We start from the raw sequence: 112,669 nt of genomic DNA, 5'->3' as shown, positions 1-112,669 counted from the left end.
TTGCTGCGCTCTTTTAACGCCGGATGAATAACTAACGCTGTTCGCCCCATGCGCGCTTCGCGGTTCACATAAACATAATTATCGCCGCGGCGATAGCCGTACGCTTTTTGCGTCACAACATCCATGGTGAAGCCGGCTTTTTCAAGAACACGCGCCACCTCATCGGGTCTTAAATACATACTGATTCCTCGTTATCTTTTACCGCACATTGACCTTACCTTATTCATTAAGGACAGTGCTTTCGGAAAATTCCAGAAACCACAACAGTAAGCATAATTCAAAATCTTGTCCTACACTTACTCACTCGATGGAATTAAGGGAGATAACGATGGCTAACCATGTGAACCGCAACAATTTTGACGAGAACGCCGAAGATATTCATAACGATGTCAGCCAATTAGCGGATACGCTGGAAGAGGTGCTGAAATCATGGGGCAGTGACGCCAATGAGGAAGCGGAAGCGGCGCGTGTCAAAGCGCAGTCGCTGTTAAAAGAGACTCGTGCCCGCCTTAATGGCCACAACCGGGTGCAGCAGGCGGCGCTGGATGCGCGCCAGGCAGCGTGCGATGCGCTGGGCTGTGCCGATACCTACGTGCGCAATAAACCGTGGCACAGTGTGGGCGCCGCCGCCGCCGTCGGGGTATTTATTGGCGTATTGCTCAATTTACGTCGATAATAGCTTAAGCGTCGGCTGCCGCCGCGCGATTGGCGCGCGGTAGCCCGCGAGCTTTACGGAAGGCAATGAAGATAACAAATACGCGTCAGCCCCTGCGCGCCTCTGGCCGCAGGGGTTTTTCTCCTTCCCCGACTTAAGCGCCATCAAATCGCGATCGCCTCTCTCAGCCGTCGGGCAAGTCCGTCAGCCATCGCCGGCGAACGTATATTGGTAAAACTCATCAATAATCCCCCCTCGCCCGCGTGGCGAATCCGCCAGTCGCTCAGCGCCTGCACCGCCAGCCCGGCCACAACCGCCCGCCGCGCGAGCAGCCGATCGTCGCCGCTGACCGACATAACCAGTTGAATTCCCCCCAGCTGCGGCGTGACCTGAAAGCCCTGCGCCTGCAGAGCCGACTCCAGCCACTGTCTACGCTGGCTATAGCTGGCACGCATTTTCTTCAAATGACGCCAAAAATATCCCTGCTGGATAAAATCCGCCAGCGTCTGCTGCCACAGGGTGGGAACGGTGCAGGATTGGCGCTCCGCGGTCTGGTGAAAACGCGCCACCAGCGGGGTCGGCACCACCAGCCAGGCGGTGCGCAGCGCCGGGAACATCGACTTACTGAAGGTGCCCGCGTAGATGACCCTCTGCGGCGCATCAAGGCTTTTCAGCGGCGGCAGCGGTTTGCCGTGATAGCGAAACTCGCTATCGTAATCGTCCTCAATGATCCACGCGTCGCGCTCCGCGGCCCACGCCAGCAGCTGGCGGCGTCGGGGAAGCGACAGCGCGACCCCCAGCGGACTCTGATGGGCTGGTGTGAGCAGGGCAAATCGCGCCTGCGGGTGATGACGCTGGCCCCAGTCGACGTCCATCCCTTCGTCGTCCACCGGAATCGCATCCACCGCCAGCTGCCCAGCCTCGACGACCGGCCGGATAAAGGGATACCCCGGATCTTCCATCCACATATGCTGTCCCGGCTGCGCCAGGGTACGCAGGATAAGGTTCATGGAGGCGGCATAGCTGCCGGTGATCAACACCTGATCCGGCTGACAGTCGATACTGCGCGACAGGCGTAGATAATCGACGATAGCCTGGCGCAGAAGCGGATCGCCGCCGGGATCGCCGGGTGCAAGATCGAACCGCGACTGCGTCCGCAGCCGACGCCCCATCACCCGCGCCCACTGCCCGCGCGGAAAGAGATCCAGCGCCGGCAGCCCCATCTGAAACGGCAGCGGCTCCGTCGGCGCGGCCGGTTGCACTGGCGGTACCGGCGCCAGCTGGCGCGGGCTGAGCCGCTCGCTGACAAAGGTCCCCGCCTGCCCACGCCGCTCGAGCCATCCCTGGGCGACCAGCTCTCCCCAGGCGTTTTCGATGGTCGCCCGGGAGACGCCCTGCTCCTGAGCGTACACCCGGCTGGCGGGCAAACGGCTGCCCGGGGTCAGTTCGCCACGTTCAATCGCCGATTTCAACTGGCGGGCGATACGCTGATAAAGCGGGAGGTTAATCGCTTCCATTATGGTCTGCTTTTTTCATCACAATATGGCTATCTTTTGCAGTCCATTATAGTGCTATTTTGGCTGCCGTCTTAGAGAGGAGAACACCATGAACCAATTACGTCAGCCATTCAGTGAACTGAGCCCGGAAGTCTATAAAGGGCTGGTACAGGCCAGCATCGCGCTGGAGAAAAGCGAGCTGGGCAACGCCCTGGTAGAGCTGGTTTATTTACGCGTCTCGCAGATCAACGGCTGCGCCTTCTGTCTTGAGAAACATAGCCAGGCGCTGCGCAAAGGCGGCATGGCGCAAAGCAAACTGGATGCCCTTGCGGGCTGGCGGGTAAGCGCCCACTTTACTCCGGCCGAACGCGCGGCGCTGGCATGGGCCGAGTCGGTCACCGACATTGCCGCCAGCCATGCGGAAGATGAGGTTTACCTGCCGCTGCGCGAACATTTTACCCCGCGTCAGATAAGCGATCTGACCTTCGCCGTCAGTCTGATGAACGCCTTTAACCGCCTCGCCGTGGCCATGCGCCTGTAGTTCCGCACAGCCTCCCCCCTCCTCCGCCGATCTATCCCGGCGGGGGACCCGCTTGCCAAAAACGCTATATATTGAGTGGTTGAAGTTTTAAATAACTACATCTAGTATTTCCTTATCGAATGGCCCACTACGTTCGACGCTATGTTTAGCGCCGTGCTGTTATCTTAAATGGAAATACGAATCATGCGCATTATTATTTACACTCGAAATGACTGCGTGCAGTGCCATGCCACCCGGCGAGCCATGGAGAGCCGGGGACTGGCCTTTGAAATGGTCAACGTCGACCAGCAGCCGGATGCCGCCGACACCCTGCGCGAGCAGGGATTTCGCCAGCTGCCGGTGGTGATCGCCGGTGAGCTGCGCTGGAGCGGCTTCCGCCCGGATATGATCAATCGCCTGCGCCCCTCCTTTACGGCAGCCAGCGCATGAGCCTCATCGTCTACTTCTCCAGCCGTTCGGAGAATACCCATCGCTTTGTGCAGCGCCTGGGGCTGCCAGCGGTGCGCATCCCGCTGAACGAGCGTGAACATCTGCGGGTAGACGAGCCCTATATTCTCATCGTTCCCAGCTATGGCGGCGGCGGCACCGCCGGCGCGGTACCGCGTCAGGCGATCCGCTTTTTAAACGACGTGCATAACCGCCAGCTGATCCGCGGAGTGATTGCCGCCGGCAATCGCAACTTTGGCGACGGCTGGGGGCGTGCCGGAGATGTCATCGCGCAAAAATGCGCCGTGCCCTATCTCTACCGCTTCGAGCTGATGGGAACCCCCGACGATATCAACACCGTGCGTAAAGGAGTCAGTGAATTTTGGCAACGACAACCGCAGAACGTATAACCGCCGCCGTGGATTTTCACGCCCTCAACGCGATGCTGAATTTGTACGACAGCGAGGGCCGCATCCCGTTTGAGAAAGATCGCCAGGCGGTTGAGGCCTTTATGGCGACCCAGGTTCAGCCCAACGCCCTCACCTTCCCCAGCCAGGAGGATAAGCTCAGCTGGCTCGTCAGCGAGGGCTATTACGATCCGCAGGTGCTGGCCGGCTATGACCGCGGGTTTGTGCTGGCGTTGTTCGCCCATGCCCAGCGCGCTCCGTTTCGCTTTCAGACCTTCCTCGGCGCCTGGAAGTTCTATACCAGCTATGCGCTGAAGACCTTTGACGGCAAGCACTACCTCGAGGATTTCGCCGAACGCAGCGTGATGGTGGCCCTGACGCTGGCCCGGGGCGATGAACAGCAGGCGCGGCAGCTGACGGAGGAGATACTCAGCGGCCGCTTTCAGCCCGCCACACCGACCTTCCTTAACGCTGGCAAACAGCAGCGCGGGGAGCTGATCTCCTGCTTCCTGCTGCGTATTGAGGATAATATGGAGTCCATCGGCCGGGCGGTGAACTCGGCGCTACAGCTGTCGAAGCGCGGCGGCGGGGTGGCCTTTTTACTCTCCAACCTGCGCGAGGCCGGGGCGCCGATCAAGCGCATCGAAAACCAGTCTTCTGGGGTGGTGCCGGTGATGAAGATGCTGGAGGACGCCTTCTCCTATGCCAATCAGCTCGGCGCCCGCCAGGGGGCGGGTGCGGTCTGGCTGCATGTTCACCATCCCGATATTTTACGCTTTCTTGATACCCGGCGTGAAAATGCCGATGAGAAAATCCGCATCAAAACCTTGTCGCTGGGGGTGGTGATCCCTGATATCACCTTCCAGCTGGCGAAAGAAGATGCGCAGATGGCCCTGTTCTCGCCTTATGACGTCGAACGGCTGTACGGCAAACCTTTCGCCGATTGCGCCATCGGCGACCTCTATCCGCAGCTGGTGGCCGACGAGCGGGTCCGCAAGCGCTGGATCCGCGCCCGCGACCTGTTCCAGCGCCTGGCGGAGATCCAGTTTGAATCCGGCTACCCGTACATCATGTTTGAAGACACCGTGAACCGCGCCAGTCCGGTGGCCGGGCGGGTCACCATGAGCAATCTGTGTTCGGAGATCCTGCAGGTCAGTACGCCGTCCGCCTATAATGAAGACCTCAGCTATGCGCATATCGGGGAAGATATCTCCTGCAACCTCGGCTCGCTGAACATCGCCCACACCATGGACTCGCCGGATTTCGGCCGCACAATCGCCACCGCGGTGCGCGCCCTGACCGCCGTGTCCGACATGAGCGATATTCAGTCGGTTCCCTCGGTGGCGGCCGGCAACGCGGCCTCCCACGCCATCGGCCTGGGGCAGATGAATCTGCACGGTTACCTGGCGCGGGAAGGCATTGCCTACGGCAGCCCGGAGGGGCTGGACTTCACCAATATCTACTTCTACACCGTGACCTGGCACGCGCTGCACACCTCGATGCAGCTGGCCCGCGAGCGCGGCCAGCGCTTCGCCGGCTTCGAGCAGTCGCGCTACGCCAGCGGGGCGTACTTCGACAAATATCTGCAGGAGGAGTGGCAGCCGAAAACCGAACGGGTGCGCACGCTGTTCGCCCGCGCTGGCATCTCTCTGCCCGACCGGGAAAGCTGGCGCCAGCTGCGCGACGATGTCATGCGCTATGGCATCTACAATCGCTATCTGCAGGCGGTGCCGCCCACCGGCTCGATCTCGTACATCAACCATGCCACCTCCAGCATTCACCCGATCGTCTCGAAGATTGAGATCCGCAAAGAGGGGAAAACCGGACGGGTGTACTACCCCGCGCCATTTATGAATAACGACAATCTGGCCCTCTACCAGGATGCGTATGAGATAGGGCCGGAGAAGATCATTGACACTTACGCCGAGGCGACGCGCCACGTCGACCAGGGGCTGTCGCTGACCCTGTTCTTCCCCGATACCGCCACCACCCGCGATATCAACAAGGCGCAAATTTACGCCTGGAAGAAAGGCATCAAGACGCTCTACTACATCCGTCTGCGCCAGCTGGCGCTGGAAGGCACTGAAATTGAAGGCTGCGTGTCCTGCGCGCTGTAAGGAGAACAGGATGACCCATTTAACGCGCGTCAGCGCAATCAACTGGAACCGCATTGATGACGATAAAGATCTTGAGGTCTGGAACCGTCTCACCAGCAACTTCTGGCTGCCGGAGAAAGTGCCGCTGTCGAACGACATTCCCGCCTGGCAAACCCTCAGCGCGGCGGAGCAGCAGTTGACCATTCGCGTCTTTACCGGATTGACCCTGCTTGACACCATTCAGAACACCGTCGGCGCCCCGGCGCTAATGGCGGACGCCTTAACCCCGCATGAGGAGGCGGTGCTGTCGAACATCAGCTTTATGGAGGCGGTTCATGCCCGCTCTTACAGCTCCATCTTTTCCACGCTGTGCCACAGCAAGGAGGTGGATGCCGCCTTCGCCTGGAGCGAAAGCTGCGATCCCCTGCAGCGCAAGGCGCAGCTGATGCTGGGTTACTATCAGGCCGACGAGCCGCTGAAGAAAAAAATCGCCAGCGTGTTCCTCGAATCCTTTCTCTTCTACTCCGGCTTCTGGCTGCCGATGTACTTCTCCAGCCGGGGAAAGCTGACCAACACTGCGGATCTGATCCGCCTGATCATTCGCGATGAAGCGGTGCATGGCTATTACATCGGCTACAAGTACCAGAAAGGACTGGAGATCGTCAGCCCCGGCAAGCGCGAAGAATTGAAAAATTTCGCCCTCGATCTGCTGATGGATCTTTACGACAACGAACTGGCCTACAGCCGGGAGCTGTACGGCGAGAGCGGCTGGTTCGACGACGTCAGCGCTTTCCTGTGCTACAACGCCAACAAAGCGCTGATGAACCTCGGCTACGAGGCGCTGTTCCCGGCGGAGATGGCGGCGGTCAATCCGGCAATCCTCGCAGCGCTGTCGCCCAACGCCGACGAAAACCATGACTTTTTCTCCGGTTCCGGCTCCTCCTACGTGATAGGAAAAATGGAAGAGACCGCCGACGACGATTGGGACTTTTAACCGTACTTTCACCAGGAATATCGCAGGCGGATTCCTGGTGATTAATTTCACAAAATAGCGTTTAATCCACCAAATATTCTCTCCATGACCTAACCGTCATCACTTCGTCATATTTAGCAGAAAACCGGTCCATTTCAGTCGAATTATCCAAAGATAATCAAAAAATATTACCAACAACAAATTACCGCCCAGCCCTTATATCACGGGGGCTTAGCCACAGTTGCCCCCATCTGATTTTGCCGAGAGTTTGCCATTGAGGGTTGTCACAGAATCTGAGTATGTTAGGGTGTAAAAAGATCATAATCACCATCGGGTATCATATCGCAATAAACAAATAACAGGAACTTCTCTATTGCATGGCAATTAAATTAGAAATCAAAAATCTTTATAAGATATTTGGCGAGCATCCACACCGTGCTTTCAAATATATTGAGAAAGGACTCAACAAAGCGCAAATACTGGAAAAAACGGGGCTGTCGCTTGGCGTCAAAGACGCCAGTCTGGCCATTGAAGAAGGCGAGATATTCGTCATCATGGGGCTCTCCGGCTCGGGGAAATCCACCATGGTTCGCCTTCTCAATCGCCTGATTGAACCCACCCGCGGCCAGGTGCTGATTGACGGGGTCGATATCGCCAAAATGTCGGATGCCGAGCTGCGCGAGGTGCGTCGCAAGAAAATTGCGATGGTTTTTCAGTCCTTTGCGCTGATGCCGCACATGAGCGTGCTCGATAACACGGCGTTCGGCATGGCGCTTGCCGGCGTTCCCGCCGCCGAACGAGAGCAAAAAGCCCGGGAGGCGCTGCGTCAGGTGGGGCTGGAGAATTATGCCCACGCCTGGCCGGATGAACTCTCCGGCGGCATGCGCCAGCGCGTCGGTTTAGCTCGCGCCCTGGCGATTAATCCCGATATTCTGTTAATGGATGAAGCCTTCTCTGCGCTCGATCCGCTCATTCGTACCGAAATGCAGGATGAGCTCATCAAATTACAGGCGAAGCATCAACGCACTATCGTCTTTATTTCCCATGACCTTGATGAAGCCATGCGAATTGGCGATCGTATCGCCATTATGCAAAATGGCGAAGTGGTCCAGGTCGGCACTCCGGATGAAATATTAAATAATCCGGCCAATGATTATGTGCGCACCTTCTTCCGCGGCGTGGATATTAGCCAGGTATTCAGCGCGAAAGATATTGCCCGCCGCAGCCCGGTTGGCCTGATTCGTAAAACGCCTGGTTTTGGCCCCCGTTCGGCGCTGAAATTATTACAGGATGAAGACCGGGAATATGGCTATGTCATAGAGCGCGGTAATCGCTTTGTCGGGATTGTCTCGATTGATTCTCTGAAAACAGCCCTCAGCGCCGGGCAGGGGATCGAGGCGGCGCTGATTGACGCCCCGCTGGCGGTGGAAGCGCAAACCCCGCTCAGCGATCTGCTCTCCCACGTCGGCCACGCTCCGTGCGCCGTGCCGGTAGTGGATGAAGAACAACAATATATTGGCATCATTTCCAAACGGATGTTGCTCCAGGCTTTAGATCGCGAGGGGGTGAATCATGGCTGATCAGACCAACCCGTGGGGCAGCGCCCCGTCAACCGACAGCGCCGCGCAGGCTGCCGACGCCTGGGGTGGCGCCTCTACTGCCGCGCCGGCTAATGGCGGCGGCGCCGACTGGCTGCACAGCGCCCCTGCGCCGCAGCCGGAACAGTTCAATATCATGGATCCGTTCCATAAGACCCTGATCCCGCTCGACAGCTGGGTGACCCACGCCATCGACTGGATCGTGCTGCACTTCCGTCCGCTGTTCCAGGGGATCCGCGTGCCGATCGACTACATCCTCAGCGCCTTCCAGCAGCTGCTGTTGGGGATGCCGGCGCCGGTGGCGATTATCGCCTTCGCGCTAATCGCCTGGCAGATCTCCAGCCTCGGCATGGGGGTCGCCACTCTGGTATCGCTGATTGCCATCGGCGCCATCGGCGCGTGGTCGCAAGCCATGGTCACTCTGGCGCTGGTCCTCACCGCCCTGCTGTTCTGCATGGTTATCGGCTTGCCGCTGGGGATCTGGCTAGCGCGCAGCCCGCGGGCGGCGAAAATCATCCGCCCGCTGTTGGATGCCATGCAGACCACGCCGGCGTTCGTCTATCTGGTGCCGATCGTGATGCTGTTCGGCATCGGCAACGTACCGGGCGTGGTGGTGACGATTATCTTCGCCCTGCCGCCGATCGTCCGTCTGACCATCCTCGGGATAAACCAGGTGCCTGCGGATCTGATCGAAGCGTCGCGCTCATTTGGCGCCAGCCCGCGCCAGCTGCTGTTTAAGGTGCAGCTGCCGCTGGCCATGCCCACCATTATGGCCGGGGTTAACCAGACCCTGATGCTGGCCCTGTCGATGGTAGTGATCGCCTCGATGATCGCCGTCGGCGGCCTCGGCCAGATGGTGCTGCGCGGTATCGGTCGCCTGGATATGGGCCTGGCGACCGTCGGCGGGGTGGGGATCGTGATCCTGGCGATTATTCTTGACCGCCTCACCCAGGCCGTCGGTCGCGACGCCCGCAGTCGCGGCAACCGCCGCTGGTACACCACCGGCCCGCTGGGGCTTATCACTCGCCCTTTCTGTCGATAAGTCGATAACAGCGCCGCTCCCCGACACCAGCCGATGCCCGGGAGCGGCCCTTCCCGTTAAACAATAAGAGGAACCACCATGCGACATAGTACGATGTTGGCCACCGCCGCCTTTGCCACCCTGCTCGCCACCAGCGCCTTCGCCGCCGACCTGCCGGGTAAAGGGATTACGGTGAAGCCCGCTCAGAGCACTATCTCCGAAGAGAGCTTCCAGACCCTGCTGGTCAGTCGCGCGCTGGAGAAGCTGGGCTACACCGTCGAGAAACCCAGCGAAGTGGACTATAACGTTGCCTATACGTCGATTGCCGCCGGAGATACCACCTTTATCGCCACCAACTGGCAACCGCTGCACGATGACATGTACGCCGCGGCGGGCGGTGATAACAAATTCTATCGCAAAGGAGTGTACGTCTCAGGCGCCGCCCAGGGCTATTTAATCGACAAAAAAACCGCTGAGCAGTACCACATCACCTCCATCGATCAGCTCAAAGATCCGCAGATCGCCAAACTGTTTGATACCAACAATGACGGTAAAGCGGATCTCACCGGCTGTACCCCAGGATGGGGCTGCGAAGCAGTGATTAACCATCAGATTGACGCCTATGGCCTGAGCAAAACCGTCACCCATAACCAGGGCAACTACGCGGCGATGATGGCCGACACCATTGCCCGGTATAAAGAGGGTAAACCGGTGCTCTACTACACCTGGACGCCGTACTGGGTTAGCGACGTGCTGAAGCCTGGCAAGGACGTCGTCTGGCTGCAGGTGCCGTTCTCCTCCCTGCCGGGCGAGCAGAAAAACATCGACACCAAACTGGCCAACGGCGCCAACTATGGCTTCCCGGTGAACACGATGCACATCGTCGCCAACAAAGCCTGGGCGGAGAAAAATCCGGCCGCCGCCACTCTGTTTAGCGTCATGAAGCTGCCGATCGCCGACATCAACGCCGAGAATGCGATGATGCATGAAGGCCATGCTTCCGAAGCCGACATTAACGGCCACGTTGATGGCTGGATCAAAGCCCACCAGCCGCTGTTCGACAGCTGGGTGAAAACCGCCCTCGCCGCGCAGCAGTAAAACCGCTCACGGATAAGGCCCAGCGCCTTATCCAGCCCCCTTGCCCCTTTCTCGTGGCCAGGTCATAGAAAAGCGATTCCAGGAATTTCCATAGTGTTAAGGCGCATCGCGCTCTGTTAAGGTGGAGACATCGGTCAAATTGCCACCTTCACATGGATCCAGCGATAAGTTATTCATATGGAAAACCCCGCGCCCTTAACCTGTGCCTTACCTGAACGCGTCGCCACCGTCGGCGAAGGCATCAAAGACAGTCTCCCCATCGTCATCAGCTACCTTCCGGTGGCATTCGCCTTCGGACTCAATGCCACCCGGCTGGGCTTCACCCCGCTGGAAAGCCTGTTCTTCTCCTGCATTATTTACGCCGGCGCCAGCCAGTTTGTGATCACCGCCATGTTGGCCGCCGGCAGTTCGCTGTGGGTCGCCGCCCTGACGGTGATGGCGATGGATGTCCGCCACGTGCTGTATGGCCCCTCATTGCGCAGCCGCATTCGCTCAGCGCTGGATAAAAAGAAAACCGCCCTCTGGGCCTTCGGCCTGACCGATGAGGTTTTCGCCGCCGCTACCGCCAGGCTGGTTCGCGATAACCGCCGCTGGAGCGAAAACTGGATGCTTGGTCTCGCTTTTACCTCGTGGGCATCGTGGGTGTGCGGCACGCTGGCCGGCGCCTGGTCCGGCAACGGCCTGCTGGTGGATTATCCGGCGGTGGAAGCCGCCCTCGGCTTTATGCTGCCGGCGCTGTTTATGAGCTTCCTGCTGGCCTCTTTCCAGCGTCAGCAGTCACTCTGCGTCACGGCGGCGCTGGCGGGCGCGCTGGGCGGCATTCTGTTATTTTCCATTCCGGCGGCGATCCTCGCCGGAATTGTCTGCGGGTGTCTGACGGCGCTGCTTCAGGCCATGCTCAAGGGGATGCCGGATGAACAGTGAAGTCCTTCTGCTCGGGGTGATAGTCGGCGGCGTCAACTATCTCTTTCGCTATCTTCCTCTGCGTTTGCGCGCCGGCCACGCTCGTCCTGCCCGCCGCGGCCCGGTCAGCGTGCTGCTGGATACTATTGGCATCGCCTCGATTTGCGCGCTGCTGGTGGTCTCCAGCGTGCCGGAGATCCTCGCCGATGCCCATCGCCTGGCGCCGACGCTGACCGGCTTCCTGGTGCTGGGGGCCGCCTTCTGGAAAACCCGCAGCATCATTGTCCCGACCCTGCTGTCGGCGTTTGCCTATGGTCTGGCATGGAAAATCACCAACGGGCTCTAAGCTTTACGTATCAATTTTGGTCAATAATTCATTTGATTTATTTGTCACAATAGTTATTATATCGGCTGTAATTAATGAGGTCATACCCAAATGGATAGTTCGTTTACTCCCATTGAGCAAATGCTCAAGTTTCGCGCCAGCCGCCATGAAGATTTCCCGTTTCAGGAGATCCTGTTAACTCGTCTTTGCATGCATATGCAAGGTAAGCTGCTGGAAAATCGCAATAAAATGCTCAAAGCGCAGGGAATTAACGAGACATTATTTATGGCGCTGATTACGCTGGAGTCACAGGAAAACCACAGCATCCAGCCGTCCGAGCTGAGCTGTGCGCTGGGCTCGTCACGTACCAACGCCACCCGTATCGCTGATGAACTGGAAAAACGCGGCTGGATTGAGCGCCGCGAGAGCGATAACGATCGTCGCTGTTTGCATCTGCAACTGACCGAAAAGGGCCATCAGTTTTTGCGTGAAGTCCTGCCGCCGCAGCATAACTGCCTGCATCAGCTGTGGTCTTCACTTAGCACCAGCGAAAAAGATCAGCTCGAACACATCACCCGCAAACTCCTGAGCCGCCTTGATCAGATGGAAGAAGAAGGCGTGCTAGCGGACTCTCTACGCTAAGGGCGGCGTCGCTCAGCCCATTTTTACGTTGCAAGGAAAACAGCCAGGCCAGCAGATCTCTGCTGGCCTTTCTGATAAACAGGTCGGCTCAGCCGATGTGAAATAATAAGATCGTGGAGAATAACATGAGTGCAAATGCGGAGAGCCAAACCCCGCAGCAACCAGGCAGCAAAAAAGGAAAGCGTAAAGGCGCCCTTCTGTTGCTGACATTGCTCTTCATTATTATTGCCGTGGCATATGGGATTTACTGGTTTCTGGTACTGCGTCACTACGAAGAGACCGACGATGCCTACGTGGCAGGGAATCAGGTACAAATTATGGCTCAGGTCGCGGGCAGCGTGACCAAAGTCTGGGCTGACAACACGGACTACGTGCAGAAAGGCGATCCGCTGGTCACGCTCGATCGGACCGATGCCCAACAGGCGTTTGAAAAGGCTAAGACCCAACTGGCCGCCAGCGTGCGTCAGACCCGCCAGCAGATGATCAACAGCAAGCAGCTGCAGGCAAATATCGACGTCAAAAAAACCGCCCTCGCCCAGGCGCAGGCTGACCTGAACCGCCGCATCCCGCTGGGCGCCGCGAACCTCATTGGCCGCGAAGAGCTGCAGCACGCCCGCGATACCGTCGCCAGCGCACAGGCCGAACTCGACGTGGCAATCCAGCAGTACAACGCCAACCAGGCGATCGTGCTGGGCACCAGGCTGGAACAGCAGCCGGCGGTGCTCCAGGCGGCCACCGAAGTGCGTAACGCCTGGCTGGCCCTGCAGCGTACGCAGATCGTCAGCCCGATTAGCGGCTACGTTTCCCGTCGCTCGGTACAGCCTGGCGCGCAGATTGGCACCACCACGCCGCTGATGGCGGTGGTCCCGGCGACCAACCTGTGGATCGATGCTAACTTTAAAGAGACTCAGCTGGCGCATATGCGTATCGGCCAGCCGGCCACCGTGATCAGCGATATCTATGGCGATGACGTGAAATACACCGGTAAAGTGGTCGGTCTGGATATGGGCACCGGCAGCGCCTTCTCTCTGCTGCCGGCGCAGAATGCCACCGGCAACTGGATCAAAGTGGTACAGCGTCTGCCGGTTCGTATCGAGCTGGATGAAAAACAACTAGCGGAACACCCGCTGCGCATCGGCCTCTCGACGCTGGTGGAAGTCAACACCACCGATCGCGATGGTGAAATGCTGGCCAGCCAGGTGCGGAGCTCCCCGGTTTACGAGAGCAATGCCCGCGAAATCGCTCTCGATCCGGTTAATAAGCTGATAGACGAGATCATTCAGGCCAACGCCGGATAATTCGGGGTGAGTGTAATGCAACAGCAAAAACCGCTGGAAGGCGCGCAGCTGGTCATTATGACCATTGCGCTGTCGCTCGCGACGTTCATGCAGGTGCTGGATTCCACTATCGCCAACGTGGCGATCCCGACCATTGCCGGCAACCTTGGCTCGTCGCTGAGCCAGGGGACCTGGGTCATCACCTCGTTCGGGGTCGCTAACGCCATCTCCATCCCGATCACCGGCTGGCTGGCCAAGCGCGTCGGCGAGGTGAAGCTGTTCCTGTGGTCAACCACCGCCTTCGCCATTGCCTCCTGGGCCTGCGGCGTCTCCAACAGCCTGACGATGCTGATTTTCTTCCGCGTCATTCAGGGGATCGTCGCCGGGCCGCTGATCCCGCTGTCGCAAAGTCTGCTGCTCAGCAACTATCCCCCGGCGAAGCGCTCTATCGCTCTGGCGCTGTGGTCGATGACGGTGATTGTCGCGCCCATCTGCGGTCCGATCCTCGGCGGCTATATCAGCGATAACTATCACTGGGGCTGGATCTTCTTTATCAACGTGCCCATTGGCGTGGCGGTGGTGCTGATGACCCTGCAGACCCTGCGCAACCGGGAAACCAAAACCGAACAGCGGCGGATCGACGGCGTCGGTCTGGCGCTGCTGATCATCGGTATCGGTAGCCTGCAGGTGATGCTGGACCGGGGTAAAGAGCTGGACTGGTTCTCCTCCAATGAGATTATCATTCTGACCATCGTGGCGGTGGTGGCGATAAGCTTCCTGATCGTCTGGGAGCTAACCGACGATAACCCGATTGTCGATCTGTCGCTATTTAAGTCGCGCAACTTCACCATCGGCTGCCTCTGTATCAGTCTGGCCTATATGCTCTACTTCGGCGCCATCGTGCTGCTGCCGCAGCTGTTGCAGGAGGTATACGGCTACACCGCGACCTGGGCCGGCCTGGCGTCGGCGCCGGTGGGGGTGATCCCGGTCATTCTGTCGCCGATTATCGGCCGCTTCGCGCATAAGCTCGACATGCGGCGGCTGGTCACCTTCAGCTTTATTATGTACGCGGTCTGCTTCTACTGGCGCGCCTGGACCTTCGAACCGGGGATGGACTTTGGCGCCTCGGCGTGGCCACAGTTTATCCAAGGCTTCGCGGTGGCCTGCTTCTTCATGCCGTTGACCACCATCACCCTCTCCGGCCTGCCGCCGGAGCGGCTGGCGGCGGCGTCGAGCCTGTCGAACTTCACCCGTACCCTTGCCGGCTCCATCGGGACCTCGATCACCACCACCCTGTGGACCAACCGCGAGGCGCTGCATCATGCGCAGCTCACCGAATCGGTGACCCCCTTTAACCCCAACGCGCAGCAGATATACGATCAGCTGCAGGGCATGGGAATGACGCAGCAGCAGGCGTCCGGCTGGATAGCGCAGCAGATAACCAACCAGGGGCTCATTATCTCCGCCAACGAAATCTTCTGGATTTCTGCGGCTATTTTCATCCTGCTGTTGGGGCTGGTGTGGTTCGCCAGACCACCGTTCAGCGCCGGCGGCGGCGGCGGCGGCGCGCACTAGGCCTCACATAAAGGGACCTCCGGGTCCCTTTTTTACGGCGTCAGGTTGTCCAGTTCTCGCTAGTTTCTGTCTCGTTTGCGAAAGCCCGTCACCCTGCGCTCGGGCAGGATAAAGGCTGACCATTAAGGAGAACACTATGCTGAGCCATCCTGCTGAAAAGTACCGTCCCTATCCGCCGATCGCCCTGCCTGACCGCCGCTGGCCAGACCGGCAAATCAGCCACGCCCCGCGCTGGCTGTCGACTGACCTGCGCGACGGCAACCAGGCGCTGGCGGAGCCCATGGACAGCGCCCGCAAACTGCAGTTCTGGGATCTGCTGCTGGAGTGCGGCTTTAAAGAGATTGAAGTCGCCTTCCCTTCCGCCTCACAAACCGATTTCAACTTTGTCCGCCAGCTGATTGACGAACAGCGCATCCCGGAGGATGTCACCATCCAGGTGCTGACCCAGGCGCGAGACCCGCTGATCCTGCGCACCTTTGAGGCGCTGCGCGGCGCCCGCCGGGCTACCGTCCACCTCTACAATGCCACCGCGCCGCTGTTCCGCGAGCTGGTTTTCGGCATGGACAAGGCCGAGGTGATCGCCCTCGCGACCCGCGCCACCCGGCTTATCCGTCAGCAGTGCGAACAGCAGCCGGAGACCCGCTGGCAATATGAATATTCGCCTGAAACCTTCTGCTTCACCGAGCCCGAGTTTGCGCTTGAGATTTGCGAAGCGGTGGCGGATGTCTGGCAGCCCTGCGCCGAGCGACCGATGATCGTCAATCTGCCGGCGACGGTGGAAGTCAACACCCCCAACGTCTATGCCGATCAGATCGAGTATTTTTGCCGCCACTTCTCCCGCCGCGGCGAGGTCTGCATCAGCGTGCACCCGCATAACGATCGCGGCACCGGCGTCGCCAGCGCCGAGCTGGCGGTGATGGCCGGCGCCGATCGGGTAGAAGGCTGCCTGTTTGGCAACGGCGAACGCACCGGCAACGTCTGTCTGGTGACTTTGGCGATGAACCTCTACAGCCAGGGCATCGACCCTGAGCTTCGCTTCGAGCAGATGAACCGGGTGGTGGAGGTGGTGGAAAACTGCAACCAGATCCCCGTTCACCCGCGCCACCCGTGGGCGGGAAGTCTGGCTTACACCGCCTTCTCCGGCTCCCATCAGGATGCGATCAAAAAAGGGTTTGATGCCCGTCAGCCTGGCGATCCGTGGCAGATGCCCTACCTGCCCATTGACCCGCAGGATATTGGCTGCAGCTATGAGGCGGTGATCCGCGTCAACAGCCAGTCGGGGAAGAGCGGCAGCGCCTGGCTTATCGAACAAAATCATGGTCTGAAACTGCCCCGCGGGCTGCAGCAGGACTTCAGCCAGCACGTTCAGCAGGCCACCGATAGCGACGGCAAAGAGATGACCCACCATGCGCTGTGGCAGCTGTTCCGCACGCGCTACGGGCTGCAGGCGCAGCCGGCGCTGACGCTGCTCGATTATCAGAGCGCCAGCCAGCAGGATGGCCAGCTTTCCCTGCAGGCAACGCTGCGTCACCACGGCGAAACCCGACGCCTGCAGGGCCAGGGCAACGGCCTGCTCTCCGCCGCAGCCAGCGGGCTCAGCGCGCTGTTTCGGCAGCCGTTTATGATCAAGGACTATCATGAGCATACCCTCGGCGCGCGCAGCGACAGCCGGTCGGTGGCCTATATCCGCTGCGTTTTTCCGCAAGGAGAAAGCTACTGGGGCGTGGGTATCGATAATGACGTGGCGCGCGCCTCGCTGCAGGCGCTGTGCAATGCGCTCAGCGCCGCCGATCAGGCCGGGGGACGAAAATAGTCGCTGGGGGCGACGCCCATCACCCGACGAAACATGGCGCTGAAGGCGCTGTGGCTACCGTAGCCCAGCTCCAGCGCCACCCGCAGCACGGAGTGGCCCTGCGCCAGGCGCACCAGCGCTTCCATTAGCTTCGCCCGGCGCACCCACTCGCTCCACGTCAGGCTAGTCTGCTGCTGAAAATGGCGGTTTAGGGTTCGCTCGCTCATGCTGCACGCCTTCGCCGCCTGGCCGCTGCTCCAGGCCTCGCCCGGCGCCTCGCGTACCTGCTGGCACAGCCGACGCAGCGTTTCGCTTTGCGGCTCCGGCAGGCCAAACGGCAGGATCGCCATCCCGCGGATCTCATCGAGGATCAGTTCATAAATTCTTTCGTCGCGGCTGGCGGGGGCATAGCGTTCCGCCAGCGCCAGGGATGACACGATCAGTTCCCGCAGCAGCGGCGTGATCTGTACGATCTGGCAGCCCGCCGGAAGATCGGCGCGCGCCAGCGGATCGATAAACAGGGTGCGTGCCGCCACGTTGCCGGTCATGCGCAGCGCGTGCGGCGTTCCCGCCGGCAGCCAGACGCCGCGCCCGGGCGGCACCACCCAGTAGCCTACCGGCGTCGCGACCCGCACCACGCCGCTTAGTATATGCAGCAGCTGGGCGCAGTCATGCTGATGCCAGTCTTCCTGGTCACCGTGGGCATAATCATGGGCAAAGGGCACCAAAGGGCGGTGCTGAAAGGAGAAGGAAAGCGTCGTCGTCATCGCGGCGTCAGAAGAGCGGCCCGGCGACAGGCGTCGGGCCGTGGCGGAAGCACTAGATGTGCAGTTCCTGCAGTTTTTCTTTCGGCAACGCCAGTTCGTCGTTGCTGTTGATGCGCACATCGCGCTCAATGATATGGCGAGCGATGTCCTGGGCCTCTTCCAGCGAGTGCATGGTGTAAGTCCCGCACTGGTAGACGTTGAGCTCCGGGATCTGGTTCTGATCTTTCACCTTAAGCACATCGGCCATCGCCGCTTTCCAGGCGTCAGCGACGCGCTGCTCGTCCGGCGTACCAATCAGGCTCATATAGAAGCCGGTGCGGCAGCCCATTGGCGAAATGTCGATAATTTCCACGCCATTCCCGTTCAGATGATCGCGCATAAAGCCCGCGAACAGATGCTCCAGGGTGTGGATACCGCGTTCCGGCATCACTTCCTGGTTCGGTACGCAGAAGCGCAGATCGAAAACGGTGATTTCATCGCCATGCGGCGTGTTCATTTTCTTCGCGACACGCACCGCTGGGGCTTCCATTCGGGTATGGTCGACTGTGAAACTATCTAACAACGGCATTCGTCACCTCCGGGAGTGAATTTTTTTAAAATAAAATGAACTCTTTGTTCAGCCGCGAGTCTCAGTATATGAAAGACGCGCATTTATTATCATCATCATCCCTGAATCAGAGATGAAAGTTTGGCCACAGTGATGTGGCCTTTTTCTTTTCCAGCGCTACGCGTGCCGCGCCAGCAGCGCCTCAAACGGCTCGCTGTCTTCAGCTTCCACTTTCTTCTGTCGCGCCACCGACGCGTCGCGCTCGGCGATAAAATCGTCTTCGCTCAGGATCTCCAGCGGCTCTTCGCGCAGCTGCGTCCGGTAACGATCGGCAAGCGCACGGCCGGTACCGCCAATGCCTTCTTCAATCATAGAACGCAGAATGCGGGCTGAGAAGGTTAATTCCGGATCGTCAAAGCAGGCCAGCAGCTCGTCGCAGACCTGCTGATATGCCTGGCCACCGTGGATACTGTCCAGGGTCTGCGCCACGCGGCGTAAATCGCGGAACAGATCTTTGCCCACCTGAGCCAGCGGGAACTGCGCGCTTTCGCAGCCAATCCCCAGCGTTAAGCCCGGCTTACGCCCTTCCAGAATAACCCGATTCCAGTTGGTGCGGGTGCACAGCAGCTCATCGCTGCTCATCTCCGGCGCGTCGGCCAGCGCGCACCAGACCATAAACAGGTCGAGGAAACGCACCTGCTGGGCGTCAACGCCGATCGGCGAGAACGGATTGATATCCAGCGAACGCACTTCGATATACTCAATACCACCGCGCAACAGCGCATCGGACGGGGTTTCGCCCCGACGGGTGACGCGTTTCGGGCGGATCGGCGCATAAAGTTCATTTTCAATCTGCAGAATGTTGCTGTTGATCTGCAGATACTTGCCGTCTTTCTGCAGCCCGATTTTGGCGTACTCTTCCGACGGCGTTTTAATCGCCCGCTTCAATCCTGCCACATACTCGTGCAGATCGTTAAACGTAATTCCGAGATTGCTTTGCGACTTATTGGTATAACCAAGGTCGCTGAGGCGCAGCGAGGTGGCATACGGCAGGTAATACATGCCGTTGCCCGTTTCCTCAAAGGGCAGCGTTGTCGGTTTGCCTTGCAGGAATGAGGAGCAAATCGCCGGCGAGGCGCCAAACAGATAGGGGATCACCCAGCCAAAGCGATAGTAGTTACGAATTGAGCGGAAATAGCCCGCCGAAATGGCCTCTTTACCACTCTCGGCATCTTCCACACCACATTTTGCCTGCCAGAAGGCCATCGGTAGGGAGAAGTTATAGTGCACGCCGGAGATAGTCTGCATCAGCGCGCCATAGCGATTCTTCAGCCCCTCGCGATATAGCGTTTTCAGGCGCCCCACGTTAGAGGTGCCGTACTGCGCCAGCTCAATATCCTGACCGGGGGCGATATAGCATGGCATGCTCAGCGGCCACATCCGCTCGTCGCCAAGCTGACGCGCGGTATAGCGATGGACATCGCGCATAAAGGTCAGCATATGCTCAATATCGCCATCTACTGGCGTAATGAACTCAAGTAAAGCTTCGGCAAAATCGGTGGTAATCCATTTATGCGTTAGCGCTGAGCCTAACGCCGGAGGGTGACCGGTCGTTGCAAGGGTGCCGTCTGCGTTCACGCGCAGCGTTTCCCGCTCCAGACCACGTTGAATACCCTGCAGAGCCTGCGGATGTTTTTCCAGCCAGGCCAGCGCCTGTGATACGTCCGGGATCAATTTGACCTCCCGCCTGTCGAAATCGTTTGAATAAGCATAATTGTAATGGATGAACTGTCAGTCCAATTAGTGCCACCACGTCATGCCCTGAAGCGTCGCTGCCGCAATAGCGATATAGCGCAGCGCCTTACCAAGGCATAAGAAAAAGAGTACCGGTCCCCAGGAAATGCGCATCCATCCCGCCAGCAAACACAGTAAATCGCCGACAACCGGCGCCCAGCTCAGTAAGAGCGTGACCGCGCCGTAGCGCTTAAGCCAGCCGGCCGCCCGCTCCTGCCAGCGCGAGGTTTTGCGCAGCGGAAACAAGCGCCCCAGAATAACGTTAGTTACCCCTCCAAGGCTATTGCCGATTGTTGCTATTAATACTAACCACCACGGATGACTGACCCCCGCAAGTAGCATAGCCACCAGCACAACCTCCGAATTGCCGGGGAGCAGCGTGGCGCTTAAAAAGCTACTGGCAAACAGCGAGGTGAGTGACAGCGCGTCGCTCACAGCAAACGCACGTCAACTGCGTCCATTCCCGCGCGCTTCGCCGCCTGCAGACCAAAGTCGGCATCTTCGAAGACGACGCATTTTTCCGGCGCGACGCCCATGCGCTCGGCGCACAGCAGGAAGGTATCGGGAGCGGGTTTATGGTTGACCACATGATCGGCCGCCACCACCGCGGAGAAGTAATGACGCAGCCCCAGGTGCGCCAGCAGCGCTTCGGCGACGGCGCTCTCGCTGCCGGTTCCCACCGACATCGGGCGACGGCCGTGCCATGCCTTAACCACCTCAATCAGCGGCAACGGGCGTACGCTGTCCAGCAGCATCGCTTTGACGGCCTGGGTTTTTTCCTGCGCCAGGCGATGTGGATCGAGATCGGCCTGGTTGAGTTCGATAATCGCCTGGGCGATTCGCCAGGTTGGTGAGCCATTGAGCGCGACCATCGCCTGTTCGTCGAAACGCATACCGTAGCGGCCCAACACCTCGTTCCATGCCTGCCGATGGGTCGGCTCGGTATCGAGAATGGTGCCATCCATATCAAAGATCAGTCCTGCGTAACCTTCGTACATTGTCTTCTCACCAACCGGTTTGGGAATGATTACTGTAACGCAAAAGCCCGCCGTTGTCGCGGCCAGCGGCGCAGACGACAAAGGCGCCCTCAGGCGCCCCCAAACATTAGGCCGGATAACCAGCCTTATTTAATACGCAGATCGTTCTCGACCATTCGCACGCCCTGCACTCGGCGTGTGACTTCTACGGCTCGTTTAGCGCTCTCCGCGGAGGAGACAAATCCGCTCAGCTGGACGCGGCCTTTAAAGGTCTGGACGCTAATTTCTGAGGACTTAATGTCTTTATCGTTAAAGAGCGCCGTTTTCACCTTGGTGGTCACCACGGTATCGTCAATATAGCCGCCCGTACTCTCCTTTGTAGCCGATCCCGCACAGCCAGCGAGGGCCGTCGTTACCAGCAGCGTCGCGCAAAAAGCAGGTATTGCTTTGAACCATTTCATGGATTTCTCTCCTTGCATTTATCTCAGCCTGATAACGCTGATATACAAGGATAAATTATAGTGGAAAGCGCGTCTTGCCAATAAAAAAGTCAGGATGAAGCCAGTGATGGAAAACGAGGTAATCGGGATGGTGAGAGAAGAGTGAAGATTATGCATTCAGAACGGGTGCGGCGATAATTTCGCAGCCTATGCAACAACATCGTCGTTGTTACTGAGGAGAATATGGTGCATCCGGGAGGATGACTCGGCTACGCCTCGCCCTTCGGGCCGTTGCTTACGCAACGTTATCCCCCTGGTGCTGGCGATGATTTCGCAGACCATAAAACAACGTCGTCGCTGTTACTAAGGAGAATATGGTGCATCCGGGAGGATTCGAACCTCCGACCGCTCGGTTCGTAGCCGAGTACTCTATCCAGCTGAGCTACGGATGCATCGGGAAAGCTATTTTACTGCGGGGTTACTCTCCTGGCACTTACGATGGTTTCGCAAACCAAATAACAACAATGTTGCTGTTACTAAGGAGAATATGGTGCATCCGGGAGGATTACTCGGCTGCGCCTCGCCCTACGGGCCGTTGCTTACGCAACGTTATCCTCCCTGGTGCTGGCGATAATTTCGCAGACCATAAAACAACATCGTCGCTGTTATCAAGGAGAATATGGTGCATCCGGGAGGATTCGAACCTCCGACCGCTCGGTTCGTAGCCGAGTACTCTATCCAGCTGAGCTACGGATGCATCGGGATTACTGCTGTAATTCTGATATCAAATTTCGCGATTTGCCATTCTTATTAAAGAATGGTGCATCCGGGAGGATTCGAACCTCCGACCGCTCGGTTCGTAGCCGAGTACTCTATCCAGCTGAGCTACGGATGCATCGGGAAACTTGCTTTACTACGCGTCAGTGTCACAACTAACACATGCCACACTGAGTATGATGGCCTAATCGGTAGAGTGACTCGATTATGCCTCGCACTGCGGGCCGCTGCTTTCACAGCGCTCTTCTCTCTTAATTCAGAAAGAAGATGGTGCATCCGGGAGGATTCGAACCTCCGACCGCTCGGTTCGTAGCCGAGTACTCTATCCAGCTGAGCTACGGATGCAAAATGGCGGTGAGGCGGGGATTCGAACCCCGGATGCAGCTTTTGACCGCATACTCCCTTAGCAGGGGAGCGCCTTCAGCCTCTCGGCCACCTCACCACACACGCCTCTTTCGAGTGCTTCGAAGAACTTGTTTCTGCTCTTCGTCGCTGCGATGGCGCACATATTACTTTCTGGTACTTATAAGTCAAACACTTTTTCGAGACCTTTTTTCGTTTGCACACTTCGCACGCAATTCGCGTGCAAAAACGGCAAAAAGGGCAATTTATCAACAGGAAATCAGCCCTGACGCTGGCATAACGCCAAACGACCAAAGCGGCAAAGGGTAATGAAAAGCGGTATGGCGCAGGGGGAAAAAACAGAAAAAGGGAAAAAGCGGCGGTAAGTGATGCGCCTCACTGCACAGCGAGGCGCGGAAACCTTAGTAACTGGACTGCTGGGATTTTTCAGCCTGAATACGCTGGTAGATCTCTTCACGGTGAACAGACACTTCTTTAGGGGCGTTTACGCCAATACGAACCTGGTTACCCTTCACCCCTAAAACTGTCACAGTGACCTCATCTCCAATCATGAGGGTCTCACCAACTCGACGAGTCAGAATCAGCATTCTTTGCTCCTTGAAAGATTAAAAGAGTCGGGTCTCTCGTATCCCGGCATTATCCATCATATAACGCCAAAAAGTAAGCGATGACAAATACCTTAGGGTATAAGCAGTCATGGCATCACATTCTGTTAAACCTAAGTTTAGCCGATATACACAATTTCAACCCGACTTTATCGTTATCAGTGTTTCTGACGCAAGGTGCCATAACCCTCTGGTTATGGCACCTATACCCCTCATACTTCAAGTTGCATGTGTGTTGGCTTTCCTCGCTCACCCCAGTCACTTACTTGAGTAAGCTCCTGGGGATTCGCTGCGTCGCCGCCTTCCTGCAACTCGAATTATTTAGGGTAAATGCGTTTATAGTTATTACAGTTTTGCGCTGACCCAGCCTTTCACACTGGCTAACGCTGCAGGGAGAGCAGACGCATCGGTACCACCGGCCTGCGCCATATCCGGACGACCGCCCCCTTTACCGCCCACCTGCTGGGCGACCATACCAACCAGCTCCCCTGCTTTCACGCGGTCTGTCACATCCTTAGACACACCTGCAATCAGAGAAACCTTACCATCCGCTACCGTAGCTAATACAACGATCGTCGAACCGAGTTGGTTCTTCAGATCGTCAACCATGGTACGCAGCATTTTCGGCTCAACGCCGGTCAGTTCGCTGACCAGCAGCTTAACGCCGTTAATCTCTTCCGCTTTGCTGGAGAGGTTTGCGCTCTCCTGCGCCGCAGCCTGCTCTTTCAGCTGCTGCAGCTCTTTTTCCAGCTGGCGGGTACGCTCCAGCGCGGCGCGAACCTTATCGCCGAGATTGTGGCTGTCACCCTTCAGCAGCTGAGCGATATCATTGAGCTGATCGCTCTGCGCATGCAGGATGGCCATCGCGCCTTCGCCAGTCACCGCTTCGATACGGCGCACGCCAGCAGCGGTGCCAGACTCTGACGTGATGCGGAACAGGCCGATATCGCCGGTACGCGCCGCGTGAGTCCCGCCGCACAGCTCCGTGGAGAAGTCGCCCATCCGCAGAACGCGCACGCGGTCGTCGTATTTCTCGCCAAACAGCGCCATGGCGCCGGATGCGCGCGCGGCATCGATATCCATAATGTTGGTTTCGATAGCCAGGTTACGACGGATCTGCGCGTTGACCAAGTCTTCCACCGCACGAATTTCTTCCGGCTTCATCGCTTCAAAATGCGAGAAGTCAAAGCGCAGCGCTTTATCATTGACCAGCGAACCTTTCTGCGCCACATGGGTGCCGAGCACCTGGCGCAGCGCCGCGTGCATCAGGTGCGTCGCGGAGTGGTTGAGACGGATACGCTGACGGCGAGCCTCATCTACGTCGGCCTGCACCGCGTCACCCACTTTCAGTGTGCCGCTGGCGACTTTACCGATATGACCAATAGCCTGGCCGTACTTCTGCGTGTCGCTGACTGCGAAGGAGAAGCCCGCGCCTTTTAATTCGCCTTTATCGCCCACCTGGCCGCCGGACTCCGCATAGAACGGGGTCTGGTCAAGGATCACCACCGCTTCCTGGCCAGCGCTAACGCTATCCACCGCTTTGCCGTCGATAAACAGGGCGGTAACCTTGCCGTTCAGCTCCAGATGATCGTAGCCTTTAAATTCAGAGGCGCCGTCAACGCGGATCATCGCATTATAGTCGGCGCCGAAACCGCTGGACTCGCGCGCGCGGCGGCGCTGCTCTTCCATCGCGGCTTCAAAACCAGCTTCGTCAACCTTGATGTTGCGCTCGCGGCACACATCGGCGGTCAGGTCGACCGGGAAGCCGTAGGTGTCGTACAGACGGAAGGCGGTTTCGCCGTCCAGGGTGTCGCCTTTCAGCTTCGACAGCTCCTCATCCAGCAGCGCCAGGCCGCGCTCGAGGGTGCGGGCAAACTGCTCTTCTTCGGTTTTCAGCACCTGCTCAACCTGAGCCTGCTGCTGCTTCAGCTCGTCGCCGGCGGAGCCCATCACATCGATCAGCGGGGCAACCAGTTTCCAGAAGAAGGTGTCCTTCGCGCCCAGCATGTTGCCGTGACGGATCGCGCGGCGAATGATACGACGCAGCACGTAGCCGCGGTTTTCATTCGACGGGATCACGCCGTCGGCAACCAGGAAGGCGCAGGAGCGAATGTGGTCGGCGATAACGCGCAGCGACTTGTTCGTCAGATCGGTCGCGCCGGTGACTTTCGCCACGCTGGCGATCAGATCGCGGAACAGGTCGATGTCATAGTTGGAGTTAACGTGCTGCAGCACCGCGGCAATACGCTCCAGACCCATACCGGTGTCGACGGACGGCTTCGGCAGCGGCTCCATGGTACCGTCAGCCTGACGGTTGAACTGCATGAAGACGATGTTCCAAATCTCAATGTAACGGTCGCCATCTTCTTCCGGGCTTCCCGGAGGGCCGCCCCAGATATGATCGCCGTGGTCAAAGAAGATTTCGGTGCACGGGCCGCACGGACCGGTGTCGCCCATCTGCCAGAAGTTGTCAGAAGCAAACGGCGCGCCTTTGTTGTCGCCGATGCGGATAATACGCTCGCGCGGAACGCCTACTTCATTGGCCCAGATGTCGAAAGCTTCGTCATCGGTCTCGTAAACGGTAACCCACAGTTTTTCTTTCGGCAGCGCGAACCAGTTCTCACCGGTCAGCAGTTCCCACGCGTATTTGATGGCATCCTGCTTGAAGTAATCGCCAAAGCTGAAGTTGCCCAGCATTTCAAAGAAGGTGTGGTGACGCGCGGTGTAACCGACGTTTTCCAGATCGTTGTGTTTACCACCCGCACGCACGCAACGCTGTGCGGTGGTCGCACGCGAATAATTACGTTTGTCGAGACCAAGGAAGACATCCTTGAACTGGTTCATCCCTGCATTGGTAAACAGCAGGGTCGGATCGTTGTGCGGCACCAGGGAGCTGCTGGCAACTACCTGATGTCCCTTGCTATGGAAAAAGTCGAGAAACGCCTGACGGATCTCAGCGGTGCTCTTGCTCATAATTATCCTGAAATCAAGCTACACGTCATCCTTCAAGTCGCCTCTGTCCTGGCTGCGCTTGCTCTTCCGGCACCGAACTGACGTACGTTGCGAAAGAGAGTCTCTCTTGCCGCCCTGATGCAGCTTGAATGATTTTGTGTAAAGGAATAATCGCCCAGGCCGCTGCCTGCACAGTCACAACCAGCGGCCCGACGGAATAAAGTGGGAATAAGATAAGTTTTCTTTACGGCGAAGTAAAATCCCGGATGGGTCAATCTGCAAAATTTCGCCAGATTTCCTGGATATCTTCCATCAGGTAGCCGCGGTAAAGCAGGAATCGCTGAACTTTCACTTTTTCAGTAAAGGCGGAAGGTAACGGTTCGCCGTATTTACGCTGTGCCTGCTCCCTGGCAAGGCTCACCCAGTCGATATCGCATTCGCGCATCGCCTGGTCAACGACCTGGCGCGCAATGCCTTTCTGGCTGAGCTCCTGGCGAATGCGCGCCGGACCATAGCCTTTGCGGCTCCGGCTGGCGATGAACTGGCCGACGAAGCGGTTGTCGTCAAGGTAGCGGTTTTCGATACACCAGGCGACAACCTGCTCCAGCTCGTCGGGGGTGGCGTCCAGCGCCTCAGGACCGTTTTTGCTCATCACCGGAGCGACCAGCTTGCGTCGCAGCTCCTGCTCGCTGTGGTCGCGCATCGCCAGAATGCGGATAGCACGGTCCAGCAGGCGGGCGTAGCCGGAGCGGCGTGATGAAGGTTCAGTCACAGGCACCTCGATAATCTCACAAAGCAAAAGGGCTGCCTAAGCAGCCCTGTCAGTCTTGCAGACGATATCAGAAATCCTGTTCGGTTTCTTCTGCGTCGTTGCCGTCAACAACGAAGTCTGGCTTCGCATCCTGATTGTTGAGCAGCAGTTCGCGCACTTTCTTCTCAATCTCTTTCGCCGCCGCCGGGTTCTCTTTCAGCCAGGTGATCGCGTTCGCTTTACCCTGACCGATTTTGTCGCCGTTGTAGCTATACCAGGCACCCGCTTTCTCAATCAGCTTCTCTTTCACGCCGAGGTCTACCAGCTCGCCGTAGAAGTTGATGCCTTCGCCGTAGAGGATCTGGAATTCGGCCTGTTTAAACGGCGCGGCGATCTTGTTTTTCACCACTTTGACGCGGGTTTCGCTGCCGACGACATTGTCGCCCTCTTTCACCGCGCCGATGCGGCGAATGTCCAGACGCACAGAGGCGTAGAACTTCAGCGCGTTACCACCGGTAGTGGTTTCCGGGTTACCGAACATCACGCCAATTTTCATACGGATCTGGTTGATAAAGATCAGCAGCGTGTTGGACTGCTTCAGGTTACCCGCCAGCTTACGCATCGCCTGGCTCATCATACGCGCCGCAAGGCCCATGTGAGAGTCGCCGATTTCGCCTTCGATTTCCGCTTTCGGCGTCAACGCCGCGACGGAGTCGACGACGATAACATCAACCGCACCAGAGCGCGCCAGCGCGTCACAGATCTCCAGCGCCTGCTCGCCGGTGTCCGGCTGAGAACATAGCAGGTTGTCGATATCGACGCCCAGTTTGCGTGCATAGACAGGATCCAGCGCATGTTCAGCATCGATGAACGCACAGGTTTTACCTTCACGCTGCGCTGCGGCGATAACCTGCAGCGTCAGGGTGGTTTTACCGGAGGATTCCGGACCGTAGATCTCGACGATACGGCCCATTGGCAGACCGCCGGCGCCCAGCGCGATATCCAGAGAAAGCGAGCCGGTGGAGATGGTTTCCACATCCATGGTGCGGTCTTCACCCAGGCGCATGATGGAGCCTTTACCGAATTGCTTTTCGATCTGGCCCAGTGCAGCCGCCAACGCTTTCTGTTTGTTTTCGTCGATCGCCATTGTTACTCCTAATCATGCAGGGTAAAGCGTGTTCGCTTCGCCGTTAATATTTGTTCAGTTGAGGCAATTATACTGTATAGTCATACAGTATCAAGTGTTTTGTAGAAATTGTTGCCAGAGCAGATTTAGCGCATAGGCCGTCGCCTGACGACGCACCGCTTCGCGGTCTCCGGCAAAGCATTCCCGCCGCGTCACCCCTTGCCCGCTCACGCTGGCGACGCCGAACCATACCGTGCCGACCGGCTTTTCGACGCTGCCGCCATCCGGCCCGGCGACGCCGCTAACGGAGATGGCATAATCCGCACGCGCCGCGCGCAGCGCGCCAATCGCCATCTCCACCACCACCGGTTCGCTTACCGCGCCGTTGTCGCGCAGCGTCGCTTCGCTGACGCCGATCATTTGCGATTTAGCTTCGTTGCTGTAGGTGACAAAGCCGCGTTCAAACCACGCCGAGCTGCCGGCAATATCGGTGATCGCTTTAGCAATCCAGCCGCCGGTACAGGATTCCGCCGTGGTCACCGTCGCCCCACGCGCCTTCAGCGCCCGGCCAATCTTCTCGCTTAGCTGCATTAATTCTGAATCGGTCATTATCGCCCCGCTTTGCTCTGGATAAAGAGGCCATCAAAGATAGCACTTTCGACAGAGATATGGGGATGAAGTGGCGATTTTACGAGGGGGGATCCAGAAATGGGTCGTCCTGTGATAACCAGGACGACCAGACAACCTGTTACTTCATGCTGTTAGCGATAAGCTCAACGTTGTGACGCATCATTTTGACGTAACTATCGGCGACGCCGCCCGGCTTAGATAGCGCTTCCGGATAGAGTTCGCCCCCCGGCTGCGCGCCGGTGGCGCTGGCAATCTGCTTCACCAGCCGCGGGTCAAGCTGGTTCTCCATAAACCAGGTATGGACGCCATCCGCTTTGATTTGCTTAATCAGCGCCGCCACCTGCGCCGCGCTGGCCTCGCTCTCTGAAGAGAGCCCCTGTGGCGCGAGGAAGGTCACGTGATAAGCCCGGCCAAAATAGCCGAAAGCGTCATGGCTGGTCAGGACCTTGCGCTTGGCCAGCGGAATGGCGCTGAATTGCGCTTTCGCCCAGCCGTCGAGAGACGTCAGCTGGTCGATATAGCGCTTGCCGCTGCTGGTCAACGCCGCTTTATCTTCCGGGTCGGCTTTCACCAGACCATCGAGGATATTCTGCGCATACAATGCGCCGTTCGCTGCGCTGTTCCAGGCGTGGGGATCGGTCACCGTTTTACCCTCTTCATCAAGGGCATGGGTCTTGACGCCTTTCGATGCCACCACCAGCTCGCCCTTAAAACCAGAGGCCTTAATCAGGCGATCCAGCCACCCTTCCAGCCCCAGGCCGTTAACCACCACCACGTCGGCCTTGCTGAGCAGCGCGCTATCCTTCGGCGACGGTTCGAAGGTGTGCGGATCGCCGTCCGGGCCGACCAGGGTATCCACATGGACATGCTCCCCGCCGACCTGCTGCGCTATATCACCCAACACCGAAAAACTGCTTACCACATTCAGCGTTTTCGCCATGGCCCCCTGCGCCATCAGGCCGAGGGCCAGCGCGACCACTATTGCACTACGTTTCATCATTTCCTTACCCCATCAATGTGCGCCAACCGACCAGCAGCCGGCTGCGCGTGCCAAAAAATAGCGAAACAAAAAACAGTGCGCTGGCGGTCAGCACAATAGCGGGCCCGGCGGGAAGACTAATCGCCCAGGAGAGGCTTAATCCCAGCCAGGCGCAGAGCGCGCCCATTCCCGCCGCCAGCAGCAGAATGCCCGGCAGCGTGCGCGCCCAGCAGCGCGCGGCGACCGCCGGGAGCATCATTACCCCTACCGCCATCAGCGTGCCGAGCACCTGAAACCCGGCCACCAGATTAAGCACCAGCAGCGCCAGAAAAAGCCCATGCAGCAGCGCAGGCAGCCGCCGGTGATTCACCTGCAGCCAGGCGCTGTCGAACGCCTCGCTGACCAGACCGCGGTAGCACAGCGCAATGCACAATAGCGTCAGGCTGGCGACGCCGCTGACAAACAGCGCCGCATCGCGGTCGACCGCCAGAATGGAGCCAAATAGCAGATGCAGGAGGTCCACGCTGGAGCCGCGCAGCGACACCAGGGTGACGCCCAGGGCCAGCGAGCCCAGATAAAATCCGGCAAAACTGGCGTCCTCTTTTAACGGTGTCCGCCGGCTCACCCACCCGGCCACCAGGGCAACCACGATACCGGCGATGAAGCCGCCGAGGGTCATGGCCAGCAGCGACATGCCGCTCAGCAGATACCCCACCGCCACGCCGGGGAGAATGGCGTGCGACAGCGCATCGCCCATCAGGCTCATGCGCCGCAGCAGCAGGAAGACGCCCAGCATGGTGGTGCTCAGCGACAGCGCCAGACACACCACGAGGGCCCGACGCATAAAGCCGAATTCAATGAAAGGCTGAAAGAAGGTGTGCCAGATCATGCCGACCTCACATGACTGAAGGCCGGGAGCACCGCCCGGGTAGCGCCCCAGCAGGCGCGCTGGGGAGTCAGCAGCAGCGTCTCGGGGAAAAAGTCGGCCACCCGCTGGTTATCATGCAGCACCGCCAGGATGGTCTGTCCCTGCCGGTGCATCTCGAGGATCAAATCCATTAGTTCGCGACTGGTCGCTTCGTCGATACCGGTGAAGGGCTCGTCGAGCATCACCAGCGGCGCCTGCTGCACCATCACCCGGGCAAATAGCATGCGCTGAAACTGGCCGCCGGAGAGCGCTTCGATCGGCGTTTTCGCCAGGCCCGCCAGCCCGACCCGCTCCAGCACCGCGCCGATGCGTCGCCGGGTGCCGCCCCCCAGACCGCGCAGCAGCGACACGCCGGGCCATGCGCCCTGGCTTACCACATCCTGCACGTTGAGAGGAAACTGCGACTCGAGGGCATGGCGCTGCGCCAGCCAGCCGATCACCGGCCGTTTTCCCTGCCAGCGCAGGCGGCCACTGACCGGCGGAAGAAACCCGGCGAGGGTTTTCAGCAGCGTTGATTTTCCGCAGCCATTGAGGCCAACAATTGCCGTCAGGCTGCCGGGGCATATCATCCCGCTCAGCGGAGGGGTGATCGCTACCCCGTCATAGCCGGCGACCAACTGCTCCAGTTCAATCATGGCAGCGTCACCGCCCACCAGGTTGCTAACCATAGCGCCGCCAGCAGCACGCCTGCGATAGCCGCGCGCGCCGCGCCGGATGCCATAAAAATCGATGTGAACATATCCCCGCCTCAATTTAATGTTATAACATAACAATAACGAAGCGAAGAAAGAATGTAAATCAGCGTCAGTCAGCGGAAATGTAACAAAGGTCAACAAGAGGCATGGAGACGGGAAAAAACGGGGGGATAAGCGCGGCCTCCTCGGCGTCATCCCCCGGTCGCGCTGCGCTTCCCGGGGCTAGCAACCGGATACCGGACCGTAGCCCGGATAAGGCGCTACGCGCCGCTATCCGGGGAGGCTGGGAAATTGTCAGCCGGATGAAAGGATTAATAACCGCCGCGGGCCTGCGCAACCGCCAGACCCAGCTGCCAGACAGCCATCGCGTAGTGGGTGCTGTGGTTGTAGCGGGTGATGGTGTAGAAGTTCGGCAGCCCGTACCAGTACTCATAGCCGGTGCCGACGTCCAGCCGCAGCAGGCTGGCCTGCTGATGGTTACCCAGCGGCTGGGTCGGGGTCAGCCCTGCGGCCGCCAGCTGCGAAACGCTGTATTTAGTCTTGAAACCATTCTCCAGCCCCGGGGCCTGCCCCAGCGCCTGCACCGCCACCAGATCGCCGCTCACCCAACCATGCTGTTTGAAGTAGTTGGCCACGCTGCCGATAGCATCCACCGGGTCCCACAGGTTGATATGTCCGTCACCGTTAAAATCGACCGCATACTGCTTATAGGAGGACGGCATAAACTGACCGTAGCCCATCGCCCCGGCGAAAGAGCCTTTCAGATCCAGCGGGTCGTCGCTTTCGCTGCGCGCCATTAGCAGGAAAGTTTCCAGCTCCGACGAGAAGTATTCGGCGCGGCGCGGGTAGCTAAACGACAGCGTCGCCAGCGCGTCGAGGATCCGGGTTTTGCCCATCACCCGGCCCCAGCGAGTCTCCACGCCGATAATGCCGACGATGATTTCCGGCGGCACGCCGTAAACCTGATAAGCGCGGTTGAGCGCGTCCTGATACTGATTCCAGAACACCACGCCGTTCTGCACATTATCCGGGGTAATGAACTGTTTCTTGTAGCGCAGCCAGGCGCCGGTCGGCCCGGTTGGCGGCAGGCCGGTCGGCGCCTGACGATCCATCAGCCGCAGGACGTAATCCAGGCGCTTTGCCTGCGACAGGATCTCCTGCAGCTGCTGCCTGTCGAAGCCGTGCTTCGCCACCATCTTATCGATAAACTGCGCCGCCGCCGGGTTGTTGGCGAAGTCGCCGCCCATCTGCATCACGTTATGCTGCGGTTCCAGCAAAAAGCCGCCGGTTCCACTCGCCATCTCCGTTTCCGCGGGGGTCTTGGGTTTGCTGCTGCAGGCAGCGAGGAGCACACAAAGGGGAAGTAAAGCCAGATAGCGACGCTTCAACATGGGAATTCCGTTTAACAAATTCAGCAAGGGATAATTATGGTAAAGCATGCGACGACCAACAAGAAAGCGACAATCTGTTTGTAGACAAAATAGTCCTTCAACGGCTCCTCCCCTGCGTGCTTTTATGCCCTGCAACATTTCATCTCGCCCGCATCATCTTTCAAAATAAAATATTTATCTTTCATTTTGCGATCCATTTAACACTTTTAAACCTTTCAAAATGATTAAAATCAGCCTGCGATTAGCAAGAAAAATAACATGCTGAAGGAGAGAACAATGATTGACGTCGTGACCCACGGCGCGGAGTGGTTTATCGGCCTGTTTCAGAAAGGCGGCGAGGTATTTACCGGCATGGTGACCGGGATCCTCCCCTTGCTGATCAGCCTGCTGGTGATCATGAACGCGCTGATCAACTTTATCGGCCAGCAGCGGATCGAGAAGCTGGCGCAGCGCTGCGCAGGAAACCCAATCTCCCGCTACCTGCTGCTACCCTGCATCGGCACCTTCGTGTTTTGTAACCCAATGACGTTAAGCCTCGGCCGGTTTATGCCAGAGAAGTACAAGCCCAGCTATTACGCGGCGGCGTCGTATAGCTGCCACTCAATGAACGGGCTGTTTCCACATATCAACCCCGGCGAGCTGTTCGTCTATCTCGGCATCGCCAACGGCCTCACTACCCTCGGCCTACCGCTCGGTCCGCTGGCGGTGAGCTACCTGCTGGTTGGCCTGGTGACTAACTTCTTCCGCGGCTGGGTCACCGACCTGACCACCTCGATTTTCGAGAGAAAAATGGCGATTCAGCTTTCCCAGAAAGTGCATCTGTCAGGAGCGACATCATGACCCGTATTCGTATAGAGAAAGGCACCGGCGGCTGGGGCGGCCCGCTTGAGCTCGACGCCGTCGAAGGCAAAAAGATCGTCTATATCACCGCCGGCACCCGCCCGGCGATTGTTGACCGCATCGCCAGCCTGACCGGCTGGCAGCCGGTGGACGGGTTTAAAGAGGGGGAACCAGCGGAAAGCGACATCGGCGTGGCAATTATCGACTGCGGGGGCACCCTGCGCTGCGGGCTCTATCCTAAGCGCCGCATCCCGACGGTGAATATCCATGCCACCGGCAAATCAGGGCCGCTGGCCCAGTACATCACGGAAGATATTTATGTCTCCGGCGTCAAAGAGGACAACATCCAGTGCATCGCTCCCGACAGCGCAGGGGTTTCCGAGCCGCCGGCGGAAAACAAGAGCGCGGGTCGCGATTACGACACCAGCAAGAAGATTACTGAACAGAGCGATGGCCTGCTGGCGAAGGTCGGGATGGGCATGGGTTCGGTGGTGGCGGTGCTGTTCCAGGCCGGGCGCGACACCATTGATACGGTGCTGAAAACCATTCTGCCGTTTATGGCCTTCGTCTCGGCGCTGATCGGCATCATCATGGCCTCCGGCATCGGCGACTGGATTGCCCACGGCCTGGCGCCGCTTGCCAGCCATCCGCTGGGGCTGGTGACCCTGGCGCTGATCTGCTCCTTCCCGCTACTGTCGCCGTTTCTCGGCCCCGGCGCGGTGATAGCTCAGGTGATCGGCGTGCTGATCGGCGTTCAAATCGGCCTCGGCAACATTCCGCCGCACCTCGCCCTGCCCGCCCTATTCGCCATTAACGCCCAGGCCGCCTGCGATTTTATTCCGGTAGGCCTGTCGCTAGCCGAAGCCCGCCAGGATACCGTGCGCGTCGGCGTGCCGTCGGTGCTGGTCAGCCGCTTTCTGACCGGCGCACCAACGGTGCTGATCGCGTGGTTCGTTTCCGGATTTATTTACCAGTAAGAGGTTCCTGCAGATGACTGTGATTTACCAGACCACCATTACGCACATCGGCGCCTGCGCGACGATGGCGCTGGAAGAGCAAATGCTGATCACCTTCCGCGAGGGCGCCCCGGCGGATATCGAAGAGTACTGCTTTATTCACAACCACGGCGAGCTTGCTGGCACGCTGCAGCCGGGGGCAGAGCTGCAGCTTGGCGAACAGCGCTACCCGGTGACCGCCGTCGGCGAGGTCGCTGAACAAAACCTGCGCGAGCTGGGCCACATCACCCTGCGCTTTGACGGCCATCGTGAAGCGGAGTTCCCAGGTACCGTCCATGTGGCGGGCCCGGTGCCGGACGCCATCGCGCCCGGCTGCGTACTGAAGTTTGTTGCTTAAAAGGAGAGAGAGATGAATCAGGTTGCTGTTGTCATTGGCGGTGGACAAACCTTAGGAGAGTTTCTGTGCCGCGGGCTGGCCGCCGAGGGCTACCGCGTGGCGGTGGTCGATATTCAGAGCGAAAAAGCCAGCCGCGTCGCCCAGGAGATTAACGCTGAGTATGGCGAAGGTATGGCGTACGGCTTCGGCGCCGACGCCACCAGCGAGGCCAGCGTCACCGCCCTGGCCCACGGGGTGGATGAGATTTTTTCGCGCGTCGACCTGCTGGTGTACAGCGCCGGGATCGCCAAGGCGGCGTTTATTAGCGACTTCGCGCTGGGGGATTTCGACCGCTCGCTGCAGGTCAATCTGGTGGGCTATTTTCTCTGCGCCCGCGAGTTCTCGCGGCTGATGATCCGCGACGGTATTAAGGGGCGGATCATTCAGATCAACTCGAAATCCGGCAAAGTTGGCAGTAAGCACAACTCCGGCTACAGCGCGGCGAAGTTCGGCGGCGTCGGGCTGACCCAGTCGCTGGCGCTGGATCTGGCGGAATATGGCATTACCGTGCATTCGCTGATGCTCGGCAATCTGCTGAAGTCGCCGATGTTCCAGTCGCTGCTGCCGCAGTATGCCACCAAGCTCGGTATCGATGAGAGCGAAGTCGAGCAGTACTACATCGACAAGGTGCCGCTGAAGCGCGGCTGCGAATATCAGGATGTGCTGAACGTATTGATGTTTTACGCTAGCCCACAGTCGTCGTACTGCACCGGGCAGTCAATCAACGTCACCGGCGGCCAGGTGATGTTTTAACAGGTTCCCGGATGGCGCTGCGCTTATCCGGGCTACAAAACTGTAGGTCGGGTAAGGCGTTAGCCGCCACCCGACAAAAAAACGGCACCGCGGGTCGCTCGGGTTAGGCGCTCGCGCCGTGACCTGGGCTGTTCCCGCCCCTCTTAAGGAGAGACCTATGGTTACTGCATTAATCATCGTCGCCGCCATCGCCTGGCTTACCCAGCTGGCCTTTGGCGGCTGGCAGATCCGCCGCTTCAATCGCGCCTTTGATAGCCTGTGCCAGCAGGGGCGGGTGGGCGTCGGCCGCTCCGCCGGGCGCTTTCAACCGCGCGCCATCGTCGCCATCGCCGTCGATGATAACGACCGCATTAGCGACACGCTGCTGATGAAAGGCTTCACCATTTTCGCCAGTCCGCAAAAGATCCCGGCTCTGGCAGGCAAACATATTGCGGAATTGCAGCCTGATGTGATCTTTCCCCATGATCCGCGCTGTCAGAATGCACTATCATTAGCGCTTAATCCGAAACATGGATAATTTCGTTGTAAAAGTAAATATCTTGCGAAATTATCACTTCGAAACTTAAACGCAGGATAGACGCCTATGAAACCACGTCAGCGCCAGGCAGCCATTCTCGAGTTCCTGCAGTCGCAGGGAAAATGCTCGGTCGAAGAGCTGGCGCAACACTTCGATACCACTGGCACCACCATCCGCAAGGATCTGGTCACGCTGGAAAACGCCGGCACCGTCATTCGCACCTACGGTGGCGTGGTACTCAACAAGGATGAAGCCGATCCGCCGATTGACCATAAAACGCTGATCAACACCCATAAAAAAGCGCAGATTGCCGAGGCCGCCGTGCGATACATCCACGATGGCGATTCAATTATCCTCGACGCCGGCAGCACCGTGCTGCAGATGGTGCCATTGCTGAGTCACTTTAATAACATCACGGTGATGACCAACAGCCTGCATATCGTCAACGCGCTATCAGAGTTCGATAACGAGCAGACCATCCTGATGCCGGGCGGCACCTTCCGTAAAAAATCGGCCTCTTTTCACGGCCAGCTGGCGGAAAACGCCTTCGAACAGTTCAGCTTCGACAAGCTGTTTATGGGCACCGACGGTATCGATCTGAACGCCGGAGTCACTACCTTTAATGAGGTCTATACCGTCAGCAAAGCGATGTGCAACGCCGCCCGCGAAGTGATCCTGATGGCCGACTCATCCAAGTTTGGTCGTAAAAGCCCCAATATTGTCTGCGGCCTTGAACGCGTGGATAAATTGATTACCGATGCCGATATTGACCCGGAATTCCAGCGGGCGCTGGAAGCCAAAGGCATTGAAGTCATTATTACTGGAGAACATCATGAGTAACTTTTTGTTAGAGGCCGGACGCCAGACCCTGATGCTTGAGCTGCAGGAGGCGAGCCGCCTGCCGGAGCGCCTGGGCGACGACTTCATCCGCGCGGCGGAAACCATTATCCACTGCGAGGGCAAACTGATTGTCTCCGGTATCGGTAAATCCGGCCACATCGGTAAAAAGCTGGCGGCAACCTTCGCCAGCACCGGCACCCCGGCCTTTTTCGTCCATCCGGCGGAAGCCCTACACGGCGATCTCGGCATGCTCGATAGCCGCGACGTGATGCTGTTTATCTCCTACTCCGGTAGCGCGAAAGAGCTGGATCTCATCGTGCCGCGGCTGGAAGAAAAAGGCATTCCGCTGCTGGCGATGACCGGCAAATCCACCTCGCCGCTGGCGCTGGCGGCGAAAGCGGTGCTGGATATCGCCGTGGAGCGCGAGGCCTGCCCGATGCATCTGGCGCCAACCTCCAGCACCGTCAACACGCTGATGCTGGGCGACGCGTTGGCGATGGCGGTGATGCAGGCGCGCGGTTTCAATGAAGAGGATTTCGCCCGTTCCCACCCGGCGGGCGCCCTCGGCGCGCGGCTGCTGAACAAAGTGCATCACCTGATGCGTCGTGATGAAGAAGTGCCGCGGGTCAATACCGAGGCCAACGTCATGGACGCCATGCTCGAACTAAGCCGAACCGGACTCGGCCTGGTGGCGGTCTGCGATGAAGCCAACCGCGTGCAGGGCGTTTTCACCGACGGCGACCTGCGCCGCTGGCTGGTTGCTGGCGGTACGCTCAACGATGGCGTCACTCGGGCGATGACCCGCAACGGCGTAACGCTGCAGGCGGATAGCCGCGCGGTGGAAGCCAAAGAGCGGCTGATGAAACACAAAATCAGCGCCGCGCCGGTAGTGGATGAGAACGGCCAACTGGTCGGCGCCATTAACCTGCAGAACTTTTACCAGGCGGGGATCCTTTAAGACCCAGACGTTTCGCCAGCCGATGCAGGTTGGCGACGTCCAGTTCCAGCGCTCGGGCGGTCGCCGCCCAGTTGCCCTGGTTCGCCTCCAGCGCGCGGCTAATGGCTTCTCGCTGAAAAGAGTCGGTCGCCTCGCGCAGATTGATGTTTCCCGTCGCGGGCGCCGCTGCCGCCGTCTCAGTCGGCAACATCGGCGCCGCCACCGCAAACTGGAAATGCTGCGGCTCCAGGACCACTTCATCACCGGCCTGGGTGGCCCGCGCCAGCACCACCGCCCGATGGATAGCATGCTCCAGTTCGCGCACGTTGCCCGGCCAGGACCACTTCTGCAGCCGGTTTCGCGCCGCCTCAGCCAAAATGACCCGCGCCAGCCCCATCCGCAGGCGGCACTGCTCACAGAAATAGCCCGCCAGCAGCACCACGTCACTTTCCCGCTCGCGTAGCGGCGGAACCGACAGCGGGAAGACGCTCAGCCGATGGTACAGATCGGCGCGAAAGCGCCCTTCCACCACCTCCTGGCGCAGATCGCGGTTCGTCGCCGCCAGCACCCGCACATCGACCCGCAGGCTGCGGTCATCGCCGACGCGCTGAATATCGCCATACTGCAGCACGCGCAGCAGTTTGGCCTGCAGCGCCAGCGACAGTTCGCCGATTTCGTCAAGAAACAGGGTGCCGTTATCCGCCATCTCAAATTTACCGCTGCGGTTGCTGATAGCCCCGGTAAATGCCCCTTTCACATGGCCGAACAGCTCGCTCTCCGCTACGCTTTCCGGCAGCGCCGCGCAGTTGAGGTACACCAGAGGGTTGGCGGCTCGCGGCGACCCCTGATGCACCGCCTTCGCCACCAGCTCTTTGCCGGTGCCGGTTTCGCCGCTGATCAGCACGTTTAAATCCGAGGCGGCGACGATATCGATCTCTTTTTTCAGCTGCAGCATGGGCCCCGACAGGCCGATGATCTCCTGGCGCTCCGGCAGCGGGTAATTCACCGCCTGCGCCGGCAGGACGTTTTGCGCTTCAAGGCGGGCGATAAGCAGCGCATTATTCAGCGCCCCGGCCACCAGCGCGGCAATCAGCCGCAGCTCTTCATCGCTGAAGCTATCGAAACGATCGGCATCCATGCCGTCCAGGGTCAGCGCGCCAATCAGCGTCTGCCCGGCAAACAGCGGCAGTCCCACGCAGGCATGGACTTTGAGGCTCTCATGACCGGGGATCAACCCGTCATAGGGGTCGGGCAGGTCGCTATCCGCCGGGAAGCGCACCACATCCCCGGCGCGCGCAATCGCCTCCAGCCGCGGGTGTCCTTCCAGGGCAAAGCGCCGACCGAGCACATCCTGCGCCAGGCCATCGATCGCCAGCGGCACAAACTGATGCGCCTCATAGCGCAGCAGCGCCGAGGCATCGCAGCCAAGAATTTGCCGCAGGGTAGTAATCAGGCGCGAAAAGCGGTCGGTGTGACCAATATCGCTTTGTAAATCTATGGCGATTCTCGCCAGCTCGTCGACGGAAAAACTCATTGCCGCTCCATTGTCATTTTGACAATACGCATTGTCATATCGACTATTTTAACCATTGTCATTTTGACAACAACCAAAATCAGAAAAAATTAAAAACAGATAATTATCAATGAATTAAAAAGTTGGCACGCAACTTGATATAAGCCAGTCAACTGAGTTTAAACACACTGTATTGATTGAGGTTGCTATGTCTATTGTGGTGAAAAATAACATTCTTTGGGTTGGCCAACGTGACTGGGAAGTGCGTGATTTCCACGGCACCGAATATAAAACGCTGCGCGGCAGCAGCTACAACAGCTATCTCATCCGCGAAGAGAAAAACGTGCTGATCGATACCGTCGATCATAAATTCAGCCGCGAGTTCGTACAGAACCTGCGCCGCGAAATCGACCTCGCCGACCTCGACTATATCGTCATTAACCACGCCGAAGAGGACCATGCCGGCGCGCTGACCGAACTGATGATGCAGATCCCGGATACGCCGATCTACTGCACTGCCAACGCCATCGACTCGATCAACGGCCACCATCATCATCCGGAGTGGAACTTCCACGTGGTGAAAACCGGCGATACTCTCGACATCGGTAACGGTAAACAGCTGATCTTCGTGGAAACGCCGATGCTGCACTGGCCGGACAGCATGATGACCTACCTGACCGGCGACGCGGTGCTGTTCAGCAACGACGCCTTCGGCCAGCACTATTGCGACGAACATCTGTTCAACGATGAAGTGGACCAGACTGAACTGTACGAACAGTGCCAGCGCTACTACGCCAACATCCTGACGCCCTTCAGCCGCCTGGTGACGCCGAAAATTACTGAAATCCTCGGTTTCAACCTGCCGGTGGAGATGATTGCCACCTCCCACGGCGTGGTCTGGCGCGATAACCCGACGCAAATCGTCGAGAAATACCTCGAGTGGGCGGCGGATTATCAGGAAGATCGCATCACCATCTTCTACGACACCATGTCCAATAATACCCGCATGATGGCGGACGCCATTGCCCAGGGGATCACCGAGGTTGACCCACGGGTAGCGGTGAAAATCTTTAACGTCGCCCGCAGCGACAAAAACGACATCCTCACCAATGTTTTCCGCTCGAAAGGCGTACTTGTCGGCACGTCCACCATGAACAACGTGATGATGCCGAAAATCGCCGGGCTGGTGGAAGAGATGACCGGGCTGCGTTTTCGCAATAAACGCGCCAGCGCCTTTGGCTCGCACGGCTGGAGCGGCGGCGCGGTAGACCGCCTGTCCACCCGCCTGCAGGATGCCGGCTTTGAGATGTCGCTGAGCCTGAAAGCCAAATGGCGCCCGGATATCGACGCGCTGGAGCTGTGCCGCCAACACGGTCGCGACATCGCTCGCCAATGGGCCCTCTCGCCGCTGCCGGTTGCTGAAGCAGCGACAACACCGGAACCACAGGACTGCGCCTGTGCCGCGGCCGCGGCCGCCGATCTCGGTCCCATGATGCAGTGCAGCGTGTGCCAGTGGGTCTATGACCCGGCGAAAGGCGAACCTAATCAGGATGTACAGCCGGGTACGCCGTGGAGCGAAGTGCCGGACAATTTCCTCTGCCCTGAGTGTTCTCTTGGCAAAGATGTCTTTGACGTACTGGCGACGGAGGCAAAATGAGTGATGGCATCGTCATCATCGGCTCGGGCTTCGCGGCCCGCCAGCTGGTGAAAAATATTCGTAAGCAGGATGCGCAAATCCCGCTGACCCTCATCGCCGCCGATAGCATGGATGAATACAACAAACCGGACCTCAGCCATGTCATCAGCCGCGGACAGAAGGCCGACGATCTGACCCTGCAAAGTGCCGGCGAGTTCGCCGAGCAGTACACTCTGCGTCTGTTTCCCCATACCTGGGTAAGCGATATCGACGCCGAAAACCGGTTAGTGAAGAGCCACGATAACCAGTGGCGCTACGACAAACTGGTGCTGGCCACCGGCGCGACGCCGTTTATCCCGTCGGTGCCGGGGCGCGAGCTGATGCTAACGCTCAATAGCCAGCGCGAATATGGCGCGGCGCAGAGCCGGCTGCACGACGCGAAGCGCGTGCTGATCGTCGGCGGCGGCCTGATTGGCTGCGAACTGGCGATGGATTTCTGCCGCGCCGGTAAAGCGGTAACGGTAGTCGATAACTCCGCCAGCGTGCTGGCGGCGCTGATGCCGCCGGAGGCCAGCAGCCGCCTGCAGCATCGGCTCACCGAGATGGGCGTACATCTGATGCTGAAAACGCAGCTGGAGGGGCTGGAGCAAACCGCCGACGGCATTCGCGTCAGTCTCGATCGCCAGCGCGCGATAACCGTCGATGCGGTGGTGGCCGCCGCCGGCCTGCGCCCGGAAACGTCGCTGGCGCGCCACGCCGGACTGCAGATTAACCGCGGTATTGTGGTCAATAGCCAGCTGCAAACCAGCGACCCGGCGATTTATGCGCTCGGCGACTGTGCGGAAATCAACGGCGTGGTACTGCCGTTCCTGCAGCCGATTTTACTCAGCGCCATGTGCCTGAGTAAAAATCTGCTGGCGCAGGCGGGAGAACTCAAGCTGCCGCCAATGCTGGTGAAGGTGAAAACCCCGGATCTGCCGCTGCATCTGGCCGGCGACACCCGCCGCGACGATCTGACGTGGAATATCGTGGCCGCCAAAGAGGGGCTGGTGGCGAAAGGCGTGGATGCCGAAAACCAGCTGCGGGCCTTTGTGGTGAGTGAAGACAAAATGAAGGAAGCCTTTGCGCTGCTCAAACAACTGGTAAGTTGATGGTTTTCCCGGCTTGCGGCGTAAACGCCTTAGCCGGGCTACGGTATTGTCCTGGTAGCCCGGCTAAGCGCAGCGCAAGCCGGGAACATATCCAGCCTAGCGCGCCAGATTGTCGTAGCCGCGCCAGCGGTAGTTGAGCACCGACAGCGCCCAACAGGCGACAAACAACCCGACCACCACAAATCCGGCGTCGCCAAGGTTGTCGTTTAACGCCCCTACCCAGCGCCATATTCCGCCGCTGAGCGCAAACTTATCCATCAGCAGGCCCAGCGCTTCCAGGCCGCCGATAAACAGCGCCACCACCACCGAAGTGCCGGTGATGGTCATATTGTAATAAAGCTTGCGCTGCGGTTTGCTGAACGCCCAGCCGTAGGCGCCGACCATCAGCACATTATCAAGCGTATCCACCAGCGCCATACCGCTGGCGAACAGTGCCGGAAAGACCATAATCGACCAGACGGAAATCCCGCTCGACGCGCCGGCGGCGGAGATACCCAGTACGCCGATTTCGGTGGCGGTATCAAAACCGAGGCCAAACAGGAAACCGACCAGGTACATCTGCCAGCTGCGGCTTATCAGACGGAAGGTCTTGCCAAACAGCCAGCTCATCACCCCGCCGCCGCTGACGATTTCGTCGCTCACCGGCTCCCCGCGCTTCCATGCCTGAAAGCTGCGCCACACGCTGCGTAAAATCACCAGGTTGATAAAGGCCATCGCCAGTAAAAACAGGGCCGACACGGCGGTGCCGATGACGCTGCCGGTATCATGCAGCCAGCTCATCTGCGTGCTGAAGGCGGTGGCGGTCGCGGCAATCGCCGCCGAGGCCAGCACCACAATCGATGAGTGGCCCAGCGAAAACCACGCCCCGACGGCGAAAGGCCGCCGCCCCTGCTGCATCATCTTGCGGGTCACGTTATCAATCGCCGCAATATGGTCGGCGTCCACCGCGTGGCGCAGGCCGTAGCCCCAGGCCAGCAGGCTGGCGGCCATCAGCGCGCCGCTGTCGCCAAAGGCCTGCAGCGCCCAGCACCAGGCCAGTAAATTCGCCGCGATCAACCCCAGCACCAGACCCGCGGCGCGCGGCTGCTGGCGTAAAACTGTCATTATCATGGTTGTATTCCTTGAGCCTGCCAGCGGGCGGCGGCGATCACCGCCTGACCATAGGCGATTGCGCCGTCGCCGGCCGGCAACTGCTGTGCAAACAGCAGAGTAAAATCCGCCAGATAAAAGGTCAATCGCGCCGCCAGCAGGCGGTTATGCAGCACCCCGCCGCTGCAGACCATCGTGTCGATGCCGCGGACGGTGGCGCAGTCGCGGGCCATCGCCGCCAGTCCCCAGGCCAGGGCGTCGTGGAAAGCCCACGCTTTCTGCGCCGGAGTCGCCTGCCAGCTCAGCCATTGCCGCCAGAAGGTCGCTAAATCCAGCGCGTCGTCGCGCCACGGCAGCGTAACCGGGTGGCTGACGCCGGGGCAGCTGGCGGCCAGCGCCTCCAGCCGACAGGCCGCTTCGCCTTCATAGCTCAGACTCTCCGGCGCGCAATCCAGGGCGCAGGCAACGGCATCAAACAGCCGTCCGCAGGATGAGGCGCGCGGCGCGTTAATCCCGCGCTCGATGGCCTGCGCCAGCAGCGGCCAGTTGCGCTGGCGCAGGGTGGCGGCCTGCGGATAATCCTGCCAGTCAGGGACAAATGCCAGACAGTGGGCCAGCAAATTTCGCCACGGCTGGCGTGCCGCCAGGTCCCCCCCTGGCAGCGCGACGGCCGGCAGCCCGCCAAGATGTTCGCATTCGCGATAGTTGACCCGCAGGCACTCCCCGCCCCACAGCGCGCCGTTCTCCCCCATACCAATACCGTCGAGTGTCAGGGCGATAACGTCCCCGCCGTCAAGCGGCCAGCGGTGCTCCGCCAGGCACGCCGCGGCGTGGGCATGGTGATGCAGCACTGTCTCCAGCGGCAGGGGCAGGGAGGCCGCCCACTGCGTTGAGCGATAGCCGGGATGGGCATCAACCACCACCCGCTGCGGCACAAACGCGTAAATGCTCTGCATCAGCTGCAGGGCGCTGCGCCACTGCTGTTCAACACCTTCCTCGCCAAGATCGCCAAAGTGCTGGCTCAGCACCGCTTCGCTGCCGCGCGCCAGGCAGAAAGTATTTTTCATATCCGCGCCGAGAGCCAGCAGCGGCGGGATGTCTCCTAGCCCCGGCGGCAGCGGCAGCGCGTCCGGGACGTAGCCCCGGGCGCGGCGCAGCATTTCACCGCTTGCGCGCACCAGTGAATCATCCATCCGCTGTACGATGTCGCGATTATGCAAGAGAAAGCCGTCGGCAATGTCGGCTAAATCATTGAGCGCCTGAGCATTACTTAACGCCGGCGGACGGCCGCTAAGGTTGCCGGAGGTCATTACGATGGGGCGCGCCAGGCCCTGCAGAAGCAAATGCTGCAGCGGATTAGACGGCAGCATCACCCCAACTTCCGCAAGCCCTGGCGCTATTTCGTCGCACAGGCCGGAGACCTGCGCTTTGGCAATCAGTACGATGGGCGCCGCCGGGGAGCCCATCAGCGCCGCAGCGGCGGCGGGTAAGCCCGTTGCCGTCGGCAGCATTACCGCCAGCGGTTTTGCCGGGCGGTGTTTTCGCGCCCGCAGCGTGGCAACGGCAGCGGGGTTACCGGCATCGCAGGCCAGATGAAAGCCGCCGATGCCTTTTATCGCCACGATGTCGCCCGCCGCCAGCCGGGCGATAGCCGCCTGCAGCGCCGCCTCGCCGTCCAGCGTTTCCCCCTCTGCCCGCCATTCCAGTCGCGGCCCGCAGTCGGGGCAGGCCACCGGCTGGGCGTGAAAACGGCGATCGGCAGAATCGCGGAATTCCGCCTCACAAGGGGAACAGAGCGGGAACGGCGCCATTGCGGTGAAGGGCCGGTCGTAGGGCATGGCGCGAATAATGGTCAACCGCGGGCCGCAGTGGGTGCAGTTGATAAAGGGGTAGCGGTAGCGGCGTGCCCGGGGATCGTTCATCTCCGCGAGGCACGCCGGGCAGGTCGCGGCATCGGGCACAATCTGAGTCCGCATCCGTCCCGCCCCACTCTCGCGGATGGTGAAATCCTGCGGCGTGGCCGCCCAGCGATAGGGAATGCAGGCGGTGCTGTCGATCCGCGCCAGCGGCGGGCAGTGGTCAGCCAGAGCGGCAGTAAAACCGTCGTCGCCCCCGACCAGCCGCACCAGTACGCCGTCGCCGTCGTTACAGACATCGCCGCAGCGGGCCTGCGCCCGGGCCAGCTGCCAGACAAAGGGGCGGAAACCGACCCCCTGCACTTTACCGCGAATGCGGATTTGCACCCCGTTCATGCCTTGACTTACCAGGCCAGCGCCGTACGGCGACGTTTCTCGATATTCATCTGCTCAAGTTTGTTGCGGTCAACGCACACGAGGGCGTGCGTCGGGCACACTTCCATGCAGGCCGGGCCGCTCTCGCGGTGGAAGCAGAGATCGCACTTGTTGGCTTCGGCTTTTTCCGCCACGACGTTCAATCCGGCGCCGCTATGGCGGATCACCGGGCGCACCACCACCTCCATCGCCCCGTACGGGCAGGCGACGACGCAGGTTTTGCAGCCGATGCAACGCTCCTGCATCACATGGACAAAGCCTTTATCGCGGCTGATGGCGCCGTTCGGGCAGACATTGGCGCAGGGGGCGTCTTCACACTGACGGCAGGCGGTCGCCGTGGAAACATTGACCCCTTTGATCACGTGAATACGCGGCTGAAAGGTGTGAGGCGTCAGGGAGGCGCAGTCCTGATGTTCCTGATGGGATACCACGCAGGCCACTTCGCAAGTGCGACAGCCGATACATTTGCTCGCATCGGCGATAATGAAACGGTTCATCCATTTCTCCAGCAGTAAGAAGGTTACGCGCCGGAGTATGCATAATACGTTCCAAGTTTTTAATATATTGATTATAAAGACTATTATAGCTGGGCTTTGCTGTCATCGTCAGTAGTGACGATGACAGCTGACGACGTCAGGCACAGGGGCCCGCCACCAGCGACTCGCGTTCAATCAGCGCTCCGGGAAAGCTTTGCTGAAAGTTGAATTCCCCGCCATCCAGCATAAAGATCAGCCGATTGATGCTCTCTTTAATCATATCCGTCACCGGCACCCGGACGCTGGCGAGCGACGGCACCATATACGGCGCAAGAGCAATATCGTCAAACCCCACCACCGAGACCTGTTCTGGCACCTTAACGCCCAGCTGGTGAAGCTGCTTCATCGCCCCGATGGCCATATCGTCATTGCTCGCCACCAGCGCGCTGTAGGTAACCCCGCGCTGACGCAGGCTCTCCACCCCCGCCGCCCCGGTTTCCGGCGTCCAGCGCCCTTCGGCGATAAGCGCCTCGTTCAGGGCGATGCCGTGGCCAGCCAGCGCGTCTTTGTAGCCGGCGAGGCGTTCGACGCCGGTGGGAGAGTCAAGGGAGCCGGTAATAAAGGCGATATCGCGATGGCCAAGCGCAATCAGCCGCTCCACTACCCGCATCGCCGAGGCTTTTTGATCGGACCAGACGCAGTGGCTGGCGTGGCGGCGCAGGCGGCGATTAAGCACCATGATCGGCTGCGAGTGGTTCTCAACGATCTCGTCCATCTCATCAACGGTGAGAAAGCGCGGGTAGATGATGATCGCATCGCAGCGTAGATCCAGCAGGTACTGGATCGCCTCCCGCTCCTCTTGCGCGCTGTGCTTGCCGTCGGCCAGGATCAGCTGCCGCCCTTTATCCTCCGTCATCCGCGCCACGTGATACAGCAGTTCGCTAAAATAGACGCCGTGGTACAGGGTATTGGTCACCACCAGGCCGAGGGTTTGCGTGGTTTTGGTCGCCAGGTTGCGCGCCAGCAGATTTGGCCGGTAGCCGCTCTCCGCCACCGCCTTAAACACCCGGTCTTTGGTCTCCTGGCTGACATAGCCGTTGCCCGACAGCACCCGCGAAACGGTCGCCTTCGATACCCCCGCGCGCTTTGCGACCTCCAGCATCGTTGCCATGTGATTCTTCCTGTTGCAAAAGTTGCAGGCAGTGTACTGCACGTTTCCCGCTTTTACAGCACTCCCCTGTTCATCACCGCGATCCGGCTCACGGCGACGCTTAGCGATCAAAATCACAAAATTGAGATCATATTTTTTTATTTCTTGTGCAATTAAATAAAACTCACCATGATTTTGTGGAACCGGTTTCCTACAAAAACATGCTATCGCCCGGCGATGCGGGGCGGTGGCAGATCAGTACCCTATTGATAAACAGGATAAAATCCGATGTCGAAAAATTATGCAGCCCTGGCGCAACAGATAGTCGCGGCAATCGGCGGGGTCGACAACGTCGCCGCCGTTACCCACTGCATGACCCGTCTGCGCTTCGTGGTTAAAGACGACGAACAGGTCGATAGCTCTACCCTGAAAGGCCTGGCCGGGGTGCTCGGCGTCGTGCGCAGCGATAACCAGTGCCAGGTGATCATCGGCAACACTGTCTCCCAGGCCTACCGCGAGGTGGTGAATCTGCTGCCTGGCGACCTGCGCCCGGCTGAGCCGCAGGGCAAAGCGCCGCTGACCCTGAAACGCATCGGCGCCGGGATCCTCGACGCGCTGATCGGCACCATGTCACCGCTGATCCCGGCGATTATCGGCGGATCGATGGTCAAGCTGCTGGCGATGATCCTCGAGATGAGCGGCGCGTTGCCGAAAGGCTCGCCGACGCTGACCCTGCTGGCGCTTATCGGCGACGGCGCATTTTTCTTCCTGCCGCTGATGGTGGCCGCCTCCGCGGCGGTGAAATTCAAAACTAATATGTCGCTGGCTATCGCCATCGCCGGGGTGCTGGTGCATCCTGGGTTTATCGAATTGATGGCCAAAGCCGCCCAGGGAGAACACGTTGAATTCGCCTTTATTCCGGTTACCGCGGTGAAATACACCTATACGGTGATCCCGGCGCTGGTGATGACCTGGTGCCTGTCGTATATCGAGCGCTGGGTGGATCGCATTACCCCGGCGGTGACGAAAAACTTTCTGAAGCCGATGCTGATCGTGCTGATCGCCGCCCCGCTGGCGATCCTGCTGATTGGCCCGCTGGGCATCTGGATCGGCAGCGCCATTTCCGCGCTGGTGTATACGATCCACAGCTATCTCGGCTGGCTGTCGGTGGCGATCATGGGCGGGCTGTGGCCGCTGTTGGTGATGACCGGTATGCACCGCGTCTTTACGCCGACCATCATTCAGACCATCGCCGAAACCGGCAAAGAGGGTATGGTGATGCCATCGGAGATCGGCGCCAACCTGTCGCTCGGCGGCTCTTCGCTGGCGGTAGCGTGGAAAACTAAAAACCCGGAGCTGCGCCAGACGGCGCTGGCCGCCGCGGCATCGGCGATTCTGGCCGGGATTTCCGAACCGGCGCTGTACGGCGTGGCGGTGCGCCTGAAGCGCCCGCTGATCGCCAGCTTAATCAGCGGCTTTATCTGCGGCGCGGTGGCAGGTATTGCCGGACTGGCCAGCCATTCGATGGCGGCGCCGGGGCTGTTTACCAGCGTGCAGTTTTTCGATCCGGCCAATCCAATGACCATCGTCTGGGTGTTTGGCGTGATGGCGCTGTCGGTGGTGCTGTCGTTTGCCCTGACGCTGATCCTTGGCTTTGAGGACATTCCCGTTGAGCAGGCCGCTGCCGACGCCAGAGCGCGCCAGGCCCGGGCCCAGGCATCCCACGCCTGAATACACTATTGATAATGAGGTAATGCATGGCGAGTTTCCCACAGGGATTTTTATGGGGCGGCGCACTGGCCGCCAACCAGTCTGAAGGCGCTTATCTTGAAGGCGGTAAGGGGCTGACCACCGTGGATACCCTTCCCCACGGCGCCCATCGCCTGCCGGTAAAATTAGGCCTGGAGAAGCGCTTTACGCTGCGTGAAGACGAATTTTACCCCAGCCACCAGGCGATCGATTTTTACCATCGCTATAAAGAAGATATCGCCCTGATGGCCGAGATGGGGTTCAGCGTCTTTCGCACCTCCATCGCCTGGAGCCGCCTGTTCCCACGCGGCGACGAACAGCAGCCGAATCCGCAGGGCATCGCCTTCTATCGCTCACTGTTCGAGGAGTGCAAAAAGCACGGTATCGAGCCGCTGGTCACCCTGTGTCATTTCGACGTGCCGATGCATCTGGTGATGGAGTACGGCTCCTGGCGCAACCGCAAAATGGTGGATTTTTTCAGCCACTACGCCCGCACCTGCTTTGAAGCTTTTGACGGCCTGGTGAAATACTGGCTCACCTTCAATGAAATCAACATCATGCTGCACAGCCCCTACTCCGGCGCCGGTCTGGTGTTTGAAGAGGGTGAAAACCAGGAGCAGGTGAAGTATCAGGCCGCGCATCACGAGCTGGTGGCCAGCGCGCTGGCGACGAAAATCGCCCATGAGATTAACCCGCAAAATCAGGTCGGCTGTATGCTGGCCGGCGGTAATTTCTACCCTTACTCCTGCAAGCCGGAAGATGTATGGATGGCGCTGGAGAAGGACCGCGAAAACCTGTTCTTTATCGATGTCCAGGCCCGCGGCGCCTATCCGGTGTGGGCCGCGCGGGTGTTCCGGGAAAAAGGGGTCACGATTGCGAAACAGCCGGGCGATGACGAGATCCTAAAAAACACCGTCGATTTCGTCTCCTTTAGCTACTACGCGTCGCGCTGCGCCTCGGCGGAGATGAACGCCAGCAACACCAATGCCGCCAACATCGTCAAGTCGCTGAAGAACCCGCACATTCCGGCCAGCGAATGGGGCTGGGGCATCGACCCGCTGGGCCTGCGCATCACCATGAACATGATGTACGACCGCTATCAGAAACCGCTGTTCCTGGTGGAAAACGGGCTTGGCGCCCGCGATGAGATCGATGCCAATGGGGACATCAATGACGACTATCGCATCAGCTACCTGCGCGAGCACATCAGGGCAATGCGCGATGCTATCGGCGACGGCATTCCGGTAATGGGTTACACCAGCTGGGGCTGCATCGATCTGGTCTCGGCGTCCACCGGCGAGATGAGCAAGCGCTACGGCTTTGTCTATGTCGATCGCGACGATGCCGGCAACGGCACCCTGGCGCGTAAGCGTAAAAAGTCATTCTTCTGGTACCAGAAGGTGATAGCCAGTAACGGCGCCGATCTCGACTAAGCACCCTCGCCCACGCGCGCCCGTTCCCCGCGATAACCGGGGGACGGGCGTCGGCTATCTGTTGCATCCATTACATGCTTTTTTCTCGAGCCTGATTCCAGTTTCTGGTTTGCCACCTGTTTACAATAACTGGTATTTTATCCAGTACTTTTACAGGGGTATCTTCAGCAAGGAGCACATCATGAGCGCACAGCACCCTACCGCAGCCAGAGGGATAGCCAGGGCCATTCGCCAGTTAACCGTGGGATATGTCAGAAAACGCCATGAGGACCGCAAAACGCGGGAGACGCGGCGCTACACCCGCCACGCGGCATTAAGCTTAAACGGCGACTGGCTGGAGCAGGCGGGGTTTCCGGTCGGCACGCAGGTCAGAGTCTCGGTGTCGCCCGGTAAATTAGTGATAGAGAATCTTGAGCTGGCAGCGCCGGGAACGGGGCTCCCTTCCGGCCAGTCGTGCGCCGGCGGAGAGCCCGGTTCGCCGCAGGGCTAGTCGTCCGCGGCCTCCAGCTGAGTAAAGCCGCCCTTGCCCTGCCAGCCTGCCAGCTGCTGATACACCCGGGCAACGGCCTCTTTCACCGGCTGGGTCATCGGATAATAAAAACCGACGATATCCGGCTGAATGCCGAGGAAAATCACCTCGCCGACGTCTTCTTTCAGCTGATCGACCAGATAGTTGAGCGGCATGTTATGGGTGGTCATCATAAACATCTCGGCGATGTCGTCGGGATCGATGATGCGAATGTCGCCGGGGTTTAGGCCCATATCGGTGGCATCGACAATCAGCAGGCGTTCGGGGCGTAATTCGCGGATCGCCACGATGTCGTTTTCCGGCGCGCTGCCGCCGTCGATGACCACCCACTGGCCGGCCGGGTTCGCCGCGCACATCTCCGCCAGCAGCGGGCCGGCGCCGTCGTCGCCCATCATGCTGTTGCCGACACAGAGTAAAACGTCAGTCACGTAATCTCCTCACCATCAGGTAGATGGCGCTCTCCTGGTGAATATCATGCAGCATGCTGAGCAGGGTTTTGCTCCACGCCTGCTGCTGCGGGGTCTGCGCGGACTGCGCTTTATCAAAGGCGTTGGCCAGCATCGCCACATGACTGCTGTCGATGACGATTTCGCCATACTTCGGCACGCCCTCCATTTTGCGCCGCGCGGCGCTTCCGGCCTCAAGGGTGGCGATCCATGCCAGATACGCGTCCCACGGGCAGCTCAGCGCCGCCTCCAGACAGTCGATGACGCCGAGGTGGTGGCCAATCGCCAGGCTGTAATAGACCACCTGCTGCGCCTGATCCGGCGTGGCGTCGTTCTCATCAATAAATTTACGGCTCAGCTGACTGAACACCACCGTCTCGCTCATCGGATACGCGCCCCCTCGACCACCTGGTTGAGATGGGTGACGATCTCGGTCAGACGCGGATCTTTCTCCGCCTCCAGCCAGCGCAGCACCTGACTGTCGCCCTGGCCAAGCAGACGCATATAGTCATCGGCAATCTGCCGTCCATAGCGATAGCCCGCCAGACGCCGCGCTTCGCGATCGATGCGCACCCGCAGAGGCTGCACCATATCGGCATGCAGCAGCTCGGTCGGCTGTTCGTCGAGCTCACCCGGCAGACGGGCATGAATTTTCTGCTCCAGCAGGCCAAGCGCCATGGCGAAGCCGTACAGCGTGGCGGCTGGCGTCGGCGGGCAGCCCGGAATATAGACGTCGACCGGTACGATTTTATCGGTACCGCCCCAGACGCAGTACAGGTCGTGGAAGATGCCGCCGCTGTTGCCGCAGGCGCCGTAGGAGATACAGATCTTCGGATCCGGCGCCGACTGCCAGGCGCGCAGCGCCGGGGAGCGCATCGCGCGAGTCACTGCCCCGGTAAACAACAGAATATCGGCATGGCGCGGCGAAGGCACCACCTTAATCCCGAAGCGTTCAGCGTCGAACAGCGGCGAAAGGGTGGCGAAAATTTCGATTTCGCAGCCGTTGCAGCCGCCACAGTCGACGCGGTAGACGTAGGCCGAACGTTTAATCTTCTTCAGTAGCGAGGCCTTCATGCTGGCGATGGATTCATCCACCGTCATCGGCACGGGAATGCCGTTTTCATCGCGCGGGCCAAGTAAAGTACTCATCAGCTGGCCTCCCTCATATGGCGGGTCAGTTCAATACGATCGGACGGCACCAGGCATTTCTGGCGCTTGCATTCCGGGCAGGTTTCGAAGCTTTCGCGGTGCAGCTCGGCGCGGGTATCGCCGTTATGCTTGAGCAGCGCGATGGCGTAGTCGATCTCCTTCTGCACCGCGAACGGACGCTGGCACTCCCGGCAGTGGCAGATAGCGAAGCGCGACTGCTGGAGGAAATCCTCTTTCTTCCACACCGCCAGCTCATACTCCGGCGACAGCTTAATCGCCGCCGTCGGGCACACCTCTTCACAGCGACCGCAGAAGATGCAGCGCCCGAGGTTAAACTGCCACGCCAGCTGGTTAGTGGCCAGATCGATCTCGACCGTCAGGGCGTTCGACGGGCAGGCGTTCACGCAGGCCGCGCAGCCGATACACTGCTGTGGCGTATGCTCCGGCTTGCCGCGAAAGTTTTTGTCCACCGGCATCGGCTCCAGCGGGTAGGCGTGCGTCGCGGTGCCGGTCTTAATAACTTTTTTAATAAAGGTAAACATGGCGATTCCTTATTTCAGCGGCGAGTTTTTACGCTCGATGCTGTAGCGCTCCAGCTCTTTGTATGGCACCACTTTGCTCTTCTTCTTGCGTACATCGACCACGGTCATGCGGTCAGTACAGGAGTAGCACGGGTCGAGGCTGCCGATGATCAGCGGCGCATCGGAAACGGTGTTGCCGCGCAGCATATAGCGCAGGGTCGGCCAGTTGGCGTAAGTCGCCGCCCGGCAGCGCCAGCGGTACAGTTTCTGGTTGTCGCCGGTCATGCTCCAGTGGATATCGTCGCCGCGCGGCGCCTCGGAGAAGCCCAGCGCGAAGCGGTGCGGAATATAGGTGAACCCCTCCACCATCAGCGGGCCGCCCGGCAGGTTATCGAGACCGAAATCAATCATATTCAGCGCGGTGTAAACCTCGTTGATCCGCACCTTGAGGCGAGATATCACATCGCAGCCCTGCTCGCTGTGGACTTCCATCGGCAGCAGGCCGTAACCGACAAACGGGTGGTCGGCGCGGGTGTCGCGGGCGTGGCCGCTGGCGCGCACCATCGGGCCGACGTTGCTGAAGTCGCGGGCGATTTCCGGGTCCAGACGGCCAATACCGACGGTACGCTGTTCCATATTCGGCGTGCTGAGCAGCATATCCACCAACTCCTGCACGTCGCGACGCATCTGCTGCGCCAGCTGACGGGTCTGGATCATGTCTTCTTTCAGCAGGTCGCGGCGGATCCCGCCGATCAGGTTCAGGCCGTAGGTTTTACGCGCGCCGGTAAGGATCTCAGCCATCTTCATCGAGGTTTCGCGCACGCGGAAGAACTGCATAAAGCCGGAGTCAAAGCCGGTAAAGTGGCAGGCCAGACCGAGGTTCAGCAGGTGCGAGTGCAGGCGTTCCACCTCCAGCAGAATGGCGCGGATCATCTGCGCCCGCTCCGGCACCACGATGCCCATCGCGTTCTCCACCGAGGTGGTGTAAGCGGTGCTGTGGGCGAAGCCGCAGATGCCGCACACCCGGTCCGACAGGAAGGTCACTTCGTTATAACCCATGCGGGTTTCCGCCAGCTTTTCCATCCCGCGATGGACGTAGAACAGGCGGTAGTCGGCGTCGATAATGTTCTCGCCGTCAACGAACAGGCGGAAGTGGCCAGGTTCATCAGAGGTGACGTGCAGCGGGCCGATCGGCACCACGTTGTTTTTCTTGCTGCCGAGCTCGTTAATAAACTCGTAGGTTTCGGCGTCGGTGGTCGGCGCCGGACGCTGGCGATAATCCATGCTGTCTTTGCGCAGCGGATAGAGTTCGTCCGGCCAGTCGTCCGGCAGCACCAGCCGGCGTTCGTCCGGCAGGCCGACCGGCACCAGGCCGTACATATCACGCACTTCGCGCTCGCCCCATACCGCCGCCGGGACGCGCGGCGTCACCGACGGGTATTCCGGTTTGTTGGCGTCCACTTCCACGCGCACGGTGATCCAGCATTTGGTGCCCTGCTCCATCGACAGCACGTAATAGACCGCGTAGTGGCCGTTGAGCTTACGTTCATCGTTGCCGAACAGCACCGACAGCCAGCCGCCCTGCTGGTAGTAGAGAAACTCCACCACTTCCGGCAGGTAGTTGACCTTCACGGTGATGGTTAACTGGTCTTTGGTCTGCCAGGCTTCGTCCAGCACCACGCCGGGAAAGGCCTGGTGCAGCGCCGCAAGGTAGTGTTGACCGATTTTTTCTTCAGACATGCTCAAACTCTCTTAATCACGCCACCAGCAAGGAGACGAAAGCTAAAAAGGCGAAACCAAACCCGGCCCAGGTGACGCGGGAGGTGGCACAAAAACGCAGACGCGCCATGCTGTTTTCAAACAGCGCGATAATTAGCACCCCAACCACCAGCTTAACGATGGCGACCACCAGCGCCAGCAGCAGGCCGCCGACGCTGAAGCTGGTCATCTGGCCCCACGGGAAGAAGACCCCGACAAACATCTGCAGCACCACCAGCTGTTTGAGGCTGATGCCCCACTTCAGGATGCCAAAGCCGCTACCGCTGTATTCCGACAGCGGCCCTTCCTGCAGCTCCTGCTCCGCTTCCGCCAGATCGAACGGCAGTTTGCCCATCTCGATAAAGGTGGCGAAGGCGCAGGCGCATAACGCCAGAATCAGTGGAATGCTGCGCGCCGCCGGCCAGTGGTAAAGGGTATCGGTGATGGCGCTGATATGGGTCGAGCCGGCGACCTGCGCCGCCACCCACAGGCCCAACAGCAGGATCGGCTCCACCAGCACGCCGAGCATCGCTTCGCGACTGCTGCCCAGCGCGGTAAACGGGCTGCCGGTGTCCAGACCGGAAATGGCAAAGAAGAAACGGGCGATGGCGAACAGGTAGATCAGGGTGATGAGATCCCCCAGCACCGGCAGCGGGGAGTCTACCGTCACCACCGGCAGCGCGGTGGCGATGGTCAGCATCACGCCCACCATGACGTACGGCGTCAGGCGAAACACCCAGCCCGAGGCGTCAGGACCGACGCTCTGGCGGCCCAGCAGTTTCAGGATATCGCGATACTCCTGCAGTACCCCCGGTCCACGGCGGTTATGCAGCCGCGCGCGGGCGACGCGAACGATCCCGGACAACAGCGGCGCGACGGCAAACAGCACCAGCGCCTGTAGCAATGCAATTAACAGACTCATTCTCAGGCTCCTCGCGAAATGACAATCACCACCAGCACCGCCAGCTCAACCAGCGCGATCCCGCGCAGCAGCGCCGGCGCCGAGGCCGATTGCCAGCCCGGCACCAGACGCACCGGGTTCAGCCAGTGACGCAGCTTCAGCAGCGGCGCAAAGGCCTCTTTCACCGGCATGGCAAAGCCGTGGGCCGTTACCACCATCGACTGCTCGTGGTCGTAACCGCAGACCCACGCCGCGCCGCGCGAGCGCGCCGCCAGGCGATCGCCTTTAAAGAAGATCATCAGCAGGAACGGCAGCAGCGGGCAGGCGATAAGCAGCAGCGCGATCATCGGCTGCGACACCACGCTCGATACCTGAGCCTGCACCGGGAAGGCGCCGCTCACCAGCGGCAGCAGCCACGGCGCGGCGATGCCGCCAACGAGGCAGAACACCGCCGCCAGCACCACGCTCAGGGTCATCAGCCAGGGGGCGCAGGTGGCGTTTTCCGCCTCTTTCGTCCGCGGCGCGCCGAGGAAGGTCACGCCGTAGACTTTCGCCATACACATCACCGCCAGTGCGCCAGTGATCGCCAGGCCAACGGCCAGTAGCGGCCCCAGCAGACGGCCGATAAACAGGTCGCCAGTACTCATTTTGAAGAAGGATTGATAGATAACCCATTCGCCGGCGAAGCCGTTCAGCGGCGGCAGGGCCGCCATTGCCATCAGCCCCACCAGCATGGCGAGGGAGATCAGCGGCATTTTTTTACCGATGCCGCCCAGCTTCTCGATATCGCGATGGCCGGTGCGGAACCACACCGCTCCGGCACCGAGGAACAGCGTGGTTTTGAACAGGCTGTGGTTAATCAGGTGATACATGCCGCCGATAAAGCCCAGCACCATCAGCGTGCTGTTGCGGGTCGCCACGCCGGTGACGAAGGCGCCCAGCCCCAGCAGGATAATGCCGATATTCTCCAGGGTGTGATAGGCCAGCAGGCGCTGAATGTTATGCTCCATCAGCGCATACAGTCCGCCGATAAAGGCGGTGATCATCCCCAGCGCCAGCAGCATCACGCCCCACCACAGCGGCGGCACGCCGCCGGCCAGCGAAACGGTCAGCATGCCGTACAGACCGACTTTCATCACTACCGTGGAAAACAGCGCGGCGGCCGGCGCGCTGGCCCCGGCGTGGGCCTGCGGCGCCCAGCCGTGCAGCGGGATCGCCCCGGCCAGCAGGGCGAACCCCACCAGACCCGGCAGCCAGAGCAGCGGGTTCTGCATCATATCCACCGCCTGAAGGTTGATCTGCGCCAGCTCGAGGGTGCCGTAGGTTGACCACACCAGCCAGCAGGTCCAGGCCATCAGCAAAGTACCGAGACGCCCCAGCGCAAACCACAGCTTACCGGAGGCGGCGCAGCCGGTGAGAAATGCCGCGCAGAGCGCCATGATCTCCGCCATCACCACCAGTGAACCGATATTGGTCACCACCACCGCGCAGGTCGCGGCGGCCAGCAGCAGGTTGACCAGCGGGCCGTTGGCCTTCACCTGCGGGTGGCGATGCCAGCTAATATTGAACAATGACACCGGCAGCGCCGACAGGCCGATGGCCAGCAGCCACAGCGCGTTGACGCCCCCCACCCGTATCGTCAGGTGGAGAAACTGCAGCATGCCGCCGTGGATCCGCTCCGGCATCAGCAGCGCGGCGCCGCCGGCGACCACCAGCATGGCGCTGGCCACCGCGCCGCCGATCCCGGCAATGGCGCCGCTGAGCGGTTTGCGCATGGCAAACAGAAAGGCCAGTACGGCGCTGGCGGCATACCACGCCACCGCCTGATTCACTAATCCAATTACACTCATTCCCTCTCCCCCTGTTGCGCCTGGAACAGCGACAAGTCGCCAAGGTCGGTATTAAAGGTCAGCTGGCGTTTACGCTTGCTGGCCTGGGCGATATCACGGCTATCCACCAGCATCAGCGCGTTGGTCGGACAGGTCCGCACACAGGCCGGGCCCTGGTCATCGAAGTGGCAGAGGTCGCATTTCACGGCAATAGCGCGCACGCCCGGTACCCAGTCGAGCAGCGAGCTGACGCGCGCCGGCGCCGGCGGCGCGGGGGGCGCCAGCCGGGTATTGGCATTCGCCGGGATATCCAGCGGGCGGCTGCCGGAAAATTCAATGGCGCCGAACGGGCAGGCAATGCCGCACAGTTTGCAGCTTACGCACAGGCTCTCGTTGAGCTGGACCGCGCCATCGACGCGCTGGATTGCGTTAACCGGGCAGACGGTGGCGCAGGGAGCATCTTCACAGTGGTGGCACATCTGCGGTGCCGATTCTTTTTCATTACGCATCACCTGCAGCCGCGGCATAGCCTGCAGGCCGTGCTGGCGATGCGTCTCAGAGCAGGCGGCTTCGCAGGTGCGGCAGCCGATACAGACAGTGGAGTCAGCAATTACAAAACGGTTCACCGGGTCATCCTCGGGTGAAAGTCATTTTTGACGAAATCAGGTTGCGCAGGTGTCATTTTCGACACGTGTCGACACCTTACGATCAGTGGGTCAGCGCCAGATGGCTTAAATCCACCGGTTGGTCTTGTTCCATGGCGTCATACAGACGGTCATAGACGGTGGCGATAATCGCCAGATAGTGCTCCAGCACCTGGTCGCGGGAGCGGTTGCTGATGCGGCCGTCCACCGTGCCATCCATTGCGAGGGTGGCCTGAGCAATCAGATACTTATCACCGCCGTTTTTGTTTTCGACGTAGTACTCGATGGTGTGGCTGTTGAAGCCTTCCGCGAGGGCGACGAACACCTGAAAATGGCCGAACAGCACGAAGCACAGCTCTTTGTCCGGCGCGCAGCTCATCGCGTGATGCAGGCGGGCCTTCGACAAGGTGATCCCCTGAACCAGCGAGTTACAGTAGATGTGCCACTGCTCCTGCTGCTGCCGGTGACGGTCGGCGATGTAATCCGCCTTTTCACTTATTTCCCAAATAGTCATATCGGTTTCTCCGTAGCATGAGATGCACCCTCTAAGCATTTTTCATGCCAGGTTTTATTTAATTGATTTAACTATGTTTTTTTATCGACCTCTGCCGATGCGACATGTCGATGACAGCCCCGGGGCGTCGACATCGACATTGACTGCCACGACGATTTCATTCTGGCATCGTTATTGCATAGAAGGCGCATCGCGATACGGAGGCGACTATGCACGAAATCACCCTCAGCCAGCGGGCGCTGGAAATTATTGAACAACAGGCGCAGCAGGCCGGCGCGCGGCGGGTTACCGGCGTGTGGCTTAAGGTCGGCGCATTTTCCTGCGTGGAAGCCAGCGCCCTGACCTTCTGCTTTGAGCTGGTCTGCCGCGGCACGCTGGCGGAGGGGTGTGAATTGCATATCACCGAACAACAGGCTGAATGCTGGTGCGATCGCTGTCAGCAGTACGTCCATCTTGTCTCGCAGCACGTTCGCCGCTGCCCGCACTGCAATAACGACCAGCTGCAGATCGTGGCGGATGATGGCTTACAGATTCAGCGTTTAGAATTGGAGTAAATTATGTGTACAACATGCGGCTGTGGCGAAGGCAACCTCTATATTGAAGGAGACGAACGAAACCCGCATTCCGCGTTCCGCAGCGCCCCCTTCGCGCCCGCCCCACGCCAGACGATGACCATCATCGGTGTCAAAATCGACCACTTCGCCCCCACCCGCACGCCAGAGGGCGACCTGCATTACGGCCACGGCGAAGCGGGTACCCACGCCCCGGGGCAGAGCCAACGGCGGATGCTGGAAGTGGAGATCGACGTGCTGGATAAAAACAACCGCCTGGCGGCACGCAACCGCGCACGCTTCGCAGCAAAACAGCAGCTGGTGCTGAATCTGGTTTCCAGCCCCGGCTCCGGCAAAACCACCCTGCTCACCGAAACCCTCACCCGGCTGAAAGGACGCGCCGACTGCGCGGTGATTGAAGGCGATCAGCAAACGGTCAATGACGCCGCCCGCATTCGCGCCACCGGCACCCCGGCGATTCAGGTCAATACCGGGAAAGGCTGCCATCTCGACGCCCAGATGATCGCCGACGCCGCCCCGCGCCTGCCGCTGGCTAACCGCGGCATTCTGTTTATCGAAAACGTCGGCAACCTGGTCTGCCCGGCCAGCTTTGATCTCGGCGAGCGCCATAAGGTGGCGGTGCTGTCGGTCACCGAAGGCGAAGACAAACCGCTGAAGTATCCGCATATGTTCGCCGCCGCCAGCCTGATGCTGCTCAACAAAGTCGACCTGCTGCCGTATCTCAATTTCGACGTTGAGCGGTGCCTGGCCTGCGCCCGCGAGGTCAATCCGCATATTGAAATTATTCTTGTCTCCGCCACCAGCGGCGAAGGCATGGAGCAATGGCTCACCTGGCTGGAGACGCAGCGATGTGCATAGGCATTCCGGGACAAATTTGCGCCATCGACGGCGTGCTGGCGAAGGTGGAAGTTTGCGGTATTCAGCGCGACGTCGACCTGACGCTGGTCGGCGCCGTTGATGAGCAGGGCCAGCCGCGGCTCGGCCAGTGGGTGCTGGTGCATGTCGGCTTCGCCATGAGCGTCATTAATGAAGCCGAAGCCCGCGACACCCTCGAGGCGCTGCAAAATATGTTTGACGTGGAGCCGGACGTCGGCGCGCTGCTGTACGGCGAGGAGCGATAATGCGTTACGTAGATGAATACCGCGCCCCCGAACAGGTGATGCAACTGGTGGCCCATCTTCAGCAGCGTGCTCGTCTGCTGCCGCACACCGCCGCGCGACCGCTGCGCATCATGGAGGTCTGCGGCGGCCATACCCATGCCATTTTTAAATTCGGGCTCGACCAGCTGTTGCCGGAGAACATCGAATTTATTCATGGTCCCGGCTGCCCGGTGTGCGTCCTGCCGATGGGGCGCATCGACGCCTGCATTGAGATTGCCAGCCGCCCGGGAGTGATCTTCTGCACCTTCGGCGACGCCATGCGCGTGCCGGGTAAAAACGGCTCGCTTCTGCAGGCGAAAGCCCGCGGCGCCGATGTCCGCATCGTTTACTCGCCGATGGACGCTCTGCGGCTGGCGCAGCAAAATCCGCAGCGCGAGGTGGTCTTTTTTGGTCTTGGTTTCGAAACCACCATGCCCGCTACCGCCCTGACCCTGCGTCAGGCGCGAGAGCGCAACGTCGATAACTTCTACTTTTTCTGCCAGCACATCACCCTGCTGCCGACCCTGCGCAGCCTGCTGGACCAGCCGGAGAACGGAATCGACGCCTTTCTCGCCCCGGGCCACGTCAGTATGGTGATCGGCACCGAGGCCTACGGCTTTATCGCCAGCGACTATCACCGTCCTTTAGTGGTCGCCGGTTTCGAACCGCTTGATCTACTGCAAGGCGCGCTGATGCTGGTTGAGCAGACAATAGCGCAGCGCAGCGATGTGGAAAATCAGTACCGTCGCGTGGTGCCGGATGAGGGCAACCCGCTGGCGCAGGCGGCGATGGCCGACGTCTTCCGCCTGGATGGCGACAGCGAATGGCGCGGCCTGGGGGTCATCAGCGACTCCGGCGTGCAGCTTACGCCAGCCTATCAGCGCTTCGATGCCGAGGCGCATTTTCGCCCGGCGCCGCAGCGCGTGTGCGACGACCCGCGCGCCCGCTGCGGCGAGGTGCTGACCGGCCGCTGTAAACCGCACCAGTGCCCGCTCTTCGCCAGCACCTGCAATCCGCAAAGCGCCTTTGGCGCGCTAATGGTCTCCTCTGAAGGGGCCTGCGCCGCCTGGTATCAATATCGCAGTCAGGAAAATGAAGTATGAAAAGCGTCCAGTTAGCCCACGGTAGCGGGGGACAGGCAATGCAGCAGCTGATCGGCGACCTGTTTATGCAGGCCTTCGCCAACCCCTGGCTGGCGGAGCAGGAGGATCAGGCGCGCCTCGATCTGGCGGCGCTCGCCGCCCAGGGGGACCGCCTCGCCTTCTCCACCGACAGCTACGTGATTGACCCGCTGTTCTTTCCCGGCGGCAATATCGGCAAGCTGGCCGTCTGCGGTACCGCCAACGATGTGGCGGTCAGCGGCGCCATCCCGCGCTATCTTTCCTGCGGCTTTATTCTCGAAGAGGGGCTGGAGATGGCCACCCTGGAAGCGGTGGTCGCCAGCATGGCCGACACCGCCCGGGCGGCAGGGATCGCCATCGTCACCGGCGACACTAAAGTGGTGCCGCGCGGCGCGGCGGATAAGCTGTTTATTAACACCGCCGGCATCGGCGCCATCCCGGCGGACGTTCGCTGGGGGACGCAGCAGATTAGCGCCGGTGATGTGCTGCTGGTCAGCGGCACGCTGGGGGATCATGGCGCCACCATCCTTAACCTGCGCGAGCAGATGGGGCTGGACGGCGCGCTGTCCAGCGACTGCGCGGTGCTGACGCCGCTTATCCAGACCCTGCGCCCGCTGAGCGGAGTGAAAGCCCTGCGCGACGCCACCCGCGGCGGGGTTAACGCGGTCGCCCATGAGTTCGCCGCCGCCAGCGGCTGCGGCATCGAACTGCAGGAGGCAACGCTGCCGGTCAACGACACAGTGCGCGGCGTCTGCGAGCTGCTTGGTCTGGACGCCCTGAACTTCGCCAATGAAGGCAAGCTGGTGCTCGCCGTCGCCCGCGACGAGGCGGAAAACGTGCTGGCGCATTTGCGGTCTCACGCGTTAGGACGCGATGCGGCGATAATCGGCGAAGTGGTCGCCCGCCCGGGCGTACGTTCCGTTGGGCTGTACGGCGTGAAGCGGACGCTCGATCTTCCCCACGCCGAACCGCTGCCGAGAATTTGTTAACGACGGCGTCGGGTCCCGGATAGCGGCTGGCGCCTTATCCGGGCTACAAAACTGCGCGCACAGGTAGCCCGGCTAAGCGCAGCGCGAGCCGGGAAAAAGCCAGCGTAATTATTTTGCCCAAACCAGCGGGCGCCCATGGATGGGTTAAAGCGGCAATAACCGCTTTATTAACATACTATTATTTGTACCATCATTTTCTTATGCGCCGCGTTGTCGGCGCGTTTTGGACGTAAGCAATGTCGTATACACCGATGAGCGATCTCGGCCAGCAGGGGCTGTTCGATATCACCCGGCTTTTATTACAGCAGCCCGACCTGGCCGCGCTAAGCGAAACCCTGACCCGTCTGGTGCAACAGTCCGCGCTGGCCGATGAGGCGGCCATCATCCTGTGGAACGCGGGTAATCACCGCGCGGCCAGGTACGCCTGCGATGAGGCCGGCCATCCGGTAAGCTACGAGGATGAAACCGTCCTGGCCCACGGTCCGGTGCGTCGCTTACTCTCCCGGCCGGATGCCCTGCATTGCGATCATGAAACCTTTGCCGACACCTGGCCGCAGCTTATCCGCAGCGGGCTCTATCGCCCGTTCGGATACTATTCGCTGCTGCCGCTGGCGGCGGACGGGCGGATCTTCGGCGGCTGCGAATTCCTCCGCCGTGACAACCGGCCGTGGAGCGAGAAAGAGTTCCAGCGGCTGCATACCTTCGCGCAGATCGTCGCCGTCGTCACCGAACAGATTCAGAACCGGGTCAGCAATAACGTCGATTACGATCTGCTGTGCCACGAGCGCGACAACTTTCGCATCCTGGTGGCGATCACCAACGCGGTGCTCTCGCGACTGGATATCGACGAGCTGGTCAGCGAGGTGGCGAAAGAGATCCATCGCTACTTCCGGATCGACGCCATCAGCGTGGTGCTGCGCAGCGACCGCAAGGGGAAGCTCAACATCTATTCCACGCATTATCTTGACGCCAGCCACCCGGTTCACGACCAGAGCGAGGTGGATGAAGCCGGCACCCTCACCGAGCGCGTGTTCAAAAGCAAAGAGATGCTGCTGCTTAATCTGCACGAACATGACACTCTCGCGCCGTATGAGAAAATGCTCTTCGAGATGTGGGGCAATAAGATCCAGACCCTGTGCCTGCTGCCGCTGATGTCCGGCAATACCCTGCTCGGGGTGCTTAAGCTGGCGCAGTGCGACGAACAGGTCTTCACCACCACCAATCTCAAGCTGCTGCGGCAGATCGCCGAGCGGGTGTCGATCGCTATCGATAACGCCCTCGCCTACCGCGAAATTCAGCGCCTGAAAGAGCGGCTGGTGGATGAGAACCTCGCCCTCACCGAGCAGCTCAATAATGTCGAGAGCGAATTCGGGGAGATTATCGGCCGCAGCGAGGCGATGAACAATGTGCTCAAGCAGGTAGAGATGGTGGCGCACAGCGACAGCACCGTGCTGATCCTCGGCGAAACCGGCACCGGCAAAGAGCTTATCGCCCGCGCTATCCACAACCTCAGCGGACGCAACGGTCGGCGGATGGTGAAGATGAACTGCGCGGCGATGCCCGCCGGGCTGCTGGAGAGCGATCTGTTCGGCCACGAACGCGGCGCGTTCACCGGGGCCAGCGCCCAGCGTATCGGCCGCTTCGAACTGGCGGACAAAAGCTCCCTGTTCCTCGATGAAGTGGGCGATATGCCGCTGGAACTGCAGCCCAAACTGCTGCGCGTCCTCCAGGAGCAGGAGTTCGAACGTCTGGGGAGCAACAAGCTGATTCAGACCGACGTTCGATTGATCGCCGCCACCAACCGCGATCTCAAGCAGATGGTTATCGACAGGGAATTCCGCAGCGATCTCTACTACCGGCTCAACGTGTTCCCGATCCACCTGCCGCCGCTGCGCGAACGTCCCGACGATATCCCGCTGCTGGTGAAGGCGTTTACCTTTAAAATCGCCCGCCGCATGGGGCGCAATATCGACAGCATTCCGGCGGAAACCCTGCGCACTCTGACGCGCATGGAGTGGCCGGGCAACGTGCGCGAGCTGGAAAACGTTATCGAACGGGCGGTATTGCTCACCCGCGGCAACGTACTGCAGCTCTCCCTGCCGGAGCGGGATATCGTGGAAGCCCCGCGGACGCCGGCGGTCCTGCCTGAGGAAGGTGAGGATGAATATCAGCTGATCGTCCGGGTGCTGAAGGAGAGCAACGGCGTGGTGGCCGGGCCGAAAGGCGCCGCCCAGCGGCTGGGGCTCAAGCGCACCACGCTCCTGTCACGCATGAAGCGGCTGGGTATTAATAAAGACGAACTGGTGTAACCTCGCGCGCTCCCCCTTTCCACGCCGGTGAGAGGGAGCGCTGGCGCAGCGCGCTATTTATCGCTGGTAAAACCGTTGCTGGTCGCCAGTTCGGCAAACCACAGCGCATTGCGTTTTATCTGTCGCTCGCCGGTCTCCAGATCCAGTCGCCAGAAGCCGTAGCGCCGTTTGAAGGCATTGATCCACGACCAGTTGTCGATAAACGTCCACTGGTGCACGCCAAAGCAGTTCGCGCCGTCGGCTATCGCCCGATGCAGCTGCACCAGATGCTCCTCCATCAGCTGGATGCGGAAAGTATCGTCTATCACCCCGTCCGCCCCGGGCTCGCCCTCTGATTGTCGATCCATCGCGATGCCGATTTCCGCGAGATACCACTTAATATTGCCGTAGTTATCGCGAATATTGGCGGCAATGTCATAGATCGCCTGCGGCAGGATCTCGTTGTTATCACGATAAGGATTAAAGCGGCCCTGCGGGTTCACCGCGTTTTCGAAATAGTATTCCGGGGTGAAATAATCGAGGTCATATTCGCTCTCACGCGCTTTTACCCGCCGCGGCACGTAATAGTTTACCCCAAGAAAATCGATATCCGCGCTGAGGATCAACGCCGCGTCGTCTTTGCTGGTCGTCGGCAGGCAGTCGTGGGCGGCAAGGATCTCGCACAGCGCTTTGGGGAATTCATGTTTTACCAGCGGGTCAAGGAAGCTGCGGTTAAAAAACAGGTCGGCATACCCGGCGGCTTTTTTATCCGCGTCGCTGTCGGTGAGGGTATAGCTCGGGGTCAGGTTGAGCACCACGCCGATCTCGCCCGCCAGCGCCAGTTCACGATAAGCCGTTACCGCTTTGGCGTGCGCCAGCATAATGTTAAACGCCACCTGCGCCGCCAGCCGGCCATCTTTCTTACATGGATAGTGGAAGTCGTACAGGTAGCCTCCCTCAACCGGCACAATCGGCTCGTTGAAGGTTATCCAGTATTTAACCTTATGGCCAAACAGGCTAAAGGCGGTGCGGGCAAAGCGGGCAAACAGCTCGGCTACGTGCGCCGATTCAAAGCCGCCGTACTGTTTCTGCAGCGCTTCCGGCATATCAAAGTGGTAGAGATTGATCATCGGCTCAATGCCGTTGGCGATCATCTCATCCAGATAGGCGTGATAAAAACGCACCGCGTCCGGGTCCGGCGCGCCGGTTTCCAAATCAGCGATCAGTCGTGACCACTGTATCGAGGTACGAAATGAGTTGAAGCCGGTCTGTTTCATCAGCGCCACGTCCTGCGGATACTGATGATAAGTATCACACACGGTCTGCGGCCCTACCTGCTGATAAAATCGCTCCGGCTGTTCGGCAAACCAACTGTCCCAGATGGAACGATGGCGCTTATTGGTGACCCCTTCCGTTTGCGGGCCGGACGCCGCCGCCCCCCACAGGAACCCTTGCGGAAACTGATACTGCTGCATAACCTCTCCTTCGAAAAAAGGCTGCGCCCGTCTGGCGCAGCCTGAACGTACTACTCAGCGACCACTTCGATCGATTTAATGAACATATAGCCCCAGTCGCCGGCGAAGCGGCCGAAGTCAATCTGATTAGTCCCCGCGTTAAGCGTCACCGGTATCCGCAGCTGCTGGCCCTGCTCATCCGTCTGCGGGAAGGCCACGGTCTGCGGAGCGCCCCCGTTGACGACAAATGAGTTCTGCTTACCGCCCCATTTGCCGTTGAAGGTTACATTGAGCAGGAACTGACCGCTCCACGGCGCCTGCACCTGCCAGCTGACCTTATCCCCCTCGTTGGCAAATGGGCCGAGGAAGCCGTCCTCACCAACTGTCAGCGCGTCTTTATCACTCTTCATCACCGTCAGCCGCCCCTCAGCCACGCCATAAACTTCGCCGTGATAACGACAAAAATCCGCTGGCGCTTTCCCCGTCGCCTCGCCTACCGTCACGGTCACGGTTTTGCTGCTTTTCAGCAGCCCATCGTCCGCCGTGAACGTCAGCGCATAGGTGCCTGGCGCCGTAAACCAGGCCCGGGTTTGAGCCCGATCGGCATGGCAGAAATGCACCTGGCCATCGCCGGCGTGCTGCCAGCCCACCTTAACCTCTCGCGACGGCAGGCCATCGTCCTGCCAGCTGGCAGTAAGCTCGACGCCCTGGTCCTGCGTGGTGGTTAGGGCCGGTTCCAGCGTGACAACCGGCGGCTGATTCTCCTCGCTATGCTGCACGCTAATCACATTGGAAGGAGCCGAACGACCGCTCTCGTTTTTCGCCGTCACCCGGTAGTAATACGTATGCCCGAGCTGAAGCTGACGATAATCGTCGCGGAACAGAACCATGGTTTCCGGATTCCATTCGTTAACACCATCGGAGATATCCCGGCCCACCACCGTCCACGGCCCGGTCGGTGAGGCGGCGCGTTCGACATCGTAGCTGCGTCCCACCGCAGCGCCCATCCAGTTGATCGCGAAGGGCGAGGTGGTCTCGCGCAGCAAAGGCGCCTCCGGCTTCGGCAGCGGCGCCATCGTCTGCTGCCCGGCCATCTGCGCCGCGGCGGTGCGCACCAGATCGACCACCGCCTGCTCCTGGTTCGCTTCGCCTTCTTTGGCAAACCCCGGCAGGTGGTAGCTGTAGTGCCCGGTCGACTCCTTATGCCAGTAGAAGCCGCCGTCGTGACGATGGCCGCGGAAGCCCCAGATAAGCCCGCCGGCGGCTTGCGCCCCGTTGACCTCGCTGTGAACAATCGACTGCATAATGGCGTTCAGTTGATCCGCCGGCAGCAGGCCAAACTCGCCGACGAGATAGACTTTTTGCCCGCCGACGGCGCGCAGATCCTGCGTCACCTGCCCGGGATGGTTATTATCGGCATTGGTGTAATAGTGATTGCTGACGATATCCACATTGGGGTCGGTCAGCGCAAAGGAATTGATTTTCTTATAGGTGCCATCCACCACCAGCTGATGAGGGGCCCATTTTTTAATCCACGCCGCGGTCTGATGCAGGAAATCGGCGTTGGTATCCTCCAGCTCGTTACCGGTTTCCCAGGCCATGATCGCCTTTTCATCATAATAGGCGCGGCCGGTGACAGTATTTGTCCGGGTGATAACCTGGCGGATCACATCCAGATAGGCTTTGAAGGTCTTGCTATCGGTCCGATAAAAGTCTTCCGCTTTTTCATGATAGAACGCCGCCAGCTGCTCGCGCCCGCCCCACCACCACCAGTGGTCGATAAACGGCAGGATCAGACGCAATCCCTGTTTATCCGCTTCGGCAATCATGTTGTCATACACCCGCATGGCTTTCTCATTCAGCCGCGGCATGCCGTCCGCCGTTTCCGGCGCCAGAATATGGGTCTCACGCCCGCAGGCCTTATCAAATTCCTGCTGCACCGACAGCACGTAGACGCGCTGGGCTTTCGCCCCGGTTTGCACCATCGCCTGGATCCAGTTTTGCTGCTCCTGGGCCGTTGGCCATTTAAAGTATTGCCCCCAGCCGCGCGGGTCTGCCCTGCAGGGGCCGCGGGCGTCGTCTTCAATGCGGTGCAGCTCCGGCGCGTGGATCCCGGCGAAACGAAACACCTTGTCGCCGTCCTTGAGGGTGGCGCCGTCGCGAGTGATAAAGTGCGTAAAGTGCGAGCGCTCGGCGGCCAGCGCCCCGCCGGCCCCCAGCGCGGACAGCAGCCCCATCAGCAGCAGGTTTTTCATCGGCTTCATCGTTCTCTCTCCTTAGAACCAGACCTCGGCCTGTACGCCGAAGTTAACGGTATCGGTAGAGCCACTGCGGGAATACCCGCCGGCGGTGATGGTATTGGTATCCCAGTTGTAGTTACCGTCTAATGCATCGGAGACACCTTTATCCCACTTCGCGTAGGTGACGAAGAAGCGCAACTGCGGACGCGCCCAGAAACCGGAGTCAAAGGTCAGCGTTGGCGCAACGGTGACTTTGGTCAGGCCGCCTTTGCCTTTGCCGTTTACTCCTTTGTAGTTTTTGTCATCCAGGTATTCGTAGCCCAGCTCGTACTGCATGGCAAAGTTGCGGGTGATCTGATGATAAGGGCGGATACCAGCGACCCACATCGAGCGTCCCCAGCCATTTTCATCTTCTGTCCACCAGCGGTAGTTTTTATCTTTCTGCCAGAAAGCGAAGGTCGAGATCTCCAGATCGCCCATCGAGGCCACGCTATCCAGCACCACTCGCCAGGACTGGGTGTTTTCCAGGTTGGCCCAGCCCCAGCCGTTTTTACCCAGCGAGTCACCCGCCGCCAGCCCTTTCCCGTACTGCAATGCGAGGCGGGAGTATCCTCCGGTCAGACCATAGAAGCCGTCAAAGTTATAAATACCGGTCACGCCATAGCCCTTCTCGGCGGAAGTCGGATGGTTTTCGTTACGGTTCATGTGGTGGCCGATCAGCTCCAGATCGAAGCCTGTCCCCGCGATCTTTTTCAGCCACAGGTTGAGGGAATAGTCATCCGGGTAGCCCTGATCTCCCTTATCCACCGGGTAGGCTTTGGTTTCATCGGTGGGTGAAAAGGCGTACACCCCGGCGTCGAAGCGGGCGAAGCCGAGATCCATGTTATCGAAGCCGCCGCCGGTGCCGTTGTACTGAATGTACTCCCAGTCGAACTGATGGCTGGAGGTGTTGGAGCTGCTGTAGCGCTTACCGGCCCAGAAGGTCATCTCCGGCGCAAAATCCAGATTGCTCAGCTCGGCGAACCCTTCACGAAACTGTACGTCATGGCCATCGTCATCCTGACAGTTCCAGTCGGAGGTGCATTTCGACTGGTGAGTGAGGTTGGCCTGCACTTTCGCCACCACGCCGCTGTCCGCCGTCAGCGTCACGGTGGGGATCAGTTCGATCTTGGTGTCTTCTTCGTTGCCCAGTCGCCACTTACCGTCCGGCATCAGGCCGACGGAGTCCGCGCGGTTGCCATCGGAGTTCGCCAGGATCCCGGAGCGGATATAGCCATGCAGCGCAAAATCATACTTCGGATCGGCGCAGGCCGGGCTGCTGGCCCCTGCCAGCGAGAGGAGAGCCAGAGGTATTGAGTGTTTCAGCTTTATCATTATTTTTTTCCCACGTTATGTTTGTTAACACGAACCGATAACGGAGGGGAAATTTACGGATCAAAAACGGAAATGTACATCCACTTACGGAAAGCGCTTTCCATAATTGCCTATCTGGTTCACAAAATTAGCTCTGCGGCGAATATATTCGTGAGACTGATCACATAAAATGACAAGAATGCCGCCGGGCGCCGGCAGTGGAGCGGAAGGAGGAGCAGATGAGCAGGTGCCGCCGGGGGATAAGCCGCCGACGGCGAGGGGGTCAGCGTTCGGTTTCCGCGAGCTGACGTTCGTACACTTTGAAGAAGGGGCGATAGAGCATCCAGGCGTTAAACATCGCGAACAGGCTCATGCACAAATTTTTCCAGCTGCCGTTCGCCGACCATGCCGCCCCCAGCGGGGAAGGCATCGACCATGGCAGCATCGCCACCGCGCGGTCGAGGATACCCAGCTGAGTTAAATACCATGCGATACAGGCATTTATCAGCGGAACAAAGAGAAACGGCAGTAAAAAAACCGGGTTCATGATCACCGGAAAACCAAACAGTATTGGCTCGTTGATATTAAACAGCGACGGCAGCAGGCCAATCTTGGCCACGCTTTTCAGCTGCCGCGAGCGGCTGCGCATCGCCATCAGCACCAGCGGCAAGGTGGAGCCAATACCGCCGATCAGCAGGTAAAAATCCCAGAACCCCTGCAGATAAATATGCGGCAGCGTTGGCGAACCCGCCGCCAGCGCCTGCTGATTTTCAAACAGATAGGTCATCCAGAAGGGGTTCATGATCCCGGTGATGATCAGCGCGCCGTGGATACCGATAAACCAGAGTAAGTTACAGATAAATAAAGAGATAAGTACCGCCATCAGCGTGTCGGACGCCAGCACCAGCGGCCGCACCGCTTCGCTGATCAACTCCGGTACGATGCGTCCGGTGGTCTGCAGCAGTATGGCATTCATCACGCTTATCGACAGCATCACCACCAGCAGCGGGATCAGCAGTTGAAAGCCATTGCGGGTCATCAGCGGCACTTCATCAGGCAAGCGAATGCACCAGCCTTTTTTGTAGAAAAAACGAATTATCTCAATGGAATAGGTGCTGGATATCAGGGCGGTAAATATCCCCATACCGCCGAGATAAACATTGCTCACCGCAGTCTCGCGAAAGCCGATAAACAGCAGAAAAGCCAGACACCCGGTTAAACCGCAGAGCCGTTCCGGCAGACGGTACTGCTTGGCGAGACTGGCGCTGGCGCCGAAGGCGACAATCAGCGCCACCAGGCCAATAGTTAGCTGAAAGGTCGGCAGCAGGATAGGCCGCAGCAGCAAATAGACCTGGCCGAAACGCGAGGCGCCGTCGATGGAAACGGGCGGAAACAAAATGGGAACTAACAGGCTGCCAACAATCACAAAGGGCATAGCCAGCGCAAAGCTATCGCGCATCGCCGTAATGTGGTTGTTGCGCGTCAGAACGTTCGCCAGCGGCGCCAGCCGCTGCTCGATGATGTCCACGGCCACATTCATTAACTGAATGTTCATACTCCTACCTTTGCGAATGGTTGTCTCGCCGGGATGATCGCCCACAACACCGGAAAGTGAAAGCCTGCCATAGGTGATCATGGTCACAATTAATAAATCCACAAACGGAAAGCGCTTTCCGTAATGCATCCATTTTGACTATAGTCCGCTCATCCAACCTCATCAGGAGCGGTAATTATGAAAAAAATTATGTTGTGTTGTTCGGCAGGCATGTCCACCAGCCTGCTGATGAAAAAAATGATTGCGGAAGCCGAACAGCGGGGCCTGCCGGTAGAGATCAACGCCTATGGCGTAGCGGAGTTCGCCGAACAGGTTGGCCATTATCAGGTGGTGCTGCTGGGGCCGCAGGTGAAATACATGCAGCAGGACCTGCAAAAACAGGCGGATAAATACGGTATCCGCGTCGAACCCATCAATATGATGGACTACGGCATGCAAAAAGGCGCCGCGGTCCTTGATTTCGCCCTTTCCCTTATCGAAAACAAGAACTAAGGAAAGATCATGAGCTCTCTGTACGCTAAACTGATCGACGTGATCGAACGGCAGATCACGCCTATGGCCGGCGCGATCGGCCAGCAAAAATATGTCACCTCGATCCGCGATGGCTTTATCACTGCCCTGCCCTTTATGATCGTCGGCTCGTTTTTGCTGGTGTTTATCTTTCCCCCCTTCTCACCCGACACCACCTGGGGATTCGCCCGCGCCTGGCTGCAATTTTCGCTCGATCATCGCGATGCGCTGATGCTGCCGTTCAACTTCAGCATGGGGGTGATGACCCTGTTTATCGCCGTCGGGATCGCCGCCAGCCTCGCCAAACACCATCATCTGGACTCGCTGACCGCCGGGATGCTGTCGCTGATGTCGTTTCTGCTGGTAGCCGCGCCGCTGAAAGATGGCCAGATCTCTACTGCCTACTTCTCCGGTCAGGGGATCTTTACCGCCATTCTGGTGGCCATCTATTCCACCGAGCTGTACGCCTTCCTCAAACGGCATAACATCACCATTCGCCTGCCGCCGGAAGTGCCTGCCGGGGTGGCGCGCTCGTTTGAAATCCTGATCCCGGTGCTGGCGATCATTCTGACGCTGCATCCGCTGAACCTGTTTATCGAAGCCCAGCTGGGGATGATCATTCCGGAAGCGATCATGTCGCTGGTGAAGCCGCTGGTCGCGGCTTCCGATACGCTGCCGGCGATCCTGCTGTCGGTGCTGGTCTGTCAGGTGCTGTGGTTCGCCGGGATCCACGGCGCGCTGATCGTCACCGGGATCATGAACCCGTTCTGGATGGCCAACCTGTCGGTCAATCAGGCGGCCATGGCCGCTGGCACCGCTATCCCGCACATCTATGTCCAGGGCTTCTGGGATCACTATCTGCTGATCGGCGGCGTCGGCTCCACCCTGCCGCTGGCGCTGATGCTGCTGCGCAGCAAGGCCGTGCATCTGCGGACGATCGGCCGGATGGGAGTCGTGCCGGGCGTATTTAACATCAACGAACCGATTCTGTTCGGCGCGCCGATCATCATGAACCCGCTGTTTTTCCTGCCGTTCGTGCTGGTGCCGATGGTCAACGCGACCCTGGCGTACTTCGCGCTGAAGCTGGACCTGGTCAGCCGCGTAGTGTCGATGACGCCGTGGACAACGCCGGCGCCTATCGGCGCCTCGTGGGCGGCGAACTGGAGCTTTAGCCCGGTGATCCTGTGCCTCATTTGTATGGCTACCGCCATGGTGATGTACCTGCCATTTCTCAAAGCTTACGAAAAACAGCTGCTGGCCCAGGAGCGTGAAAACGCCGTCGGCCAGGCTGACAACGCGGCGCAAACCGCTTAACGCTAACGATTCAGAGGATAATCATGGAATTAGAAGAACAGGTGATGGGGATCATCATCAATGCCGGCCAGTCACGTAGCCTGTGCTACGAAGCGCTGCACGCCGCTAAAGCGGGTGATTTCGCCACCGCCGACGCCAAAATGCAGGAAGCGGCGCACTATTCCCGCGAAGCTCACCTTGTACAGACCCAGCTTATCGAAGCTGACGAAGGCGAGGGAAAAACCAAAATGACGCTGGTAATGGTCCATGCTCAGGATCACCTGATGACATCCATTCTGGCGAAAGAGCTTATTGCCGAACTGATTGCGATTTACCGCGCGCAGCCGCTTCACGCCTAGCGCCTTGCCCGGCCAGACGCGCTGGCCGGGCCTGATTCCCCGAGGTCACTATGTTACATCTTGGAATAGATATTGGCGGCACCAAAATGGAAGCCGTACTGCTGGACCCGGCGGGCGAATGCGTCCAGCGCCTGCGCCGGCCGACCCACAAAGAGAGCTATGACGCCTTTATGCGTCAGCTGCTGACCCTGATTGCCGATATTCGCGCGGTCAACCCGCAGCCGTTCACCCTGGGGATCGGCCTGCCAGGAGCTATCGATCCGCAAAGCGGACGCATTAAAAACTGCAACTGCCTGGTGCTCAACGGTCACGATCTGCGCCGGGATATCATGCAGCAGCTTGGCCAGCCGGTGTGGATGGCAAACGATGCCGACTGCTTCACCCTTTCGGAGGCGGTGGATGGCGCCGGCGCCGGAGCTACCACCGTCTTCGGGGTGATTATCGGTACCGGCTGCGGCGGCGGGATCGCCGTTCATCAACAGCTACTCAGCGGCCCCAACGCTATCGCCGGGGAGTGGGGGCATAATCCGCTGCCGGGCTATACTCCTGAGCGCGATGGCCCGCCGCAGCCCTGCTACTGCGGCAAAACGAACTGCATCGAAAGCTTTCTCTCCGGCACCGGCTTCGCCCGCCGCTATGGGGAACAAGCCCGTGCGGAAGCCATTGTCGCCGCGGCGCAAAACGGCGATCCGCGCGCGCTGGCCCACTGGCGACACTTTATCGATGCCTTTGCCCGCAGCCTGGCGTCGGTGATCAATATTCTCGACCCGCAGGTGATTGTGCTGGGCGGCGGTCTGTCCAACGTCAGCCAGATCTATCGCGATCTGCCTGCCGCCATCGTGCCGTGGATCTTCTCCGACACCTGCCGCACGCAGATCAAACCGGCCCGTTTCGGCGACGCCAGCGGCGTGCGCGGCGCGGCCTGGCTGCCCCGGCTTCCCGGCGCCGCGCAAGGGCAGCGGTAGACACTTTTTTCAGCAGGTATGTTAAGCTAGGCGAAAATGTTCAGACAGAAAAAGCCATGCCAACGATTGATGATGTTTCAAGATTAGCGAATGTCTCAAGAGCGACGGTATCCCGCGTGCTGACCGGCACCCGGGGCGTGCGCGAAGAGAGCCGGGAAGCTGTGCTGCGGGCCGTTGAAGAACTCAACTATCGCCCGAGCTTTGCCGCGCAAAACCTCGCCAGTCAGACATCCAGCCACGTTGGTCTGGTGATTTCCGCGCAGGACGAAAGCCACGGCGCACGTCTGCTGCCGCTGCTCTCTCAGGCGCTGAAAGGGCTGAATAAAAGCCTGCTGGTCCAGTACGTCAGCGACCCGGTAGAGCAGGCGGCGGTAATCGACGATCTGCAGCGCCAGTGCGTGGCGGTGGTGGTGCTGGGCGCCGTTGCCGCCGACGCGCCGCGCAACGTTATCGCCTTTGACCGCTTCGGCGTCGCCGGGAGCAACAGCCAGGGCTATGACTTCGCCTTTGCCACCGAAAGCGCCTGCCGCTATGTGATTGGCAAGGGACACCGCAACATCGCCCTGCTGGTGGACAGCGATAGCGACGATGCCAGCCGTCAGATGCTGGAAGGCTACCGCAACGTCCTGCAGAACTACTCCATTCCTTTTAACCGTCAGCTGGTGCTGACGGCCAACGATGACGTCGAGCAGGCGCTGCTGACCTTAATTAACAGCTTCAGTAAATACTCAGTCATTATCGTTAAACGCGACCGCTACGCGGCTGAGGCGATGCGTCTGCTGCGCGAATTCACCATCGCCGTCCCGCAGGAGGTCTCCCTGCTGAGCCTTGAGGATTCCCCGCTCGCCTCGCTGCTCTACCCGCCGCTGACCTGCATCTCCTGGCCACTGGAGGCGCTGCTGGATAACTGTATTCAGCGTATTCGCAGCCTGATTGACGACCGGCCAACCTTCACCGCCGAGGGCCGCTCGCTGGCTGGCCGCCTGATCCCGCGCCAGTCGGTCGCCGATATCTCTTGATCTTCGCCCGGTTGGCGCCGGGCCAGACTTACCTCCCCTTTTCGCGCTTTCGTTTCCCGGCTCATTATTACCCACGCATGCAAATAAGAATTATTTTCATTTATAAATAGCTTGTGCTATATAACATAGCAATGGCTATAAACGCTGGGAAATTAACCACACCATTGCGAGGGATCCTATGCTACACCTGACACCGCTGAAATCATTGCTGCTGGCCAGCGCGCTGGCTCTGCTGGCCGCGACGCCGGCCTCGGCGCAGGAGAAATTCAGGGTTATCACCACCTTCACGGTTATCGCCGATATGGCGCAGAACGTGGCCGGCGACGCCGCCGACGTGAGCTCCATCACCAAACCGGGCGCGGAGATCCATGATTACCAGCCCACGCCCGGCGATATCAAACGCGCGCAGGGGGCGCAGCTGATCCTCAGCAATGGGCTTAATCTCGAACGGTGGTTTGCCCGTTTTTATCAGCACTTAAAAGGCGTTCCGGAGGTGGTGGTCAGCGAGGGGATCCAGCCGATGGGCATCAGCGCGGGCCCCTATAGCGGGAAGCCCAATCCCCATGCCTGGATGTCGGCAGATAACGCCCTGATCTATGTCGATAACATTCGCGATGCGCTGGTGAAGTACGATCCGCCTCACGCCGACACCTATCGCCGTAACGCCGAGGCCTACAAAGAGAAGATCCGTCAGACGATGGCGCCGCTGCAGGCCAGACTGGCGCAGCTGCCGGCGGATAAGCGCTGGCTGGTCACCAGCGAGGGAGCCTTCTCCTATCTGGCCCGCGACTATGGCCTGCGCGAACTGTATCTGTGGCCGATCAATGCCGACCAGCAGGGCACCCCGCAACAGGTGCGCAAGGTTATCGACACCATGAAGAAAGAACGCATCCCGACCATCTTCAGCGAAAGCACCATCTCCGATAAACCGGCGCGTCAGGTGGCGCGGGAAGCCGGGGCCCACTACGGCGGCGTGCTGTATGTCGATTCGCTGAGCGCCGCCGACGGCCCGGTGCCGACCTGGCTCGACCTGCTGCGCGTCACCACCGAAACCATCGTCAACGGTATCCAGGACGGGATGAGGAAGCAGCCATGAATGCAGCGCAAGCGGGACTGTATGTCGACCAGCTCACCGTCACCTGGCGCAACGGCCACACTGCCCTGCGCGACGCCTCGTTCAGCGTGCCGCGCGGCTCCATTGCCGCGCTGGTGGGGGTTAACGGCTCGGGTAAATCCACGCTGTTTAAAGCGCTGATGGGCTTTGTGCGTGTCGGCCACGGCGAGATCGCCATACTCGGCCAGCCGGTCAACCGCGCGCTGCGCCAGAACCTGGTCGCCTATGTCCCGCAGTCGGAAGAGGTGGACTGGTCCTTCCCGGTGCTGGTGGAGGATGTGGTGATGATGGGCCGCTACGGCCATATGGGCTGGCTGCGGCGGGCAAAGCCGCGCGATCGCGAGATTGTCGATACCGCACTGGCCCGCGTGGGCATGAGCGAGTACCGCCATCGGCAGATTGGCGAGCTCTCCGGCGGGCAGAAAAAGCGCGTCTTTCTTGCCCGCGCCATCGCTCAGCAGGGTCAGGTGATCCTGCTGGATGAGCCTTTCACCGGCGTCGATGTGCAGACCGAAGCGCGGATCATCAGCCTGCTGCGCGAGCTCCGCGATGAGGGCTGTACCATGCTGGTCTCCACCCATAACCTCGGGTCAGTGAGTGAATTTTGTGATTATACGGTGATGGTGAAAGGCACCGTGCTGGCCAGCGGCCCGACAGAAACCACCTTCACCGCCGAGAATCTGGAGCGGGCTTTCAGCGGCGTGCTGCGCCACGTCGCGCTGACCGGCGGGGAAGCGCAGGTTATCACCGATGACGAGCGGCCGTTTATCAGCCGGCGCGCGGCGGGAGGCCCACGATGAGCTGGCTGCTGGAGCCGTTTGGCTATCACTATATGCTCAATGCGATGTGGGTGTCGGCGCTGGTGGGCGGCGTCTGCGCGTTTCTCTCCTGCTACCTGATGCTCAAAGGCTGGTCGCTGATTGGCGACGCCCTCTCCCACTCGATTGTGCCCGGCGTCGCCGGGGCCTATATGCTCGGCCTGCCTTTCGCGCTCGGCGCATTTCTCTCCGGCGGTCTGGCGGCAGGCAGCATGCTGTTTTTGCAACAGCGCTCGCGGCTAAAAGAGGATGCTATTATCGGGCTGATCTTCTCCTCCTTCTTCGGGATCGGGCTGTTTATGGTGTCGCTGAATCCGACGTCGGTGAATATCCAGACCATCATCCTCGGCAATATTCTGGCCATCGCCCCGGAGGATATTATCCAGCTGGCGGCGATCGGCTTTATCTCAATGGCGATTCTGCTGCTGAAATGGAAAGACCTGATGGTGACCTTCTTTGATGAACACCATGCCCGCTCGATTGGCCTGAACACCCGCGGCCTGAAGCTGCTGTTCTTTACCCTGCTGGCCGCCTGCACCGTGGCGGCGCTGCAGACCGTCGGCGCCTTTCTGGTCATCTGCCTGGTGGTCACTCCCGGGGCCACCGCGTGGCTGTTAACCGACCGCTTTCCGCGCCTGCTGGCCATCGCCGTGTCTATCGGCAGCCTGACCAGTTTCTTCGGCGCCTGGCTCAGCTACTATCTCGACGGCGCCACCGGCGGCATTATCGTGGTCGCGCAAACGCTGCTGTTCCTCATCACCTTTATCTTCGCGCCGAAGCACGGCCTGCTGGCCAGCCGCCGCCGCGCCAGGGAGGCCGCATGCTGAACCTGTTCCTGGCCCCGTTCCAGTTTCCTTTTATGGTCAATGCGATAGCGATATCGATCGTCGTCGCCATTCCCTGCGCGCTGCTGTCGGTGTTTCTGGTGCTCAAAGGCTGGGCGCTGATGGGCGACGCCATGAGCCACGCGGTCTTTCCGGGCGTGGTGCTGGCCTACATTATCGGCATCCCCTTCGCCATCGGCGCGTTTATCGCCGGTCTGCTGTGCGCCGTGACGACCGGTTTTCTCGACGATAACAGCCGACTCAAGCGCGATACTATCATGGGGATTGTCTTCTCCGGCATGTTTGGCGCCGGACTGGTGCTGTACGTAGCGATCCAGTCCGATGTTCATCTCGACCATATCCTGTTCGGCGATATGCTGGGAATATCCCTCAGCGATATTGGGCAAACGACGGCGATCGCACTGGTGATTGCGTTGATCATCGGGCTCAAATGGCGGGATTTTTTGCTGCACGCCTTCGATCCAACGCAGGCTAAAGCCAGCGGCCTGCGCGGCGGACTGCTGCACTACGGCCTGCTGTGCATGATCGCCCTGACCATCGTCGCGACGCTGCAGTCGGTGGGGATTATTCTGTCGATTTCGCTGCTGATTGCCCCCGGGGCGATCGCGCTTCTGCTGGTGAGACGCTTTATCCACGCCCTGCTGCTGGCGGTAGCGGTGGCCATCGGCTGCTCGGCGGGAGGGGTGTGGCTGGCGTTTTATCTCGACAGCGCGCCAGCGCCGACTATCGTGGTGCTGTTTACCGCGCTGTTTGTGGTCGCCTTTGTCGCAAGCACGATCCGCGATAGTCAGAAACAGAAAACTTCAGCAATTATCCCCGGTGGCGGCTAACGCCTTGCCGGGGCTACAAGAGCACGACTTGTCGCCCGGCTGCGCAGCGCTGACCAGGGAAAGCCGCTACTTTTTCGGTCGATATTTTTCCGGCAGCGGCGGCACCGGGCGCCTGTCGTCCAGCAGATGGCGAACAGTGAGGATCGGGTGGCGCCAGAGCATCCGCGGCCCGGCCCAGCGCATAATCTGCTTCATCTCCTCGCGCTTCGCCGGCTGGTAGCAGTGCACCGGACACTGCTTGCAGGCCGGTTTATTCTCGCCAAACACGCACTTATCAAGGCGCTTGTCAGCGTAGGCGTTCAGCGCCTGATAGTGCGCATCATCGGCCTGCGCCTCGGGACTGCGCCGCTGGTAGAGGGCAATCATCCGCTGAATCGTCATTTTTTCCCGTTCGATACGCTTCCCCATCTCCCTGCCTTTCGTCTTTTTTAAGATGCATTTATCATACACCTTAATATCCATACCCGACCAGACTCACTGCTTCAGATGCTGAATCAACTGCAGGGCTGCCCCGGACAGAACCCCGAAATGGCTGTAGGCATAGAAATCCCGGATAAAAACGCTGCCCTCGAGCTCAAACGGGCGCAGCAGGCCAAGCGCTTCTTCGTGTCGGTAAACCGGGGCCGGCATCGACGTTAACAGATCGCTCTCGCACAGAAAGGCCTTAATGGCCGAGGATGAGGCGCACTCAATAACCGGTTGCGGACAGGGCAACTGCCGGGCGCGAAAGATATCCGCCAGGATGTTCATTGGCGTACTAGACGGCGGCGGCATAATCCACGGATAGTCCAGCATCGCCTCCAGGGTGACGTCCGCCGCCTGATGCAGCGGGTGGTGCTGCCTGGCGACGATGCAGATCCGGTCCTGCCAGTTAATTTTGCCCCGCACCACGATTTTCTCATCATGCGGTAAGGGACCGCAGAGGGCGATATCGATGTCGTGCATCAGCAACAGCTTATACAGCTCGGAGTCAATGCGGTCGACGATCCGCAGATGGATCTGGGGATGGCGCTGATGGAAAGCCGCCAGCTTATCGATGAAATGGCTGGTCAGCAGACTGGAAACGCAGCCAATCCGCAGAATGCCTTTCCCGGCGCCGCGGATGAGCTCAATTTCCTCGCGCGCCTTTTGTTCGGTATTCAGCATCGTCAGCGCGTAGGGTAAAAAGGCGCTGCCATATTCGCTCAACGCCATGCCGTGCTTATGTCGTTCGAATAAGGATGCGCTCAGGTCCGCTTCCAGACTCAATAGCAGTCGGCTCAGTCCCGACTGGGTGATCCCCATTTTCTCTGCGGCCAGGGTCATATTGCCTTCGCGGGCGACGGTAATAAATGCCTGAATCTGCTTAAATTTCATTGGCATGATATTTACTCATTGAATAAACGGTTTTTGCATTTCCCCTGCGCCCTTTTTTAGCGAATAAATATCGCTATCAATACGCTCAAAAATCACCGGAACGCATACTTCAAAAGGATTTATTTATCTCACCACCCACGGCAAAACACATTTCTGAACCGAAGATAATTTATAATGAGAATATATCACCATGACACAGAACAATATTCTATTAATTTCAGGCGCTATATTACCGGTCATCATTACCGTCATCATCGGCTATATTAGCGGTAAACGAAAAGACTTTAACTGGCAGCAGGCGGGAGACATCAATAAAATTGTGATGCTCTACGCATTGCCGCTAAGTATTTTCAGCAATATGGTGATGACGCCGCGACACATCGTCATGACCATGGGCCCGGTCGCCGTGGCTATCATCCTGGCGCTGATTCTCAGCTTCGTCATTCCCTTTCTGGTCGCCCGCTATCTGTTTCGACGCGACCTCGCCCTCAGTACGCTGCAGGCGCTGGCCATCGGCTCGCCGGCAGTCCCGTTTATCGGCACCTCAGTGCTGGCCTTTTTATTTGGCACCGTCAGCGCGTCGCTGATCACCGTGTCCAGCATCACGCAAAACGTCTTCCAGCTGCCGCTGGTGATGATACTGATGTCGGTCGCCACCGGCGATAAGAGCCAGCATATTTCCTTTGGCGCACGGGTGGTGAACGCCATTAAACAACCCGTGGTCTGGTCGCCGGTGATCGCCCTGATCATCGTGCTGGCGGATATCCATATTCCGCAGACTATCTCGATGTCGCTGGGTCTGCTGGGCAAAGCCTCTGGCGGGCTGGCGCTGTTTGCCGCCGGGATCGTGCTCTATACGCGCAGCATTGTTATCACCACCGCTACCATTATCACCGTTATCGCCCGCAATATTCTGGTCCCCGGCGCCTGCTATCTCATTTTATTAAAAATGGGCTTCAGCATGGAGCAAATAAAGGAAGTCGTATTGACGATGGCTATCCCGGTAGGCTCCATCGCGATAATTATTGCTATGCAGTATAAAACCGGCGAGCAGGAAATGGCCTCGACGATGGCGCTGAGTATTATTGCCTCCATCATTACGATGGGCGGATTTATTTTCTTAACCTTTTAATTACCGCGATTACACCGCGTGAATACGGAGAGAATATGGCCTCTATCACATTATCGGCTGCTGAACTGTTACTGCATCGGCTACAGGCGCTGGACGTGGCGTATATTTTTATCAACTCGGGCACCGATTATCCTCCAGTCATTGAAGCCTGGGCAAAGGCCCGGGCGACCGGGCAAAAGGTACCGGAGTTAGTGATCTGCCCGCATGAAAACGCCGCCATCGGCATGGCCCATGGCTATTACCTCGGCACCGGCAAGGTGCAGGCGGTGATGGTTCACACCAACGTCGGGCTAGCCAACGCCGCCTGCGGCGTCATCAATCTGGCGAACAGCAATATCCCGGTGCTGATTTTTGGCGGCCGCACGCCGATAAGCGAACATTCCCACTTCGGCTGCCGCAATACGCCGATTGGCTACGGCCAGGAGATGCGCGACCAGGCGGCGCTGATCCGTGAATCCGTGAAGTGGGATTTTGAACTGCGGCTGGCCGATCAGATCGGCGAGCATGTTGACCGGGCCTGGGCGATCGCCAGCTCCCTGCCGAAAGGGCCGGTCTACCTGAGCTTACCGCGTGAGCCACTGTGCGAAACCTTTGCCGTCGATGAGGCCGCGCTGCAGGCTGGCCCTTCGCAGCAGCCGGTCCGCTATGCGCCAGTCCGGGAAGATATCGCCCGCGCAGCCGAGGCAATCGCCTGCGCCAGACACCCGGTCATCTTCGCCCAGCGCGGCGCCCGAACGGCGGAAGGCTTTGCGCGCCTCGATAGTCTGGTGCGCGAATGGGCGATCCCTCTGGTGGAATACTGGGGCACCGAGGTTACCCTGAGCGCCGATAATCCCCTGCTCGCCGGGGCTGATCCCAGCGTCTGGCTCGCTGACGCCGATGTGATTCTGGTGGTCGACTCGCAGGCGCCATGGATGATCGCCGAGGGCGACTGTCGCCAGGACTGCACCGTGATCCAGATGGGGCCCGATCCGCTCTTCTCCCGCTACCCGGTGCGCGGCTATCGCGCGGACATCAACCTGGCGGGCGAGACCGATGAAGTCTTCAGCCTGCTGGAAGAGGCGCTGCGCCCGCTGCAGGCCGCCCGCCAGCAGCATGTGGCGGAGCGGGCGGCATATACGCAGAGCCGCATCCAGCAACAGAAAAACCAGCGCGACGCGCTTCTCCATGCCAGCCAGACCGGGGCCATTACCAAACCCTGGCTCAGCTACTGCCTCGGCCATCTGGCTAATCAACACCGCGGCCGGATCGTTTCTGAACTGACCACGCTGCCGCAGTTTGCCGGACTGACCCATGCCGAGAGCTATTACCAGGAAGCGCTGGCCGGCGGCCTGGGCGAAGCCCTGCCCATCGCGCTGGGGCTGCAGCTTGCGCGCCGGGAAGAGCTGATTATTGCCGCCGTCGGCGACGGGTCGTACCTGTTCGCCAACCCTGCGGTCTGCCACCATATTGCGGAGGTAATGAAGCTGCCTGTCCTCGTCGTGGTCGGAAATAACGGCGGATGGGGCGCGGTCGCGGGCGGCACCAAAGCGCTCTACCCGGACGGCTACGCGGCCCGCGCGGAAACCATTCCAGCCACCGCCTTTACCACCTCGCCGGATTTCGCCGCGATCGCCGCCTCCAGCCGCGCGGCGGCCCTGTCGGTTTCCCGGGCCGAAGATCTCCCCGGCGTGCTGGAAGAAGCGGTATCCCTCATACGCACCCGCCGACAAAGCGTGCTGGTTGACGTGCAGTTAGCCCGCTAACGGCTTCTCCTCCGGGCGCTTGTCGTCCGGAGGGGGTTGTCACCCCTTCTGGTCACCTTTATCCACATGGCCCAGCGGCTTCTCCGGGAAGCAGACATCGCGCACCCGGCGTTTCAGCTCGGCCGCATCCGGAAAACCGCCATCCTGCTTGCGCTCCCAGATCTGCTGACCGTCGACATCGATCGTGAAGATCCCACCGGTCCCCGGCACCAGCGTCACCGAGGCGATGTCGGTGCTGAAGGTATGTAACAGCTCCTGCGCCATCCAGCTGGCGCGCAGCATCCAGTTGCACTGGGAACAGTAGGTGATGGTGATGGCCGCTTTTGAGTTCATCGTCGTCTCGCTAAGTCTGAAAGGGCAAATTGTAAACAAAGTGCAGTTTAAATGAAGACACATGATTATTTTGTTGCAAACGATAATACCTATCATTACCATTCGCAATCAACAAATGGAGTAAGACCCCATCCGCAACGGAAAAGACGGAGCAACCTGCAACTCTGGAAGTAACGCGTGAGCCGATACTAATAACGATCAAGGCGTGGCGACTATGTACAAATCGACTCCGTCAGCAGCATGGTGTAAAAAACGCCTGCTGGTGACCTCTTTGTTTGCAGCAATTTATCAGACTTCTGCCATCGCAGCAGATACTTCCGCCGTTAGCGGCGAGGCGGTGGATGACACCTCGGAACAAATGACCGTCACCGCCCCCGCGCCGGTGCAGAAAGCCGGTAGCGAACACAGCATCAGCGCCCGGGAGCTGGAGAATAAAGGCGCTAACGATTTCGGCTCAATCATGCGCTATGAGCCGCTCATTAGCGCCACCGGGGCCAGCGGCGGCTCCGGCAACGGCAAAAGCGGCTTCGACCGCGGAGGTTACACCGGCTACAACATTCGCGGTATGGAGAGCAACCGCGTCGGCATCGACGTAGACGGTATCGCGCAACCCAACGCCACCGGCCGCGGCTACGTCGGCCGCGCCGGGCTCAACACCTTCGGTATCGGCCGCGATTATATCGACCCGTATATGTACGGCAGCGTGGATATCCAGTCCGGCGCCACCTCGACGGAAACGGCCAACAGCGCTATCGGGGGGAATGTCTCCTTCCGCCCGAAATCGGCGGATGATTACCTGCGCCCGGGCAAGACCAGCGCCTTCGGCTACCGCAGCGGTTACGACTCTGCGGATCGCAGCTGGCACAACGGGGTGACCGTCGCCGGCGGCGATGAGTTCCTGCGCGGGATTTTGGTCTATAGCCGCCGTGACGGCCAGGAAACCGAAAACAACAGCGGCACCGTCGACGCCTACCCGGCGAACTGGCACTCCGATGCTTTTCTGGCCTCCGGGATCTGGCAGCCTAACGATGAGCACAAGCTGACCAGCACCTTCGACTATTACCATAAAACCAACCACACCCACTACGATACCTGGGACTCCAGCGGCAACAGCACCATCGGCACCGCCAACCAGACCAGCCAGACCCGGCGCTGGGGCCTGAGCCTGAAGGATGACTGGACGCCGATGAACGACTACCTCGACAGCGTCTCCACAAAAATCTACTACCAGCATACCGAAGCCCATGACTGGACTTATATGCCGGACAGCGTCACCCGCAGAATGCAGACGGTGAACTCTAACTACGATACCGACACCTGGGGCCTGCAGACCGCGCTGGCGAAAACCCTGGGCCGCCACGATCTGAGCGCCGGTTTCAACGCCAGCACCAGCAAAACCCAGCGGCCGTTCAGCCAGTCGCCGATCCCCAGCGTTTACAGCGAGATCATGCAGCCGGAGGCAGACAGCCGCAGCTACACCCTCGGCGGCTTTGTCCAGGATAAGATCAACTTCGACCTTGATAGCCACAACTTCGCCGTTATTCCCGGCGTGCGCGTGGTGCATCAATCGACTAAGCCGGAAAATCTGTCCGATCTCGCCGCCAACAGCAGCGTGCTGAGCGAATCGTCGGTGGCGAATCTGTACGGCAAAAACAGCGATACCCAGGTTCTGCCGTCGTTGACCTTCCAGTACGACCTCACCCCGCGCCTGATGACCTACCTGCAGTACCAGCGCGGGGCGCAGTTCCCCAACGCCAGCCAGCTGTATGGCTCCTGGAACCTCGGCTCCAGCTACGCCGGCAGCCAGCAGTATGCCCTGATCGGCAATACCGATCTGAAGACGGAAACCAGCGATAATCTCGAGTGGGGGCTGAAAGGGGAAGTTACCGAAGGCATCACCCTGCGCACGGCGCTGTTCTACAACAGCTATAAGAACTTTATCGCCTATACCCGCTATACCCGCGCCAACAATCCGGGCCAGTTCACGAATGTGCCGTCGAACATCTACACCATTTATCAGGCGGAAAACCGCGATAAAGCCTATATCTACGGCGGTGAGATTAGCACCAAATTTAACTTTGGCACCTGGTTTGAGCAGGTGGACGGCCTGAGCGCCACCCTCGCCCTCGGCTATAGCGAAGGGAAATCGAAATCCAGCTACAGCGGCGATAAATACGTCGACCTCGACAGCGTGGCGCCAATGAAAGCCATCGTCGGCGTGGCGTGGGACGATCCGGCGAAACGCTACGGCACCGCCCTGACGGCGACCTTTGTCAAAGGGAAACAGGCGACCGCCACCAACCGCGAAAGCTACAGCAACAGCGGATCCGCCATCACCGATGCCAGCAGCGACTATATGCGCGTGCCGGGCTACGGCATGCTGGACTGGACCGCGTACTGGCAGGTGGCGAAAAACGTGCGCCTCAATGGCGGGGTCTACAACCTCACCGATCGTAAATACTGGGATTACCTGAGCAGCCGCAATATCGAGACCGGCACCAACCAGGACGCCAACGATAAAGCGCTGGCGGTGATGCCGGGCCGCACCTGGCAGCTGGGCGTCAACGTCGACTTCTGATTGCCCGAATAATAACGCACCTGCCCCCGGCCCGCCGGCCGGGGATATTCATCGTCGAGAAGGATATGATTATGCCAAATGCACACCCTGACCTGTGGCAGCGCTACCAGGCCACCAAAGCGGCCAGTACCGCGAAATATGCCCGCGATATCGCCGCGGAAATGGGGATCAGCGAAGCCGAGCTGACCGCCGCCCGCCTCGGCCATGATGCCGTGCGCCTGAGCGATGACGCCCGGGCGCTGATTGCCGCCCTGGAGCGCGTCGGCGAAACCAAATGCATCTGCCGCAACGAGTATGCCGTGCATGAGCAGGTGGGCCAGTTCACGCACCAGCACCTCAGCGGCCACGCCGGGCTGGTGCTGAACCCGCGCGCGCTCGACCTGCGTCTGTTCCTCAGCCAGTGGGCCAGCGCCTTCCATCTGAACGATAATGGCCGTCAGAGCATCCAGTTTTTCGACCACCACGGCGACGCCCTGCTGAAAGTCTATGCGACCACGCAGACCGACATGGCGGCCTGGGAGACCCTGATCGCGGAATATCGGGTGGCGGCGCCGGCACCGCTGACCCTGCGCCCGCTGGAGCCGGTGAAATATGCCGATACCGCCGACGGCGCCGCCCTGGAGAACGACTGGCGCGCGATGACCGACGTTCACCAGTTCTTCGGTCTGCTGCGTAAATATCAGCTTTCCCGCCAGCAGGCCTTCCGTCTGGTGAGCGACGACCTCGCCTGCCACGTGGATCGCCATGCGCTGCCGTCGCTGCTGGAGACGGTGCGCCAGGAGGGCAATGAAATCATGATTTTCGTCGGCAATCGCGGCTGCGTGCAGATCTTTACCGGCGCCCTGGAAAAGCTGGCCACCATGCGCGGCTGGCTGAATATCTTCAATACTACTTTTACCCTGCATCTGCGCGAAGAGAGCGTCGATGAAGTGTGGGTGACCCGCAAGCCGACTTCGGACGGACACGTCACCAGCGTCGAACTGTTCGCTAAAGACGGCACCCAGATTGCCCAGCTCTACGGCCAGCGCAGCGAGGGGCACCCCGAGCAGACGCAATGGCGCCAGCAGGTAGACCGCCTGACCCGTGAAGGGCAGCCCGCATGATGCGCTGGTTACTGCTCTTGATCGCTTTCCCGCTGCTGAGTCACGCCGCCGTTGAGCGGCTCGTCACACTCGGCGGAGATGTCACTGAGATCGTTTATGCCCTTCACGCGGAGGAGAGCCTGGTGGCGCGGGACAGCACCAGCAGCTGGCCCCCGGCGGCGCAAAAGTTGCCGGACGTCGGCTACCTGCGACAGCTGAACGCCGAGGGGATCCTCGCGTTACGCCCGCAGCTGGTGTTAGCGAGCGCCCAGGCGCAGCCCTCGCTGGTCTTACACAAAGTGCAGGCGAGCGGGGTGAAGGTGGTGAACGTGCCGGGCGGCGAAAGTCTGTCCGCGATCGATAACAAAGTTGCTGTCATTGCCGAAGCGTTAGGCAAAACGGCGGCAGGCGACGCGCTGCGCCAGCAGCTTCAGCAGCAGATCGCCGCCATTCCAACGCAGCCGGTTGCTAAGCGGGTGCTGTTTATTCTCAGCCACGGCGGAATGAATACCCTGGTGGCCGGACAGCATACCGCGGCCGATGGCGCCATTCGCGCCGCCGGATTGCAGAACGCGATGCAGGGCTTCGACCACTATCGCGCCATGTCGCAGGAAGGGGTCGCCGCCAGCCAGGCGGATCTGGTGGTGATCTCCGCCGATGGTCTCAAAGGGATGGGCGGCGAAGCCGGGCTGTGGAAACTGCCCGGCCTGGCGCAGACCCCGGCGGGGCGTCATAAACAGCTGCTGACGATCGACGATATGGCCCTGCTGGGCTTCGGGCCGCGCACACCGCAGGCGATAATCGCGCTGAGAAATAAAGCGGAGCAGTTGCCCTGATGCGCCCTGCCCTCGCTCGCCGTTTGCTGCTGATGACGCTGCTGCTGGTCTCCCTGACGTTGTTTGCCACCACCCTCGGCGCCATGCGCTTGCCGCTGGTCAACCTGCTGCCTTCCGGGGATGACATGCTGCGCCATATCTGGCTGACCATCCGTCTGCCGCGGGTGCTGCTGGCCCTGCTGGTGGGCGCGGCGCTGGCCCTCTCCGGCTGCGTGATGCAGGGGCTGTTTCGCAACCCGCTTGCCGACCCGGGCCTGCTGGGCATCAGCAGCGGCGCCGCGCTGGCGGTGGCCAGCTGGCTGGTGCTCCCGTTCTCCGCTGCGGGGCTGATCGCTCTGTATATGCCGATGCTGGCGGCGTTTATTGGCAGCCTGGCGGTGATGGTGGTGATTTTCATCCTCAGTCGGGCGGAGGAGGGTTCGCTGTCGCGCCTGCTGCTGGTGGGGATCGCCATCAACGCGCTGTGCGGCGCGCTGGTCGGCGTCCTGTCCTGGCTGAGCAATGACGCCCAGCTGCGCCAGCTGTCGCTGTGGGGAATGGGCAGTCTGGGCCAGGCCGAATGGCCGACGCTGCTGGTGGCCGCGACCTTGATTATCCCGGCGGCGCTGGCGGTGTGGTGGATGGCGTCCCGCCTCAATCTGCTGCAGCTTGGCGATGAAGAGGCGCACTATCTTGGGGTCAACGTGCAGGCGCTGCAGCGCTGGCTGCTGCTGTGCAGCGCGGTGCTGGTGGCCGTCGCGGTGGCCATCAGCGGAGTCATCGGCTTTATCGGCCTGGTGGTGCCGCACCTGATGCGCCTGTGGCTGGGACCGGACCATCGCGGACTGATCCCCGGCTCGCTGCTGGCCGGCGCGATCCTGCTTCTGCTGGCCGACACCCTGGCCCGCACCGTGGCGGCGCCGGCGGAGATACCGGTCGGTCTGCTCACCAGCCTGCTGGGCGCCCCCTGGTTTCTGTGGCTGGTCTTTCGTCGGGAGAACTCCAGACATGGTTAATGAATACTGCGCCCAGGGGCTGTCACTTCACCTTGGTAAACGACAGATTATCGACAACGTCTCCGTCGCGCTGCGCGGCGGCGAGATGACGGCGCTTATCGGGCCGAACGGCGCCGGGAAATCCACTCTGCTGCGCCTGTTGACCGGCTATCTGACTCCGGACAGCGGCACCCGCCATCTTGCAGGCAAGCCGCTGGAGGCCTGGTCCCCCGAGGCGCTGTCGCGCCGGCGGGCGGTCATGCTGCAGCGAACGGCCCTGCAGGCCGACTGGACGGTGGAAACGGTCATTGCCATGGGACGCTCACCGTGGGGCGCGACGGCGGATCCGGCGGTGCTGGCGGCGGTGATGGCCGTCACCGGCTGCGATGGCCTTGCCGGTCGCCGCTATCCCGGCCTCTCCGGCGGCGAGCAGCAGCGGGTACAGCTGGCCCGCTGTCTGGCGCAGCTATGGCGCGACGGCGCGCCGCAGGGCTGGCTGTTTCTCGATGAGCCCACCTCGGCGCTGGACCTTTACTATCAGCAGCACCTGCTGCGTTTGCTCAAACGGCTCACCGCCGGCGGGCAACTGCACGTCTGCGTGGTGCTGCATGACCTTAACCTCGCCGCCCTGTGGGCCGACCGCATTCTGTTGCTTCACCAGGGACATCTGGTCGCCCAGGGCACGCCGCAGGAGGTGATCCAGCAGCCGGTTATCCATCGCTGGTACGGGGCGGATGTCCGCCTCGTCCAGCACCCGGACAACGCGGTCCCCCAGGTTTATCTGGCGCCATAATCCCCGCGCGGCGCAACTGGAATCCGGATCGCGCCGCGCTTACGCTTTCTGGCAATAATTGCCTGCATTATATTATTGAGGGTCATTTATATTTAAAATCTATACCAATGGCGTAATAACCCAATGAAATATTTACGACAGCTATTTTTAAATATAAACCATCATTACAGAGAAGATATTTCCCGTATTAATCCAAAAACGACACATTGATTATTTACTGCGCTTAATCAACTCGATACACTGTTTTCTTACTAATGATAATAGAGGGAAGAAGAAGCATGGCTATTCCAGGTAATATGTGGATATACGACGACGGTGGGGCACTAATCAAAGGTGGTTGTGATGTTGCAGACAGGGAGTTCAGCATCGAATTTAAAGGGTTTCATCACAATCTCTCCATTCCCACTGATAATGCCACTGGCAAGCCTACCGGCACTCGTCAGCACTCACCAATGATCATCGTTAAAGAATTCGACTATTCCAGTCCATACCTCTACAAAGCAGTAGCTACTGGTCAGAACCTGAAATCTGCTGAAATCAAATGGTATAAAATCAGCGATGCTGGTCAAGAAGTGGAATACTTCAATATGCTACTTGAAGGCGTCCGAATCGTATCAATATCTCCTACAATGGCTTCCCCAGAAGACAAGAACAACAACCATCTTGAATCTGTCGAACTTAGATATGAGAAGATCACCTGGAAACATTGTGACGGAAATATAATTTTCACCGATGCCTGGAATGAAAGACAAACAGCATAATAGATGAGCAAATGGATACGACAGAAGAACTAAATGGAACCTATTTCTATCACGGACAATCCAATCTTTCGGCTGGTGAACTTTTTGATGTCATTTTTCTTGAACAATTTTGTGACGAACTTGGCATTGGTATTGAATCTGGTGCCGCTATCCTCGCCGGGCAACCTTGGCTAAAAACCAGAACAAAGCCAGGAGAGGCAATAAAAGGAACAAGTGTTGTTTCTAAATATGGAAGGATGCTTCTGAGAAATGCAAAAACTCCATTTGGTATTAGGGTTCCTACACCCGTTGGTGTAAGAATGAGAAAAACGAATAGTCTTGCTGCTGTTATCGCCCGTTATGTTCCGTGGTTAGGTTGGATAGGACTTGTAAACTCAATTTATCAAGTTTCAAGAAAAACTCAGGAAAAATACAACCTAATAGCTCGCCCCAAAGACCGTATACAATGGACATCCTTTTAATGAAAAGCATTCAAGATCAGGTTTTAGACTTGTTTAAAGATGAGATCTCAACCCGTTTAGATAAAAATTGGAAAGAAATCCCATTGGAACTTGATTATGACTTATTTGATGCTCCCGGCGACGATCTGCATGACGCTTTAAATAAATTTGAACAAAAATTTAATGTTGATCTTTCCAGTGTTAAATGGTCGTGTTATTTCCCTTGGGAGAATACTCCAATGCTAACTCGGTGGTTTAAAGTAAAACGAGAAGATGTAGAAAAAACGCGTAAACCTTTAACTATCAAAATGTTTGCCGAATCAGCAAAAGCAGGTAAATGGCTTTACGACTAGCAACCACAAGCCGTTGTCGTAACGAGGTCTACGGCCAGAAGGCAGAACAACATCGACGGCGAACGTAATGTATGAAGACGATCGCGTGGCGGCGGTTCAATTACTGTGACGGTACCCCGCCCCCTCTGCAACTGGAATCCGGATCGCGCCGCGTGCTTTCGTCGGTTTCCCTCACCTGCCCATCTCCGTTATTATGTCTCATCCATGTGATAACGACGACAACTACAAAATCGCAGCCATTTCAAATCAGGGATCTGGATAACACCCCATGAGCACAATTGACAATCTCGACGCCCACACGCCGATGATGCAGCAGTATCTCAAGCTGAAGGCGCAACATCCTGACATTCTACTGTTTTACCGGATGGGGGATTTTTACGAGCTATTTTATGACGATGCGAAACGCGCCTCGCAGCTGCTCGATATCTCGCTGACCAAGCGCGGCGCCTCCGCGGGCGAACCGATACCCATGGCCGGCATCCCCCACCACGCCGTAGAGAACTACCTCGCCAAACTGGTCAATCAGGGCGAGTCGGTGGCCATTTGCGAGCAGATTGGCGACCCGGCCACCACCAAGGGGCCGGTCGAGCGTAAAGTGGTGCGTATCGTCACCCCGGGCACCATTAGCGATGAAGCGCTGCTGCAGGAGCGCCAGGACAACCTGCTGGCCGCCATCTGGCAGGACAGCAAGGGCTTCGGCTACGCGACGCTGGATATCAGCTCCGGGCGCTTTCGCCTGAGCGAACCGGCCGACCGCGAAACCATGGCGGCAGAGCTGCAACGCACCAACCCGGCGGAACTGCTGTATGCGGAAGATTTTGCCGAATCGTCGCTGATCGAGGGCCGCCGCGGTCTGCGCCGTCGCCCGCTGTGGGAATTTGAAATCGACACCGCGCGCCAGCAGCTAAACCTGCAGTTCGGCACCCGCGATCTGGTCGGCTTCGGCGTCGAAAACGCCCCGCGCGGCCTGTGCGCCGCCGGCTGCCTGCTGCAGTATGTCAAAGACACCCAGCGTACCTCGCTGCCGCACATCCGCTCCATCACCATGGAACGCCAGCAGGACAGCATCATTATGGATGCCGCCACCCGCCGTAACCTCGAGATCACCCAGAATCTGGCCGGCGGCACCGACAACACCCTGGCCTCGGTACTCGACTGTACGGTGACGCCGATGGGTAGCCGGATGCTCAAGCGCTGGCTGCATATGCCGGTCCGCGATACCGCCGTGCTGGTGGAGCGCCAGCAGACCATCGGCGCGCTGCAGGAGCGCTATACCGAGCTGCAGCCGGTGCTGCGCCAGGTCGGCGATCTGGAGCGTATTCTGGCGCGTCTGGCGCTGCGTACCGCCCGGCCGCGCGATCTTGCCCGCATGCGTCATGCCCTGCAGCAACTGCCTCTGCTGCGTGAGCTGCTGGCCGACGTTGACAGTCAGCCGGTGCAAAAATTGCGCGAGAAAATGGGCGAGTTCACCGAACTGCGCGAACTGCTGGAGCGCGCGGTGATCGACGCCCCGCCGGTGCTGGTCCGCGACGGCGGGGTCATCGCCCCGGGCTATAGCGAAGAGCTGGACGAGTGGCGGGCGCTGGCCGATGGCGCCACCGATTATCTCGATAAACTGGAGATCCGCGAGCGCGAGCGGCTGGGCCTCGATACCCTGAAAGTCGGCTACAACGCCGTCCACGGCTACTACATCCAGATCAGCCGCGGCCAGAGCCACCTCGCGCCGATCCACTACGTGCGCCGCCAGACGCTGAAAAACGCCGAACGCTACATTATTCCTGAGCTGAAGGAATACGAAGATAAGGTGCTGACCTCCAAGGGCAAAGCGCTGGCGCTGGAAAAACAGCTTTATGACGAACTGTTCGACCTGCTGCTGCCGCATCTCGCCGATCTGCAAACCAGCGCCAGCGCGCTGGCCGAGCTGGACGTGCTGGTCAACCTGGCGGAACGCGCGGAAACCCTGAACTACTGCTGCCCGACCTTTAGCGATAAGCCAGGCATTCGCATCAGCGAAGGCCGCCATCCGGTGGTCGAGCAGGTGCTGAAAGAGCCGTTTATCGCTAACCCGCTGCAGCTGGCGCCGCAGCGGCGGATGCTGATCATTACCGGGCCGAACATGGGCGGTAAAAGTACCTATATGCGCCAGACCGCGCTGATTGCGCTACTGGCCTATATCGGCAGCTACGTCCCGGCGCAGAAGGTGGAGATCGGGCCCATCGATCGCATCTTCACCCGCGTCGGCGCGGCGGATGACCTGGCCAGCGGCCGCTCGACCTTTATGGTGGAGATGACTGAAACCGCCAATATCCTGCACAATGCCACCGAGCATAGCCTGGTGCTGATGGATGAGATTGGCCGCGGCACGTCCACCTACGACGGGCTATCGCTGGCGTGGGCCTGTGCGGAAAATCTGGCCAACAAAATCAAGGCGCTGACGCTGTTCGCCACCCACTACTTCGAGCTCACCCAGCTGCCGGAGAAAATGGAAGGCGTCGCCAACGTCCACCTCGATGCCCTGGAGCACGGCGATACCATCGCCTTTATGCACAGCGTGCAGGACGGCGCGGCCAGCAAGAGCTATGGCCTGGCGGTCGCCGCGCTGGCGGGGGTGCCGAAAGAGGTGATCAAGCGCGCGCGGCAGAAACTGCGCGAGCTGGAGAGTATCTCGCCCAACGCGGCGGCGACCCAGGTCGACGGCACGCAGATGTCGCTACTCGCCGCCCCGGAAGAGACCTCGCCTGCGGTTGAGGCGCTGGAGAATCTTGATCCGGACTCCCTGACCCCGCGTCAGGCGCTGGAGTGGATCTACCGTCTGAAAAGCCTGGTCTAGCCACCCATTAAGGTGAAAAACGGCAGCGCTGTGAAGCGCTGCCGTTTTAGTAAACAAAAAAATGGGTGCTAGAGGATGCGTCCTGACAACCCATACGCGGGATTGCCCTCGCGCGGATGCTACTTCTTCGATTCATAAGCGAGAACAGCTTTAAACTCAATATTACGCTCTTTAATACTCAGCTCGCATAGTGAGCTGTGCACCAACAGCGTAAATCCCAGTACCGTAATACAGAGTACGATGATTGCCACAAGGGCATATTTTGTCAGCATATCTTGCCTCCCTGCAAAGAAGAGACTAACATCTGAATTGTCTATGTTCATTCGCTAGCCTCAGTTGATAGAAATATCTCTTGGGGCTTTCGTCTGTCTGGGGTCCTGGTAATGCTCAAGGCCAGACAGCCTCAAGCACCCGCCGCAATTCTACACTCGTCAGGGCGTGAAATTTATCTGCAAGGAATTAATCAGACGGAATTTATAATAATCTGGATGCAGGCTCGCAAAGTCATCTCAGTATATTAACCCTTCACGTAATTTTTTAATTTATTGAAAAAATAATTTCCATAATTGTACTAAATATAAAAAGGCCCGACTTAGCGGGCCCCTTTCATTAACGCTTATCTTCCGGCAATAGCGGCGGTACGTGCGGCACCTGCGGCGCCTCATCGATATCTTTCTGCGTCATGCGGAACGCTTCCGGATAGTGTTCGCGGCTGGTGCGGCGCAGCGGCTCGGTATCTCGCCAGGTGTAAAGACAGTGCTGGCACTGATACACGGTCCAGACCCCTTTCACCGGCGAGGTCGCCATGACTTCAATCTTTTCATCGGCGCAACGTGGACAAATCATCTTCTTCTCCTTATTTACGGTTGGCCAGCATAGCGGTCAGTTTTTCAGCCCAGGCTTTGGTTTCCGGCAGATCCTGCACCGGCTGGCTGTAGTGACCGCGAAGGTCCGGCGCAACCGGGGTGGTGGCGTCGATAATCAGTTTGTCGGTAATGCCTGCCGGGCTGGAGCCTGGGTCAAGTTCAAGGACCGACATGTTCGGCAACTGCACCAGGTCTCCCGCCGGGTTAACCTTCGAGGAGAGCGCCCACATCACCTGCGGCAGGTTGAACGGGTCGACGTCTTCATCAACCATGATCACCATCTTCACATAGCCGAGGCCGTGGGGAGTGGTCATCGCCCGCAGGCCCACCGCGCGGGCAAAACCGCCGTAGCGTTTTTTGGTGGAGATGATCGCCAGCAGACCATGGGTGTACATGGCGTTGACCGCCTGCACTTCCGGAAATTCGGCCTTCAGCTGCTGATACAGCGGTACGCAGGTCGCCGGGCCCATCAGATAGTCAATCTCGGTCCACGGCATACCGAGGTAGAGCGATTCAAAAATCGGTTTGCTGCGATAAGAGACTTTGTCGATACGCACTACCGTCATGTTACGACCGCCGGAGTAGTGACCGGTAAATTCACCGAACGGCCCCTCGATCTCACGCTTACGCCCTTCAATGACCCCTTCGAGGATCACTTCCGAACCCCAGGGCACGTCAAAGCCGGTCAGCGGCGCGGTAGCGATGGGATACGGGCTCTCGCGCAGCGCGCCAGCCATCTCATATTCAGACTGATCGTATTTCAGCGGCGTGGCGCCCATCAGGGTAATAATCGGGTCGTTACCGAGGGTAATGGCGATCGGCAGATCTTCCCCACGCTCTTCCGCTTTGTGCAGATGCAGCGCGATATCGTGCATCGGTACCGGCTGCAGGCCGAGCTTGCGCTTGCCTTTCACTTCCATGCGGTAGATACCGACGTTTTGCTTACCGAAGTTATCTTTATCCAGCGGATCGCGTGAAACGACACAGGCTTTATCGAGGTAGAAACCGCCGTCACCATCGTTGAGGCGGAACAGCGGCAGAATATCGAACAGGTTGATATCATCGCCATCAACAGTATTTTCTTCCCACGCCGGGTTGGCGCGGCGCTCTGGCGTCACCGGGAAGTTATCCCAGCGGCGAATGAACTCATCAATCTGCTTTTTCACCGGCGTGTTAGGCGGCAGGCCCAGCGAGATGGCATGGTTCTGCCACGAGCCGATGGTGTTCATCGTCACGCGAGCGTCGTTAAAGCCGCGAATATTATCGAACCACAGCGCCGGGGCACCGTCGCCGATGCGTCCGGTCGCATTGGCGGCCGCCGCCAGATCGGGCTCAGCGTTCACCTCTTCACTGATTTTCAGCAGTTGTCCCTGGTCATCCAGCGCCTGCAAAAAGCTGCGCAAATCATCAAAAGCCATTATTCGATCTCCTGTGCAAATTGTTCTGCCGTGCGCAAGCCGTTCCAGCGGCGCGCTTTGTGATAGTCGAGGCCAAACTGATCCAGCACCCGGGTGACGATATGATTGGTGATATCGTCAACCGTCTCCGGGTGGTTGTAGTAAGCTGGCATCGGCGGGACCATCGCCACGCCCATGCGGGACAGCGCCAGCATGTTCTCCAGATGGATCGTGCTGAGCGGCATTTCCCGCGGGACCAACACCAGCTTGCGCCCCTCTTTGAGCACCACGTCCGCCGCGCGGCCCACCAGCCCTTCGGCATAACCCGCGCGAATGCCTGCAAGCGTTTTCATACTGCAGGGAATAACGATCATGCCGTCGGTACGAAATGAACCGGATGAGATGGTGGCGGCCTGGTCTGCCGGGCTGTGGGAAAAGTCCGCCAGCGCGGCCACTTCGCGCGCCGTCCAGGGCGTTTCCAGCTCGATGGTGGTTTTGGCCCATTTCGACATCACCAGATGGGTTTCCACCTCCGGCATATCGCGCAGCGCCTGCAGCAATGCCACCCCAAGCGGTGCCCCGGTGGCCCCCGTCATCCCAATAATCAGTTTCATTCCAGACCTCATTACTTTTGTTCGTGTACGAACTTTATATTTAAACTACCCCCTCCAACTCTTATTGGCAAGATCGTTCGTATACGTGCGCATTTTTAATCAAAACGCAGAAAGGGTATAAAAAGGCGTACGAACGGCTATCATAGAGGTGACAGTTTTGTTACGGAGTATTCATGGAGTTACGAAACGAAGCATTCCACCTGCTGCGCCAGCTTTTTCAACAGCATACCGCCCGCTGGCAGCAGGCGTTGCCGGACCTGACTAAACCTCAGTATGCGGTGATGCGCTCGGTAGCGGAGCACCCCGGGATCGAACAGGTGGCGCTGATTGAAGCGGCGGTCAGCACCAAGGCTACGCTGGCGGAGATGCTCAGCCGAATGGAAGCGCGCGGCCTGGTGCGCCGGGAGCACGATCCGGCCGATAAACGCCGCCGTTTTGTCTATCTGACCGACGAAGGCGAGGCGTTGCTTAACCGTTCCATTCCGCAGGGCAATGAGGTCGATGACGAGTTTCTCGGCCGCCTGAGCGATGACGAGCGCGAGCAGTTCTCCCGGCTGGTGCACAAAATGATGGCGCCCTGAACGGGCGCTTAACCGACCTTCTCGCGCAGGAAGTCAATAAATGCCCGCACCCGGGTCGGCAAATGCTGCGAGTCGGGATAAAGGGCATACACGCCCTGCTGTGGGAAATGGTATTCCGGCAGGAGCGGCACCAGCTCCCGCTGCGCCACCTTTTTGGCTACCAGCCATGCGGGCAGCAAGGCGACGCCGCATCCCGCCAGAGCAAAGCTCATCAGCGCCGTAGCGCTATCAGCAGAAAACCGCGGCGCGCTGGCTATCGCGAAATCCACCTCTGTCTGGTGATCCGTGCGCAGCTGCCAGCGCAGCGGCGTCGGCAGGCGCTCGTGAATAATCCACTCAGCTTGCGCCAGATCGGACAGCGTCTGCACCGGATGGCTTGCCAGCCAGGCCGGAGAGGCGACGGGCAGGATCGCGAAACTGGCTATCCGCGTCGCACGATAGCGGGAATCGGCCAGCGTACCGAGGCGTATCGCCACATCAAATCGTTCTGAAATGAGGTCGGCATGATGGGAGGAGGAGACGTGGCGCACCCGCAGCGCCGGATGACGACGGGCGAACGCGGCCAGCGCTGGAATGATAACCTGCGCGCCATACTCCGGCGTGGTGGTGATCCGGAGCTCCCCGCTTAAGCCGCTATGGCTGGCCCGCACCTCATCCTGGAGATTTTCCGCCGCGTTCAGGAGCGCCACCCCGCGCTGATAGAACAGCACCCCGGCGTCAGTGAGCCGCAAACGCCGCGTCGAACGCAGCAGCAGTGTCACCCCCAGCTCATTTTCCAGCTGCCGTACGTTAAAGCTGACCACCGCCTTGGTCTGCCCCAGCGCCGCTGCGGCCAGGGTGAAACTGCCGGCATCTACCACGGCGATAAACATGGTCACGCGCTGAAGATTAAGCATCGTCGTCCGGATGATTGTCAAAAATATTCAGACAGTATATCCCGATTAGTCCCGTTTATCCCTCGCTGCGGCAGGTTTACAGTAGCCGCCTGTCTGAGGGAGTGAACCATGACCTACCGCCACCGCGTTGCCACCGTTTTTCTGTTCGGCTTTTTTCTCGATTTGATCAATATGTTTATCGCCAGCATCGCCTTTCCGGCAATCAGCCGCGCGCTGGCGGTTTCCGTCTCGCAGCTGGCGTGGGTCAGTAATGCCTATATTCTCGGTCTGACGGTCGTTGTGCCGTTCAGCGCCTGGCTCAGCGAGCGCTGGGGGGCGAAACGGCTGTTTTTACTCTCGCTGGGGCTGTTCAGCCTCGGCGCGCTGGCGGCAGGACTTGCCAACAGCCTGAGCGAACTAATTTTATGGCGGACGCTGCAGGGGATGGGCGGCGGGCTGTTAATCCCCCTCGGCCAGGCGCTGACGTGGCCGCTGTTTCAGCCGCATGAGCGGGCGAAGCTGTCGGCGGCGGTGATGCTGGTCGGCCTGCTGGCCCCCGCCTGCTCGCCGGCGATCGGCGGCCTGTTAGTCGAGGCGTTCAGCTGGCGCTGGGTCTTTTTCGCCAGCCTGCCTGTGGCTCTGCTAACCTTTGTGCTGGCGGTGCGATGGCTGAACGACACCCCCGGTCCGGTTCGCCCGACTCGCTTTCTTCCACTGTCGCTGCTGGCCGATCCCCTGCTGCGCTTCGCGATGCTGATCTACCTCTGCGTGCCGGGGATGTTTATTGGCGTCAACGTGGTGGGGATGTACTACCTGCAACGCGTCACCGGGATGGCGCCGGGAGCAATCGGTGCCCTGATGGTGCCCTGGTCGCTGGCCTCGTTTGCCGCCATCACCTTTACCGGCAGATATTTCAACCGCTTCGGGCCCCGGCCGCTGGTCGTCATCGGCTGCCTGCTTCAGGCGATGGGGATCATGCTGCTGCTGAAGATCGATGCGGACAGCCAGCTGGCGCTGTTGATTCTGGCCTTTACGCTGATGGGCGGCGGAGGCAGCTTATGCAGCAGCACCGCGCAAAGCAGCGCTTTCCTGCATACGCCTGCCGAAGAGATGCCTGACGCCAGCGCGCTATGGAATCTTAACCGCCAGCTCAGCTTCTTTGCCGGCAGCGCCCTGCTCGCCCTGCTGCTGAGGGTATTCCCGCCGGCCTACGCCTGGCAGGGGGTATTTATTAGCGCCGCCGTCATTACCCTGTTGCCGCTGCTGTTTTGCCTGCGGCTGAATAATCGGGCGATTATCCATCGCCTGCACACCACTCTGGAGAAGTCATGAATCCTTATCTGCAGGAAGTCCTCGATGCCCATGTCCTTATCGAACGCTGGTTAAGCCATGGCGAAGGAAGCGCTGAGGCGCTGATGAAGCGTTTTGCCGCCGATTTTACCATGATCCCCTTGAGCGGTGAGAAGATGGACTACCCAACGGTGAGCCGTTTTTTCCATCACGCCGGCGGCAGCCGTCCGGGGTTAGATATCGTAGTGGATCAGATGGAAATCATCAGCGAGTGGCACGACGGCGCCGCAGTGCTATATCGTGAAAGCCAAACGCTGGCGGATAGCAGTCAGAACGTTCGCTGGTCGACGGCGATTTTTCAGCAAGCGGAAGGGAAAATTGTCTGGCGCCATCTGCAGGAAACCCGCCTCGGCTAGCCCAAAGAAAAAGGCCCCGACTTTCGAGGGGGCCTTTTTGACAGAAAACGTCTTATTCGCGGAAGAGCGCTTCGATATTCAGCCCCTGTCCCTGCAGAATTTCCCGCAGGCGACGCAGACCTTCCACCTGGATCTGCCGCACGCGTTCGCGGGTCAGGCCAATTTCACGGCCCACATCCTCCAGCGTGGCAGCTTCATAACCCAGCAGACCAAAACGACGTGCCAGAACTTCACGCTGCTTGGCGTTCAGTTCGAACAGCCATTTGACGATACTTTGCTTCATATCATCGTCCTGCGTGGTGTCTTCCGGGCCGTTCTCTTTCTCATCGGCCAGAATATCCAGCAGCGCTTTTTCTGAATCGCCACCCAGCGGAGTATCCACGGAGGTGATGCGCTCGTTCAGACGCAGCATACGGCTGACGTCATCGACCGGTTTGTCCAGCTGTTCGGCGATCTCTTCCGCGCTAGGCTCGTGGTCCAGCTTATGGGACAACTCGCGCGCGGTACGCAGATAGACGTTCAGCTCTTTAACAATATGGATCGGCAAACGGATCGTACGGGTTTGGTTCATGATCGCCCGTTCAATAGTCTGGCGGATCCACCAGGTCGCGTAGGTCGAAAAACGGAACCCACGTTCCGGGTCAAACTTCTCAACGGCGCGGATCAGGCCGAGGTTACCTTCTTCAATCAGATCCAGCAGCGCCAGACCACGATTGCTGTAACGACGGGCAATCTTCACCACCAGACGCAAGTTACTTTCAATCATGCGACGGCGTGAAGCGACATCACCACGCAGTGCGCGACGCGCGAAATAGACTTCCTCTTCCGCGGTCAGCAGTGGGGAATAACCAATCTCTCCAAGATAAAGCTGAGTGGCGTCAAGTACGCGCTGGGTTGCGCCTTGCGACAGCAGCTCTTCCTCAGCCAGATCGCTATCACTGGGTTCCTCTTCTACTAAGGCTTTCTCGTCGAAAACCTCAATTCCGTTCTCATCAAATTCCGCGTCTTCATTTAAATCATGAACTTTCAGCGTATTCTGACTCATAAAGGTGGCTCCTACCCGTGATCCCTGAGCAAAGCACCTTCCACGGCACATCAACAAACGACGCCTGGACGATTTCCCCTGCCCTCTCTGCGAGAGGAACGTAGACACCGCCCTGGCGCCTGTTAGCTGATGCTTCGCTTATCCGTACTTTGCCAAATTATCGCTGCGGTAAGTACTGCAGCGGGTTGACGGATTTCCCCTTGTAACGAATTTCAAAATGTAATCTTGTTGAGCTGGTTCCGGTGCTACCCATGGTAGCGATTTTCTGCCCCGCTTTGACTTCCTGTTGCTCCCGAACCAGCATGGTATCGTTATGAGCGTAGGCACTCAGGTAATCATCGTTGTGTTTGATGATAATAAGATTACCGTAGCCGCGCAGTGCGTTACCGGCATAGACGACGCGCCCATCGGCGGTCGCGACAATAGCCTGTCCCTTACTGCCTGCAATATCGATACCTTTATTGCCGCCTTCCGCGCCGCTAAAGTTCTCGATAACCTTGCCATCAGTCGGCCAGCGCCATGCTGAGATCGGCGAACTGGTTGACGTACTGCTTGCAGTCGGCTGGGTTGTGCTCACCGTTGTTGGTGCCGTCACCGGCGCGACAACCGTTGTGGTTGTAGTCGCTGGTTTATTATTAGGCAACATCTTGGTAGCACTCTGTTCACCTGAAGATTCAGAATACGTAATAGTCGGTTGTGAAGCAACCACCGCGGTCGATTTTTGTGCAGAAGTTGTGCTGGTCGTCGCACCGCCGCTCGCTCTTGCGCTGGCCTGAGAAACGGCGTTTTCGCCGGTGATCGGCTGGCCTGAGGCGTTACCGACCTGCAGTACCTGCCCCACGTTCAGCGCGTACGGGGCCGGGATATTGTTGCGTTGCGCCAGGTCGCGGAAATCGTTGCCGGTGACCCAGGCGATATAGAATAGCGTGTCGCCGCGTTTTACCGTATAGGTACTGCCGCCGGTATAGCTACCTTTCGGAATATCGCCATATTTGCGGTTGTAAACGATCCGGCCATTTACCGTCTGTACCGGCTCCTGCGCCACCGGCGCCGGCTGCGGCTGAATGCTCTGGGTCTGCATCGGCTGAATCGGCTGCGCCTGAGGAGCGGACTTGACGCCGGAGGGTGGCGGCGTAATCAGCATGCCGGAGTTGGTGCTGGAAGAGGCGGCGCCGCCGGCAGAGCTAACCGGCGCAGGCGGATTATTGGTGTTGGTACACCCGGCCAGCCAGAGTGAAACCAGTGAAAGAGCCGCAATACGGCTGACGGTAAATTTGGTGCTTCCCGCGCTCATTTATCCCCCAGGAATATGTTAACTGCCAATATCTTGCTTACCGGGCGGCGCCCGGCCAGGACACTGAAAAATGTGTCCACCCTACGCCTAAAGTCAGGCAAAAAAAACCTGGAATAATCCGGGTCTCAGGCCAGCTCCCCCTTCACCAGGGGAACAAAGCGAACGGCCTCGACGGTATCAATGATAAATTCGTTGCCCCGACGACGGATCCGTTTGAGAAACTGATGCTCTTCGCCGACCGGCAGCACCAGCACGCCGTCATCATCCAGCTGCGCCAGCAGCGCGGTCGGTATTTCCGGCGGCGCCGCCGTCACAATAATGGCATCAAACGGCGCCCGCGCCTGCCAACCTTGCCACCCATCGCCATGACGGGTTGAAACATTATGTAAATCAAGTTGTTTCAGGCGACGACGCGCCTGCCACTGTAAACTCTTAATTCGCTCTACCGAGCATACGTGATGCACCAGATGCGCCAGGATGGCCGTCTGGTAGCCGGAACCGGTGCCGATCTCCAGCACCCGCGACTCCGGCGTCAGCGTCAGCAGCTCGGTCATCCGCGCCACCATATACGGCTGGGAGATGGTCTGCCCCTGGCCAATCGGCAGCGCGGTGTTTTCCCACGCTTTATGTTCAAAGGCTTCATCAACAAACTTTTCGCGCGGGACCAGCGCGATCGCCTCGAGGACACGTTCATCGACGATGCCCTGCGTGCGCAGTTGATTCAACAAACTTTCAACACGTTTACTTACCATTGCCTGTCAACCCCGACACGTTCCAGCCAATCGGTGACCACCTCATGCGCCTGATGGGCGGTTAAATCGACGTGCAATGGCGTCACGGAAACATAGCCTTCATCCACTGCCGCAAAATCGGTGCCCGGCCCGGCATCGCGCTTATCGCCCGGCGGACCAATCCAGTACAGGGTGTTGCCGCGAGGATCTTGTTGCGGGATCACCTGGTCGGCCGGATGGCGGTTGCCGCAGCGGGTCACGCGAATGCCCTTGATTTGATCAAGCGGGAGATCCGGCACGTTGATGTTAAGGATCCGCCCGGTACGCAGCGGCTCGCGGCTTAAGGCGCGCAGAATGGTGCAGGTTACCGCCGCGGCGGTATCGTAATGCTGATAGCCGTTCAGCGACACGGCCAGCGCGGGGAACCCCAGATGACGGCCTTCCATCGCCGCGGCCACGGTGCCGGAATAGATGACGTCGTCGCCCAGGTTGGGGCCGGCATTAATGCCGGAAACTACGATGTCCGGACGCGGGCGCATCAGCGCGTTCACGCCGAGATAGACACAGTCGGTCGGGGTGCCCATCTGGACGGCGATGTCGCCATTTTCAAAGGTAAACGTACGCAGGGACGATTCCAGCGTCAGCGAATTTGAGGCCCCGCTGCGGTTACGATCGGGTGCAACCACCTGGACCTCGGCAAACTCCCTTAAGGCCTTCGCCAGGGTCTGTATCCCCGGCGCATGGATCCCGTCATCGTTACTCAGCAATATTCGCATAGTCACCCGTTGTATTGATAAGCTCCCTGACCACGCTGGTGGCGAAGCTGCCCGCCGGCAGCCAGAAACGCAGTTCAACGGTTACGTCATCCCACCAGTTCCAGCTGAGCCGCTGTGGATAGAGAAGCATCGCCCGGCGCGCCGCCTCGACTTTCTCCCGCACCAGCAGCGCCTGTAACGCGGTTTCCTCGGCGATCGCGGCCTGCTCGAAAGCCAGGGCGTCGCGCTGGCTTCCCCAGTCGCCGCTGCCCGGCAGCGTGGCCGTAATCATCAGTTCGCGGTTATGCACCCGCGCCTGCGAAACCTCGAGTTCTTCCGGTGTGACGACAAACCAGCTCCCGCGCCCCGCTAATTGTAGCGCATCGCCATCAACGACCTGATTAAATTCCGTTTTTTTTAATCTAATACTCACTTGCTGATTAAACAACGCGCTGCGGGCTGCCGACAACCAAAAACTGCGCTTATTGCGATCGCGCACTGGCGCGCCGCTCTCCGCCCAGCGCAGGGCACCCTGCAGGTTACTGCCGCCAATGCCGAAGCGCTGCGCGCCGAAATAGTTCGGCACTCCCCGTTCAGCGATGGCCTGCAGACGCGTCTCCACGTCCTGGCGATCGCTAATCTCGCGCAGGATCACGGTAAACTGGTTGCCTTTCAGCGCGCCTAAACGCAGCTTACGCTTATGGCGAGCATATTCCAGTACCTGGCAGCCCTCGAGCTGAAATTTGCTCAGGTCCGGCATCTCTTTGCCGGGCACCCGGGCGCACAGCCACTGCTCGGTGACCGCGTGCTTATCTTTTTGCCCGGCGAAGCTCACTTCACGGGCGTGGATCTTAAGGAATTTTGCCAGCGCGTCGGCGACAAAGCGCGTATTGCAGCCGTTTTTCAGGATCCGCACCAGCACGTGTTCGCCTTCGCCGTCCGGGGCAAAGCCCAGATCTTCCACCACCAGAAAATCTTCCGGATTGGCTTTCAGCAGCCCACTGCTCTGCGGCTTGCCGTGCAGCCAGGTCAGTTGGTCAAAGGCGATCATTTGTCGGCCTTACGCAGCAGCGCAACCGCTTCGCAGGCGATCCCTTCCCCGCGGCCGGTGAAGCCGAGCTTCTCGGTGGTGGTCGCTTTCACGTTGACGTCGTCCATATGGCAGCCGAGATCCTCAGCGATAAAGACGCGCATCTGCGGAATATGCGGCAGCATTTTCGGCGCCTGGGCAATAATCGTGACGTCGACGTTGCCGAGCGTATAGCCCCTGGCCTGAATGCGGCGCCATGCTTCGCGCAGCAGTTCGCGGCTATCGGCGCCTTTAAACGCCGGATCGGTATCGGGGAACAGCTTGCCGATATCGCCCAGCGCCGCGGCGCCAAGCAGCGCGTCGGTCAGCGCATGCAGCGCGACGTCGCCGTCGGAGTGGGCCAGCAGCCCTTTTTCATAAGGAATGCGTACCCCGCCAATGATGATTGGGCCTTCACCGCCAAAAGCGTGTACGTCAAAACCATGTCCAATTCGCATTAAGCTTTCTCCTGGTGTCGGGAACGGGTGAGGTAAAATTCAGCCAGCGCCAGGTCTTCCGGGCGCGTCACTTTAATATTATCCGCGCGTCCGGCGACCAGCTGCGGATGGAAGCCGCAGTACTCCAGCGCCGAGGCTTCATCGGTGATAGTGGCACCCTCGTTTAGCGCGCGAGTGAGGCAATCCACCAGCAGCTCGCGAGGGAAAAGTTGCGGGGTGAGCGCATGCCACAGGTCATTGCGGTCGACGGTATGGGCGATAGCGGTTTTGCCCGGCTCGGCGCGCTTCATGGTGTCGCGCACTGGCGCCGCAAGGATCCCGCCGACGCGGCTGGTTTCGCAGAGCGACAGCAGGCGGCTGAGGTCGTCCTGATGCAGGCAGGGGCGCGCGGCGTCATGCACCAGCACCCACTGCGCCTCCGGCAACGCCTGCAGGCCGGCGAGCACCGAATCGGCACGCTCAGCGCCGCCATCCACCACGGTAATTTGCGGATGCTGCGCCAGCGGCAGCTGGCTGAAGCGGCGATCGCCGGGGCTGACGGCAATCACCACCCGCTGGACGCGCGCATCCGCCAGCAGCGCGGCGACCGCGTGTTCGAGAATCGTTTTGTTACCGATTGAGAGATATTGTTTCGGGCATTCCGTTTGCATGCGGCGGCCGAAACCGGCTGCCGGCACCACGGCGCAAACGCCCGGAAAAGTGGCTGCCATGTTGTAATCCTGGGCCTGGTTATCGATTGTTCTGCTGTTGCCCCGATGCCTGATTGCGTTTAGACGCATCCGGTACCAGACGATAGAAGGTTTCGCCCGGGCGGGTCATGCTGAGTTCATTGCGCGCACGCTCCTCAATCGCTTCCTGCCCGCCGTTGAGGTCGTCAATTTCGGCAAACAGCTGATCGTTGCGTGCTTTTAATTTGGCGTTAGTCGCCTGCTGGGCGGTGACGTCGTCGTTAACCCGCGTGTAGTCGTGCAGGCCGTTTTTACCGAACCACAGCGAATACTGTAGCCAGACCAGCAAAGCTAATAATAGCAGCGTTAGTTTACCCATCCTGCCCCCTGAAAAACGGCATCATCATCCCAAAACTCGCCCGGGTACGCTACCGGGGCGCGCGGACGATGCCGCGTAACGCGGGGACTGTACCATATTTTTGCTGTCGATACCCATGCTTGATTCATACCAGCAACGGGTTATCCCAACAGCCAGAGGAAGAGTAGCGCAAACATCAGCCCAACGGTCAGGATGGTCGCGCTGACGCTATAGAGCAGTTTGCCATTGAGCAGAGAGTGCAGCGCAATACCGACCACCACCGCCACCGGCATCAACGCAAGGAAGAATGGCCAGGTGTAGAGGAGAAAGAAGAGTGTATTACTGCCATAGAGAAGGAAGGGAATACCCAGCGCCAGCAGCCACGAAATAAAGCCCACGGCAGCGCCCGACAAAGACCAGGTGGTCTCGTCGCCGATCGCCGGAGGCGGTTCTGAACGAATAATACTGAGGTTCTGGGTATTGCGCATATCGAATCCTGTAGACCGGGCAACCGGCACCCCTCGATGCCGCTGCCGTTTCAGGATCTGATAATATCGCTCTGTTGCAGCAGGTCTAATAGTTGGTGCACCAAATTTGTTACCAATTGTTCACCATCCAGATGAATTTCCGCCTTTTCCGGCGCCTCATAGACCGAGTCTATGCCGGTGAAATTGCGTAATTCCCCTGCCCGCGCTTTCTTATACAATCCTTTCGGATCCCGCTCCTCGCAGATGGCCAGCGGGGTATCGACGAACACTTCGATAAAGCGTCCTTCCCCGAGGCGCTCGCGCACCATCTGCCGTTCCGCACGGTGCGGAGATATAAATGCCGTCAATACCACCAGCCCGGCATCGACCATCAGCCTGGCCACTTCGCCGACGCGGCGAATGTTCTCTTTGCGATCCTCATCGCTGAATCCCAGGTCGCTGCACAGGCCATGGCGCACGTTATCGCCGTCCAGCAGATAGGTGCTGACGCCGCGCTCATGCAGGGCCTCCTCCAGCGCCCCGGCGACGGTGGATTTACCCGACCCCGAAAGGCCGGTAAACCACAGCACCACGCCGCGATGGCCGTGATGCTGTTCCCGCTGCTGTTGGGTCACAGGGTGGGCATGCCAGACGACGTTTTCGTCATGCTGGGCCATTATTGGCCTCCCAGCAGGTCGCGGGCGTCCCAGTGCGGGAAATGTTTACGGATCAGCTGGTTCAGCTCCAGCTCGAAGGCGCTGTACTGTGATGCCGAAGTCGATGCCTGCAGGTGCGGCTCGTTGACCATCCCGGCGCCGACGGTGACGTTGGTCAGGCGATCGATAAAGATAAGCCCGCCGGTCACCGGGTTTTGCTGATACGGATCCAGCACTAAAGGTTCGTCAAAGGTCAGCTCCACCAGGCCGATGCCGTTCAGCGGCAGAGACTCGACTTCACGCTGGGTCAGGTTGTTAATATCGACCTGGTAGCGGATAGCGTCGACGCGAGCGCGGGTCTTCTTGCCGGCGATTTTGATGTCGTAGCTCTGGCCCGGGGTCAGCGGCTGCTCGGCCATCCACACCACGTCGATGCTAGCGCTTTGTACCGCCGGCAGCGAGGCTTGCGCGTCAACCAGCAGGTCGCCGCGACTGATGTCGATTTCATCTTTCAGCACAAGGGTAATGGCTTCGCCGGCGGCGGCTTCCTGCAGGTCGCCGTCGAAGGTGACGATACGCGCCACGCTCGATTCGACGCCCGACGGCAGCACCTTCAGACGCTGGCCAACCTGCACGGTACCGGAGGCGACCGTGCCGGAGAAGCCGCGGAAATCAAGGTTCGGACGGTTAACATACTGCACCGGGAAGCGCAGCGGCTGGCTCTCGACCACCCGCTGGATCTCCACGGTTTCGAGGACTTCCAGCAGCGTCGGGCCACTGTACCACGGCATATTCGCGCTCTGGCTGGCGACATTATCGCCTTCCAGCGCCGACAACGGCACAAAGCGGATATCAAGGTTGCCCGGCAGCTGCTCGGCAAAGGTCAGATAATCTTCCCGGATCTCGTTGAAGCGCGCTTCGCTAAACTCGACGAGATCCATTTTGTTGACCGCCACTACCAGGTGTTTAATGCCCAGCAGCGTCGAGATGAAGCTGTGACGGCGGGTCTGGTCGAGCACGCCCTTGCGCGCATCGATCAGCAGGATCGCCAGGTCGCAGGTGGACGCGCCGGTGGCCATATTGCGCGTGTACTGCTCGTGCCCCGGGGTGTCGGCGATGATAAATTTGCGTTTTTCGGTTGAGAAGTAGCGATAGGCCACGTCGATGGTGATGCCCTGCTCGCGCTCGGCCTGCAGGCCGTCCACCAGCAGCGCCAGGTCCAGCTTTTCGCCCTGGGTGCCGTGACGCTTGCTGTCGTTGTGCAGCGAAGAGAGCTGGTCTTCATAGATCTGGCGCGTATCGTGCAGCAGGCGGCCAATTAAGGTGCTTTTGCCGTCATCGACGCTGCCGCAGGTCAAAAAACGCAGCAGGCTCTTGTGCTGTTGCGCGTGCAGGTAAGCTTCTACGCCGCCTTCGTTGGCAATTTGTTGGGCAATGGTCGTGTTCATGGCGGCTCCTTAGAAATACCCCTGACGTTTCTTCAGCTCCATCGAGCCGGCCTGGTCGCGGTCAATGACGCGCCCCTGACGTTCGCTGGTGGTCGATACCAGCATCTCTTCAATAATTTCGGGTAGCGTCTGCGCTTCAGACTCCACCGCGCCGGTCAGCGGCCAGCAGCCGAGGGTACGGAAACGCACCATCCGTTTTTCAATCACCTCGCCCGGCTGCAGATCGATACGGTCGTCATCGATCATCATCAGCATACCGTCGCGCTCCAGCACCGGACGCTCAGCGGCCAGATACAGCGGCACGATTTCAATATTTTCCAGATAGATGTACTGCCAGATATCCAGCTCGGTCCAGTTGGAGAGCGGGAAGACGCGGATGCTTTCGCCTTTGTTAATCTGGCCGTTGTAGTTGTGCCACAGCTCCGGACGCTGATTTTTCGGGTCCCAGCGGTGGAAGCGGTCGCGGAAGGAGTAGATGCGCTCTTTCGCGCGGGATTTCTCTTCGTCGCGACGCGCGCCGCCGAACGCGGCGTCAAAGCCGTATTTGTTCAGCGCCTGCTTCAGCCCTTCGGTTTTCATGATATCGGTATGCTTGGCGCTGCCGTGGACAAACGGGTTGATGCCCATCGCCACCCCTTCCGGGTTTTTATGCACCAGCAGTTCACAGCCGTAGGCTTTAGCGGTCCGGTCGCGGAACTCATACATCTCACGGAATTTCCAGCCGGTATCGACGTGCAGCAGCGGGAACGGCAGGGTTCCCGGATAAAACGCTTTGCGCGCCAGATGCAGCATTACGCTGGAATCTTTCCCGATGGAGTACATCATTACCGGGTTAGAAAATTCGGCGGCCACCTCACGAATAATATGGATGCTTTCCGCCTCCAGTTGCCGCAGGTGAGTGAGTCGTTTTTGGTCCATAACCGTTCCTTAAGCCAGATTGACCACCGAAGCGTTAAACCCCTCGGCGGATGATGTATGTTGAAACCAGGCGAGCTGCTGATGCAGCTGCACCACTTCGCCTACCACCAGCAGGGCGGGCATCGGGGCGTCTTTCGCCAGGTGTTCGAGTTGTTGCAATGTGCCGGTTATCGTCTGCTGATCGTCACGGGTGCCACGGGAAATTACCGCCACCGGCGTGTCGCTGTCGCGACCGTGGGCGATCAGCTGGGCGCTGATTTCCGCTGCCTTCATGGTGCCCATGTAGATCGCCAGCGTCTGTTGGCTCTTCGCCAGCAGCGACCAGTCGAAGGGGGCGCTGTCCGGCTTATAGTGGCCGGTGACAAAGACGGCGCTTTGCGCATAATCGCGATGGGTCAGCGGAATACCGGCGTAGGCTGTCGCTCCGGCGGCGGCGGTGACGCCCGGCACCACCTGGAACGGGATCCCCGCCTCGGCGGCAGCCTGCAGCTCTTCTGCGCCGCGGCCAAAAATAAACGGATCGCCGCCCTTCAGGCGCACGACGGTTTTCCCCGCCTTCGCCGCCTCCACCAGCAGCTGATTGGTTTCATGCTGCGGCACCGAATGCTCGCCGGCGCGTTTGCCAACGCAGATCAGCTCGGCATCGCGGCGCACCAGCTCGAGAACCGGCTGAGTCACCAGATGATCGTGGAAAACCACGTCCGCCTGCTGGATCGCCTGCAGACCGCGAAGGGTCAGCAGCCCGGCATCGCCCGGCCCGGCGCCGACCAGAATAATTTCTCCCGTCTCGCGTTCGGGTTTGTCGAGCTCATCCTGCAGCGCTTTTTCCGCCTCCGCAGAGTTGCCCGCCACCATCAGGCTGGCGAAGCGGCCGGTAAAGACGCGCTCCCAGAAGCGGCGACGCGCTTCGGTAGTCGTCAGGCGGGTTTTCAGATGGTTGCGCCAGTAGCTTGCTGATTCCGCCAGCCGACCGAGATTCGTCGGCAGCAGCGCTTCGATTTTTTCACGCAGAATGCGCGACAGTACCGGCGCTTTACCGCTGGAGGAGATCGCCACCAGCAGCGGCGAACGGTCGACGATAGAAGGGAAAACAAACGAGCACAGCGCCTGGTTATCCACCACGTTGACCAACCGGTAGCGCGCGTTAGCTGCCGCAAATACCCGCTGGTTAAGCACCTCATCCTCGGTGGCCGCAATCACCAGAAAGACATCATCCACCAGCGAGTCGCTGAATTCCGTCGCCCGCCAGCTGAGTGCCTGGCGCGCAGCCAGATCGGCCAGCGCCGGTGACAGCGTTTCAGCGACCACCTGCACCTGCGCCTGGGCGCGCAGCAGGAACTTGATCTTACGTTCAGCAATCTCGCCGCCGCCGATCACCAGCACGGGCCTTTGTTTCAGTTCGGCAAAAAGGGGCAAGTAATCCACGGTGCAACAACTCTCTTACATTCAGCGATACTGCGACTATAGGGTGCGCCTTAGAGCAAATGAAATTACGAAATGGAATGAGTTGTGACACAAAGGAATAACGCAGCGGAAATACAAATATCAAAAAGTGCTTAACGCGCTATTTTTCCGCTATTTAAGAGCAATTGAAATTGTTTAACCGCGGTCACAGTTTCATACTGTAGCCGTCAAATTGTCTTGTTCGTGTAAGGACCCCTTATGTTTTCCGCGTTGTGCCGCCGTCTGCTTCCGCTGGCGCTCGGCACCGGTTTTGTTTTTGCCGCCGCCCCCGCATTCAGCGCGCTGGGCGACACCGCCAGTAGCCAGGCCCGCCATATCGCCACCGTCTTCCCGGGACGAATGACCGGAACGCCGCCGGAAATGCTCTCAGCTGACTATCTGCGCCAGCAGTTCGCCCTGATGGGGTATCAGAGCGACGTGCGAAGCTTCAATACCCGCTATATCTATACCGACAGCAATCAGCGCAAGAACTGGCATAACGCCACCGGCAGTACGGTGATCGCCGCCCATGAAGGTAAAGTGCGCCAGCAGATTATTATCATGGCACACCTCGACACCTATGCGCCGCAGAGCGATAAAGACGTGGAGAACAACCTCGGCGGCCTGACGCTGCAGGGCATCGACGACAACGCGATGGGACTTGGCGTATTGCTGGAGCTGGCGGAGCATTTAAAGAACGTCCCTACCCGCTATGGCATCCGCTTTATCGCCACCAGCGGTGAAGAGGAAGGCCGTCTCGGCGCGCAAAACCTGCTGCAGCGGATGAGCGAAGCGGAAAAGAAAAATACCCTGCTGGTGATCAATCTCGATAATCTGGTGGTGGGCGATAAGCTTTACTTCAACAGCGGCCGCAGCACGCCGGCCTCGGTGCGCAAGCTGACCCGCGACCGCGCGCTGGCTATCGCTCGCAGCAAGGGCATCGCCGCCTACACCAACCCGGGACTCAATCCGGCTTATCCGAAAGGCACCAGCTGCTGCAATGACGCCAGCGTCTTCGACAACGCCGGGATCCCGGTG

113 protein-coding genes and 5 tRNA genes (2 of these 118 running past the window's edge) are annotated in these 112,669 nt (G+C 59.5%); 57 read left to right on the top strand and 61 right to left on the bottom strand.

Annotation, left to right across the window (positions count from 1 at the left end; translation table 11 throughout):
• Positions 1-179, bottom strand: the start of a protein-coding gene (locus AB1E37_RS05625) for a DUF2002 family protein (RefSeq protein WP_002914291.1). Its footprint begins 184 nt before the window's first position; 179 of the gene's 363 nt are visible here — the first part of the coding sequence; its start codon is at positions 177-179; its stop codon lies off the left edge, out of view.
• A 149-nt stretch (positions 180-328) separates the two neighbouring features.
• Here AB1E37_RS05625 and AB1E37_RS05620 point away from each other — a divergent pair, with 149 nt between their 5' ends.
• A complete protein-coding gene (locus tag AB1E37_RS05620) occupies positions 329-676 on the top strand; it encodes a DUF883 family protein (RefSeq protein ID WP_032448030.1) in 348 nt (115 codons plus the stop codon).
• Between the two features lie 143 nt (positions 677-819).
• Here AB1E37_RS05620 and AB1E37_RS05615 read toward each other — a convergent pair whose 3' ends face one another.
• A complete protein-coding gene (locus AB1E37_RS05615; RefSeq protein WP_032448031.1) occupies positions 820-2,172 on the bottom strand; it encodes a PLP-dependent aminotransferase family protein in 1,353 nt (450 codons plus the stop codon).
• 88 nt (positions 2,173-2,260) lie between these two features.
• Here AB1E37_RS05615 and AB1E37_RS05610 point away from each other — a divergent pair, with 88 nt between their 5' ends.
• The 14 genes from AB1E37_RS05610 to leuA all read left to right on the top strand — a co-directional run bounded on the left by AB1E37_RS05610 (position 2,261) and on the right by leuA (position 16,846).
• Positions 2,261-2,692, top strand: coding sequence for a carboxymuconolactone decarboxylase family protein (locus tag AB1E37_RS05610; RefSeq protein WP_021312379.1), 432 nt, complete (start codon positions 2,261-2,263; stop codon positions 2,690-2,692).
• Positions 2,693-2,875: 183 nt separating this feature from the next.
• Positions 2,876-3,121: a glutaredoxin-like protein NrdH gene (gene nrdH, locus AB1E37_RS05605; protein WP_002914320.1), complete on the top strand. Its 246-nt coding sequence runs from the start codon at positions 2,876-2,878 to the stop codon at positions 3,119-3,121.
• Positions 3,118-3,528, top strand: coding sequence for a class Ib ribonucleoside-diphosphate reductase assembly flavoprotein NrdI (gene nrdI, locus AB1E37_RS05600; protein ID WP_002914321.1), 411 nt, complete (start codon positions 3,118-3,120; stop codon positions 3,526-3,528). Before nrdH ends, nrdI begins: the two co-directional genes overlap by 4 nt.
• Positions 3,501-5,642: a class 1b ribonucleoside-diphosphate reductase subunit alpha gene (nrdE, locus tag AB1E37_RS05595; RefSeq protein WP_032448032.1), complete on the top strand. Its 2,142-nt coding sequence runs from the start codon at positions 3,501-3,503 to the stop codon at positions 5,640-5,642. The genes nrdI and nrdE overlap by 28 nt, the downstream gene beginning before the upstream one ends.
• A 10-nt stretch (positions 5,643-5,652) precedes the next feature.
• A complete protein-coding gene (nrdF, locus tag AB1E37_RS05590) occupies positions 5,653-6,615 on the top strand; it encodes a class 1b ribonucleoside-diphosphate reductase subunit beta (protein WP_002914327.1) in 963 nt (320 codons plus the stop codon).
• Positions 6,616-6,971: 356 nt separating this feature from the next.
• The gene (gene proV / locus AB1E37_RS05585) at positions 6,972-8,174 is read left to right on the top strand and encodes a glycine betaine/L-proline ABC transporter ATP-binding protein ProV (RefSeq protein ID WP_002914328.1); all 1,203 of its coding nucleotides are present in this window, start codon (positions 6,972-6,974) and stop codon (positions 8,172-8,174) included.
• The gene (gene proW / locus AB1E37_RS05580; RefSeq protein ID WP_021312381.1) at positions 8,167-9,234 is read left to right on the top strand and encodes a glycine betaine/L-proline ABC transporter permease ProW; all 1,068 of its coding nucleotides are present in this window, start codon (positions 8,167-8,169) and stop codon (positions 9,232-9,234) included. Before proV ends, proW begins: the two co-directional genes overlap by 8 nt.
• 78 nt (positions 9,235-9,312) lie before the next feature.
• A complete protein-coding gene (gene proX / locus AB1E37_RS05575) occupies positions 9,313-10,311 on the top strand; it encodes a glycine betaine/L-proline ABC transporter substrate-binding protein ProX (protein ID WP_002914330.1) in 999 nt (332 codons plus the stop codon).
• Positions 10,312-10,488: 177 nt separating this feature from the next.
• Positions 10,489-11,235: an AzlC family ABC transporter permease gene (locus AB1E37_RS05570; RefSeq protein ID WP_004180986.1), complete on the top strand. Its 747-nt coding sequence runs from the start codon at positions 10,489-10,491 to the stop codon at positions 11,233-11,235.
• Entirely contained in the window at positions 11,225-11,560 is a 336-nt protein-coding gene (gene ygaH, locus AB1E37_RS05565; protein WP_004174712.1) for an L-valine transporter subunit YgaH, read from the top strand. The genes AB1E37_RS05570 and ygaH overlap by 11 nt, the downstream gene beginning before the upstream one ends.
• 90 nt (positions 11,561-11,650) lie before the next feature.
• Positions 11,651-12,181: a transcriptional repressor MprA gene (mprA, locus tag AB1E37_RS05560; RefSeq protein WP_002914337.1), complete on the top strand. Its 531-nt coding sequence runs from the start codon at positions 11,651-11,653 to the stop codon at positions 12,179-12,181.
• 125 nt (positions 12,182-12,306) lie between these two features.
• Positions 12,307-13,479 carry a multidrug efflux MFS transporter periplasmic adaptor subunit EmrA gene (emrA, locus tag AB1E37_RS05555; RefSeq protein ID WP_002914339.1) on the top strand — a complete coding sequence of 391 codons (1,173 nt, stop codon included), beginning with the start codon at positions 12,307-12,309 and terminating at the stop codon, positions 13,477-13,479.
• 15 nt (positions 13,480-13,494) lie between these two features.
• Positions 13,495-15,033 (top strand): multidrug efflux MFS transporter permease subunit EmrB, encoded by a 1,539-nt coding sequence (gene emrB / locus AB1E37_RS05550; RefSeq protein WP_002914342.1) that lies wholly within the window; start codon positions 13,495-13,497, stop codon positions 15,031-15,033.
• Between the two features lie 136 nt (positions 15,034-15,169).
• A complete protein-coding gene (gene leuA, locus AB1E37_RS05545; RefSeq protein WP_004185353.1) occupies positions 15,170-16,846 on the top strand; it encodes a 2-isopropylmalate synthase in 1,677 nt (558 codons plus the stop codon).
• Here the strand turns inward: leuA and AB1E37_RS05540 are convergent.
• From AB1E37_RS05540 to mltB, 20 genes are all read right to left on the bottom strand, one after another.
• On the bottom strand, positions 16,825-17,592 hold the full coding sequence (locus tag AB1E37_RS05540; RefSeq protein ID WP_004149452.1) for a helix-turn-helix transcriptional regulator: 768 nt from the start codon (positions 17,590-17,592) through the stop codon (positions 16,825-16,827). The genes leuA and AB1E37_RS05540 overlap by 22 nt on opposite strands.
• Positions 17,593-17,644: 52 nt before the next feature.
• Positions 17,645-18,160 carry an S-ribosylhomocysteine lyase gene (luxS, locus tag AB1E37_RS05535; RefSeq protein WP_002914351.1) on the bottom strand — a complete coding sequence of 172 codons (516 nt, stop codon included), beginning with the start codon at positions 18,158-18,160 and terminating at the stop codon, positions 17,645-17,647.
• Positions 18,161-18,316: 156 nt separating this feature from the next.
• Complete coding sequence (gene gshA, locus AB1E37_RS05530; RefSeq protein ID WP_002914353.1) at positions 18,317-19,873, bottom strand: glutamate--cysteine ligase; 1,557 nt, start codon at positions 19,871-19,873, stop codon at positions 18,317-18,319.
• A 66-nt stretch (positions 19,874-19,939) separates the two neighbouring features.
• Positions 19,940-20,368, bottom strand: coding sequence for a YqaA family protein (locus tag AB1E37_RS05525; RefSeq protein WP_002914355.1), 429 nt, complete (start codon positions 20,366-20,368; stop codon positions 19,940-19,942).
• Complete coding sequence (gene yqaB / locus AB1E37_RS05520; RefSeq protein WP_004174701.1) at positions 20,365-20,931, bottom strand: fructose-1-phosphate/6-phosphogluconate phosphatase; 567 nt, start codon at positions 20,929-20,931, stop codon at positions 20,365-20,367. Before yqaB ends, AB1E37_RS05525 begins: the two co-directional genes overlap by 4 nt.
• A gap of 125 nt (positions 20,932-21,056) precedes the next feature.
• Positions 21,057-21,371, bottom strand: coding sequence for a BON domain-containing protein (locus AB1E37_RS05515; protein WP_002914359.1), 315 nt, complete (start codon positions 21,369-21,371; stop codon positions 21,057-21,059).
• A gap of 354 nt (positions 21,372-21,725) precedes the next feature.
• Positions 21,726-21,802 (bottom strand) — tRNA-Arg (locus AB1E37_RS05510).
• Between the two features lie 228 nt (positions 21,803-22,030).
• Positions 22,031-22,107, bottom strand: a tRNA-Arg gene (locus tag AB1E37_RS05505).
• Between the two features lie 61 nt (positions 22,108-22,168).
• Positions 22,169-22,245, bottom strand: a tRNA-Arg gene (locus tag AB1E37_RS05500).
• 150 nt (positions 22,246-22,395) lie between these two features.
• Positions 22,396-22,472: transfer RNA gene (locus AB1E37_RS05495), tRNA-Arg, on the bottom strand.
• A 4-nt stretch (positions 22,473-22,476) separates the two neighbouring features.
• A tRNA-Ser gene (locus AB1E37_RS05490) sits at positions 22,477-22,569 on the bottom strand.
• A gap of 322 nt (positions 22,570-22,891) precedes the next feature.
• Positions 22,892-23,077: a carbon storage regulator CsrA gene (csrA, locus tag AB1E37_RS05485; protein WP_000906486.1), complete on the bottom strand. Its 186-nt coding sequence runs from the start codon at positions 23,075-23,077 to the stop codon at positions 22,892-22,894.
• A gap of 363 nt (positions 23,078-23,440) precedes the next feature.
• Positions 23,441-26,068, bottom strand: a complete 2,628-nt coding sequence (alaS, locus tag AB1E37_RS05480; protein ID WP_032448033.1) for an alanine--tRNA ligase — start codon at positions 26,066-26,068, stop codon at positions 23,441-23,443.
• 250 nt (positions 26,069-26,318) lie between these two features.
• Positions 26,319-26,819, bottom strand: coding sequence for a recombination regulator RecX (gene recX, locus AB1E37_RS05475; RefSeq protein ID WP_002914767.1), 501 nt, complete (start codon positions 26,817-26,819; stop codon positions 26,319-26,321).
• A gap of 67 nt (positions 26,820-26,886) precedes the next feature.
• The gene (recA, locus tag AB1E37_RS05470) at positions 26,887-27,945 is read right to left on the bottom strand and encodes a recombinase RecA (protein WP_002914769.1); all 1,059 of its coding nucleotides are present in this window, start codon (positions 27,943-27,945) and stop codon (positions 26,887-26,889) included.
• Positions 27,946-28,035: 90 nt separating this feature from the next.
• Positions 28,036-28,533, bottom strand: coding sequence for a nicotinamide-nucleotide amidase (gene pncC, locus AB1E37_RS05465; protein ID WP_002914771.1), 498 nt, complete (start codon positions 28,531-28,533; stop codon positions 28,036-28,038).
• Positions 28,534-28,672: 139 nt separating this feature from the next.
• On the bottom strand, positions 28,673-29,551 hold the full coding sequence (locus AB1E37_RS05460) for a metal ABC transporter substrate-binding protein (RefSeq protein ID WP_023286807.1): 879 nt from the start codon (positions 29,549-29,551) through the stop codon (positions 28,673-28,675).
• Between the two features lie 7 nt (positions 29,552-29,558).
• Positions 29,559-30,422: a metal ABC transporter permease gene (locus AB1E37_RS05455; RefSeq protein WP_004149458.1), complete on the bottom strand. Its 864-nt coding sequence runs from the start codon at positions 30,420-30,422 to the stop codon at positions 29,559-29,561.
• Entirely contained in the window at positions 30,419-31,129 is a 711-nt protein-coding gene (locus AB1E37_RS05450; RefSeq protein WP_015958867.1) for a metal ABC transporter ATP-binding protein, read from the bottom strand. The genes AB1E37_RS05455 and AB1E37_RS05450 overlap by 4 nt, the downstream gene beginning before the upstream one ends.
• A 338-nt stretch (positions 31,130-31,467) precedes the next feature.
• The gene (gene mltB, locus AB1E37_RS05445; protein WP_004174694.1) at positions 31,468-32,547 is read right to left on the bottom strand and encodes a lytic murein transglycosylase B; all 1,080 of its coding nucleotides are present in this window, start codon (positions 32,545-32,547) and stop codon (positions 31,468-31,470) included.
• 276 nt (positions 32,548-32,823) lie between these two features.
• Here mltB and AB1E37_RS05440 point away from each other — a divergent pair, with 276 nt between their 5' ends.
• The 7 genes from AB1E37_RS05440 (at position 32,824) to gutQ (ending at position 37,847) form a co-directional block, all read left to right on the top strand.
• Positions 32,824-33,387 carry a PTS glucitol/sorbitol transporter subunit IIC gene (locus AB1E37_RS05440; RefSeq protein ID WP_002914812.1) on the top strand — a complete coding sequence of 188 codons (564 nt, stop codon included), beginning with the start codon at positions 32,824-32,826 and terminating at the stop codon, positions 33,385-33,387.
• A complete protein-coding gene (locus AB1E37_RS05435) occupies positions 33,384-34,364 on the top strand; it encodes a PTS glucitol/sorbitol transporter subunit IIB (protein WP_004149462.1) in 981 nt (326 codons plus the stop codon). Before AB1E37_RS05440 ends, AB1E37_RS05435 begins: the two co-directional genes overlap by 4 nt.
• A 13-nt stretch (positions 34,365-34,377) precedes the next feature.
• Entirely contained in the window at positions 34,378-34,740 is a 363-nt protein-coding gene (srlB, locus tag AB1E37_RS05430) for a PTS glucitol/sorbitol transporter subunit IIA (RefSeq protein ID WP_004174693.1), read from the top strand.
• 12 nt (positions 34,741-34,752) lie between these two features.
• Positions 34,753-35,532 carry a sorbitol-6-phosphate dehydrogenase gene (srlD, locus tag AB1E37_RS05425; protein ID WP_032448034.1) on the top strand — a complete coding sequence of 260 codons (780 nt, stop codon included), beginning with the start codon at positions 34,753-34,755 and terminating at the stop codon, positions 35,530-35,532.
• Between the two features lie 157 nt (positions 35,533-35,689).
• Complete coding sequence (gene gutM / locus AB1E37_RS05420) at positions 35,690-36,049, top strand: transcriptional regulator GutM (protein ID WP_004145754.1); 360 nt, start codon at positions 35,690-35,692, stop codon at positions 36,047-36,049.
• 66 nt (positions 36,050-36,115) lie between these two features.
• Complete coding sequence (locus AB1E37_RS05415) at positions 36,116-36,889, top strand: DNA-binding transcriptional repressor (protein ID WP_002914817.1); 774 nt, start codon at positions 36,116-36,118, stop codon at positions 36,887-36,889.
• The gene (gene gutQ / locus AB1E37_RS05410; protein WP_004174691.1) at positions 36,882-37,847 is read left to right on the top strand and encodes an arabinose-5-phosphate isomerase GutQ; all 966 of its coding nucleotides are present in this window, start codon (positions 36,882-36,884) and stop codon (positions 37,845-37,847) included. The genes AB1E37_RS05415 and gutQ overlap by 8 nt, the downstream gene beginning before the upstream one ends.
• Here the strand turns inward: gutQ and norR are convergent.
• Complete coding sequence (norR, locus tag AB1E37_RS05405) at positions 37,810-39,360, bottom strand: nitric oxide reductase transcriptional regulator NorR (protein WP_002914820.1); 1,551 nt, start codon at positions 39,358-39,360, stop codon at positions 37,810-37,812. The two genes, gutQ and norR, sit on opposite strands and share 38 nt — an antisense overlap.
• 187 nt (positions 39,361-39,547) lie before the next feature.
• Here norR and norV point away from each other — a divergent pair, with 187 nt between their 5' ends.
• Both norV and norW read left to right on the top strand, forming a co-directional pair.
• Positions 39,548-40,996: an anaerobic nitric oxide reductase flavorubredoxin gene (norV, locus tag AB1E37_RS05400; protein WP_004145759.1), complete on the top strand. Its 1,449-nt coding sequence runs from the start codon at positions 39,548-39,550 to the stop codon at positions 40,994-40,996.
• Positions 40,993-42,126, top strand: a complete 1,134-nt coding sequence (gene norW / locus AB1E37_RS05395) for an NADH:flavorubredoxin reductase NorW (protein WP_002914823.1) — start codon at positions 40,993-40,995, stop codon at positions 42,124-42,126. Before norV ends, norW begins: the two co-directional genes overlap by 4 nt.
• A gap of 96 nt (positions 42,127-42,222) precedes the next feature.
• Here the strand turns inward: norW and AB1E37_RS05390 are convergent, their stop codons facing one another.
• The 4 genes from AB1E37_RS05390 to AB1E37_RS05375 all read right to left on the bottom strand — a co-directional run bounded on the left by AB1E37_RS05390 (position 42,223) and on the right by AB1E37_RS05375 (position 47,153).
• On the bottom strand, positions 42,223-43,236 hold the full coding sequence (locus AB1E37_RS05390; RefSeq protein ID WP_004900080.1) for a HoxN/HupN/NixA family nickel/cobalt transporter: 1,014 nt from the start codon (positions 43,234-43,236) through the stop codon (positions 42,223-42,225).
• The gene (gene hypF, locus AB1E37_RS05385) at positions 43,233-45,467 is read right to left on the bottom strand and encodes a carbamoyltransferase HypF (protein ID WP_032448036.1); all 2,235 of its coding nucleotides are present in this window, start codon (positions 45,465-45,467) and stop codon (positions 43,233-43,235) included. Before hypF ends, AB1E37_RS05390 begins: the two co-directional genes overlap by 4 nt.
• Before the next feature lie 8 nt (positions 45,468-45,475).
• Positions 45,476-46,003 carry an electron transport protein HydN gene (gene hydN, locus AB1E37_RS05380; RefSeq protein WP_002914875.1) on the bottom strand — a complete coding sequence of 176 codons (528 nt, stop codon included), beginning with the start codon at positions 46,001-46,003 and terminating at the stop codon, positions 45,476-45,478.
• Between the two features lie 136 nt (positions 46,004-46,139).
• Positions 46,140-47,153 carry a LacI family DNA-binding transcriptional regulator gene (locus tag AB1E37_RS05375; RefSeq protein ID WP_032448037.1) on the bottom strand — a complete coding sequence of 338 codons (1,014 nt, stop codon included), beginning with the start codon at positions 47,151-47,153 and terminating at the stop codon, positions 46,140-46,142.
• 267 nt (positions 47,154-47,420) lie between these two features.
• Here AB1E37_RS05375 and ascF point away from each other — a divergent pair, with 267 nt between their 5' ends.
• The 3 genes from ascF (at position 47,421) to AB1E37_RS05360 (ending at position 50,804) form a co-directional block, all read left to right on the top strand.
• Complete coding sequence (gene ascF / locus AB1E37_RS05370; RefSeq protein ID WP_002914879.1) at positions 47,421-48,863, top strand: PTS cellobiose/arbutin/salicin transporter subunit IIBC; 1,443 nt, start codon at positions 47,421-47,423, stop codon at positions 48,861-48,863.
• Positions 48,864-48,889: 26 nt separating this feature from the next.
• Complete coding sequence (locus tag AB1E37_RS05365) at positions 48,890-50,314, top strand: 6-phospho-beta-glucosidase (RefSeq protein WP_004181034.1); 1,425 nt, start codon at positions 48,890-48,892, stop codon at positions 50,312-50,314.
• Positions 50,315-50,495: 181 nt separating this feature from the next.
• On the top strand, positions 50,496-50,804 hold the full coding sequence (locus AB1E37_RS05360) for a SymE family type I addiction module toxin (protein ID WP_002914883.1): 309 nt from the start codon (positions 50,496-50,498) through the stop codon (positions 50,802-50,804).
• Here AB1E37_RS05360 and hycI read toward each other — a convergent pair.
• From hycI to hycA, 9 genes are all read right to left on the bottom strand, one after another.
• The gene (gene hycI, locus AB1E37_RS05355) at positions 50,801-51,271 is read right to left on the bottom strand and encodes a hydrogenase maturation peptidase HycI (RefSeq protein WP_004174683.1); all 471 of its coding nucleotides are present in this window, start codon (positions 51,269-51,271) and stop codon (positions 50,801-50,803) included. The genes AB1E37_RS05360 and hycI overlap by 4 nt on opposite strands.
• A complete protein-coding gene (locus tag AB1E37_RS05350; protein WP_002914887.1) occupies positions 51,264-51,674 on the bottom strand; it encodes a formate hydrogenlyase maturation HycH family protein in 411 nt (136 codons plus the stop codon). The genes hycI and AB1E37_RS05350 overlap by 8 nt, the downstream gene beginning before the upstream one ends.
• The gene (locus AB1E37_RS05345) at positions 51,671-52,438 is read right to left on the bottom strand and encodes an NADH-quinone oxidoreductase subunit B family protein (protein WP_002914891.1); all 768 of its coding nucleotides are present in this window, start codon (positions 52,436-52,438) and stop codon (positions 51,671-51,673) included. Before AB1E37_RS05345 ends, AB1E37_RS05350 begins: the two co-directional genes overlap by 4 nt.
• On the bottom strand, positions 52,438-52,980 hold the full coding sequence (locus tag AB1E37_RS05340; RefSeq protein WP_002914893.1) for a formate hydrogenlyase complex iron-sulfur subunit: 543 nt from the start codon (positions 52,978-52,980) through the stop codon (positions 52,438-52,440). Before AB1E37_RS05340 ends, AB1E37_RS05345 begins: the two co-directional genes overlap by 1 nt.
• Before the next feature lie 9 nt (positions 52,981-52,989).
• Entirely contained in the window at positions 52,990-54,699 is a 1,710-nt protein-coding gene (gene hycE / locus AB1E37_RS05335; protein WP_004151044.1) for a formate hydrogenlyase subunit HycE, read from the bottom strand.
• 16 nt (positions 54,700-54,715) lie between these two features.
• Positions 54,716-55,639 (bottom strand): respiratory chain complex I subunit 1 family protein, encoded by a 924-nt coding sequence (locus tag AB1E37_RS05330; RefSeq protein ID WP_004149485.1) that lies wholly within the window; start codon positions 55,637-55,639, stop codon positions 54,716-54,718.
• 2 nt (positions 55,640-55,641) lie between these two features.
• Positions 55,642-57,468 (bottom strand): formate hydrogenlyase subunit 3, encoded by a 1,827-nt coding sequence (gene hycC, locus AB1E37_RS05325; protein WP_004890213.1) that lies wholly within the window; start codon positions 57,466-57,468, stop codon positions 55,642-55,644.
• The gene (locus AB1E37_RS05320) at positions 57,465-58,073 is read right to left on the bottom strand and encodes a 4Fe-4S dicluster domain-containing protein (RefSeq protein ID WP_004151047.1); all 609 of its coding nucleotides are present in this window, start codon (positions 58,071-58,073) and stop codon (positions 57,465-57,467) included. The genes hycC and AB1E37_RS05320 overlap by 4 nt, the downstream gene beginning before the upstream one ends.
• An 82-nt stretch (positions 58,074-58,155) precedes the next feature.
• The gene (hycA, locus tag AB1E37_RS05315; protein WP_002914925.1) at positions 58,156-58,605 is read right to left on the bottom strand and encodes a formate hydrogenlyase regulator HycA; all 450 of its coding nucleotides are present in this window, start codon (positions 58,603-58,605) and stop codon (positions 58,156-58,158) included.
• A gap of 209 nt (positions 58,606-58,814) precedes the next feature.
• Between hycA and hypA the strand changes: the two genes are divergently transcribed.
• From hypA to flhA, 6 genes are all read left to right on the top strand, one after another.
• Complete coding sequence (hypA, locus tag AB1E37_RS05310) at positions 58,815-59,159, top strand: hydrogenase maturation nickel metallochaperone HypA (RefSeq protein ID WP_004145778.1); 345 nt, start codon at positions 58,815-58,817, stop codon at positions 59,157-59,159.
• A 3-nt stretch (positions 59,160-59,162) separates the two neighbouring features.
• A complete protein-coding gene (hypB, locus tag AB1E37_RS05305; protein WP_032448038.1) occupies positions 59,163-60,035 on the top strand; it encodes a hydrogenase nickel incorporation protein HypB in 873 nt (290 codons plus the stop codon).
• Positions 60,026-60,298 (top strand): HypC/HybG/HupF family hydrogenase formation chaperone, encoded by a 273-nt coding sequence (locus AB1E37_RS05300; protein WP_002914934.1) that lies wholly within the window; start codon positions 60,026-60,028, stop codon positions 60,296-60,298. The genes hypB and AB1E37_RS05300 overlap by 10 nt, the downstream gene beginning before the upstream one ends.
• Entirely contained in the window at positions 60,298-61,419 is a 1,122-nt protein-coding gene (hypD, locus tag AB1E37_RS05295; protein ID WP_032448039.1) for a hydrogenase formation protein HypD, read from the top strand. Before AB1E37_RS05300 ends, hypD begins: the two co-directional genes overlap by 1 nt.
• The gene (gene hypE, locus AB1E37_RS05290; RefSeq protein WP_009308481.1) at positions 61,416-62,426 is read left to right on the top strand and encodes a hydrogenase expression/formation protein HypE; all 1,011 of its coding nucleotides are present in this window, start codon (positions 61,416-61,418) and stop codon (positions 62,424-62,426) included. Before hypD ends, hypE begins: the two co-directional genes overlap by 4 nt.
• 236 nt (positions 62,427-62,662) lie before the next feature.
• Positions 62,663-64,735 (top strand): formate hydrogenlyase transcriptional activator FlhA, encoded by a 2,073-nt coding sequence (gene flhA, locus AB1E37_RS05285; RefSeq protein ID WP_004174677.1) that lies wholly within the window; start codon positions 62,663-62,665, stop codon positions 64,733-64,735.
• A 53-nt stretch (positions 64,736-64,788) separates the two neighbouring features.
• Here flhA and AB1E37_RS05280 read toward each other — a convergent pair whose 3' ends face one another.
• The 4 genes from AB1E37_RS05280 to AB1E37_RS05265 all read right to left on the bottom strand — a co-directional run bounded on the left by AB1E37_RS05280 (position 64,789) and on the right by AB1E37_RS05265 (position 71,316).
• Entirely contained in the window at positions 64,789-66,189 is a 1,401-nt protein-coding gene (locus tag AB1E37_RS05280) for a glycoside hydrolase family 1 protein (protein ID WP_002914970.1), read from the bottom strand.
• Positions 66,190-66,239: 50 nt separating this feature from the next.
• Positions 66,240-68,432, bottom strand: a complete 2,193-nt coding sequence (locus tag AB1E37_RS05275) for a CBM35 domain-containing protein (RefSeq protein WP_032448040.1) — start codon at positions 68,430-68,432, stop codon at positions 66,240-66,242.
• A 12-nt stretch (positions 68,433-68,444) separates the two neighbouring features.
• Positions 68,445-69,782 (bottom strand): carbohydrate porin, encoded by a 1,338-nt coding sequence (locus AB1E37_RS05270; protein WP_002914972.1) that lies wholly within the window; start codon positions 69,780-69,782, stop codon positions 68,445-68,447.
• A 262-nt stretch (positions 69,783-70,044) separates the two neighbouring features.
• The gene (locus tag AB1E37_RS05265) at positions 70,045-71,316 is read right to left on the bottom strand and encodes a PTS sugar transporter subunit IIC (protein ID WP_004151052.1); all 1,272 of its coding nucleotides are present in this window, start codon (positions 71,314-71,316) and stop codon (positions 70,045-70,047) included.
• 177 nt (positions 71,317-71,493) lie between these two features.
• Here AB1E37_RS05265 and AB1E37_RS05260 point away from each other — a divergent pair, with 177 nt between their 5' ends.
• The 9 genes from AB1E37_RS05260 (at position 71,494) to AB1E37_RS05220 (ending at position 79,069) form a co-directional block, all read left to right on the top strand.
• Positions 71,494-71,808 carry a PTS sugar transporter subunit IIB gene (locus AB1E37_RS05260; protein ID WP_002914979.1) on the top strand — a complete coding sequence of 105 codons (315 nt, stop codon included), beginning with the start codon at positions 71,494-71,496 and terminating at the stop codon, positions 71,806-71,808.
• 9 nt (positions 71,809-71,817) lie between these two features.
• Positions 71,818-73,140, top strand: a complete 1,323-nt coding sequence (locus AB1E37_RS05255; RefSeq protein ID WP_002914981.1) for a PTS cellobiose transporter subunit IIC — start codon at positions 71,818-71,820, stop codon at positions 73,138-73,140.
• A 23-nt stretch (positions 73,141-73,163) separates the two neighbouring features.
• Complete coding sequence (locus tag AB1E37_RS05250) at positions 73,164-73,478, top strand: PTS lactose/cellobiose transporter subunit IIA (protein ID WP_002914983.1); 315 nt, start codon at positions 73,164-73,166, stop codon at positions 73,476-73,478.
• A gap of 50 nt (positions 73,479-73,528) precedes the next feature.
• On the top strand, positions 73,529-74,443 hold the full coding sequence (locus tag AB1E37_RS05245; RefSeq protein WP_032448042.1) for an ROK family protein: 915 nt from the start codon (positions 73,529-73,531) through the stop codon (positions 74,441-74,443).
• A 56-nt stretch (positions 74,444-74,499) separates the two neighbouring features.
• Entirely contained in the window at positions 74,500-75,462 is a 963-nt protein-coding gene (locus AB1E37_RS05240) for a LacI family DNA-binding transcriptional regulator (RefSeq protein ID WP_002915031.1), read from the top strand.
• Between the two features lie 178 nt (positions 75,463-75,640).
• Entirely contained in the window at positions 75,641-76,558 is a 918-nt protein-coding gene (locus tag AB1E37_RS05235; RefSeq protein ID WP_004174672.1) for a metal ABC transporter substrate-binding protein, read from the top strand.
• Entirely contained in the window at positions 76,555-77,376 is an 822-nt protein-coding gene (locus tag AB1E37_RS05230; protein WP_032448043.1) for a manganese/iron ABC transporter ATP-binding protein, read from the top strand. The genes AB1E37_RS05235 and AB1E37_RS05230 overlap by 4 nt, the downstream gene beginning before the upstream one ends.
• Positions 77,373-78,221 (top strand): iron/manganese ABC transporter permease subunit SitC, encoded by an 849-nt coding sequence (gene sitC / locus AB1E37_RS05225; protein ID WP_004185394.1) that lies wholly within the window; start codon positions 77,373-77,375, stop codon positions 78,219-78,221. Before AB1E37_RS05230 ends, sitC begins: the two co-directional genes overlap by 4 nt.
• On the top strand, positions 78,215-79,069 hold the full coding sequence (locus AB1E37_RS05220; protein ID WP_004181059.1) for a metal ABC transporter permease: 855 nt from the start codon (positions 78,215-78,217) through the stop codon (positions 79,067-79,069). The genes sitC and AB1E37_RS05220 overlap by 7 nt, the downstream gene beginning before the upstream one ends.
• A 66-nt stretch (positions 79,070-79,135) precedes the next feature.
• Here AB1E37_RS05220 and AB1E37_RS05215 read toward each other — a convergent pair whose 3' ends face one another.
• Positions 79,136-79,477 (bottom strand): nitrous oxide-stimulated promoter family protein, encoded by a 342-nt coding sequence (locus AB1E37_RS05215; RefSeq protein ID WP_004193741.1) that lies wholly within the window; start codon positions 79,475-79,477, stop codon positions 79,136-79,138.
• A 66-nt stretch (positions 79,478-79,543) separates the two neighbouring features.
• On the bottom strand, positions 79,544-80,431 hold the full coding sequence (locus AB1E37_RS05210; protein WP_004151056.1) for a LysR family transcriptional regulator: 888 nt from the start codon (positions 80,429-80,431) through the stop codon (positions 79,544-79,546).
• 184 nt (positions 80,432-80,615) lie between these two features.
• Between AB1E37_RS05210 and AB1E37_RS05205 the strand changes: the two genes are divergently transcribed.
• Together AB1E37_RS05205 and AB1E37_RS05200 are read left to right on the top strand one after the other, a co-directional pair.
• A complete protein-coding gene (locus tag AB1E37_RS05205; protein WP_032448044.1) occupies positions 80,616-81,557 on the top strand; it encodes an AEC family transporter in 942 nt (313 codons plus the stop codon).
• A gap of 35 nt (positions 81,558-81,592) precedes the next feature.
• The gene (locus tag AB1E37_RS05200) at positions 81,593-83,302 is read left to right on the top strand and encodes a thiamine pyrophosphate-requiring protein (protein ID WP_004185403.1); all 1,710 of its coding nucleotides are present in this window, start codon (positions 81,593-81,595) and stop codon (positions 83,300-83,302) included.
• A gap of 39 nt (positions 83,303-83,341) precedes the next feature.
• Here the strand turns inward: AB1E37_RS05200 and AB1E37_RS05195 are convergent, their stop codons facing one another.
• Positions 83,342-83,635, bottom strand: coding sequence for a SelT/SelW/SelH family protein (locus AB1E37_RS05195; RefSeq protein ID WP_002915045.1), 294 nt, complete (start codon positions 83,633-83,635; stop codon positions 83,342-83,344).
• Positions 83,636-83,849: 214 nt separating this feature from the next.
• On the opposite strand from AB1E37_RS05195, the gene AB1E37_RS05190 reads away from it, so the two are divergent.
• The 9 genes from AB1E37_RS05190 (at position 83,850) to mutS (ending at position 94,282) form a co-directional block, all read left to right on the top strand.
• On the top strand, positions 83,850-86,213 hold the full coding sequence (locus tag AB1E37_RS05190; RefSeq protein ID WP_004174666.1) for a TonB-dependent receptor: 2,364 nt from the start codon (positions 83,850-83,852) through the stop codon (positions 86,211-86,213).
• Positions 86,214-86,284: 71 nt separating this feature from the next.
• A complete protein-coding gene (locus tag AB1E37_RS05185; RefSeq protein ID WP_032448045.1) occupies positions 86,285-87,316 on the top strand; it encodes a hemin-degrading factor in 1,032 nt (343 codons plus the stop codon).
• Positions 87,313-88,131, top strand: coding sequence for a hemin ABC transporter substrate-binding protein (locus AB1E37_RS05180; protein WP_004181072.1), 819 nt, complete (start codon positions 87,313-87,315; stop codon positions 88,129-88,131). Before AB1E37_RS05185 ends, AB1E37_RS05180 begins: the two co-directional genes overlap by 4 nt.
• Positions 88,131-89,126: an iron ABC transporter permease gene (locus tag AB1E37_RS05175; protein ID WP_004174663.1), complete on the top strand. Its 996-nt coding sequence runs from the start codon at positions 88,131-88,133 to the stop codon at positions 89,124-89,126. Before AB1E37_RS05180 ends, AB1E37_RS05175 begins: the two co-directional genes overlap by 1 nt.
• Positions 89,119-89,898 (top strand): heme ABC transporter ATP-binding protein, encoded by a 780-nt coding sequence (locus tag AB1E37_RS05170; RefSeq protein WP_004149516.1) that lies wholly within the window; start codon positions 89,119-89,121, stop codon positions 89,896-89,898. Before AB1E37_RS05175 ends, AB1E37_RS05170 begins: the two co-directional genes overlap by 8 nt.
• A gap of 278 nt (positions 89,899-90,176) precedes the next feature.
• On the top strand, positions 90,177-90,659 hold the full coding sequence (locus tag AB1E37_RS05165; protein ID WP_002915094.1) for an Hcp family type VI secretion system effector: 483 nt from the start codon (positions 90,177-90,179) through the stop codon (positions 90,657-90,659).
• An 11-nt stretch (positions 90,660-90,670) separates the two neighbouring features.
• Positions 90,671-91,120: an STM2901 family protein gene (locus AB1E37_RS05160; RefSeq protein WP_004188736.1), complete on the top strand. Its 450-nt coding sequence runs from the start codon at positions 90,671-90,673 to the stop codon at positions 91,118-91,120.
• On the top strand, positions 91,105-91,452 hold the full coding sequence (locus AB1E37_RS05155) for a DUF1493 family protein (RefSeq protein ID WP_008806210.1): 348 nt from the start codon (positions 91,105-91,107) through the stop codon (positions 91,450-91,452). The genes AB1E37_RS05160 and AB1E37_RS05155 overlap by 16 nt, the downstream gene beginning before the upstream one ends.
• Positions 91,453-91,720: 268 nt before the next feature.
• On the top strand, positions 91,721-94,282 hold the full coding sequence (gene mutS, locus AB1E37_RS05150) for a DNA mismatch repair protein MutS (protein ID WP_004151059.1): 2,562 nt from the start codon (positions 91,721-91,723) through the stop codon (positions 94,280-94,282).
• A gap of 119 nt (positions 94,283-94,401) precedes the next feature.
• On the opposite strand, the gene AB1E37_RS05145 is transcribed toward mutS, so the two are convergent.
• From AB1E37_RS05145 to AB1E37_RS05130, 4 genes are all read right to left on the bottom strand, one after another.
• Positions 94,402-94,554, bottom strand: a complete 153-nt coding sequence (locus AB1E37_RS05145; RefSeq protein WP_002915097.1) for a Hok/Gef family protein — start codon at positions 94,552-94,554, stop codon at positions 94,402-94,404.
• A 337-nt stretch (positions 94,555-94,891) separates the two neighbouring features.
• Complete coding sequence (locus tag AB1E37_RS05140) at positions 94,892-95,128, bottom strand: non-oxidative hydroxyarylic acid decarboxylases subunit D (RefSeq protein ID WP_002915098.1); 237 nt, start codon at positions 95,126-95,128, stop codon at positions 94,892-94,894.
• Between the two features lie 10 nt (positions 95,129-95,138).
• Complete coding sequence (locus AB1E37_RS05135; protein WP_023285499.1) at positions 95,139-96,566, bottom strand: non-oxidative hydroxyarylic acid decarboxylases subunit C; 1,428 nt, start codon at positions 96,564-96,566, stop codon at positions 95,139-95,141.
• On the bottom strand, positions 96,566-97,159 hold the full coding sequence (locus AB1E37_RS05130) for a non-oxidative hydroxyarylic acid decarboxylases subunit B (RefSeq protein WP_002915099.1): 594 nt from the start codon (positions 97,157-97,159) through the stop codon (positions 96,566-96,568). The genes AB1E37_RS05135 and AB1E37_RS05130 overlap by 1 nt, the downstream gene beginning before the upstream one ends.
• A gap of 173 nt (positions 97,160-97,332) precedes the next feature.
• Between AB1E37_RS05130 and AB1E37_RS05125 the strand changes: the two genes are divergently transcribed.
• Positions 97,333-97,740, top strand: a complete 408-nt coding sequence (locus AB1E37_RS05125) for a MarR family winged helix-turn-helix transcriptional regulator (RefSeq protein WP_002915102.1) — start codon at positions 97,333-97,335, stop codon at positions 97,738-97,740.
• An 8-nt stretch (positions 97,741-97,748) separates the two neighbouring features.
• On the opposite strand, the gene AB1E37_RS05120 is transcribed toward AB1E37_RS05125, so the two are convergent.
• A complete protein-coding gene (locus AB1E37_RS05120) occupies positions 97,749-98,636 on the bottom strand; it encodes a LysR family transcriptional regulator (RefSeq protein ID WP_004181081.1) in 888 nt (295 codons plus the stop codon).
• A 108-nt stretch (positions 98,637-98,744) separates the two neighbouring features.
• On the opposite strand from AB1E37_RS05120, the gene AB1E37_RS05115 reads away from it, so the two are divergent.
• Both AB1E37_RS05115 and AB1E37_RS05110 read left to right on the top strand, forming a co-directional pair.
• Complete coding sequence (locus tag AB1E37_RS05115; RefSeq protein ID WP_032448047.1) at positions 98,745-99,947, top strand: MFS transporter; 1,203 nt, start codon at positions 98,745-98,747, stop codon at positions 99,945-99,947.
• Positions 99,944-100,321 carry a hypothetical protein gene (locus AB1E37_RS05110; RefSeq protein ID WP_002915104.1) on the top strand — a complete coding sequence of 126 codons (378 nt, stop codon included), beginning with the start codon at positions 99,944-99,946 and terminating at the stop codon, positions 100,319-100,321. The genes AB1E37_RS05115 and AB1E37_RS05110 overlap by 4 nt, the downstream gene beginning before the upstream one ends.
• Before the next feature lie 52 nt (positions 100,322-100,373).
• Here the strand turns inward: AB1E37_RS05110 and rpoS are convergent, their stop codons facing one another.
• The 13 genes from rpoS to cysG form a co-directional block, all read right to left on the bottom strand.
• The gene (gene rpoS / locus AB1E37_RS05105) at positions 100,374-101,366 is read right to left on the bottom strand and encodes an RNA polymerase sigma factor RpoS (protein WP_002915106.1); all 993 of its coding nucleotides are present in this window, start codon (positions 101,364-101,366) and stop codon (positions 100,374-100,376) included.
• 157 nt (positions 101,367-101,523) lie between these two features.
• Positions 101,524-102,660: a murein hydrolase activator NlpD gene (gene nlpD / locus AB1E37_RS05100; protein WP_032415453.1), complete on the bottom strand. Its 1,137-nt coding sequence runs from the start codon at positions 102,658-102,660 to the stop codon at positions 101,524-101,526.
• Between the two features lie 125 nt (positions 102,661-102,785).
• Positions 102,786-103,412, bottom strand: a complete 627-nt coding sequence (locus AB1E37_RS05095) for a protein-L-isoaspartate(D-aspartate) O-methyltransferase (protein ID WP_002915108.1) — start codon at positions 103,410-103,412, stop codon at positions 102,786-102,788.
• Entirely contained in the window at positions 103,406-104,167 is a 762-nt protein-coding gene (surE, locus tag AB1E37_RS05090; protein WP_004174648.1) for a 5'/3'-nucleotidase SurE, read from the bottom strand. Before surE ends, AB1E37_RS05095 begins: the two co-directional genes overlap by 7 nt.
• Positions 104,148-105,197, bottom strand: coding sequence for a tRNA pseudouridine(13) synthase TruD (truD, locus tag AB1E37_RS05085; protein WP_004174647.1), 1,050 nt, complete (start codon positions 105,195-105,197; stop codon positions 104,148-104,150). The genes surE and truD overlap by 20 nt, the downstream gene beginning before the upstream one ends.
• Complete coding sequence (gene ispF, locus AB1E37_RS05080; protein ID WP_002915113.1) at positions 105,194-105,673, bottom strand: 2-C-methyl-D-erythritol 2,4-cyclodiphosphate synthase; 480 nt, start codon at positions 105,671-105,673, stop codon at positions 105,194-105,196. Before ispF ends, truD begins: the two co-directional genes overlap by 4 nt.
• Positions 105,673-106,383 carry a 2-C-methyl-D-erythritol 4-phosphate cytidylyltransferase gene (gene ispD, locus AB1E37_RS05075; RefSeq protein ID WP_004174645.1) on the bottom strand — a complete coding sequence of 237 codons (711 nt, stop codon included), beginning with the start codon at positions 106,381-106,383 and terminating at the stop codon, positions 105,673-105,675. Before ispD ends, ispF begins: the two co-directional genes overlap by 1 nt.
• Positions 106,384-106,402: 19 nt before the next feature.
• Positions 106,403-106,720 (bottom strand): cell division protein FtsB, encoded by a 318-nt coding sequence (gene ftsB, locus AB1E37_RS05070; protein ID WP_002915156.1) that lies wholly within the window; start codon positions 106,718-106,720, stop codon positions 106,403-106,405.
• A gap of 140 nt (positions 106,721-106,860) precedes the next feature.
• Positions 106,861-107,187, bottom strand: a complete 327-nt coding sequence (locus tag AB1E37_RS05065) for a DUF3561 family protein (RefSeq protein WP_002915157.1) — start codon at positions 107,185-107,187, stop codon at positions 106,861-106,863.
• Positions 107,188-107,237: 50 nt separating this feature from the next.
• Positions 107,238-107,843 (bottom strand): adenylyl-sulfate kinase, encoded by a 606-nt coding sequence (gene cysC, locus AB1E37_RS05060; protein WP_032415454.1) that lies wholly within the window; start codon positions 107,841-107,843, stop codon positions 107,238-107,240.
• Positions 107,843-109,270, bottom strand: a complete 1,428-nt coding sequence (cysN, locus tag AB1E37_RS05055) for a sulfate adenylyltransferase subunit CysN (RefSeq protein ID WP_014907017.1) — start codon at positions 109,268-109,270, stop codon at positions 107,843-107,845. Before cysN ends, cysC begins: the two co-directional genes overlap by 1 nt.
• A 9-nt stretch (positions 109,271-109,279) precedes the next feature.
• Positions 109,280-110,188 (bottom strand): sulfate adenylyltransferase subunit CysD, encoded by a 909-nt coding sequence (gene cysD / locus AB1E37_RS05050; RefSeq protein WP_002915160.1) that lies wholly within the window; start codon positions 110,186-110,188, stop codon positions 109,280-109,282.
• 9 nt (positions 110,189-110,197) lie between these two features.
• Positions 110,198-111,604, bottom strand: a complete 1,407-nt coding sequence (gene cysG, locus AB1E37_RS05045) for a siroheme synthase CysG (RefSeq protein ID WP_072198726.1) — start codon at positions 111,602-111,604, stop codon at positions 110,198-110,200.
• A 246-nt stretch (positions 111,605-111,850) separates the two neighbouring features.
• Here cysG and AB1E37_RS05040 point away from each other — a divergent pair, with 246 nt between their 5' ends.
• Positions 111,851-112,669, top strand: partial view of an aminopeptidase gene (locus tag AB1E37_RS05040; protein ID WP_004174643.1) — the 5' portion only. Its footprint extends 228 nt past the window's final position; only the first 819 of its 1,047 coding nucleotides appear in the window; the start codon lies at positions 111,851-111,853; the stop codon falls past the right edge of the window.

Origin of the sequence: Klebsiella sp. Shm-1 (assembly GCF_040804525.1) — a bacterium.
Lineage (GTDB): Bacteria > Pseudomonadota > Gammaproteobacteria > Enterobacterales > Enterobacteriaceae > Klebsiella > Klebsiella pneumoniae.
Note: the sequence above shows the minus strand (reverse complement) of the source record. Positions and strands in the feature narration are given on the sequence as shown.

Bases quoted from the DNA above. Each gene is read 5' to 3' on its own strand.
- AB1E37_RS05620 (WP_032448030.1), top strand. From the start codon at position 329: ATGGCTAACCATGTGAACCGCAACAATTTTGACGAGAACGCCGAAGAT.
- AB1E37_RS05615 (WP_032448031.1), bottom strand. From the start codon at position 2,172: ATGGAAGCGATTAACCTCCCGCTTTATCAGCGTATCGCCCGCCAGTTG.
- AB1E37_RS05610 (WP_021312379.1), top strand. From the start codon at position 2,261: ATGAACCAATTACGTCAGCCATTCAGTGAACTGAGCCCGGAAGTCTAT.
- nrdH (WP_002914320.1), top strand. From the start codon at position 2,876: ATGCGCATTATTATTTACACTCGAAATGACTGCGTGCAGTGCCATGCC.
- nrdI (WP_002914321.1), top strand. From the start codon at position 3,118: ATGAGCCTCATCGTCTACTTCTCCAGCCGTTCGGAGAATACCCATCGC.
- nrdF (WP_002914327.1), top strand. From the start codon at position 5,653: ATGACCCATTTAACGCGCGTCAGCGCAATCAACTGGAACCGCATTGAT.
- proV (WP_002914328.1), top strand. From the start codon at position 6,972: ATGGCAATTAAATTAGAAATCAAAAATCTTTATAAGATATTTGGCGAG.
- proW (WP_021312381.1), top strand. From the start codon at position 8,167: ATGGCTGATCAGACCAACCCGTGGGGCAGCGCCCCGTCAACCGACAGC.
- proX (WP_002914330.1), top strand. From the start codon at position 9,313: ATGCGACATAGTACGATGTTGGCCACCGCCGCCTTTGCCACCCTGCTC.
- AB1E37_RS05570 (WP_004180986.1), top strand. From the start codon at position 10,489: ATGGAAAACCCCGCGCCCTTAACCTGTGCCTTACCTGAACGCGTCGCC.
- ygaH (WP_004174712.1), top strand. From the start codon at position 11,225: ATGAACAGTGAAGTCCTTCTGCTCGGGGTGATAGTCGGCGGCGTCAAC.
- mprA (WP_002914337.1), top strand. From the start codon at position 11,651: ATGGATAGTTCGTTTACTCCCATTGAGCAAATGCTCAAGTTTCGCGCC.
- emrA (WP_002914339.1), top strand. From the start codon at position 12,307: ATGAGTGCAAATGCGGAGAGCCAAACCCCGCAGCAACCAGGCAGCAAA.
- emrB (WP_002914342.1), top strand. From the start codon at position 13,495: ATGCAACAGCAAAAACCGCTGGAAGGCGCGCAGCTGGTCATTATGACC.
- leuA (WP_004185353.1), top strand. From the start codon at position 15,170: ATGCTGAGCCATCCTGCTGAAAAGTACCGTCCCTATCCGCCGATCGCC.
- AB1E37_RS05540 (WP_004149452.1), bottom strand. From the start codon at position 17,592: ATGACGACGACGCTTTCCTTCTCCTTTCAGCACCGCCCTTTGGTGCCC.
- luxS (WP_002914351.1), bottom strand. From the start codon at position 18,160: ATGCCGTTGTTAGATAGTTTCACAGTCGACCATACCCGAATGGAAGCC.
- yqaB (WP_004174701.1), bottom strand. From the start codon at position 20,931: ATGTACGAAGGTTACGCAGGACTGATCTTTGATATGGATGGCACCATT.
- AB1E37_RS05515 (WP_002914359.1), bottom strand. From the start codon at position 21,371: ATGAAATGGTTCAAAGCAATACCTGCTTTTTGCGCGACGCTGCTGGTA.
- csrA (WP_000906486.1), bottom strand. From the start codon at position 23,077: ATGCTGATTCTGACTCGTCGAGTTGGTGAGACCCTCATGATTGGAGAT.
- alaS (WP_032448033.1), bottom strand. From the start codon at position 26,068: ATGAGCAAGAGCACCGCTGAGATCCGTCAGGCGTTTCTCGACTTTTTC.
- recA (WP_002914769.1), bottom strand. From the start codon at position 27,945: ATGGCGATCGACGAAAACAAACAGAAAGCGTTGGCGGCTGCACTGGGC.
- pncC (WP_002914771.1), bottom strand. From the start codon at position 28,533: ATGACCGATTCAGAATTAATGCAGCTAAGCGAGAAGATTGGCCGGGCG.
- AB1E37_RS05460 (WP_023286807.1), bottom strand. From the start codon at position 29,551: ATGAAACGTAGTGCAATAGTGGTCGCGCTGGCCCTCGGCCTGATGGCG.
- AB1E37_RS05455 (WP_004149458.1), bottom strand. From the start codon at position 30,422: ATGATCTGGCACACCTTCTTTCAGCCTTTCATTGAATTCGGCTTTATG.
- AB1E37_RS05450 (WP_015958867.1), bottom strand. From the start codon at position 31,129: ATGGTTAGCAACCTGGTGGGCGGTGACGCTGCCATGATTGAACTGGAG.
- mltB (WP_004174694.1), bottom strand. From the start codon at position 32,547: ATGTTGAAGCGTCGCTATCTGGCTTTACTTCCCCTTTGTGTGCTCCTC.
- AB1E37_RS05440 (WP_002914812.1), top strand. From the start codon at position 32,824: ATGATTGACGTCGTGACCCACGGCGCGGAGTGGTTTATCGGCCTGTTT.
- AB1E37_RS05435 (WP_004149462.1), top strand. From the start codon at position 33,384: ATGACCCGTATTCGTATAGAGAAAGGCACCGGCGGCTGGGGCGGCCCG.
- srlB (WP_004174693.1), top strand. From the start codon at position 34,378: ATGACTGTGATTTACCAGACCACCATTACGCACATCGGCGCCTGCGCG.
- srlD (WP_032448034.1), top strand. From the start codon at position 34,753: ATGAATCAGGTTGCTGTTGTCATTGGCGGTGGACAAACCTTAGGAGAG.
- gutM (WP_004145754.1), top strand. From the start codon at position 35,690: ATGGTTACTGCATTAATCATCGTCGCCGCCATCGCCTGGCTTACCCAG.
- AB1E37_RS05415 (WP_002914817.1), top strand. From the start codon at position 36,116: ATGAAACCACGTCAGCGCCAGGCAGCCATTCTCGAGTTCCTGCAGTCG.
- gutQ (WP_004174691.1), top strand. From the start codon at position 36,882: ATGAGTAACTTTTTGTTAGAGGCCGGACGCCAGACCCTGATGCTTGAG.
- norR (WP_002914820.1), bottom strand. From the start codon at position 39,360: ATGAGTTTTTCCGTCGACGAGCTGGCGAGAATCGCCATAGATTTACAA.
- norV (WP_004145759.1), top strand. From the start codon at position 39,548: ATGTCTATTGTGGTGAAAAATAACATTCTTTGGGTTGGCCAACGTGAC.
- norW (WP_002914823.1), top strand. From the start codon at position 40,993: ATGAGTGATGGCATCGTCATCATCGGCTCGGGCTTCGCGGCCCGCCAG.
- AB1E37_RS05390 (WP_004900080.1), bottom strand. From the start codon at position 43,236: ATGATAATGACAGTTTTACGCCAGCAGCCGCGCGCCGCGGGTCTGGTG.
- hypF (WP_032448036.1), bottom strand. From the start codon at position 45,467: ATGAACGGGGTGCAAATCCGCATTCGCGGTAAAGTGCAGGGGGTCGGT.
- hydN (WP_002914875.1), bottom strand. From the start codon at position 46,003: ATGAACCGTTTCATTATCGCCGATGCGAGCAAATGTATCGGCTGTCGC.
- AB1E37_RS05375 (WP_032448037.1), bottom strand. From the start codon at position 47,153: ATGGCAACGATGCTGGAGGTCGCAAAGCGCGCGGGGGTATCGAAGGCG.
- ascF (WP_002914879.1), top strand. From the start codon at position 47,421: ATGTCGAAAAATTATGCAGCCCTGGCGCAACAGATAGTCGCGGCAATC.
- AB1E37_RS05365 (WP_004181034.1), top strand. From the start codon at position 48,890: ATGGCGAGTTTCCCACAGGGATTTTTATGGGGCGGCGCACTGGCCGCC.
- AB1E37_RS05360 (WP_002914883.1), top strand. From the start codon at position 50,496: ATGAGCGCACAGCACCCTACCGCAGCCAGAGGGATAGCCAGGGCCATT.
- AB1E37_RS05350 (WP_002914887.1), bottom strand. From the start codon at position 51,674: ATGAGCGAGACGGTGGTGTTCAGTCAGCTGAGCCGTAAATTTATTGAT.
- AB1E37_RS05345 (WP_002914891.1), bottom strand. From the start codon at position 52,438: ATGAGTACTTTACTTGGCCCGCGCGATGAAAACGGCATTCCCGTGCCG.
- AB1E37_RS05340 (WP_002914893.1), bottom strand. From the start codon at position 52,980: ATGTTTACCTTTATTAAAAAAGTTATTAAGACCGGCACCGCGACGCAC.
- hycE (WP_004151044.1), bottom strand. From the start codon at position 54,699: ATGTCTGAAGAAAAAATCGGTCAACACTACCTTGCGGCGCTGCACCAG.
- AB1E37_RS05330 (WP_004149485.1), bottom strand. From the start codon at position 55,639: ATGAGTCTGTTAATTGCATTGCTACAGGCGCTGGTGCTGTTTGCCGTC.
- hycC (WP_004890213.1), bottom strand. From the start codon at position 57,468: ATGAGTGTAATTGGATTAGTGAATCAGGCGGTGGCGTGGTATGCCGCC.
- hycA (WP_002914925.1), bottom strand. From the start codon at position 58,605: ATGACTATTTGGGAAATAAGTGAAAAGGCGGATTACATCGCCGACCGT.
- hypA (WP_004145778.1), top strand. From the start codon at position 58,815: ATGCACGAAATCACCCTCAGCCAGCGGGCGCTGGAAATTATTGAACAA.
- hypB (WP_032448038.1), top strand. From the start codon at position 59,163: ATGTGTACAACATGCGGCTGTGGCGAAGGCAACCTCTATATTGAAGGA.
- AB1E37_RS05300 (WP_002914934.1), top strand. From the start codon at position 60,026: ATGTGCATAGGCATTCCGGGACAAATTTGCGCCATCGACGGCGTGCTG.
- hypD (WP_032448039.1), top strand. From the start codon at position 60,298: ATGCGTTACGTAGATGAATACCGCGCCCCCGAACAGGTGATGCAACTG.
- hypE (WP_009308481.1), top strand. From the start codon at position 61,416: ATGAAAAGCGTCCAGTTAGCCCACGGTAGCGGGGGACAGGCAATGCAG.
- flhA (WP_004174677.1), top strand. From the start codon at position 62,663: ATGTCGTATACACCGATGAGCGATCTCGGCCAGCAGGGGCTGTTCGAT.
- AB1E37_RS05280 (WP_002914970.1), bottom strand. From the start codon at position 66,189: ATGCAGCAGTATCAGTTTCCGCAAGGGTTCCTGTGGGGGGCGGCGGCG.
- AB1E37_RS05275 (WP_032448040.1), bottom strand. From the start codon at position 68,432: ATGAAGCCGATGAAAAACCTGCTGCTGATGGGGCTGCTGTCCGCGCTG.
- AB1E37_RS05270 (WP_002914972.1), bottom strand. From the start codon at position 69,782: ATGATAAAGCTGAAACACTCAATACCTCTGGCTCTCCTCTCGCTGGCA.
- AB1E37_RS05265 (WP_004151052.1), bottom strand. From the start codon at position 71,316: ATGAACATTCAGTTAATGAATGTGGCCGTGGACATCATCGAGCAGCGG.
- AB1E37_RS05260 (WP_002914979.1), top strand. From the start codon at position 71,494: ATGAAAAAAATTATGTTGTGTTGTTCGGCAGGCATGTCCACCAGCCTG.
- AB1E37_RS05255 (WP_002914981.1), top strand. From the start codon at position 71,818: ATGAGCTCTCTGTACGCTAAACTGATCGACGTGATCGAACGGCAGATC.
- AB1E37_RS05250 (WP_002914983.1), top strand. From the start codon at position 73,164: ATGGAATTAGAAGAACAGGTGATGGGGATCATCATCAATGCCGGCCAG.
- AB1E37_RS05245 (WP_032448042.1), top strand. From the start codon at position 73,529: ATGTTACATCTTGGAATAGATATTGGCGGCACCAAAATGGAAGCCGTA.
- AB1E37_RS05240 (WP_002915031.1), top strand. From the start codon at position 74,500: ATGCCAACGATTGATGATGTTTCAAGATTAGCGAATGTCTCAAGAGCG.
- AB1E37_RS05235 (WP_004174672.1), top strand. From the start codon at position 75,641: ATGCTACACCTGACACCGCTGAAATCATTGCTGCTGGCCAGCGCGCTG.
- AB1E37_RS05230 (WP_032448043.1), top strand. From the start codon at position 76,555: ATGAATGCAGCGCAAGCGGGACTGTATGTCGACCAGCTCACCGTCACC.
- sitC (WP_004185394.1), top strand. From the start codon at position 77,373: ATGAGCTGGCTGCTGGAGCCGTTTGGCTATCACTATATGCTCAATGCG.
- AB1E37_RS05220 (WP_004181059.1), top strand. From the start codon at position 78,215: ATGCTGAACCTGTTCCTGGCCCCGTTCCAGTTTCCTTTTATGGTCAAT.
- AB1E37_RS05215 (WP_004193741.1), bottom strand. From the start codon at position 79,477: ATGGGGAAGCGTATCGAACGGGAAAAAATGACGATTCAGCGGATGATT.
- AB1E37_RS05210 (WP_004151056.1), bottom strand. From the start codon at position 80,431: ATGCCAATGAAATTTAAGCAGATTCAGGCATTTATTACCGTCGCCCGC.
- AB1E37_RS05205 (WP_032448044.1), top strand. From the start codon at position 80,616: ATGACACAGAACAATATTCTATTAATTTCAGGCGCTATATTACCGGTC.
- AB1E37_RS05200 (WP_004185403.1), top strand. From the start codon at position 81,593: ATGGCCTCTATCACATTATCGGCTGCTGAACTGTTACTGCATCGGCTA.
- AB1E37_RS05195 (WP_002915045.1), bottom strand. From the start codon at position 83,635: ATGAACTCAAAAGCGGCCATCACCATCACCTACTGTTCCCAGTGCAAC.
- AB1E37_RS05190 (WP_004174666.1), top strand. From the start codon at position 83,850: ATGTACAAATCGACTCCGTCAGCAGCATGGTGTAAAAAACGCCTGCTG.
- AB1E37_RS05185 (WP_032448045.1), top strand. From the start codon at position 86,285: ATGCCAAATGCACACCCTGACCTGTGGCAGCGCTACCAGGCCACCAAA.
- AB1E37_RS05180 (WP_004181072.1), top strand. From the start codon at position 87,313: ATGATGCGCTGGTTACTGCTCTTGATCGCTTTCCCGCTGCTGAGTCAC.
- AB1E37_RS05175 (WP_004174663.1), top strand. From the start codon at position 88,131: ATGCGCCCTGCCCTCGCTCGCCGTTTGCTGCTGATGACGCTGCTGCTG.
- AB1E37_RS05170 (WP_004149516.1), top strand. From the start codon at position 89,119: ATGGTTAATGAATACTGCGCCCAGGGGCTGTCACTTCACCTTGGTAAA.
- AB1E37_RS05165 (WP_002915094.1), top strand. From the start codon at position 90,177: ATGGCTATTCCAGGTAATATGTGGATATACGACGACGGTGGGGCACTA.
- AB1E37_RS05160 (WP_004188736.1), top strand. From the start codon at position 90,671: ATGGATACGACAGAAGAACTAAATGGAACCTATTTCTATCACGGACAA.
- AB1E37_RS05155 (WP_008806210.1), top strand. From the start codon at position 91,105: ATGGACATCCTTTTAATGAAAAGCATTCAAGATCAGGTTTTAGACTTG.
- mutS (WP_004151059.1), top strand. From the start codon at position 91,721: ATGAGCACAATTGACAATCTCGACGCCCACACGCCGATGATGCAGCAG.
- AB1E37_RS05145 (WP_002915097.1), bottom strand. From the start codon at position 94,554: ATGCTGACAAAATATGCCCTTGTGGCAATCATCGTACTCTGTATTACG.
- AB1E37_RS05140 (WP_002915098.1), bottom strand. From the start codon at position 95,128: ATGATTTGTCCACGTTGCGCCGATGAAAAGATTGAAGTCATGGCGACC.
- AB1E37_RS05135 (WP_023285499.1), bottom strand. From the start codon at position 96,566: ATGGCTTTTGATGATTTGCGCAGCTTTTTGCAGGCGCTGGATGACCAG.
- AB1E37_RS05130 (WP_002915099.1), bottom strand. From the start codon at position 97,159: ATGAAACTGATTATTGGGATGACGGGGGCCACCGGGGCACCGCTTGGG.
- AB1E37_RS05125 (WP_002915102.1), top strand. From the start codon at position 97,333: ATGGAGTTACGAAACGAAGCATTCCACCTGCTGCGCCAGCTTTTTCAA.
- AB1E37_RS05120 (WP_004181081.1), bottom strand. From the start codon at position 98,636: ATGCTTAATCTTCAGCGCGTGACCATGTTTATCGCCGTGGTAGATGCC.
- AB1E37_RS05115 (WP_032448047.1), top strand. From the start codon at position 98,745: ATGACCTACCGCCACCGCGTTGCCACCGTTTTTCTGTTCGGCTTTTTT.
- AB1E37_RS05110 (WP_002915104.1), top strand. From the start codon at position 99,944: ATGAATCCTTATCTGCAGGAAGTCCTCGATGCCCATGTCCTTATCGAA.
- rpoS (WP_002915106.1), bottom strand. From the start codon at position 101,366: ATGAGTCAGAATACGCTGAAAGTTCATGATTTAAATGAAGACGCGGAA.
- nlpD (WP_032415453.1), bottom strand. From the start codon at position 102,660: ATGAGCGCGGGAAGCACCAAATTTACCGTCAGCCGTATTGCGGCTCTT.
- AB1E37_RS05095 (WP_002915108.1), bottom strand. From the start codon at position 103,412: ATGGTAAGTAAACGTGTTGAAAGTTTGTTGAATCAACTGCGCACGCAG.
- surE (WP_004174648.1), bottom strand. From the start codon at position 104,167: ATGCGAATATTGCTGAGTAACGATGACGGGATCCATGCGCCGGGGATA.
- truD (WP_004174647.1), bottom strand. From the start codon at position 105,197: ATGATCGCCTTTGACCAACTGACCTGGCTGCACGGCAAGCCGCAGAGC.
- ispF (WP_002915113.1), bottom strand. From the start codon at position 105,673: ATGCGAATTGGACATGGTTTTGACGTACACGCTTTTGGCGGTGAAGGC.
- ispD (WP_004174645.1), bottom strand. From the start codon at position 106,383: ATGGCAGCCACTTTTCCGGGCGTTTGCGCCGTGGTGCCGGCAGCCGGT.
- ftsB (WP_002915156.1), bottom strand. From the start codon at position 106,720: ATGGGTAAACTAACGCTGCTATTATTAGCTTTGCTGGTCTGGCTACAG.
- AB1E37_RS05065 (WP_002915157.1), bottom strand. From the start codon at position 107,187: ATGCGCAATACCCAGAACCTCAGTATTATTCGTTCAGAACCGCCTCCG.
- cysC (WP_032415454.1), bottom strand. From the start codon at position 107,843: ATGGCCCAGCATGACGAAAACGTCGTCTGGCATGCCCACCCTGTGACC.
- cysN (WP_014907017.1), bottom strand. From the start codon at position 109,270: ATGAACACGACCATTGCCCAACAAATTGCCAACGAAGGCGGCGTAGAA.
- cysD (WP_002915160.1), bottom strand. From the start codon at position 110,188: ATGGACCAAAAACGACTCACTCACCTGCGGCAACTGGAGGCGGAAAGC.